Source organism: Mesorhizobium sp. M0019 (assembly GCF_040323975.1).
Taxonomy (GTDB): domain Bacteria; phylum Pseudomonadota; class Alphaproteobacteria; order Rhizobiales; family Rhizobiaceae; genus Mesorhizobium.
In genome coordinates this window covers 1-88,238 of the sequence record NZ_JAMYVK010000029.1, presented here as the reverse complement: position 1 = coordinate 88,238, position 88,238 = coordinate 1, and the positions used below count along the sequence as shown (strand labels likewise).

The following is an 88,238-nucleotide window of genomic DNA, read 5'->3' as shown; positions in this document are numbered from 1 at the left end:
TCACGTCTGCGACCCACCAAGACGGCGCAAAAACCAATCCGCCGCAGCAAGGATAGCTGCCATGCCCTAAGTTAGCGCTTATGGGACAGCGCCCCCCTCTGTCCTGCCGGACATCTCCCCCTCAAGGGGGGAGATCAGCTGCCTCGCCGATGGCGCTACTCTTTAAACGTACAAATCTTTGAACGTACAAATTGCCTTCGAAGCCGGAGACTGGCGAAGGACGTCGCGACGTCCGATCTCCCCCCTTGAGGGGGAGATGTCCGGCAGGACAGAGGGGGGCGCGAAGGAACTCGACCTGCGCGCCAAATAACCCTCTCCATCTCCGCCGAGCGTGGTTGCCGCCTGCAATTGGTATGGCAGCCTGAAAAAAGCTGGAGCCAGGCCGGATTTTTGCGCGCGCCTCCGGCCGAACTGCGCTAAAGGCTCTTTTGGCCGGACCAGCGCCCATCGTGGAAGTGCCCCGCCGGCCGACATCGCCGCCACGGGGCCTTATTCCATGACCACAGAATCCCAAGTACCATCCGACCAGCGCTATGCCGCCTTTCGCCACCGGCCGTTCCTGAGCTACTGGGCGGCGCGCTTCCTCTCGACATTCTCCACCCAGATCGTGTCGGTCGCCGTCGGCTGGCAGATCTACGATCTCACCCGCGACCCGTTCGACCTCGGCCTTGTCGGCATCGTCCAGTTCCTGCCTTCGCTGCTGCTGGTGCTGGTCACCGGCGACGTTGCCGATCGTTTCGGGCGCCGGCTGATCATGGCGCTGGCGGTGCTGGTCGAGGCGGGCTGCGCCTTGGCCCTGCTGCTGCTGACGCTACGCGGCCTCTCCGGGCCGATGCCGGTCTTCATCGTGCTCGCCATGTTCGGCATCGCGCGCGCCTTCTTCGGGCCGGCCTCCTCATCGCTGTTCGCCAATCTGGTGCCGCCCGAGGATTTCGCCAACGCCATCGCCTGGAACTCGTCCGCCTGGCAGACGGCAACCATCGTCGGGCCGGTCGCCGGCGGCCTGCTCTACGGGCTTTCAGCCGAAGCCGCGTACACCACCGCCGCCGTGCTGATGCTGGTTGCCGCCGTGCTGATCTTCACCATCCCTAAGCCTGCCCAGCGCAGCCGGACCGACAGGCCGACGGTACAGACCCTGTTCGCCGGCTTCGGCTATATCTGGAGCGAAAAGATCGTGCTCGGCGCGATTTCGCTCGATCTGTTTGCGGTGCTCCTGTCCGGCGCCTCGGCGCTGCTGCCGGTCTACGCGCGCGATATCCTCGAACTCGGCCCATGGGGGCTCGGCCTGTTGCGCTCGGCGCCCGGCGTCGGCGCCATCTGCGTCGCCATCTGGCTGGCCGGACACCCGATCCGCAACCATGCCGGCCTTGTCATGCTCGGCTTCGTCGCGCTGTTCGGCGCGTTCACGGTTCTGTTCGGCCTCTCGACCATCACCTGGCTGTCGATTGCGGCCCTTGCGCTGCTCGGCGCCACCGACATGTTCAGCGTCTATATCCGCGAGACGCTGATCCAGCTGTGGACGCCGGACGACGTTCGCGGCCGCGTCAACGCTGTCAACCAGGTGTTTGTCGGCGCTTCCAATGAGCTCGGCGAATTCCGCGCCGGTACCATGGCGGCGTTGATCGGCACGGTTCCGGCCGTGGTGGTCGGGGGTGTCGGGGCGATCGCTGTTGCCGGCCTGTGGGCGGTGCTGTTCCCGCAGCTGCGCAAGGTGCGTCATCTCAGGGGGCGAAACTGATTACCGCAGCGCCGGCTTGCCGAAAATCATCGGCAGGAACTCGCCGAGCCAGCGCTTGAGGTGCATGTCCCAGATCAGCCGGCCGCCGAGATGGTCGCGACCGGGCTGCGCGCCGGGCAGTTCGAAGCGGTGCGCGCCGCGCACCACCCAGCGCTGCATCATCGCCCGGGTCAATTCGCCATGGAACTGAATGCCCCAGGCATTGTCGCCATAGCGGAAGGCCTGGTTGGGATAGGTTTCGGCCGTCGCCAAAAGCGTCGCGTCCTTCGGCAGCGAAAAGCCTTCGCGATGGAACTGATAGACCATCTCCGGCCAATGCATCAGCCTGCTGCCCGCTTCGGTCGCCTTCAGCGGATACCAGCCGATTTCGACGAGGCCCTCGCCATGGCCCTCGACCCTGCCGCCGAGATGCTTGACCAGCATTTGCGCGCCGAGGCAGATGCCAAGCAGCGGCCGGTTCTCGTTGAGCGGAATTTTGAGCCAGTCGGTCTCGCGGCGGACGAACTCGTCGCCGTCATTGGCGCTCATCGGCCCGCCGAACACCACGGCGCCGGCATGGCCATCCAGCGTCTGCGGCAAGGCCTCGCCGAGCGGCGGTCGGCGGATGTCGAGATCGAAGCCTTCCTCGATAAGCATATGGCCGACCCGTCCGGGGCTCGAATGCTCCTGATGCAGCACGATCAGGATCTTTGGTCTCGGACTTGGCTTGGGCGGCATTGGAAGGCGGGATCCTGTCTATTCGTCGCTTGAGGTTCCGGCAGCACCAGGAGCCGCGGCGGCCGCCTTGAGGCGCGCCTCGACACGGTCGCGACGTTCGACGCCGATCAGCTCGGCGACCCGCCACACGGTATTGTCCTCGAGCTCGTGCAGCTCGCCATCGGCATAGACGATCTCCCACATCAGGCCGATGAAGGCCTTTCGCGCCTCGGCGTCGAGATGGCGCTTGAGCACGCTGGTGAAAGCGTAGAGGTCGATCGCCTCATTGTCGGCCCGCTCGCCGGCAGCCGCCAATGCGTCGAGTTCGTCGCCGCTGATCGAGTAGCTTTCCGCCAGCACCTTCTTGAACCGTTCCCATTCGGTATCCTGGCGCACCCCGTCGGCGTTCATCACGTGGAAAAGCAGGGCGGACGCGGCAATGCGCGGATCGTCGGCGCTGGGGCTGGCGCCACCACCGGACGGCAGATCCCTTAGAAACGACAAAACGCGTTCGAACATCAAATCATTCCCAATAAGCCCGGGTCCACTCGACCCTGATCAGAACAAACGAAACCGGCGCGTCGATTTATCCGCCGCGTCGTCTGGATCGACGCCGGGGTCGTCGGGCAGCCGCGTCAGCTCCTGCGCCGGCTCGACGGCCTCGGCATCTTCCGGCACTTGGGCAAACGCCGCCGCGGTGATTGGTGTCACATGATCCTCGCCGGCACGGTCGTCCGTCTTCTCCTCGGTCGCTGTGCCCGGTGTCTCCGCCGTGTGCTCGATCGTCCCGGCTCTTTCCTGTACCGGCCTGGCTGGAGCCGCGATGGCCGGCACCGGCGCCTCCGGCGTATCCTCATGACCGTCGATCAACTGTCCGAGCCGCTCCATCGGCGCCCGCCATTCGAATGCGTCGAGCCTGCCGGTGATCGGCGATATCGGAGCCCAGCGCTCGGAGACGACGCCGTCGGCGACCCAGGCCGGGTCGCGCGGCGCTCTCACCGCTTTCGACAGCAACTGCCGCACCTTGCCCTGGTCGGCGGTTTCGGCCTCCTCGATATCGGCCAGCAGCAGATAGGCGCCTTCGCGGCGATCGATGCGGATGGCGGCTTCAGCCTCCCGACGGGCGGTTGAAAACTCCTGGGCATCGAGCGCGGCGCGCGCCACGGCCAGCGAGGCCTCGGCATGGTTCTTCTTCAGTTCCTGCAGCTTCTTTGCCCGGTTCAGCCGGTCGAGCACGGCATCGCCCGGCCTGGCATGAATGTAGAGTTCGGCGATCTCCGGATGGGGCTCGGCCTTCCACGCCGCCTCGAGGATTTTCGAGCCCTTGCGCACGTCGTTCTGCCGAAACAGCAATTTCGCCGCGACGACCGCCGCCGGCGCGAAATCCGGCCGCAGCCGGTTGCCTTCCAGAGCCGCCGTCCGGGCGGCATTAGCATCGCTGTCGATCAGCGCCTGCGCCTTGGCGGTAAGCAGCACGGCGCGGCGCCGGTTGGCGGCGTCACGCTCGATCTGCCGGGTCGACTTCTGGGCGTCGACCAGTTTCAGCGCGCCATCCCAGTCGCCGCGTCCGGTCAGGTCTTCCAGCGTCGATTCGGCCGCCCAGGCCAGTTGCGGCGCCACCGCCGCGGCACGGCCGGCATAGTGGCGGGCTGCGTTGCGGTCGCCGAGCCGCTCGGCCTCGAGATAAAGCCCGCGCAGGCCGAGCAGCCGCATTTCGGGATCATCGAGCATGGTCTCGAACTTTTCGCGGGCGCCTTCATGGTCGCCTTCGAGCAGCGAGGCCTGCGCGTCGAGCAGCTGGATCAGTGGCTCCTGATCGGAGCGGATCAGCTTTGCCGCTTCCTTGGTCTTCTTGCGGGCGAGCGCGCCGTCACCGGCGCCGGCGGCGATCATCCCGGTCGACAGCGCCTGGTAGCCGCGGTCGCGGCGACGCACGCGGAAATAGCGCGAGATCGTATAGGGGCTGTTCCACAGCGCCTTGACCAGCCACCAGACGATCATCACCGCGGCAACCACGGCAACGACCGCCACCGCCGCGACCATCAGGCTGACCTGGTATTGATAGCCGTTGAAGGTGACGAGCATTTCGCCCGGCCGGTCGGCCAGCCAGGCGAAGCCGAGCCCGAGCGCAAAGACGGCGGCAAGGAAGGCGAGGATGCGGATCATTGGGTTCCTCACGCCTTCATCGCGCCGGCGATGAGCGAATCGATCTGCGTCTCGACCTCCATCCGCGCTTTCAGCTTGCCGGCAAAGTCGGCGCCGGCGGCCTTGGCCGCCTCAGGCAGGGTTTCGTATTCGCTGAGCGCCTTGGCGTAGTCGCCCTGGTTGACCGCGACCTCCATGCGCGCGACGGTTTCCGGAACGCCGGTGCCTTCGACGGCGCCGATCGGCCTGACCTTGACCAGCGATTCGGCGCTGGACAGCAGCTTCTGCAGGATGCCGGCATTCTGGTCGATGGGCGTCGCGGCAGCGACCATCGCGTTGGCGGCGCCGTCCGCTTCGGCGGCGATCTCGGAGCGCATCGGGACGCCCTTTTCGGCATAGGTGCGCAACGTCGCGATCTCGGGTGCATCGGGTGAGATCGCGGCAAAGGTTTCGAGCTCGGCGGCGAACGGTGCACCGCGGTCGAGCGCTGCCTTGAGCGCCGAAGCGGCAATGGCCAGTGCGATCTTCGGCTGCGAAGCCTGTGCATCGACCTTGCCCGAGATCTGTGAAACCGACTGTTCCAGGGCCGCAAGCCGGCTGTCCTGCGCCTTTGTCGTCTCGCCGGCCGATTTCACCAGCGCATCGAGCGCGGCCAGCCTTTCGTTGAGCGGGCCGAGATCGACCGGCGCCGTACCGCCGGCCTTGCCGAGGGCCGCAACCGCCGTCTCGATCTGCCTTACCTTGTCGCCAAGTGCTGCCAGGCCGGCATTGTCGCCGGAACCGCCTTGCTCGACCGCCGACTTCAACGTCGCAACGTCCGCCCAGACCTGATCCAGCGCCGACGACAGCCCGTCCACCTTGGCCGATGCGTCATTGTTGGCGCCCGCCTGTCTGAGGTCCGCGACCTCGCGTTTCAGCGAAACGATCTCACCATTGACCGCGTCGAGCGACACGCCGCCCGACCCCGGCGCACCGAGCAGGCCGGCAAATTGCAGCCCGCCGGCCGCGGCGAGGGCGATGACGCCGCCGATAATACCGGCGGCGATGCCGTTGATGCCGCTTCGCTTCGGCAGCGCTGCCATATGGTCGTCCCTCGTCTCAGCTGTCTTCTCGCCGGAACCTGGGATCCCCGGTTCGTTGGCCCCGGTTCCGCTGGATGCATCTTCGAAACTGTAGTCGGAAACCGTGGAGCGCCCGGCCGGCGCATCCGAACCGGCGGGATAAGGGGTTTCCGCTTCCCTGGCAGAATCGACGCCGGCATCCGCCGGCTCTTGCGTGCCGGCCGGCGCGGCTGCGTCGGCATGTTCCCATGGCTCGAGATCGGTCTGGTCCGCATGCACCGGCTCTTCAGGTGGCTCCGGCTGCGAGGCGTTCGCCGCTTCCTCGGCCCGCGCCTCGTCGGTCTGCGAGGTCACGGCATCCTGTTCGTCGGCGACTCGCGAGACGGCGCCAGGCTCAAGCTCGATGGTCACCGGCTCACGGCGGCTCTTGGAATGCCGCATCTTCGGCGTCTTGACCATGCTCGGGCTCCGCAAAATTCGCTTCGGGATGGTTTGAAGGGTCTAGCACATCACCAAGCGGTGAAAAGGGGCGGCGTGATGACGCCACGGCCTGGAGTTCAGTTTTGGCAAAACGCCGCAGGGCCGAATCCACGTTTCAAGCCAAGGCCCATGCTCGGCACACAAAAAACCCGCCTCGGCGGGCGGGTCGTTGGAGCCAATTAGCACCATAACTAGATTAGTAGCATAGCTGCCGGCACAAAGCAAGAACAAAATGTGCCCGAGCGCAGTCATCCACGTTGGCACTGCCCCTCATCACCCTGCCGGTCACTTCTCCCCGTATAGTGACGGGGAGAAGGGCTCTCACGAGTCCAGACGCTTCTTCTGCAACGCTGGAGGTTGGCGAAATCCTCGGCGAAGGCACCCTCTCCCCGTCACTATACGGGGAGACGATGCCGGCAGGCAGGTGAGGGGCGGCGCCAACCTTTGGAACAAGCTGGCACAGAGCAGCGGCGGATGCCGGTCAGCGCGACGCCTGCAAAAGTCCCAGCAGCGCGTCCTCGCTGGGCTCAGGCGCAATCCGGATCTCGGCGACATCGCCCAAGGCCGCGGCGATGCGCCCCGATAATCCGAAAAAGCGCGTTTTTTCAAAAACACCGCGCAGCACCGGCCGGCTAGCCAGGGCCTGCATAGCGGTGGCCGCCTTGGCCGAATAGAGCAGCACCGCCTCGACCGGCCGGGCGGACAGGCGCGCAAGAACGGCCTCGTCGGAGTAATCCAGGACAACGGTGTCGTAGCTCTCGACGGCGCGGACCTGAACGCCCGACGCCAACAGCCCTTCCTCGAAGTCGGGAAATCGCACCCGCCCGCAGAGATAGACGATCGTCTGCCCCGCGTAACCGCCAGCAAGCGCATCGGCCAGCGCCTCGGCATTGCCGGGGCCTTCGCTGACCGACAGAAACCCGGCAGCGCGGGCGGCTTCCGCCGTCTTCCTGCCGACGGCGTGGCACGGCAAGCCGGCGAGCGCCGCGATGACCTCTTTCGGCGCATGGCGAACGGCATTGGCGCTGGTGACCGCGACCGCCGCGGCGTCAGCGGGCGCGCCGGCATCGACCGGCAGCGCCACGGTTCCGGTCAATGGCAGCAGGATCGGCTGAAAGCCGGCATCCGCAAGCCGGCGCCCCGTGCGCGACGCGCCCGGTTCGGGCCTCGTCACAAGGACGCGGAGCATGTCAGGTCCAGCCATCGAAGAATGTTTCGCCGGCCTTGGCCCGAACGGTCGCCGCGGCTTCCGCGCCAATGCGCGCCGCCTCCTGCGCCGGCCCTTGCAGCCTGACTTCATGCGACTGCGTGCCATCGGGCGAGATGATCAGCCCGGCAAAGGAAACCGTTCCGCCCGATATCGTCGCATGTCCGGCGATCGGCGTGCGGCAGGACCCGTCGAGCGCCGCCAGGAAGGCGCGCTCGCAGGCCAGCGCCTCGCCGGTCGGCCCGTCGTGGATCGCTGCCAGCATCTGTTCCACGTCGAGGTCTCCGATGCGGCTTTCGATGCAGATCGCGCCTTGCCCCGGCGCCGGCGGAAAGACCTCGAGCGGCATCAGGTCGGTGACGACGTCTTCGAGCCCGAGCCGCTTCAGCCCGGCATAGGCGAGGATGGTGCCGTCGGCGATGCCGTCTTCGAGCTTGCGCAGCCGCGTCTGCACATTGCCGCGAAACATCACCACTTCGACGTCCGGCCGCATCCGCCGGATCAGCGCCTGGCGCCGCAGCGACGACGAACCGACCCTGGCGCCTTGCGGCAGGCCGGCAATCGTTCGCGCCGCCTTGCCGATGAAGGCATCGCGCGCGTCCTCGCGCGGCAGGAACGCGGACAGTTCCAGCCCCTCGGGCAACAGCGTCGGCATGTCCTTCGACGAATGCACGGCGATGTCGATGCGGCGCGCCAGCAGCGCCTCCTCGATCTCCTTGGTGAACAGGCCCTTGCCGCCGGCTTCCGACAGCGGCCGGTCCTGGATGCGGTCGCCGCTGGTCGAGATGACGACCACCTCGAAAGCTTCCGCCGGCATGCCATGCGCCGCCATCAGTCGCGCCTGCGTTTCATGCGCCTGCGCCAGCGCCAGCGGGCTGCCGCGTGTTCCGATTTTCAAGGTTGTTTGCATGACGCGCCGTCCGTGATAACCCCCGGCAGGTTTTCGGGTTTTCTCCTATCGGGGAAAGGCCGACAGTACAATCTGTACGATTTTTGGACAGCGACGAATTGATCCGCGTTCTGGGCATTGAGACGAGTTGCGACGAGACCGCCGCCAGCGTGGTGGCGCTGGACGGTCGCAGCACGCCGCAAATCCTGTCGAACATCGTGCTCAGCCAGATCGAGGAGCATGCCGCTTTCGGCGGCGTCGTGCCGGAGATCGCCGCGCGCGCCCATGTCGAGGCGCTCGACGGCATCATCGAGGCAGCGCTCGCCGATTCCGGCGTCGACCTCGCCGATATCGATGCGATTGCCGCCACCGCCGGTCCCGGTCTTGTCGGCGGGCTGATCGTCGGCCTGATGACGGCCAAAGCAATCGCCGCGGCAGCAAAAAAACCGCTGATCGCCATCAACCATCTCGAAGGCCACGCGCTGACGGCCAGATTGACCGACGGGCTCGACTTTCCCTACCTCTTGCTGTTGGTCTCCGGCGGCCATACCCAGATCGTCGCCGTACGCGGCGTCGGCGACTACCAGCGCTGGGCAACGACCATCGATGACGCGCTTGGCGAGGCCTTCGACAAGACGGCCAAGATGCTCGGCCTGCCCTATCCGGGCGGACCGAATGTCGAGAAGGCGGCGGCAACCGGTGACGCGACGCGTTTCGCCTTTCCGCGCCCGATGAAGGGCTCTGTGCAGCCCGATTTTTCCTTCTCCGGCCTCAAGACCGCGGTCCGCCAGGCAGCCACCGCGATCGCCCCGCTGAGCGACCAGGATGTTGCCGATATCTGCGCCTCGTTCCAGGCGGCGGTGGCGGATGCGCTGGGCGACCGTGTTGCGCGGGCGCTGACCCGGTTCCGTCAGCAATTCCCGGACAAGGCCGAGCCTGCATTGGTTGTCGCCGGCGGCGTGGCCGCCAATCGGACCATCAAGGCGACATTGCAGGGCCTGTGCGAGCAGGCCGGGTTCAGCTTCGTCGCGCCGCCGCTTAACCTCTGCACCGACAATGCGGCGATGATCGCCTGGGCCGGCATCGAGCGCTTGCGCGCCGGCATATCAGGTGAAAACGCCGCCGATTTCGTGCCGCGCTCGCGCTGGCCGCTGGACAGCGTCTCGGCCCCGATGGTCGGCTCGGGCCGGCGTGGGGCCAAGGCATGACCGGCAGCGAGCACAAGGCGCCAAGCGGCTGGCGCGTCGCCGTGCTCGGCGGCGGCGCCTGGGGCACGGCGCTGGCGCTGGCCACGCTGCGCGCCGGTCATTTCGTCCGCCTCTATGCGCGCGACCCGGAGACCGTCGCGGCGGTCGACCGTGGCGAAAATCCGCGCTATCTGCCGGGCATCGCGCTCGATCCCGGCATCGTGGCGACGAGCGACATCGAGGCGGCGCTCGACGGTGCCGACTGCGTTCTGGCGGTAGCGCCGGCGCAATCGTTGCGGATTATGCTGACGGCCGCGTCCAGCCATATGCCGAAAGGCGTCCCGCTGGTCCTCTGCGCCAAGGGCATCGAGCGCGACACCGGCGCGCTGCTATCGTCCATCACCGAGGAAATACTGCCGGCAAATCCGGTCGCCGCTTTGTCCGGCCCAAGCTTTGCCACCGACGTCGCCAGGGGCCTGCCGACGGCCGTCGTGGTCGCCGCCCGCGACGAGGCTCTGGCCACCGACCTTGCCGCCCGCTTTTCGGCGGAAAATCTGCGCTGTTATTCGAGCGACGATCTAATCGGCGTCGAGATCGGCGGCGCGCTGAAGAACGTCTTTGCCATTGCCGCGGGTGCCGTCACCGGCGCCGGGCTCGGTGCCAGCGCCCAGGCGGCGATGGTGACGCGCGGCTTCGTCGAATTGCGCCGCATCGGCGCCGCCTTTGGCGCCAGGCCGGAGACGCTGATGGGGCTTTCCGGCCTCGGCGACCTGCTGCTCACCTGCTCGTCCGCGCAGTCGCGCAATTTCGCCTATGGGCTGGCGCTGGGGCAAGGCAAGCCGCTTGCCGGCCTGCCTTTGGCCGAAGGCGTGCCGACGGCGGCAATCGCCGCCCGCATCGCCGGCGAGCGCCGGATCGACGCGCCGATCATCGCCGCCGTCGCCGCCATACTGGACGGCACCATAACCATAGACCAGGCTGTGTCGGCGTTGATGACAAGGCCACTCAAGACCGAAACCGACATGTAATCGCGAACGATTGCGGAGATGGAAAGATGCTGTTTGCGTTGATTTGCAAGGACAAGCCAGGAAGGCTGCAGGTGCGGCTCGATACGCGGCCCAAGCACCTTGCCTTCCTGGAAGGGCTGAACGGCGACAAGAAATTGGCCTTCGCCGGCCCGTTCCTCGACGCCGACGGCAAGCCGAACGGCACTCTCGCCGTTGTCGAGGCGCCCGATCTGGCTGCGGCAAAAGCCCTGTCGGCGGCCGATCCCTATACCAAGGCAGGGCTGTTCGAAAGCGTCGAAATCCGGCAGTGGAACTGGAGCTTCAACAAGCCGGCGGATATCTGATGCATGTCGCGCAAAAGTGTGCAGCGGTTTTGTGATAACGACATGCATACAACAAGAACCTAAAGCGCGTCGCATGAGGCCGGTCGAACGCGACGCGCTTTTAGTCGCGGCGGCACCTGAGGAGGAGCAACACAATGAACTACTGGCTGTTCAAATCCGAACCTTCGGTCTTCTCCTTCGAGGACCTCAAGGCCAAGGGCAAGGCCGGCACGCAATGGGACGGCGTGCGCAATTATGCGGCGCGCAACAACATGAAGGCGATGCAGATCGGCGATCTCGGCTTCTTCTACCATTCCAATGACGGGCTGGACATCGTCGGCATCGCCGAAGTCTGCGCTCTGGCCCATCAGGACAGCACCACCGACGATCCCCGCTGGGAGTGCGTCGATATCCGCGCCTTCAAGGCCATGCCGAAGCCGGTGACGCTGGAGCAAGCCAAGGCCAATCAAAAGCTGGCCGACATGGCGCTGGTGCGGCTCGGGCGGCTGTCTGTGCAGCCGGTGACGCCGGCCGAATGGCAAGAGGTTTGCCGCATGGGCGGCCTGACGCCGGCGCCATGACGGCGCTGACGCCGGACAGCGCCAGGAAATTCATCCTCGACAACACGGCGCTGATGGCGCCGCCGCATGTGCCGGAGATCCGCCTGCACCTGGCCGACGAGGCGCACGAACTGTGGCGGCGGACCGAGGACGAGCTGACCGAAATCGGCCTGCCGCCGCCCTTCTGGGCGTTTGCCTGGGCCGGCGGCCAAGGCCTTGCCCGCTACATCCTCGACAATCCGGCGGCGGTGCGCGGCAAGTGCGTGCTGGACTTCGCCTCCGGCTCCGGCCTTGTCGCCATTGCCGCGGTGAAGGCCGGAGCTGCCGAGGTGATCGCCGCCGATATCGACCCATTCTGCGCGACCGCGATCCGCCTCAATGCCGAGGCAAATGGGACCGAGATAAAATTCCTCATAGGCGACTGCATCGGCAGCGATGCCGGCTGGGACTTGGTGCTGGCCGGCGACGTCTTCTACGACAAAACTTTCGCCGACAGGCTGATGCCGTGGTTCGTCGCGCTGAAGGCGCGCGGCGGCGACATTCTCGTCGGCGATCCCGGCCGTTCCTATCTGCCGAAGACCGGGCTGGAGCCGCTTGCCGTCTATGAAGTGGCGGTGACCCGGGCGCTGGAGGACGCCGAGGTCAAGCGCACCACCGTCTGGCGCCTTGCTTGACGGCATCGGCGAACAGGCGTTCCATCGCGCAATCGACCGGAGGGAACCATGGATTTTTCAGCAATCAATTGGCTGGCGGTAATCGTTGCTGCCGTCGTGGCGTGGCTGTTCGGCGCGGCCTGGTACATGGGCTTGAGCAAGCCGTGGCTGAAGGCCGCCAAGCTTGATCCGGCGACGATGAGCAAATCGATGCTACCCTTCGTCGTCTCCTTCATCGCGGAGCTCGTCATGGCGCTGGTCATGTCGCTGATCATCGGCGCCGTGACCGGCGGCGAGCCGAGCCTGCTTGCCGGGGTGATCTTCGGCTTCGTTCTCTGGCTGGGGTTCGTCGCCACCACGCTTTCGGTCAACCATCGCTACGAAGGTTTCGGCTGGGATCTGACGCTCATCGATGTTGGTCACTGGCTTGGCGTGCTGCTTCTCATCGGCGCGGTGATCGGCTGGTTCGGCGCGGCGGCGGGCTGACCGTCAGGTCGGGGTCCTGGCGATTTCCTCGAGGAGCCAATCGCGAAAGGCGACGATGCGCGCATCGTTCGCCGCGGTCTCCGGATAGACCAGGAAATAGGCGAATTCGGGCGCGACCTTGATGCCGAGTTCGAACGGCCGGATCAGCCTACCTTCCGAAAGGTCGTTTGCCACCATGGCGAAATCGGCGAGCGCGACCGCGTTGCCGTCGAGCGCGGCCTGGACGGCATCGGTCGAATTGCCGAACACGATGGTCCGGCTGTCGTCGAAATCGTCGACGCCCGCCGCCGCCATCCACATGCTCCAGTTCGGCCAGGTGACGCCCTGGCGCGACCACTCGATATGGGCCAGCGTGTGATGAAACAGGTCGCGCGGCTCTTTCAGCCGCGGCCCCCCCCGCAGCAAGGCCGGGCTGCAGACGGGGATGATGACGTTTTCGAACAGCCGGTGCGAGCGAAGCCCCGGATATTTGCCGGTGCCGAAACGGATGCCGAGATCGACGTCGTCGCGATCGAAGTCGCGCACCTCGTAACTGATGTCGAAACGCAGCTCGATTGCCGGATGCTGCTTGCGAAAATCGTCGACGCGCCGCATCAGCCACTTCGTCGCGAATTGCGCATCGAGGGTGACCTTCAGCAGCGCCGATCCGCGCGCCGTCTTCTGCGCCCGTGAGACGGCCCGGCCAAGCAGGTCGAGCGCATCGGTCGAAGCTTCGAACAGCACCGCGCCCGCCTCGGTCAGCCGGATCGTGCGGCTGGTGCGTGTGAACAGCACGATGCCGAGCTGATCCTCGATTTTCCTTGATCTGATGGCTGACCGCTGCCGGCGTCAGGCCGAGCTCGTCGGCGGCGCGGGTGAAATTGAGGTGCCGCGCCGCTGCCTCCAGCGTCCGCAGCGCACGGGTTCCAGGCAGCAGGCGCGCCATCAATGCCAGACGAGGAGGGTTCGGTCGAGCATTCCAATCCTCAAACAAAACTTGAAGATGCAGAAAAAACTACTCGTTTCCCGTTTGAATTTCAATCCGCCATGCTCTGAGCATCGAAGAAACATCAAACCGGATTTGATGTCCGGAGAAGCGGATTGCACCATGTCTGACATCGCCTTGCGCTCTGGAATCCTCCGCCCGGCCTGGCTGCGCGCCATGCTTGACTGGCTTCGGCATGCAAAAATCGCGGTCAATCTTCCCTACGAGAATGTCGAGGATCTCTCCGATCGCCAGCTGCGCGACATCGGCGGCGAACGCAAGGACATCGCACGCGCCATGGACCGCGAACTCGGCCGGCTCGGCCTTCTCGACATCGGTTGGCAGAGGCCGAGGAAGCGGATAGGGCAGTAGTGAATGGTGAATGGTGAATGGTGAATGGTGAATGGTGAATGGGAAGCTAGGCGGTGCGCCTGCACATGTCCCTATCGATCGCTTCTCACCACTCACTATTCACTATTCACTACCTCACCACCCTTACCACCGTCCGCTCCGACAGCAGCGGCAGCAGCCGTGCCATGGTGCGGGCCGTTACCGCGACGCAGCCTTGCGTCGGCGTGAAGCCGGGGCGCGCCAGGTGGAAGAAGATGGCGCTGCCGCGCCCGCGCCGGCGCGGCACAATGTTCCAGTCCAGCACCAGGCAGGCGTCATAGAGATCGTCGGTGCGCAGCATCCGCTCATGGCTGGCGCCATAGGGGATTTTGACCGGGCGGTTGTAGTTGCGGTCCCCAGGCACTTCGCACCAGCCGAGGTCGCGGCCGATCGGCGTCATCGCCAGCGGCGTCCGGCGGCCGCCGGCAAAACGGTCGCCGCGAAAATATCCCGACAATATCCGCATCGAGGCAAGCGGCGTGGCGCCGTCGCCCTCGCGCTTGCCGGCCGAGATGCCGCCATGCCCCAGCGCACATGGAAACACCAGTTTGCCGGCCTGCAGAAAGCCCTGGCTGGGTTGGCCGGGGCGCGCGCGCACGGTGAGCACGGTGAGCCCTTTCGGCAAAATTGCGCCGACTGCATTGCGATCGTGTTTTTTCTTGTATGATCGTGCCACGGAACAAATCACTGTGAACGGCTGTTGTGCCGGTCAGCTTCCGCATAAACAGGCAGCGGTCAACTGAAATCTCTTTTCAAAACAACGGATTGATCCATGACTTCACGCACCATTCTGATCGTCGACGACGATGACGACCTGCGCGGCACCCTTGTCGAGCAATTGTCGCTTTATGAGGAATTCGATGTCCTGCAGGAAGCGACCGCCGCCAAAGGCGTCGCCACGGCGCGTGGCGGGCTCATCGACCTGCTCATCATGGATGTCGGCCTGCCCGACATGGATGGCCGCGAGGCGGTAAAGATATTGCGCAAGGGCGGCTACAAGGCGCCGATCATCATGCTGACCGGCCATGATACCGATTCCGACACCATCCTTGGCCTCGAGGCCGGCGCCAACGACTATGTGACGAAGCCGTTCCGTTTTGCCGTGCTGCTGGCCCGCATCCGCGCGCAGTTGCGCCAGCACGAACAGAGCGAGGACGCCACTTTCTCGGTCGGCCCCTACACGTTCAAGCCCAGCCAGAAGCTTCTGATCGACCCGCGCGGCGCCAAGGTGCGGCTGACCGAAAAGGAAGCCTCGATCATCAAATATCTCTACCGTGCCGACCAGAAGGTGGTGACCCGCGACGTGCTGCTGGAGGAAGTCTGGGGCTACAATTCCGGCGTCACCACGCATACGCTCGAAACTCACGTCTACCGGCTGCGCCAGAAGATCGAGCGCGATCCTTCCAACGCGGAAATTCTCGTGACAGAAAGCGGCGGCTACAAGCTGGTTCCTTAAACATTTCATTATTCAAATAAGCGATCCGGGCGGGGCGCTTTTCGGGTACGGTCCTGAGGCTGGAGGTGGTTTTGGATCGGCCTCGTAGGGGAGGAGTCGGACTGACGGTTCGGGGACATAGCTAGATGGCGCTGGATGACGACATCCGCATCCTGTCCACCGTGAGGCTCTTCGAGGGCTTTACGCAGGAACAGCTGCGTCTGCTCGCCTTCGGCGCCGAAACCACCATGTTGAAAGCCGACCACAAGCTTTACCGCGAGGACGACGAGGCTGATTCGGCCTACATCGTGGTCAGCGGCCGCATCGTGCTCTACCGCGAGCACGACGGCGAGCGCATCCCGATCGGCACCGCCGGCCCCGGCACCATACTCAGCGAACTGGCGCTGATCGCCGACACCAACCGGCTGACCAGCGCCTCCGCCGAAATCGATTCGGAAGTGCTGCGGCTCAGCCGCAAGATGTTCCGCCGCATCCTCGAGGAATACCCGGAACTGGCGGTTCACTTGCACCAGCGCATCTTGGAGGATTTCCAGGCGATGATCCGCCGCATCGAGGAACTTGGGCCGCGTTTTGCCGGCTAATATAGCGCCTCTGGCCTAACCAGATCGATTTCGGAACTGCGGGTGCGTTGCGGAAACAAGCTCGGCCTTGCGCCGTGCCGTCTCCAGTCCGAGCGCAATGAAGCGGCGCGCATGTTTGGCCAGCTCCATATTGTCGGTCCACAGATTGCGCCAGATCGCGGTTTTCCGCGACAGGTTCTCGTCGACGATTTCCGAGGAGAAGGATTCGAAGCTGAGGTCGTCGCTGTAGCCGATGGCGGTCAGCGCATCGAATATCGCGGCAAAATCGATATTGCCGGTGCCGAGGAAACCGCGATGGCTCTCGCCGATATGGACATAGCCGATCTTCCCGACCGCATTGCGAATGGCCAAGCCGACATCGGCCTCCTCGATGTTCATGTGGAAGCTGTCGAGATGCAGGAAGATATTGTCGGAGCCGCTGTCCGCGATGAAGGCCATGCCTTGCGCGGCGGTGTTGAGCAGATTGCTTTCGAAGCGGTTGACGATTTCGAGGTTGAGGGTGACGCCGGCTGATTTTGCCGTGTCCGCCACCTCGGCCAGCGTGCCGGCGCTGCGGTTCCACTGGTCACGCGTCGGCGCCTCGCTCTGCAAGCCGTGGCTGGTGCTGAGGATGCCGGCAACCTTCTGGCCGCCGAGATCGCGGGTCAGCGCGATCGTACGTTCCAGGATTTCGACGCCGTGCGCGGCAATCGTTTTGTCGGCGCTCGCAATATCGCCGTCGGCCGGCAGTCCAATGCTGATCGCAACGCCGAGGCCGAGATCGGCGATCCGCTTGGCCAAGCCGTCAATGTCGACATTGGCGGGGTCGAGATAGGAGAATTCGATCAGGTCGAAGCCGGCTTCCCTGGTGTTGGCCAGCGTCCGCTCGAGGTCGCCCTGCGCCGAGCTCGCCGACCAGACGAATGAGTGGATTCCGATGCGCGACATGATTGTCTCCGGTCATTCCAGGAGTAGCGGACCCAAGGCCAAAGCGGTTTTGGCAATCCGCTGCTCGGACAAAAAAGGTGCGGCCGGTCATCCCGACCGCACCAGGCTTGGGAGGCTTAGCGAGCCGCGGTCCAGCCCTTGTAATCCTGCAAATTGTCGGCCGTGATCAGCTTCGGGTCGAGCAGCACCGTCGGCTCGGCCGGCTTCTTGCCGGCAAGCAGGTCAGCCGCCATCGTCAGCGACTGGCCGGCCATCACATAGGGATCCTGCGAGGCCGAGGCCTTGATCATCGACGTGCCGGAGGCGAGTTCCTTCTCGATATCGGGTGCACCGTCGACCGCGGTGAAGATGAACTCCGAGCGGTTGAGCTGCTTGGCCGCAAGCTGGGCGCCGATCGCCGTCGGATCGTTGATGGCGAAGACCGCGTCGATCTTGTCGAAACGCGTCAGCAGCGACTGGAACACTTTCAGGCCGCCGTCACGCGAGCCTTCGGCGTTCTGGTCGTCGGAAAGGATCTTGATGTCGGGGTGCTTTGCCAGCACGTCCTTGCAGCCCTTGACCCGCTCCAGGATCGACGACGAGGCCGGGCCATTGAGGATGACATAGTCGCCCTTGCCGCCGGTATTATCGACCAGATACTGGCACGCCTCTTCGCCGGCCTTGACGTTGTTGGTCATCACGGTGACGTCGGCGCCCGGCGCCGAAACGTCGAAAGCGGCAACGACGATGCCGGCCGCCTGCGCCTTCTTCACCGCCGGCGCGATCGCCTTGGCATCGACTGCGTTGAGCATGATGACGTCGACACCGGCAGCGATGAAGGAATCGACCTGCGATACCTGCTTGTTGAGATCGTAGTCGGCCGATACCGATGTCACCTGCACATTCGGGTTGATCTTCTTGGCCGCGTCCTCGATGCCCTTGATGGTGGCGACGAAGAACGGGTTGCCGAGCAGTCCGACCGAGATGCCGACCTTGTTCAGATCCTTTGCCGATGCCGGCGCGATGACGGCGGCCGCAAGGGCGACGCCGCAGAGCAGTTTAGCGATGGTCTTCATTGTTTTATTTTCCTCCTGATGCCCCGCGCCTCTCACGGTGCGTTACACATGAAACCGGCTCGTTGGATGCCGGCGACTAAGGGCCATCACGTTCTTGCTCCTGCCTGGAGCCGGTAACGGTCGAGGGCGACCGCCACGATGATGACCAATCCCTTGATGATGTACTGCCAGATGTCCGAAACACCGGCGAGGATGAGCCCGTTGGACAGCACGGCGATGATCAGGCCGCCGATCAGCGTGCCCCAGATCGAGCCGACACCGCCGACGAAACTGGTGCCGCCGAGGATGACTGCGGCAATGGCGTCGAGTTCGTAGGACTGGCCGAGCTGAAGCCCGTTGGCGGCATAGAGCCGGGCCGCCGACATGGCGCCGCCAAGGCCGGCCAGAAGGCCGGAAACGCCGTAGACGAAGAGCAGCACCAGCGGCACCTTGATGCCGGTCAGCCTGGCGGCCTCGGCGTTGCCGCCGACGGCGTAGATCCAGGTGCCGAGCACGGTGCGCTTGAGCACCAGCCAGGACAGGACGACGACCGCCAGCGCGATGATTACCAGCCACGGAATGCCGAACAGCGAACCGTTGCCGATGAAGTCGAACGGCAGGTCCGCGTTGAACACCGTCGTGTCCTGGCCGAGCAGGCGGGCGACGCCGCGCACGGCGGTCAGCGATCCCAGCGTGACGATGAAGGGCGGCAGCTTGATATAGGCGATCAGCAGCCCGTTGATGACGCCGAAACCGAGCCCGACGAGAATGGCCGCGGGCACGCCCAGCAGTCCCCAATCGGGCACCAGCGACACCATCACCGCCACCATCGCCGAGGCGGCAAGGATCGAGCCGACGGACAGGTCGATGCCGCCGGTCAGGATGACGAAGGTCATGCCGGCGGCCAGCACGATGTTGATCGACGATTGCTGCATGACGATCAGCAGATTGGTCTGGGTGAAAAAGCGCGGATTGATGAACTGGAAGCCGACCGCCAGCAGGATCAGGATCGGCAGCATGCCGAGTGCGGCGATGGCGGTACGCCACCTCCTGCTCCTGCCGACCGCCCGGTCGTCCGCTTTCATCGTGTCGGCCACCTTGTCGGTCATCGCTGAGCCGCTCCCGTTGCAAGTTCCATGATCGCTTCCTGCCGCAGCGGCTCGCCCTCCGACGCCGTCACCTCGCCGGCAATGGTTCCGTCGCGCATCACCAGCACGCGGTCGGCGATGCCGATCACCTCCGGCAGTTCGCTGGAGATCATCAGGATGGCGATGCCTTTCTTGGCCAGGTTGTCGATCAGCCGATAGATTTCCGACTTCGCCCCGACATCGACGCCGCGGGTCGGCTCATCGAGGATGACGACCTGCGGCTCGGTTTCCAGCAGGCGGGCGAGCAGCACCTTCTGCTGGTTGCCGCCCGACAGCGAGCCGGCATTGGCCTGCACCGAGCTGGTGCGGATGGAGAGGTCTGACACCGCCTTGGCGGCGCGCTTTTCGGCAGCCGTGAAGTCGCGCAAACCGCCGGCCTTCGCGTCCTTTGCCAGCACGCCCATGCTGATATTGTCGGAGATCGACATGTCGAGAAACAGGCCAAGTTGCTTGCGGTCCTCGGTCAGGTAGGCGATGCCGGCATCGAGCGCCTCGCTCGGCGAACCGATGGATATTGGTTTGCCGCCGAGCTCCAGCGTGCCTGATGTGTGCCTGTCGGCGCCGAAGATCAGCCGTGCCAGTTCGGTGCGGCCCGAGCCGACCAGGCCGGCCAGTGCCAGCACCTCGCCCTTGTGGAGGTCGAAGGAACAATTCTTTATGAGATTGCCGTCCGACATGGCGCGCACCGACAGCGCGATGGCGCGCTTGCTGTCCGGCGGACGGTGATCCTTCTTGTAGAACGTCGACAGATCGCGCCCGACCATCATCGATACCAGGCGCGAGGCGTTCAGGTCGGCGCGGTCGAGCGTGCCGACATAGCCGCTGTCGCGTAGCACGCTGACGCGGTCGGCGAGCTGGTAGACCTCTTCCATGCGGTGGCTGATGTAGATGATGGCGATGCCTTGCGACTTCAGCGTCGCGATCACCTCGAACAGCCGGTCGGTCTCACGCGAGGTCAGCGACGTGGTCGGCTCGTCCATGACGATGATGCGCGCATTGGTCGACAGCGCGCGGGCGATTTCCACCAGCTGTCGCTCGCCGAGCGACAGGCTTGCGACCGGAGTGCGCGCCGAGAAGGTCACGCCGAGCCGCGCGATGATCTCGCTGGCGCGCCGATTGCACTGCTCGCGGTCGACAACGCCGAACCGTCGCGGCTCGTTGCCGAGAAAAATGTTCTGCGCTACCGACAGATTAGGCGCCAGCGACAGCTCCTGATAGATGACCGCAATGCCGGCGGCGCGCGCCTTGATCGGGTCGCCAGTCGCGGCCGGCACGCCGTCGATCAGGATTTCGCCGCCGGGGTCCGGCCGGTAGGCGCCGGACAGCACCTTCATCAGCGTCGACTTGCCGGCACCGTTTTCGCCCATCAGCGCGTGCAGCTCGCCGGCGTGAACGGTCAGCGACACATCGTGCAAGGCGCGGATCGCACCGAACGTCTTGGAGATGTGGCGCATCTCCAGCACCGGCTGGCGCACCGTCTCGATCCGGGCGGCGGCGCTCATCGCGCACCTCCTGCAGCTGCGCTGGCCACAGCCCGGTCGGCGGCAAGGCCGCGCCAGTCGTTGCGATAGCCGGCAAGGCCGCTGAAACTTGCCGCATGCACCGCCTCCGGCGCTTCGGTGGCAAACTCGCGTCCGACGCTTTCGAAGGCAAGTGCGGCAGCACCGGTGGCGCTGCCCTCCAGCGTTGCGCCCTGCAGGAAAGCCTGCCCGGGCCGCAACTGCGCCAGCAACGCGGCAAGCAGCCCGCCATTGCTCAGGCCGCCGTCGACGATCACTGTGTTGTCCGAATGGATCAGCTCGAGGCACAGATCGACCATCAGCGCGACATAGAGCAGCGCCATGGCCGCGCGTTCCTCGGCATTGGGCGCACGCCCGACCAGTTCGCCGCGGCGGTGCGGCATCGGGCCGCCGGGCGCGAAGCTCGGCAGCGCCATAATGCCGGCGTCGATCACCCGTTGTATCGATGACGGCGCGATTGCGCCCTGCCAGCCGGCGCTGATCGTGGCGAATTCGCGCCCGCCCATGAAGCGGACGGTTGGCACCGGGCCGCCATCGACATCGACATTGACCAGCATGTCGCGCTCGCCGTCGAGTGCGTCGAGCGGGCAGTCCGGATTGAGCACGACCACCCAGGTGCCGGTCGAGACCACGGTCACCGGCCCGAGCTGCTGCCGGCGGTAGGCATGGAGCGCGGCATTGCTGTCGTGGACGCCATTATGGATGGCGACTGGCTTCGCGGCCTGGCCGAAGCGCTGCTCGCCGATCACCGCGCCGGCACGCTCGAAGGCGGGCATCTGGCCGCGCCAGCCCTCGGCATCGACCAGCGAGCTGAAATCGCGTTTGCGCGGCGCCCATAAATGCGAGTGGCAGCCAAGATACGACACTTCCGATACCGGCCGGCCGCCAAACCGCCAGCTCCAATATTGGGGGTAGCCGAGGATCGATTTCGCTGTGGCGAAGGCACCGGGCTCCACCTCCTTCAGCCACAACATGTGGCGGCCGTAGTTGAAGCCAAGCGGCAGGCGCGGCGAAAAGGTCTCGGCAAAATCCGGAATGCGGCGGTCGATCTGCGCGGCGATTTCAGCTGGCGGTTCCTGCTCGTAATCGAGGATCGGATGCGTCAGCGCGGCTTCGTCGACCAACGCGAAGGTGCAGCCATGGCCGGATACCATCAGCCCTTCCACGCCATGCGTGTCGACTGCATCATCGATGGCGCGAGCCGCCCAGTCGTGCAGCGCTGGCTCGTCGAGCACGCTGAAGCCGCCTTTGCGGATCCAGCTCGGCTGGGTGCGGCGCTCGTCGAGGATCTGTCCGTCCTGGCCGAAGACGAACAGCTTCGAATTGGTCTTGCCGAAATCGAGGACGGCGATGTTCACTGGGCGCCTCCCGAGGAAGCCGCGATCCGCACCATGACGCCGGCATCTTCGAGCATGCGGGCATCTGTCTCGGACAGGCCGTCATCGGTGACCAGCGTGCCGATCCGCGACAGCGGCAGTGCCACATTGCGCGCGTGGATCGACAGTTTTCGGCTGTCGGCCAGCACGACGATCTGGTCGGCGCAGAGGCTGAGCTCGACGATCGAGCGGACCAGCAGCGGGTGCGATTCCAGAAGGCCTTCCTGGCCGACGCCTTGCGCGCCGAGAAAGAACTTCGAGGCGTAGAACGGCACCGTCTGCGTCAGCGAATGGATGATGCCCGGCTCGCGGTGCAGTTCGCCGCCGGCGACGGTGAGGCTGCAATGGCCGTGGTCGCTGAGATAGGCCGCGAGCGGCATCGAGTTGGTGTAGAGCCGGATGTTGCGGTCGGCGAGCTTGACGCCGAGATGGAAGCAGGTCGAACCGCCATGCACGATGACCGCGTCGCCGTCGCGCACCATGGTGGCGGCGAGAGCGGCGATCTGCCGCTTGGCCTCGACGGCGAGGTCGCGGTTCTCGTCATAGGGCCTGGCATAGGCGACGCCGGCTTGCGAAGCGCCATCGAGCGCCGAGATGCCGCCATAGACCTTGCGCGCTTCGCCGGCCTCATCGATCTTGTCGATGTCGCGCCGCACTGTCGCCGCCGACACGCCAAGCCGCTCCTGCAGCTCGCGCACCGATGCGAAAGGCCGGTCCCGCAAAAGCTCGACAATCTGGCGCTGGCGGCCGGAGTCGCTCAACCCTTACCTCCCAATGCGCTTGCCTCCCAAGCATTTTGCACGGCATTGCCATTTTGCACGGCAATTGGTGCAACTTACTCAACACGCCTCGGATTGCAAGCCTGATCTGACGCGATAACATCACTGTTGACGTAACTTACTCGCATCTGCGATACCAGCGTCGGTCTTCGTCCCGGCACCGGGACGTCCAAAGCCGTGGCCACACGGCCGGTTTGTGGAGGAATTTCGATGACGATCAGTGCGGATGCGCAGGAACTGGCAGCGCTGCGGTCGCTTTCGGCCGCCATCGGCAGCGACCCGCATCTGACCCAGGCCGCCGGCGGCAACACCTCGCTGAAAGCCGGCGACACGCTCTGGATCAAGGCCTCCGGCACCTGGCTGAAGGACGCGCTCATCGCGGACATCATGGTGCCGGTCGGCATCCCGCCATTGCTCGACGCCATCGAACGGCGCGACCCGGCCGCCGAACAGCCGCAGGCCTTCACTGTCGGCGCCCTCAACGCGCGCGGCTTGCGCCCGTCGATCGAGACCACCGTGCATGCGCTGATGCCGCAGCGCATCGTTCTGCATGTTCACTGCGTCGAGACCATTTCGCTGGCCGTGCAGGCCGACTGCGAGGCCGAGGCCGCCAGGCGGCTCGACGGCCATCAATGGGCGTATGTTCCCTATCGCCGGCCGGGACTGCCGCTCGCGCAGGGTATCGCCGAGCGCCTTCGGCCAGGCGTGGATATCCTGATCCTCGGCAATCACGGCCTGGTCGTTGCAGCCGAGACCGTCGCCGCGGCCGACATGCTGCTGCGGCGCGTGACACGACTGTTGGCGCGGCCGCCGCGCCAGGTGGCGGAACCGGACATCGCGGCATTGACGGCGCGCGCCGGCGACAGCGACTACAGATTGCCGGCGGACGTTGAGGCGCATGCGGTGGCGATCGACGCCGAAAGCTGCCGCATGGCTTCGGGTGGCAGCCTCTACCCCGACCACGTCATCTTTCTCGGCGAAGGCTCGGTCGTGGCGAGACCGGACGAGGGTGTGAAGCGCGTCATCGAGCGCTGCGGCGCCGCACCCGCGGCGATCCTGTTTCCTGGACTCGGCGTGTTGATGCGCGGCGACGCCGGCGCCGGTGCCGACGCCATGCAGCGCTGCCTTTCCGACGTGACAGCGCGGATCGATGTCGCGGCGAAGCTGAATTATCTGACAGCGGCGGAGAATGACGAGCTGATCAACTGGGACGCCGAAAAATATCGCCAGAAACTCAATGCCGGAGGCAGCTGACATGCCGCGTTCGTCTGGCCCGCTTGCCATCGGCATCGACATCGGCACATCCGGCGCGCGCGCCGTCGCCATGCGTCCGGATTTTTCCATTGCCGCGCATTCCGCTATTGCCCTCGAGCGATTTGGGCCGAACGGCCGCGACCCCGCCATATGGTGGGAGGCGGTCGGCGCGGCGTTGGCGGAACTGCTCAAATGTATCGATCGCGCGGCAGTGCGCTCGATCGCCGTCGACGGTACGTCGGGCACGCTGCTGCCGGTCGACGGCGCCGGGCGGCCGCTGGCCGAACCGCTGATGTACAACGACAAGGTCGCTGACGACACTATTCTGACAGCAATAGCCGGCGCGGCACCGGCAACGAGCGCTGCACTTGGGGCGACCTCCGGTCTCGCCAAGGCGCTGTCTTTCCAGCACCTGCCCGGCGTCGCCACTGTGCTGCACCAGGCAGACTGGATCGCCGGACAGTTTTCCGGCCGCTTCGATGTCAGCGACGAGAACAACGCCCTGAAGACCGGCTACGACGTCGAGGCCCGGCGCTGGCCGGACTGGATCGCGGCGACCGGCGTGCGCATGGAATTCCTGCCCCGCATCGTGCGGCCGGGCGATGTCACGGACACGCTCACCGCCAGCGCTGCGAAAATGTTCGGCCTGCCGCGCGACGTGGTTATCGTTGCCGGCACGACGGATGGCTGCGCCTCATTCCTGGCGACCGGCGCGAGTGCCGCGGGCGACGGCGTTACCGCGCTCGGCTCGTCGCTGACCATCAAGATCCTCTGCGACCGGCCGATCTCGGCGCCGCAATTCGGCATCTACAGCCATCGGCTGGGTGACACCTACCTGGCGGGCGGCGCCTCGAACTCCGGCGGCAAGGTGCTGGCCCAGCATTTCCCCGTCGCCCGCATTGTCGAACTCAGCAAAAAAATCGACCCGGCGACGAAGACCGGCCTCGATTATTACCCGCTGCCGGCGCCGGGCGAACGCTTCCCCATAGCCGATCCGGCGCTGCCGCCGCGCCTCGAGCCGCGGCCCGCCGACGACGCCGACTATCTGAAAGCGATGTTCGAGGGTATTGCGGCGATCGAAGCGCTCGGCTATCGCCGGCTTGCCGAACTCGGCGCCCCCCGGCTGACATCGGTCAGGAGCGTCGGCGGCGGTGCGGCCAATCCGGCCTGGACAGCGATCCGGCAGCGCAAGCTTGGCGTCGCTCTGGTGCCGGCTCTTTCGGAGGAGGCCGCTGCCGGCACGGCGCGGCTGGCGCTGATGGGCGCAAGCGCAGCGGGGCTTTTATGACGGCCAAGGCAATTCAACACCTCGACGGCATCGCCGCGCTGACCGACCGCTATCAGGTGTTCCTGCTCGACCAATTTGGTGTGCTGCACGACGGCACCAGCGCCTATCCAGGTGCTGTCGAAGCGTTGTCGGCACTCAAGCGCGCCGGCAAGACCGTCGTACTGATCTCGAATTCCGGCAAGCGGGCGCAACCCAATGAACGCCGCCTGCTGAAGCTCGGCTTCGAACCGGGAAGCTGGGATCACTTTGTCTCCTCCGGCGAGGTAGCGTGGCGCTCCTTCCACCAAATGGCAGCATCCGGAGCCCTGCGCCCGCAGACAAAATGCCTGCTGATCCGCCGCGACAATGACCGTTCGGCTGTCGACGGCCTGCCCTTCGTCCTGGCCAAGGACGGCGACGATGCCGAACTGGTGCTGATTTCCGCCAGCGAGGGCGATCGCTACGACCTCGACCATTATCGCCGGCTTCTTGGTCCGGCGGCGGCGCGGCGGGTGCCATGCTTCTGCACCAATCCCGACAAGATCATGCTGACTGCCGTCGGCCCTCGCTTCGGCGCCGGCCGGCTCGCCGATCTCTATGAGAGCCTCGGCGGCAGCGTGGTGCGCATTGGCAAGCCCAATCCGCAGATATTCGAGGCAGCGCTGGCACTGGCCGGCCACCCGGAGCGCGACAGCGTGGTCTGCGTCGGCGACAGCGTCGAGCACGACATCGCCGGCGGCAACGGCGTCGGCGTCGCGACGACACTGGTCCTGTCGGGCATATTGGCGGGGGCGCCTGACCTGGAGGACATTTTCGCCACGCTGAACGCCCGTCCCGACTACATCGCGGATAGCTTCAGGTTTCGCTGAGTTGTTAAGGCGAGACAAAGCTAATCCAGGTTGAAACGCCCGATCACCGGCACATGGTCCGAGGGCCGTTCCCAGCCGCGCGCCGGCCGCAGGATTTCATAGCCGGCAAAATGCGGCACCAGGTTTGGCGACGACCAGACATGGTCGAGGCGGCGGCCGCGATTTGAGGCCTGCCAATCCTGGGCGCGATAGCTCCACCAGGTGTAGAGTTTCTCCTCGTAGGGCACATTGAGCCGCATCAGGTCGATCCAGTCGCCGGCGACCCGCATTGCCTCGAAGTTTTCCGTCTCGACCGGCGTATGGCTGACGACATTGAGGAGCTGCTTGTGCGACCAGACATCGTGCTCGAGCGGCGCGATGTTGAGGTCGCCGACCAGGATCGAGCCGGAGTGCTCGTCATGCTCGGCGCGGACGGCGTTCATCTCGGCAACGAAATCGAGCTTGTGCTTGAACTTGCGGTTGACGGCCGGGTCGGGCTCGTCGCCGCCGGCCGGTACGTAGAAATTGTGCAGCAGGATCGTTTTGCCGCCGGCGTTGACGGTGACCGACAGATGCCGGCTGTCGTCGATCTCGCAGAAGCGGCGCTTTTCGACCACCTCGATCGGCCGGCGCGCTATGGTGGCAACGCCGTGATAGCCCTTCTGGCCATGGAAGGCGATGTGCTCGTAGCCGAGCTTGCGAAACGCTTTCTCCGGAAACAATTCGTCCGGAACCTTGGTTTCCTGCAGGCAGAGCACGTCCGGCGCCTGCTCGACCAGCAGGCGTTCGACGATCGGCATACGCAGCCGGACGGAGTTGATGTTCCAGGTAGCAACGGAAAACGGCATGTGGGTTCCGGATAACGCGAGATCCGCCGGATGGGTCCGACGGAAGTCAATCGCGGAAACTACTGCCAGCCGCGCACCGCAAAAACAAGCCGCCCGCACTAACGCGGAAAAGCCATCCCGCAGCAGTAGAAAGTTACCGCGTCTTGGTGTTCAGCTCGCGGTTCGCCGTATAGTCGATGGCGAAGGTGTCGGGGGCGAAGCTGACGCCCTCCTTGGTGTTGAAGATCATCACCGTCGTGTCCTTGCCTTGCGCATCGGTGATGGTCCACTGCCGCAATTCATAAGATTTCGGATCGAACATCATGGTGATCTTCGAATTGCCGAACACCGATTTGTCGGCAAGCTGGATGGTGGTGAGGTCGTCCTCTTCCTTGACGCTTCTGACGCGCCCGCCCGACAGATCGATCTTGTCGTCGAGCAGCAGCTTCAGCGGCGTCTTCGACAGCGGATAGAGGTCGGAGGTCCGCAGCTTCTTGTTGAGGATGACCACCGACTTGCCGTCGGAAATCACCCTGAAATTCGAGGCGCCGTCGTAATTGAAGCGGATCTTGCCCGGCCGTTCCAGAAAGAACTTGCCGCCGGTCTGCTCGCCCTTGGGTCCGAACTGCACGAACTCGCCGCTCATCGATTTGACCGAGGAGAAATGATCGGCGATCTTCTGCGCCGTCGCCGGAACCGCTGCTTGCGCCGACGCCAGCAACTGGAAGCCGGGCACGAGGTTGGCGGCCGCCGCACCGGCCAGGACCAGGCCGAGGCCGAGCACCTGCCGGCGGGTTGGGGCGAAATCCCTGCTTGGGGCGAGAGTTGCGTTTTTCATGCCGGTCACCATCATCTGATTGCTTGCTCGTTATATTGGTCTGGCCCCCCAGTTGGGCTTAAGTTTGGCGGGCCGCACGGCGCCCGTCCGCTGCAACGCGCCAAAAGGTTCAAAGTTGCCGGCGCGGACGCGCTCTAGAACTTGTCGTCCTCCGTCGGCACCAGGATTTCGCGTTTTCCGGCATGGTTGGCCGGGCCGACAATGCCTTCCTTCTCCATCTTCTCGATGATCGAGGCGGCGCGGTTGTAGCCGATGCCGAGCCGGCGCTGGATGTAGCTGGTCGAGGCCTTGCCGTCGCGCAGCACCACCGCGACCGCCTGGTCGTAGGGATCGTCGGAATCCTCGAAATTACCGCCGTCGCCGCCGCCACTGCCTTTGCCCGTCGGCTCATCGTCATCCTTGTCGTCGTCCTCGGTGATGGCGTCGAGATATTCCGGCACGCCCTGCAGCTTCAGATGCGCGACAATTTTCTCCACCTCGTCGTCGGAGACGAAGGGACCGTGCACGCGCTGGATGCGGCCGCCGCCGGCCATGTAGAGCATGTCGCCCATGCCGAGCAGCTGTTCGGCGCCCTGCTCGCCCAGGATGGTGCGGCTGTCGATCTTCGATGTCACCTGGAAGGAGATGCGGGTCGGGAAATTCGCCTTGATGGTGCCGGTGATGACGTCGACCGACGGCCGCTGCGTCGCCATGATGACATGGATGCCGGCGGCGCGCGCCATCTGCGCCAGGCGCTGCACCGCGCCTTCGATGTCCTTGCCGGCGACCATCATCAAATCGGCCATCTCGTCGATGATGACGACGATGTAGGGCATCGGCTCGAGGTCGAGGTTCTCCGTCTCGTAGATCGCCTCGCCGGTTTGGCGGTCGAAGCCGGTCTGCACGGTGCGCGAGATCCTTTCGCCCTTTTTCTCGGCCTGCTGCACGCGCGCGTTGAAGCCGTCGATGTTGCGGACGCCGACCTTGGACATCTTGCGGTAGCGGTCCTCCATCTCCCGCACGGTCCATTTCAGCGCCACCACCGCCTTCTTCGGATCGGTGACGACCGGCGTCAGAAGATGCGGAATGCCGTCATAGACCGAGAGCTCCAGCATCTTTGGATCGATCATGATCAGCCGGCAGTCCTGCGGCGTCAGCCGATAGAGCAGCGACAGGATCATGGTGTTGATGGCGACGGACTTGCCCGAGCCGGTGGTGCCGGCGACCAGCACGTGCGGCATTTTGGCGATGTCGACGATCACCGCCTCGCCATTGATGGTCTTGCCCAGCGCCAGCGCCAGCTTGGCCTTGGTGGTTTCGAAATCGCGGCTGGCCATGATCTCGCGCAAATAGACCGTCTCGCGCCTGGCGTTCGGCAATTCGATGCCGATCGCGTTGCGGCCGGGCACCACGGCGACACGGCAGGCGATGGCGCTCATCGAGCGGGCGATGTCGTCGGACAGGCCGATGACCCGCGACGATTTGATGCCGGGCGCCGGTTCCAGCTCGTAGAGCGTGACGACCGGACCCGGACGCACATGGATGATTTCGCCCTTGACGCCGAAATCCTCCAGCACGCCCTCGAGCAGGCGGGCGTTCTGCTCCAGCGCGTCCTTGGACAGGCTGGCGTCGCGCACCACGTTCTTTGGTTCCGACAGGAAGTGCAGCGACGGCATCTCGAATTTTTCCGAGCCGATCAGCGAAGTCTGCGCCTCGCGCTGGACGCGGGCGCCGGGGGCCGGCCGCGGCGCCGGCGCCTCGACGCGTGTCGCCGCGTCGGAACGGAAGTTCTGCACCTTCGCCGTCGGCGCCGCGCGGCGCTGGCCGGCCGGCTCGGGCGCGAAATCCATGTCGTCGTCATTGTCGTCGCTATCGAAGACGTCGGCATCGTCAGGGTCGATCGAGGCACTGCGGTCGTTGACCATGGCGGCGAAGAATTCCGGCTCGACGCGGGCGCGCCCGCCCGGGCTCATCCGCGCCTCGGCGAACTCGGCCGATTCGACCCGTTCGGCCGCCCGCCGCCAGGCGCTGGGGCGCGGTTCCATCTCCGGCTCGAAATCGTCGCGCTCGCGCCGGCGCGCGGCGCGGCGGCGCAGATAGGCCCGCAGCGACAGCCACCAGTGGGTGATGGCGCCAAGCGCCAATATACCTTCGTCGCCCTCGTCCTCTTCATTGTCGAAAAGCAGGTCGTCCTGCGGATCGGGCACTGCAGGCTGTTCGAGGACCGCAAAGCCGTTCTTGCGCGAAATCAGCGCCGAGCCATACAAGAATACCCACAGCGCCGGCGCTGCCAGGAGCACGGCGAGCACGCTGGCGACGAGGCCGGTCGGATAGCCGCCGATGACCAGGCCCGGGATATTGAGCACCATGTCGCCGAAGACGCCGCCGAGGCCGGTCGGCAGCGGCCAGGTCTTGGGCGGCACCACGCAGCCGGCAATTGCCGCGCCAAGCAGCGAAAACCCGAACCAGGCCAGCGCCCGTTTCGGCAGCCGGTCGACGCCGCGCGCGGTAAACAGCAGAAATCCCCAGATCACCGCCGGCACCAGCGCCGCAACGGCGGCAAGTCCGAAGAACTGCATGGCAATGTCGGAAAAGACGGCGCCGGCATAACCCATTGCATTGGTGACGATATTATCGGTGGCGTGCGAAAAGCTCGGATCGGCGACGTTCCAGGTGGCAAGGGCGGCGACGCCGAAGCCAACCAGAGCAAACAGCCCGGCACCGACCAGGCGCCCGACCTGGCGCCTCGCGAACGACCGGATGCCGTGCTCCGTATCGGCCAGCGCAAGCGGTGCTGAAGCCCCTGAACGCATGCTTTTCCTCGTCTGTCGTTGCCCCGGCCGGGCGCGGACGCGCAACACGGCAGATTCGGCTGTCAGACTAGCGGCGGGAAGGTTAAGGGCGCATTAACCATGGGCATTCCGCGTCACCGGAACGGGCGACCGCCACCACAGTTCGGAGCCGCTGCGGCCGCTGTTTCACGCCGCCGGCGGATCGAGCACCTTGATCAAGCGACCGTGATCGAGCCATCACGGCCATCCGCGCGCAAAAAAGAGGCCCGGAAATCTTCCGGGCCTCAAGGCGTGAGCCCTTTCGGGAGCATCACGACGGGATCTTCCCGGCACCGGCAAAACGCCGGTACCAGCCAATACCTTTACGGCACCACTTCGCCGTGCTGGCTGATGTCGAGGCCTTCGACCTCTTCCGGGGTGGAAGGACGCAGGCCGACCAGCGCCTTGACGATGTAGAGGATCACGAAGCTCGCGATCGCCGTCCACAGGATGGTGAAGACGATACCGTAGAGCTGCTTGCCGACAGAGGCGCCCGAGCCGAGGCTGTTGATCGCCGGATCGGCGAGCACGCCGGTCAGCAATGCACCGATGATGCCGCCGATGCCGTGCACGCCGAATGCATCGAGCGAGTCGTCATAGCCGAACGCGTGCTTGAGCTTGACGGCCGAGACGTAGCAGAGCACGCCGGCGACGATGCCGACGATGAAGGCGCCGGTCGGATTGACGAAGCCGGAAGCCGGCGTCACCGCGACCAGGCCAGCGACGGCGCCCGAGATGATGCCGAGAACGCTCGGCTTCTTGGCGACGATCCATTCGGCGAACATCCAGGCGAGCGCCGCAGCAGCAGCGGCAACCTGGGTGTTCAGCATCGCGGCACCGGCAAGGCCGTCGGCGGCCAGTTCCGAGCCGGCGTTGAAGCCGAACCAGCCGACCCACAGCAGCGAAGCGCCGATGACGGAGTAGACGAGGTTGTGCGGCGCCATGTTGGTGGTGCCGTAGCCTTCACGTTTGCCGAGAACCAGCGCGCAGACCAGGCCGGCAACACCGGCATTGATGTGAACGACCGTGCCGCCGGCGAAATCGAGAACGCCGGCTGTGCCGAGGAAGCCGCCGCCCCACACCCAGTGCGCGATCGGGGCGTAGACCACCAGCAGCCACGCGCCCATGAAGATGAGCAGCGCCGAGAACTTCATGCGTTCGGCGAAGGCGCCGGCAATCAGCGCCGGCGTGATGATGGCGAAGGTCATCTGGAACATCGAGAAGACGAACTCAGGAATGTTCGCCACGCCCGGCAGCCACAGCGAGGAGGTGGTGATGCCGTTGTGGAAGAACTTCGAGAAGCCGCCGAGATAGGCATTCATGCCGCCGCCATCCGAGAAGGCCAGCGAGTAGCCGAACATGAACCACAGCACCGTCACCAGGCAGGTGATGGCAAAGCTCTGCATGATGGTGGCGAGCACGTTCTTTTTGCGCACCATGCCGCCATAAAACAGCGCCAGGCCCGGTATGGTCATCATCAGCACCAGCGCCGTCGAGGTCAGCATCCAGGCTGTGTTGCCGGTGTCGAGCGCGGGCGCAGGGGCAGCCGGTGCCGCCGGTGCCGCTTCCTGCGCGAACGCAGCAACCGTGCCCAGCGCAGCGAGAGCGAGCGAACCTAAAACGGCCGCGCGTCCCGTTATCTTCAAGGTGGAAGGAATATTCATTGAACTCTCCATTGGAATACGTATCCGCAGCTCAAAGCGCGTCGGTGTCTGTTTCGCCGGTGCGAATGCGCACCGCCTGGTCGATGCCGAAAACGAAGATCTTGCCGTCGCCGATCTGGCCGGTCTTGGCCGCCGCGGTGATGGCTTCGACGGCCTTGTCGACCATGTCGACAGCGACCGCGACTTCGATCTTGATCTTCGGCAGGAAGCTGACCGCGTATTCCGCTCCGCGATAGATTTCCGTGTGCCCCTTCTGACGTCCGTAGCCTTTTACTTCGGTGACGGTCAGGCCCTGGATGCCGACTGCGGTGAGCGCCTCGCGCACCTCGTCGAGCTTGAACGGCTTTATGATTGCCATCACGATCTTCATAAGGTTTCACCCTTTGCTGTTGCGGGTCCCCGCGTTTGCACGACTTCGCCGATCCCCATGAGAGCCGGAGAGTGCCCGCTAGGATTCAAGCTCCGTGCCAATTGCCGAAGCAGGGTGTTAAGCTGTTGTTAAACAACGAAATCGAGAAGGTCTGGCAGCTGCCTGTTCACAGGCGCGGCAGTGCATATGCTTAAAAAATAGGCAAATTTCGAAAAATGCCTACTCCGCAGGCGGCCGCTTCAGCCGGATGAGTCCTTCTTGGGCAACCGAGGCGATCAAGGTGCCGTCGCGGGCAAACAGCGAGCCGCGGGTAAAACCACGCGATCCTTGCGTCGACGGGCTGTCTTGCGTGTACAGCATCCAGTCGTCGAGCGGATGGCTGCGGTGGAACCACATGGCGTGGTCGAGGCTGGCTGCCTGGATATCACGATCGAAAATGGCGCGGCCATGGGCAAAGGTCGAGGTGTCGAGCAGCGTCATATCCGAGAGGTAAGCGAGCACGGCCGCCTGCGTGGCGCGGTCGGCCGGCACCGGGCCGGTGGTGCGGATCCAGATGTTCTGCTTCGGCTCGAGCTTTTCCCGGCTGGTATAATGCTTCAGCATCACCGGCTTCATCTCGATCGGCCGGTCGCGCTCCCAATAGCGCTTGATGCCGTCGGGCACGGCTTCGCCGAACTTACCCAGCAATTCGCGCTGCGACAGCAACGTGTCGGGCGCCGGCACGTCCTGCGGCATCGGCACCTGATGTTCCAGGCCGACCTCATCCTGCTGGAACGAGGCTTCCAGCGAAAAGATCGCCTGGCCGTGCTGGATCGCCACGACGCGGCGCGTGGTGAAGGAGCCGCCGTCACGGATGCGGTCGACCTCGTAAATGATAGGCACCTTGGTGTCGCCCGGCCGCATGAAATAGCCATGCAGCGAATGCACGTGGCGCTCGGGCTCGATCGTTCGCTGCGCGGCGACCAGCGCCTGGGCGATGGTCTGGCCGCCGAAGATGCGCTGCCAATCGAGCTTGGGGCTGCGACCACGATATAGGTTGTGTTCCAGCTGCTCGAGGTCGAGAATGCCGAGAAGCTCGTCCATGGCTGCCGTCATCTTGACCTCGCCGCAAAATTACCATGGCGGTTTCCGACAGGAACAGCGGGCAGTCAAGGGCGGAATGCCCGGCGACAGTCAGGCTGCGAAAGGAATTGCCCATGGTCGACAGCAAGAATTCGCTCGACGTTCTGGTCGCCGGCGCCGGTTATATCGGCTTGGCCGCCGCCGTGTCGCTGAAGCAGGCGCGGCCGAGCCTCGCCGTCGCCGTCGTCGATGCCGCGCCGGCCGGCGTCTGGCAGAAGGACGGCCGCGCCTCGGCGATTGCCGCCGCCGCGTGCCGCATGCTCGACCAGCTCGGCGTCTGGAACGAGATCGCGCCGGAGGCGCAGGCAATCACCGAAATGATTGTCACCGATTCGCGCACATCCGATCCGGTCCGCCCGGTGTTCCTCACCTTCGACGGCGAGGTCGCGCCCGGCGAACCCTTTGCGCATATGGTCGCCAACAAGGATTTGAACGGCGCCTTGCGCCGGCGCGCCGAACAACTCGGCATCGGCATCATCGAAGGCGTCGCCGTCAGCGCCTTCGACATCAACGGCGCCGGCATAACGGTGCATCTTGCCGACGGCGCGACGCTGAAGGCGCGGCTGCTGGTTGCCGCCGACGGCGTCAATTCGAAGCTGCGCGACATGGCCGGCATCAAGACGGTGAAATGGGAGTATGGCCAGTCCGGCATCGTCTGCACGGTGGCGCACGAGCGGCCGCACAACGGCCGCGCCGAAGAGCATTTCCTTCCCGCGGGCCCGTTTGCCACGCTGCCGCTCAAGCCGGGCAAGGACGGCACCAACCGCTCATCGATCGTCTGGGTCGAACGGTCGCAGGATGCCGAGAAACTGGTCAGTGGCGACACGCTGGTCCTGGAATATGAGCTCGAGCAGCGCTTTGGCCTCAAACTCGGCGAAATCCATATCGCCGACAAGCCCCGCGCCTGGCCTCTCGGGCTGACCATTGCGCGCGCCTTCGTCGCGCCGCGCATCGCCTTGGCCGGCGACGCCGCCCACGGCATCCACCCGATCGCCGGCCAGGGTCTCAATCTCGGCTTCAAGGACGTGGCGGCGCTGGCCGAAGTGGTGGTCGAGGGCGACCGGCTCGGCCAGGACATCGGCGCGCTCGACGTGCTCGAGCGCTACCAGCAATGGCGGCGTTTCGACACGGTGCAGATGGGCATCACCACCGATGTGCTGAACCGGATGTTTTCCAACGATTTCGGCCCGCTGCGCACTTTGCGCGACATCGGCCTCGGCCTTGTCGAACGCATGCCGCGGCTGAAGGGGTTCTTCATCCGCCACGCGTCGGGTCTGTCCGGCGACACGCCGAAACTGTTGAAGGGCGAGGCGATTTAGGCTTGGCAAGTGCGCGTCACTGGCCGTTCGGTCAGTTGACCTCGAAGCCCAGCTTCTGGCGCAGCCTGAGCATTCGCTGGTCGGAAATCTGCAGGCTTTGCCCACCCGCCTCCGCCACACGGCCGACCATCTGCAGCAGATCGTTCCTTTCAGCCGCGTCGAGGCGTTCGCGCAGGAACGGCGCCAGCTTGTCGATGACGACCGTGGCGTCGTCGATTTGCGAAGCCGCCCATTTGGCGTAGATCACCGCCTCATCGGTCTGCTTTTTATCGGCAATCTCCGAAATGACCGATTGAATGGCGGCTTCGCGTTGCGGCAGGATAGGACCGTTCTCGGAAACGATGGCGGTGATCAGCGTCGCGGCCGCCACGACCGGATCGTCGATCGCCGTCAGCGGCGAGAGTGCCGCCTGCTTGCGCAGCTTCTTGCGGCGCACATTGCCCTGCACGCGGCCAACGACGTCGGCAACCTCACGCGCCGCGTCGTTCATGATCTTCAGCCGGTACCACCAGAAGCCCGCTGCTCCGAGCAGGCCGATTGCTGCAATCAATATATGCATGCCCCGAAATCCCCCGATCTCGGCGACGATAGGAGAAGTATTGCTTCGCTTCAACACGCAAAAGTTGCGTCCGACGAAGAAAACGAAAGCCCATGCCAGTCGTTGGTCCCCGCCGCTCCGCGGAGGAACTTATCGAGACATCTCTATGACCCGGGCACCTTATAGATCGCCCGCACCTCGATCGTGCCGATTTCGGCCAGCGGAATCTCGCCCGCGATCTCCAGCGCCTCGTCGAGGCTCTCGGCCTCGATCATGACGAAACCGAGCAACTGCTCCTTGGTTTCGGCGAAGGGGCCGTCGGTGACCAGCCGCTTGCCCTTGCGCCTGCGAACGGTTTTCGACGTTTTCACCGATTGCAGCGCCTGCGCGATGATCAGCATCCCGCGTTGGTCCAATGACCGGTCATGGGCCATCGAATCGGCGTCGAGCTTGGCCAGCCTCTCGGGCGTCATTGCGTAGAGATCTTTTTCTTCACCATAAACCAGGCAAACATACTTCATTTTTATCTCCATTCCTGGCTTGAAGCCGAAGACGAGGCTACGGAAATCTCCGCGGAGCCCTTGCCTGCCGCAGAATCGAGACCGGCCGCAGCATAGTCGAGAAGAGATACCGCAATCCCGATAATGGCAATCGCCGCAAGCAATCGGCCGAAGCCGGAAGGCTGCAGGCGCGACCAGTCGGCTTGTTGTTCACCGGCCCTGTAGCCGGTGCTTGTGCAGTGAGCAGAAAACAGGTTGTTCATGTGGTCCTCCATCCGGCCACCAAGTCCATGGCCGCCCGCAGGACGGCCGGGACAGATGGAAGTCGACATTTTTGCACGCGTATTTTTTTCGAATTTTTTTTCGCTCGACATGATGTGTCACGCTGCCGCCGATACGAAAGCGTGGGTGGCCTTCGCTCCGGCGCGCGCTATAGTCGACTGGATGCCGATCACGGGCTCAATCACGACAATCAAGGAGGAATTGATGGACCGCACCGCCAACGCCGTTTGGAAAGGCAGTTTCAAGGAAGGCAAAGGCACGCTCGATACACAGAGCGGGACGCTGAAGGGCACGCCCTATTCCGCCAAGATGCGTTTCGAGGACGAGAGCGGCAAATCCGGCACCAACCCGGAAGAGCTGATCGCCGCCGCCCATGCCGGCTGCTACGCCATGCAGCTTTCGCATTTTCTCGCCGAGAACGGCACTCCGGCCGCCGAACTCGACGCCAAGGCCGTGGTAACGCTGGTTCCCGGCACCGGCATCACCGGCAGCGCGATCACCCTGGTCGGCAAGGTACCGGGCATCGATGCCGCCAAGTTCAAGGAATTGGCCGAGAAGGCCAAGGCCGAATGCCCGGTCTCGAAAGCGCTCGGCGCCATCAAAGTATCGCTCGACGCTAGGCTCGGGTGAGGGAGCTTTTATGCCTGATAGATTCCAACTGGTGTTGGAGTCCATCAATTGTTGAAGTCGGCGCCGCCCCTCATTGCCCTGCCGGGCATTTCTCCCCGTAAGTGACGGGGAGAAAGAAGCTGGCCGCAGCTGCGGCACTCTTCTTGCAACGTTGATGATTGACGAAACCGTCGAAGAGCGTCCCTCTCCTCGTCCCTATACGGGAGAGGTCGCCGGCAGGCGGGGCAGCGCCAGCCAATCGAAAGTAGGCAACGAACACGTTACCTGAGGGGCCGTCCCCGACGTCTCGAAAATCCTTATCGCCCATCGCCGGACAGTGCGTCGAGACGGGCGCGCAATGCCGCGACCTGTTCCTCGAGGGCCTGCACGCGCGTCTCCAGATCCGACGCCGGCGAGGACGACTGCAGGGGCGCTGCGGCAGCCGACAGCTGCGGCGACCCGCTGAGCAGATGGACATAGCGATCCTCGCGCTGGCCTGGGCCGCGATCGATCTGCTGCACCAGCGGTGGCCGGCGGCCGATCAGCAGATCGAGATTGCCGCGAAGCTCGTCGATCGACGGCAGCCGCGCCATGCGCTCGCTTCGCGCCAGCAATTCATAGGCCGTCTGCGGGCCGCGCAGCAGCAACAGGCCGAGCAGCGCGATCTGCGCCGAGGTCAGGGAAAAGCGCTGCGCCACCACATGCTCGTAGCGCTCGACGCGCGACGCGAACACCTGCCTGACTAGGCCCTTCTGCTCGAGCTGGCCAAGCGCTCTTCTGACCTCGCCAAGTTCGACCGACATCACCGGCTCGCGCGCCGTCTTCTGGTTGGCCGCCGCATGTGCCGCATTGAGCGTCAGCGGATAGACGTCCGGCGTCAGCTCCTTCTTCTCGATAAGGCAGCCGAGCACGCGGGCTTCGATGGGAGAGAGGATGGGAAGGTCGATATCGGTCATAAGTTTGCTATCCTTTCGAACTCGGCGGGACAGCGCCCCCCTCTGTCCTGCCGGACATCTCCCCCTCTAGTGGGGAGATTGGCTGTCATCACCGCTTCGCCACTTTTCAAGGCTGCAGAAAGGGCGCTGTCCTCCAAGCTGCTAATCTCCCCCCTTGAGGGGGAGATGTCCGGCAGGACAGAGGGGGGCGCGAAGGATCGCTGCGGACGAGACGATCTCGGCTGCAACTCGCCCGCCGCCTACACCCGTCGCTCCACCATCATCTTCTTGATCTCGGCGATCGCCTTGGCCGGGTTGAGCCCTTTGGGGCAAGTCTGGGCGCAGTTCATGATGGTGTGGCAGCGATAGAGCCGGAACGGGTCTTCGAGATTGTCGAGCCGCTCGCCCGTCGCCTCGTCCCTGGAATCGATCAGCCAGCGATAGGCCTGCAGCAGCGTCGCCGGGCCGAGATAGCGCTCGCCGTTCCACCAGTAGCTCGGGCAGGAGGTCGAGCAGCAGGCGCACAATATGCACTCGTAGAGCCCGTCGAGCTTTTCGCGGTCCTCATGGCTCTGCAGCCATTCCTTGGCCGGCTCGGGCGACACCGTCTTCAGCCACGGCTCGATCGAGGCGTGCTGGGCGTAGAAATTGGTGAGGTCGGGCACCAGGTCCTTGACCACAGCCATGTGCGGCAGCGGATAGACCTTGATCGCGCCGGAAATGTCGTCGCAGCCCTTGGTGCAGGCCAGCGTGTTCGACCCGTCGATGTTCATGGCGCACGAGCCGCAAATGCCTTCGCGGCAGGAGCGGCGCAGCGTCAGCGTCGGGTCGATCTTGTTCTTGATCCAGAGCAGCGCGTCGAGCACCATCGGCCCGCAATCGTCCATGTCGACGAAATACGTATCCATGCGCGGGTTCTCGTCATCGTCCGGCGACCAGCGGTAGATGCGGTATTCGCGCAGATTGGTCGCGCCCTCCGGCTTCGGCCAGGTTTTTCCGGCCATGATCTTCGAGTTTTTCGGAAGCGTGAGTTCGACCATTACCTCAGGTCCTTTCGGATGACGAGCTTCAGCCCGGACCAGATCTCGTTCACGGCGGCGACCTTGACGTCGACGAGGTCGAGCTTCAGCGCCTCTGTGCGGATAACGTCGTCGGTGACGTCGGTCGGCACTTTCGATGCCTTCTTCGGCCATGACACCCAGACCATGCCGTCCCGCTTGATCGCCGCTTCGACGTCGCCGAGACGGTCCTCGATCTCGACACGCTGCCTGGTGAAGGCGTGAACGGCATCATATTTCCGGCGAATGCCAGAAATCGCCGACCAGTCGGCCAGCCGGTCGACACCGGCAAAACCGACGGCGTCGGCCAGATCGTCCAGTTCCGCCGGCAGCGCGATGAAGGCCGCGGTCATCCCGTCCTTCAGGCCGAGCTTGGCCGGAAGAGGCGTGCCGGAATATCCTGCTGCCGCCGACGCCATTCTACTTCTCCGTATGAACGTAGAGGGCGTTCACGAAGCCGGTACAGCGGGCATATACGCGCACTTCAAATGCTTTCCCGATTTGCTTTAGTGCGCCACTGGCCGGAGGCCTTGCCAGACATCTGATGTGCCCGACGTTCTTGGAATAAAAATTTCGACTTGACGATTGGGCCGTGGCGGCATCTTTCCAAACGGGAATATCATTCACCATTTTCGAGATTTTGTCAGCGTTGTCATAGATATAGACCGTCTCGGCAGACGCCGAGTGCACTCCGACGCCAACCAGAAATGCCAAGGCGATCAGATGTTTCATCATGACCTCAATACACCCTGGCCTTTGGCGCGATCTTGGCCGGGTTGATGCCGCCGTCTGCTTCCTTAAGCAGCGTTTCGGTGTGCACCGGCCGGTAGGTGAGCGCCACCTCGCCGGCCTCGTTGAGCCGAGCCAGCGTATGCTTGCGCCAGTTGGCGTCGTCGCGGGCCGAAAAGTCCTCCCGCGCGTGCGCGCCGCGGCTTTCCTTGCGCGCCTCGGCGCCGTAGACGGTGGTGATGGCGTTGGCCATCAGGTTTTCCAGCTCCAGCGTCTCGACCAGGTCGGAGTTCCAGATCATCGAGCGGTCAAACACCTTGACGTCGCCGAGTTCACCCCAGATCTGCGAAATGCGCCTGCAGCCGCTTTCCAGCGATTCCTGGGTGCGGAACACCGCCGCGTCCTCCTGCATCGCCTTCTGCATCTTTTCGCGCAAAACCGCTGTCGGCGTCGAGCCGTTGGCGTGACGCAGCCGGTCGAAGCGGTCCATGATCTTTTCGACGGCGGCCTCGTTGGGCGAAGGGATCGCCGATGTGCGGTCGATCACCTGGCCGGCCCGGATTGCCGCCGCACGGCCGAACACCACCAGGTCGATCAGCGAGTTGGAGCCCAGCCGGTTAGCACCGTGCACCGAGGCGCAGCCGGCTTCGCCGACCGCCATCAGCCCGGGCGACACCTGGTCCGGATTCGACGCCGTCGGATTCAGCACCTCGCCCCAGTAATTGGTCGGCACGCCGCCCATATTGTAGTGGACCGTCGGCAGCACCGGGATCGGCTCCTTGGTCAGGTCGACGCCGGCAAAGATCTTTGCCGATTCCGAAATACCTGGAAGCCTCTCGTGCAGAACGGCCGGGTCGAGATGGTCGAGATGCAGGAAAATGTGATCCTTCTTCGGGCCGACGCCGCGGCCCTCGCGAATTTCCAGCGTCATGCAGCGCGAGACCACGTCGCGCGAAGCCAGATCCTTGGCTGACGGCGCGTAGCGCTCCATGAAGCGCTCGCCCTCGGAATTGACGAGATAGCCGCCCTCGCCGCGCGCGCCCTCGGTGATCAGGCAGCCGGCGCCGTATATGCCGGTCGGGTGGAACTGCACGAACTCCATATCCTGCAGCGGCAGGCCTGCGCGTGCGGCCATGCCGCCGCCATCGCCGGTGCAGGTATGCGCCGAGGTGGCCGAGAAATAGGCGCGGCCATAGCCGCCGGTCGCCAGCACCACCATTTTGGCCGAAAAACGGTGGATGGTGCCATCGTCGAGGTTCCAGGCGACGACACCGGTGCAGGTGCCGTCCGGCTCCATGATCAAGTCGAGCGCGAAATACTCGATGAAGAACTGCGCATTGTGCTTCAGCGACTGGCCGTAGAGCGTGTGCAGCATGGCGTGGCCGGTGCGGTCGGCGGCCGCACAGGTGCGCTGCACCGGCGGCCCCTCGCCGAAATTCATCATCATGCCGCCGAACGGCCGCTGGTAGATTTTCCCGTCCTCGGTGCGGCTGAAGGGAACGCCGTAGTGCTCGAGCTCGTAGACCGCCGCCGGCGCTTCGCGCACCATGTATTCTTGAGCGTCGGTGTCGCCCAGCCAATCTGAGCCTTTGACGGTGTCGAAGAGATGCCACTGCCAGTTGTCGGGACCCATATTGGCGAGCGAGGCGGCGATGCCGCCCTGCGCCGCAACCGTATGCGAGCGCGTCGGGAACACTTTGGTGATGCAGGCGGTGCGCAGGCCCTGTTCGGCCATGCCGAGCGCGGCGCGCAGGCCGGCGCCGCCGGCGCCGACGACCACGACGTCGAATTTGTGATCGACATAGCTATAGGCGGAAGCCGTGTTGGCGTTCTTCGCGTCCTTGGCCAAAAAATCAGCCTCCAAATGCCAGTTTAAGCAGGGCGAAGACCGAAGCGACGCCGACGACTACGGGAAAGAATGTGTTGAGGGCGAGCAGCGCCAGCCTGGTGCCTTCGCCATGCACATAGTCTTCGATGATCGCCTGCATGCCGAGCCGCATGTGGTAGAGCACCGACAACAGCACCAGCGCCAGCACCAGTGCAACGAACGGATTGGCAAGTGCGGCGCGCACCTCGAGATAGCTGGCGCCGTTGAGTGCGATCAGGAAGCCGACGAAGAACAGGACCAGCGGGATGTTGGAGATCGCCGTCAGCCGCTGGCGCCAGAAATGGCCGGTGCCCTCGCGGGCGGAACCGAGGCCGCGGACCTTGGCCAGCGGCGTGCGCATGTCGGTGTTCTTGCCGTTCATGTCAGGCTCCCCGCGCCATGTAGCCGGCGATCCAGATCAGCAGCGTCAGCGTGACCGAGCCGGCAAGCGTCGCCCAGGCGATCCTCGATGCGGTATGCTTTTCCAGCCCTGCCCCAGTGTCCCAGATAAGATGGCGCACACCGCCCAGCATGTGGTGCATCAGCGCCCAGCTGTAGCCGAACAGCACCAGCCGTCCCAGCCACGAGCCGAAGGCCCAGTTGACGGCATTGAAGGTCGCCTCCGAGCTCGCCGCCGCCATCAGCCACAGCGCGACCAGCAGCGTGCCGAAATAGAGCGCCCCGCCGGTGATGCGGTGGACGATCGACATCGTCATGGTGATCGGCGGCCGATAGACGGTCAGATGCGGCGAAAGCGGCCGTTCACGTCTGGCAAATTCGCGGGTGGCTGGTGATTTGCTCATGGCTCCCCCAGTTCGGCGTCTCTGGAGCCTCAGGTGGGAATGCGGCATTACCGCTTCCGGTTGCGACTTCGGACAGCCGGTTTCTAATGCTCTTTTTGCACCGCGTCAAAGCCGGAAAACCGTTTCGAAAACGTAATTTAGTCTGATGAAAGCGAGGCTTTCAGCTTCAATCGATTAGGGCTGTCGCCTTGCGCCGGCACAATGTCGCCGCACTGCAAAATATGGCTGGCGCAAGGGGCGGATCAGCGCTTGCAGGCCAGCGGTGATGCACCGCCCTTCATCACCAGCGCCTCACGCCCATCGATCACGATTGCGTCATGCGCCTCGCCGTAACGGCTGGTCTGATTGGCCGGTGACGCCGGCAGCTCGGCGCTGGCGCCGTTCTGGCCGAGGACGCGCACCGACGTGCCGAGATTCTCGATGGTCATCACGCTACCGTCGGCGCAGTTGTAAGTAGCTGTGCGCGGCTGCGGTGCCGTCGGTTCGCTAGCGGCGGGAGCAAGCGACACGGAAGCGGCGGCCGTGTTGCTGAGCTTGGGCGCGCTGGTCTGCGGCGCGCAGGCGGCTGCAGCCAGCAGCGGCGGAATGGCCAGCGCCATCCGAAACGTGCGGCGTAATCTCATTTGCTGCTTTCCCCACCGCGTATCGAGCCCGCCGCGATGCTCCGGCAAGCCACCGGATTTCATGCTTTTTGAGTCGCGCCCGATGCTGGGGATGGTGGGAACAAGGCGTGGCCGAATGATGGCCGGTGGGCGATCGAGTATTAACCATATTTTCCGAGACCTCGCCCCTGCTGCGGTTGCCCTCTTAACAAAGGTTAATAAAAGGTTAATTTCTGATTCGAGGAGGCTTGCCTCTTAGCAATGGAGCAGCACGCCATGCATTCGAATTCAGCAGGATCGCGCCTTCCCTGGTTCCTATTGGCGGCGCTCGCCGTCGGCGTCGTCGCACCGGCATTCGCCGGGACGCGCCATCATGACCGCGTCTATGCCGATTCCTTCGGCAATCTCGTCATCGACAGCGCCGCCGGCTACAAGCGTATCCTCGTTGGCGAGGGCAAGCTGGCCAAGGAATTGTCCGACTACACCAGCGCCGGCCAGCCCGACGTGATCTACGAAAACGAATCGGACGATGTCCGCGGCGGCGACTGCTATAGGCCGCCGGTTTTCGTCAAGGGCCGCAGCTATATGTACGGCCTCTCCGACGGCGAAATGCCGGAGCTCAGCCCCTGCCGCTGACGGCCACGCCGCCCTTGGTTGACGGCGCCGGCAGGGCAACAGCCGGCCCCACCGAGACACGCACGCAATCGCGACCGCTGCCCTTCGCCTGATAGAGCGCTTTGTCGGCGCGCCGCAGCAGGTCGGAAAAGCTTTCGCCCGGACCAAGCTCGGCAACGCCGAAGCTGGCGCTGCAGCGGTGATCCGCGGGCAGGCAGTCGATCGGCGTGGCACCGAAGGCGCTACGCGTGCCCTCGGCAAAGAGCCGGGCGGCGGCTAGATTGGTCCCCGGCAGGAAAATAGCGAATTCCTCGCCGCCGATGCGGCCGGCGACATGATGGTCGGCCGCGGCATCGCGGAGAAAACCGGCAAAGGTCTCGATGACCCGATCGCCCGACGCGTGGCCGTAAGTATCGTTGATGCGCTTGAAATGGTCGAGATCGGCAATGACCAGTGCCGCCGGAACGGCGCGCCGCATGGCGTCACGCAGTGCGATCTCGGCATGGCGCTCGAAGCCGCCACGGTTGAGCAGCCGCGAAAGCGTGTCGGTTTCCGATTTCGACGTCGCCTCGGCGAGCACGTCGCGGACCAGGATAGCCAATGTCACCAGCGCAAGCGCCAGGCCGAACACGGTGCCGACCGACTGCGACACCAACGCATAGCTGGTCTGCGCATAAGATTGCGGGTTGGCGCCCCAGCCACCAAGCGCATGGGCGATGAAGGGTTTGCTGGCGAACTGCAAGGTGCTGGCCGCCAGGACAGCCATCAGCATATAGTCGAGCCGCTCGCGTCTTTGCCTGGACGACAAGACGATCGCCAGCCCGGTGAACTGCATGGCCGCATAGGGAAGCTGGTAGGCCGCCATTCGCACAAAGGATTGGCGTGGCAGGTCCTGCACGAAGTAGACCGCGAGGGTGGCGAAGACCAGGAAGAACAGCATCGGCGGCCAAGGCGGCGAAACGCGGTATTTATGGGCAAGCCCGCCATTGAAGGCGACGGTAGCGCCAAGGAAGGCGGCAAAGGCGGCGACAACCACGGGGCGCGCATTGTCGAAGGCAGGAATGCTGAACTCGATCCCGAAATAAGCCGTGCCGAGCACATAGCCGAACGCCAGCCAGCGTGCCGACACCCGGCCGGCGTCATAGACCGCGATCGTCATGAAGGCCGCCGCCAGCAGCCCGGCAACGAACAAGTTGATCATCAGGATGAAATTAGCGCTGCCCATGGCGTTTTGGCACCCCCCCGAACAGCAAATCACCAACGCGCGAAAAAGACGTTAATTCGAAGCCGCCGCTGACGCTCAGCCAGCACTGGTCCGATTGGGAAGGACGACCGTTTCAGGCCGCTGATAGGACAGGTATACGCTGTCGCGGCCACTCCTTTTGGCTTTGTAGAGCGCTTCGTCGGCGCGGCGCATCAGCGGGTCCAGCCCTTCGTCGCTGGTGCGGGCGGCCACGCCGAAGCTCGCGGTCACTCTTGTGTCGGGCGGAAGTCCGTCGATTCTGCCCGCCGAATAGACCGTGCGAATGGCTTCGGCAAACAGTCTTGCCGCGCCAAGGTCGCTGAGCGGCAACAGCACGGCGAACTCTTCGCCGCCGATACGGCCGGCAACGCCGCGCGTACCTGCAGCCGACAGAAGCTTGGCAGCGAAGTCGGCGATGACGCGATCGCCGGCCGCGTGGCCATGCTGATCGTTGAGCGCCTTGAAATGATCGAGATCGGCAAGCACCAGCGCAACCGGCAATTGCGCCGTGGCACAGTGCTGCAGGACAAGCATGGCGCGCTCCTCGAAGCCGCGGCGGTTGAGCAGGCCCGACAGCGGGTCTGTCAGGGTTTCGGTCTTCAGGGCCTTCATCACATCGAGCGCGGCGGCGCCGAACAGGCAAAGCGCAATAAGCAGCGACAGCAATGCATGCGACAGCAGAGCCGTCGTCCAGTAGGACGAGGAGTAAAGCCCTTCATAGCTGGTGAACGGCCCATGCGCGATGACGACGGCAAGCGTCCGCGCCAGGAAGTTCAGGCCGGAAAGCAGCGACAGCACGAACAGGATCATTTCTGTCGGGCCGTTGTTGCGCACCACGCGCAACTCGGCGGCGACAACCAGGCTGATGCCGCCGAAGCTGAAATTGATGGCAAGGATGCGCCAGGTGAGATCCGGCCGGGCAAAAAGAAACCACGAGAACGCGGCCAGGCCGCCGCAGGCCAGAATGCCGACCGCCGGGTAAGGCACGCGCCGCCCATAGCGCGCAATGACCGCGCCGGCGAGACAGCAGGTGGCGAAGGTGAAGCACAGGATCGAGATGAGCTTGGTCGGTGCCATGCCGACCGGCAGCGTGAAATACTGGAGCAGGAAGCCTGCGGCCGAGGCCGAGTAGCCCGCCGCCAGCACAGCCAGATAGGGACGGTGGCGCTGATAGAACCACAGCACGAGAAATGCCGCGCCGAGTGTGAGGGCGATGCCTGGATTGAGCAGCGCTATGAGCAGGCCGGTGTCCAAGCGCTGTAATTTCCCCTCGCTTCCCCTTGGAGGACTTTAGAGCGGAAGCCCAAACAAGCGGTTAAGCGAAAGCGAATATACGACAGGTACGTCGACAAAGCCGCTGGGCGGAACCGCGAACGGCGAGCGGCGTTTCACGACGGCAACCAGGAGACGCTCCGATGGCCGACACGATCATGCTGACCGATCACGATGCAATTCGCTCATGGGCCGCGGCACGCGCCGGCTTTCCGGCGATCGTCGACGTGTCGCCCGAAGCCGGAACGCAGCCCATGCTGAGGCTGGTCTTCGGCCAGCATGCCTACCAGGACCAGGATGAGGCCGAACGCCCGGTCAATGCCGGCGGCTACGAACTGGTCGAATGGGACGAATGGTTCAAACTCTTCGACGAGCGCCAATTGGCGCTGGTCGTCGCAAAGGACCAACCCGGCCGCCGTGAGGGATTCCACGAATTCGTCAGGCGGCCCGACTGAAGAATGCCCGAACCGCATTGCGGCTCGGGCTCCTCATATCCGACTGCGCGCGCCTGCCCTATTTCCACTCGCGGATGTCGACGAAATGGCCGGCGATCGCCGCCGCCGCGGCCATTGCCGGCGACACCAGATGCGTCCGGCCCTTGAAGCCTTGGCGCCCCTCGAAATTGCGATTCGAGGTCGAGGCGCAGCGCTCATGCGGCTTCAGCCGGTCGTCGTTCATGGCAAGGCACATCGAGCAGCCCGGCTCACGCCAGTCAAAGCCGGCGGCGACAAAGATCTTGTCGAGGCCTTCGGCCTCTGCCTGTTCCTTGACCAGGCCGGAGCCCGGCACGATCATCGCACTGACCCGCGGATTGACCTTCTTGCCCTCGATCACCTTGGCGGCGGCGCGCAGATCCTCGATGCGCCCATTGGTGCAGGAGCCGATGAAGACGCGATCGAGTTCGATATCGGTGATCTTGGTGCCCGGCTTCAGGCCCATATAGTCGAGTGCGCGCTGCTTGGAGGTGCGCTTGTTCTCATCAGTGATGTCGTCCGGGTTCGGCACGATGCCTTGCACCGAGACCACGTCCTCGGGCGAGGAGCCCCAGGAGACGATCGGCGGCAGCTTTGCCGCGTCGAGCACGACCACCTTGTCGAAATGCGCGCCTTCGTCGGACTGCAGCGTCTTCCAGTAGGCGAGCGCGGCGTCCCAGGCTTCGCCCTTGGGGGCGCGCGGCTTGTCCTTGACATAGGCGAAGGTGGTTTCGTCGGGCGCGATCAGGCCGGCGCGCGCGCCGGCTTCGATCGACATGTTGCAGATCGTCATGCGGCCTTCCATCGACAGCGCACGGATTGCCTCGCCGGCATATTCGATGACATAGCCGGTGCCGCCGGCCGTGCCGATCTCGCCGATAATGGCGAGGATGATGTCCTTGGCGGTGACGCCTTCCGGCAGTGCGCCGTCGACGCGCACCAGCATGTTCTTGGCCTTGCGCTGGATCAGCGTCTGCGTCGCCAGCACATGCTCGACTTCAGAGGTGCCGATGCCATGCGCCAGCGCCCCGAACGCGCCATGCGTCGAGGTGTGGCTGTCGCCGCAGACGATGGTCATGCCGGGCAGCGTAAAGCCTTGCTCCGGCCCGATGATGTGGACGATGCCCTGGCGGATATCCTTCTCGGAATAATATTCGACGCCGAAATCCTTGGCGTTTTTGGCCAGCGCTTCGACCTGGATGCGGCTTTCCTCGTTCTTGATGCCGAACTTTCGCTCCGGCGAAGTCGACACATTGTGGTCGACCACGGCCAGCGTCTTTTCCGGATGCCGAACCTTGCGGCCGGTTATGCGCAGGCCTTCGAAAGCCTGCGGGCTGGTGACTTCGTGGACCAGATGGCGGTCGATATAGAGCAGGCAGGTGCCGTCGTCCTGGCGGTCGACAACATGGTCGTCGAAAATCTTGTCGTAGAGGGTGCGCGGTGCGCTCATTTGCGTAAATCCGTCGATTTAAAAAGGGAAAACGACGCCGGTCGGACCGGCGAAACAGCCTGGCGAGTCTGCCCTAGCGAAGTCGGCTGGTCAGCGCCCCGCAGACGCGCGCGGAAAATCGCGACGGCAGGCGTTTCCTGTCCTGCAGCACGAAACCTTTATAGGCCGGATCGCCAAAAAGCTCTTCCATGGCGCTGCTCATATCAATGTTTTGGCTTTTCAGCAATCGCGTCTGCCTTCGCAGGCGCTTCATAGCACCTCGAACACGAAGGTCTTCACCAGCGCGTCGGGCTCGGCGATTGCGTAGCAGCGGAACCACGGGCTCTCCTCGACCGGCCGCCATTTTTTCGCCTGCTCCAGTTCGCCAAACACGGCTTGAAACCCGCCGCTTTCAAAAACCTGGTCGCGGACCGTGAAGATGGCGTGGCCGCCCGTCCTGGTGATGCGTACCAGTTCATGCAGGCCCGACGCCGGTGCGTGGCTGATGGTGAACACGCCGGTCGAGAAAAAGGCGCGGAAGTACCCGTCCGCCCAAGGCAATGGCCCGCCGAGCATCGCCTGTTTCAGCTCGCTGTAGGCCTGCCGGCTGCCGGCGATTTTCAGCATGTCCTGCGACAGGTCGAGCCCGGCAATATCGTGGTAGCCGAGTGCCTTCAGGGACGGCCCCGACAGGCCGGTGCCGCAACCGGCGTCGAGCAGCGGCCCTTCGCCCGCCGGCACATGCCGCGCCACCCAGGCGGTGATCAGGAACGGCAGGAGATAGCCGAGCGCCGCGGTTTCGCCGTCATAGGTCGCGGCCCATTGCGCATAGGCCTTGGCGAGCGCCTCAGGCGTGTCGGCCGTATAGACCGCTTCCAGCGCCGCATTGGCTTTGTCGATGATCATGGGTCCTCCCCGGTCGCGTCCGCTCGATGGTAGCGCCGTTTTCGCCTGCCTTCTATTCCCCATGCTGGTTGCGGAGCCGCTTCTCCAGCGCCCGCAAGGCCAACGACAGGCCGACGGTCAGGATGAGATAGATATAGGCGACGATCGAATAGGTTTCGAAGAAGCGGAACGAGCCGGCGGCGTAGATCTTGCCCATCTGGGTGATGTCGGCGACGCCGAGCACCGAGACCAGCGAGGAATCCTTGACCATGGCGACGAAATCATTGCCGAGCGGCGGCAGGATGGTGCGGATCGCCTGCGGAAAGATCACCAGCCGGAAGCGCTGGGTGCGCGTCAGCCCGAGCGCCTTGGCCGCCTCGATCTGCCCCTTCTCGACCGCCTGGATACCGGCGCGGAACACCTCCGAGATGAAGGCGGAATAGCCGATGGTCAGCGCCATGACGGCGCGCCAAAGCAACGACACGTCGCGTACCAGCAGCTCACCGAAGAGGCCGGCGCTTTGCAGCGGCGCCGTCAGCGCGTTCCATGCCGCGACGAAGGCCGGCGCCCCGGCAAAGGCGATCCAGAACAACAGCACCAGCATCGGCACGCCGCGGATGATCTCGACGTAGAAGCGGCCGATCTGGCTGAGCCAGCGTGAGCCCGACAGGCCCATCAGCGCGACGCCGAGGCCGATCGCGCAAGCCAGCGCGAAGGCGACCACCGTGACGAAGATGGTGACGCCGATGCCCTTGGCGACGGTTGCGAAGACCTGGGCATAGAGGTCGCTGGCAGCGATGAAGATGGCGGCGACCAAGGCGATCGCCACGGCCACGGCAAGCCACCACGGGAAGTCGGATTTGGCTGAGGCGGGAGGCGCCGACGGCATCAAGCGGTACCGATAACAGAGTCACGAAGGCAGCGTTCTGTCACACCCCCCTCTGGCCTGCCGGCGATCTCCCCCTCCAGGGGGAGATCGGCAGCTTTGACCTCGCGGCCCGTTCTGCAACACTGAAAATTGGCGAAAGCCGATGCGAAATCCGATCTCCCCCCTTGAGGGGGAGATGTCCGGCAGGACAGAGGGGGGTGTACGAGCGCAGAGTCAGCGCAAGTTCCCGCGCACAATCGTCATGAAATGCGCGCAACAAGCGGGCCTACTGCCCCATCTTGTAGTCGAGGAACCACTTCTTGTTGAGCGCGTCGAGCGTACCGTCGGCCTTGAGCGCGGCGATTGCCGCGTTGACCGGCTTCACCAGGTCGGAGCCCTTGGGGAAGATGAAACCGAAATCCTCGGTGCCGAGCGGGCCGCCGATCAGCTTAAGGCCGCCATTGGACGCATCGACATAGCCCTTGCCGGCAGTGCCGTCGGTGAGCACGACGTCGACGTCGCCGGCCTTCAGCGCCTGCACCGTCGCGCCGAATGTCTCGAACAGCTTGATGCGCGGGTTCTGCTCGTTGCGGTCGAGCACGCTGTAGACGGCGGTGTAGAAGGGCGTCGTGCCGGCCTGCGCGCCGATCAGCCCGTCCTTGAAGGCGGCGAACGTCTTGGCATCGGTGAAGCGCTTCTCGTCGCCGCGCACCAGCATGAACTGTTCCGAGCGCATATACGGATCGGAGAAATCGACCTTCTGCTTGCGGTCGTCCTTGATGGTGATGCCGGTCATGCCGATGTTGTACTGATTGTCGGAAACCGCCTGGATCATCGCGTCCCAAGAGGTATTCTGGTACTCGACCTTGAAATTCAGCCGTTTGGCGATCTCGTTCATCGCGTCATATTCCCAACCGATCTGCTTGCCGGTCTTGGCATCGATGAACTGCAGCGGCGGATAGGCGTTTTCGGTCACCACCACCACCTTCTTGCCGCCGAGGTCGGGCAGCGCCTGCGCCAGAGCCGCGACAGGCACGAGAAGGCAAGCCAGCAGGCCGGCCAGCAGCAGTTTCGAATTGATCATGACTATGCTCCCCAGGAACTGAACCGCCTCGATCGACCGAGGCATGCAGGAAATCCGGCGCCGACTTTAGCTTTCCGCAGGCGCCTTGCAAGCCGCTCCGATGCGCCACTCGGCACGAAAATGGATTCCAATGCTTTCAACGGCGGCATTACGCACGATCCGTATCGATTGCGGCCGACGCAGCCCGGCAAAATAGAATCCGCCTCGCGAAACAAAAAGGCGGCCGAAGCCGCCTTTCCGAAAATACGTTCTTGAAGAGCCTTATTCGGCGGCAGCTGCTTCCGCGGCCTTGGCGGCCTCGTCGGCGGCCTTCTTCTCGGCGGCGTCCTGCGCGGCCTTCTCGGCGGCCAGCGCCTGGGCGGCGGCCACTTTCTCGGCCTCGATGCGCGCCTTCTCGGCGTTCAGCGCATCGCGCTCTTCGTCGTTGAGCTTGCGGGCGCGCACACCGGTGTTTTCCGAAATGCGGGCCGACTTGCCGCGACGGTCACGCAAATAGTACAGCTTGGCGCGACGCACCTTGCCGCGGCGCACGATCTCGACGCCCTCGACCATTGGCGAATAGACCGGGAACACACGCTCGACGCCTTCGCCGTAGGAAATCTTGCGGACGGTGAAGCTCTCCTGGAAACCGGCACCGGCGCGGGCGATGACGACGCCCTCATAGGCCTGCACGCGGGTGCGGGTGCCTTCGGTCACGCGGACCTGGACGCGCACGGTGTCGCCGGGCTGGAATTCGGGGAGCTTGCGCTTGGCTTCGATCTTGGCGGCCTGCTCGGCCTCGAGCTGACGGAGGATGTCCATCTCAAAAATCCACTTCTTGTTCTTCCCACAGTCAGAGCGCCCGACACTCGCCTTGCAGTCGCATCGACCGCTCGGCTATGCCCTTCGTTCGAGAACGTCTGTTCGAGAACATCGGGCAGGGGCGACTACACCGTCATTGTTGACGGGCCAGAAGATCGCTCTTGGCAGATTTTTCTTCCGGTTCGGCGCGCACATACAGCTATTTCGGCGCTTTGTCACGTCTTCGCCGTTTCTTTTTTGGGCCGTTTCTTTTTTGCGCTGCTTCTTGGGCTGGCGCCCGCTGTGGCAATCCCGTGATCGCTTGTGGTCCAGGGGGTTGCGCCCGCGCGTCAAGCTTCCTAAGCCGGAAGACAGGCATTTTCCTCCAGCGACGACACCCCTCATGCCAATCTTGGACGCGGTCTTGCTCTTTCTCGCCGGCTTTCTATCAGGCGCGGTCAATGCCGTTGCCGGCGGCGGCACGTTCATAACCTTTGGCGCCATGACCCTGGCCGGCCTGCCGCCGATCGTCGCCAATGCGACATCGTCGGTGACGCAATTTCCTGGCTACATCACCTCGACGCTCGCCTATTGGCACGACATCAAGCATTTCTGGCGTGGCGCACTGCTGCTCAGCCTCATTTCGGCTCTCGGTGCGCTGTCTGGCGCGCTCATCCTTCTAGGGCTCGACAACCCGTCGTTCCGCGCCTTGGTGCCGTGGCTGCTGCTGGCGGCAACCGCATTGTTCGCTGCCGGGCCATGGCTGAAGCCGGCGCCCAAGCCGGAGCATGAGGCCGCGGTGGGTTCGCTGGTCGGGTCGCTGGCGCAGTTCGCCACCGCCGTCTATGGCGGCTTCTTCGGCGCCGGCATGGGCGTCATGATGCTGGCGACGCTCGGTCTCACCCAGTCCGGCGACTATCACCGGCTGAACGCACTGAAGAACATGCTGGCCGTGGTCATCGCTGCTGTTGCCATCCTCGTCTTCGTCTCGGGCGGCGTCATTGCCTGGCTGCAGGCGATCATCATGATCCCGGGTGGCGCGCTGGGCGGCTATGCCGGCGTCTGGATCGCCAGGCGCGTGCCGCAGAACGCGGTGCGCGGCTTCGTCATCGCCGTCGGCCTCTTCCTGGCTTTCTACTATTTCGATAAGGGCTGAGCGGCTGAAAGATCCGGCCGTCGCTCCTTCGTCAGCCTCTCCGCTTCGGCCCGCCGCCACGCCGCGATCTTCCTGTGATTGCCCGAAATCAGCACTTCGGGAATCGGCCGGCCCTCGAACTCCTGCGGCCGCGTATAATGCGGATGTTCGAGCAGGCCGTTTTCAAAGCTCTCTTCCTCGCCCGATACCGCATTGCCCATGACGCCGGGCAGCAGGCGCACCACGGCGTCGAGCAGCACGAGTGCCGCCGGCTCGCCGCCGGACAGGATGAAGTCGCCGATCGAAACTTCCTCGAGGCCGCGCGCCTCGATGACCCGCTGGTCGACGCCTTCGAAGCGGCCGCAGACGATCACCGCACCCGGCCCAGCGGCGAGCTCGCGCACGCGTGCCTGCGTCAGCGGCTTGCCGCGCGGGCTCATCAGCAGGCGCGGACGTGGATCGGCTGCCGGCGAGGCATGGTCAATGGCGCTGGCCAGCACGTCTGCCCGCATCACCATGCCGGCGCCGCCGCCGGCCGGCGTGTCATCGACGGTACGGTGACGATCGCTGGCAAAGTCGCGGATCTGGATCGTTTCGAGCGACCAAATGCCGGTCTCGAGCGCGCGACCGGCCAGCGACAGGCCAAGCGCGCCGGGAAACATCTCGGGATAGAGCGTCAGCACCGAAGCCGAAAAACTCACCGGTTGCCTCCGGCGTCCCTCGGCCCGCGCGGCCTGCCCTTGGGGTCGAAACCGTCGTCAGCGGCAGGCTCGCCGTCCTCGTCCTCGACCAACCCCGCGGCGGCTGGATCAACGCGGACAAAGCCGCCGGCGATCGACACTTCCGGAACGGCGGCCTGCGTGAACGGGATGAGCACGCCTTTGCGCCCCGCCAGCGTCACGTCGAGAATGTCGCCGCCGCCGAAATTGTGCACGGCGACGACCTTGCCGACGACCGCACCGGTGTCGTCCTTGACCTCCAGTCCGACGAGGTCGGCATGGTAGAATTCATCCTCTTCGCCCTCATCGGGCAACACCGAACGATCTACGAACAATTCGGTGCCGGCCAGCGCCTCGGCGGCATTGCGGTCGTTGACGCCTTTGAACCGCACCACCACCACGGTGTTGGCGGGCCTGATGTCGACGATCTGGAAGGCGCGGCCATCCCTGGCGTAGAGCGGACCGTAATCGGCCAGCGCCAGCGGGTCGCCGGTAAAGCTCTTGACGCGCAATTCGCCCTTGATGCCATGCGCGGCACCGATCACGGCCATCTGGACGGGGTTTTGCGGCTTGATCATCTGCGGAAAATCCTTTGCCTTGCTCTAACCCCAGCCCGTCGTCATTTCAATGACGCCGCTCTTCACCGCTTCCTAACCCGCGTGCCGGAAGATGGCGGGGAACGGGAAGAGTGCAATGCAGGAATTCCTCATACCGGCAAAACCCGACCTGCAGGCGGCGCGCGAGGCCTGGCTGAAGATGCTGGCGCGCGAACGCCGGCTATCGCCCGAAACCGTCGAGGCCTATGAGCGCGACACGCGCCAGTTCCTGCATTTCCTGACCGGCCATTGCGGCGGCTCGCCCGGCATTTCCGACATCGCCGATCTGCGCCCCGCCGATTTGCGCGGCTTTCTCGCTGCCCGCCGTGCCGAGGGCGCCGGCGCCCGCACGCTCGGGCGCGGGCTGGCCGGCATCCGCTCGCTGCTGCGTTTCCTGGAACGGCGCGGCCTCGCCAATGCGGCAGGTGCGACAGCCTTGCGCGCGCCGCGGCAGCCGAAATCGCTGCCCAAGCCGCTGACCGCAAGCGATGCAAAACACGTCGTCTCGGTGGAAGGCCAACTGGCGGAGGAGCCGTGGATTGCCGCGCGCAACGCCGCCGTGCTGACCCTGCTCTATGGGTCCGGCTTGCGGATCTCCGAGGCGCTCGGCCTGTCGGGCGCCGATCTTTCCTCACCTGGTGATACCGTGCTGCGCGTCACCGGCAAGGGTGGCAAGACCCGGCTGGTGCCGGTGCTGCCGGTGGCGCTGCGGGCGATTGCCGAATACCGCCGCTTGTGTCCCTGGCATCTCGATCCCAAGGGCTTGCTGTTTCGCGGTGCCCGCGGCGGCCCGCTCAACCCGGCGATCGTCCAGCGCGACATGGCCAAGCTGCGGTCGGCGCTCAACCTGCCCGACACGGCGACGCCGCATGCGTTGCGCCATTCCTTCGCCACGCATCTGCTAGGGCGCGGCGGCGACCTGCGCACAATCCAGGAGTTGCTCGGCCACGCCAGTCTGTCGACAACCCAGATATACACCGGCGTCGACACCGCCAGGCTGCTCGAGATTTACGAAGCAGCTCATCCTCGTGCGTGATCGATGCATGTGTCGGTGGCCATCTCGCAACAATTTTGATGCGCCGATTAACCGTTTTGCCGCTTTTTGCGCTTAGAACCGCGGCATGAAACGCCTCATCGCCATCGCCGACCGCGCGACCCATATGTCGCTGAAGCTGCTCGTCGCGCTCAACGCCCTGTTTTTCCTCTCTTTCCTCATCGTCGCGCTGCTCGCCGCGGGCAAGGCACGCGCCGAGACTTCGGCCTGCGCCGGTAGCGATATGCTGAGCGCGCTGCAAAAGGACGACCCGGCTGCCTACCGCAAGATCGAGGCAGACGCGGCAGCGACGCCGAACGGCAAGGGCCTGCTGTGGAAGCTCGAAAAATCGGGTGAAAAACCGTCCTTCCTGTTCGGCACCATGCACGTTACCGACCCGCGCGTCACCACGCTGCCACCCGCCGCGCAGAAGGCATTCGATGCGGCTGGCACCGTCATCATCGAGACCACCGAAGTGCTCGACAAGCAGAAGATGACGGCCGCACTGCTGAAAGACCCGGATCTGATGATGTTCACCGACAAGACGACGCTTTCGTCGCTGCTGTCGCCGGAGGATGCGGCGGTGGTCAACAAGGCGCTCGATGCGCGTGGCATCCCGCCAGCGACCGTCGCCAAGATGAAACCCTGGTTGCTGTCGGCGATGGTGGCGCTACCTGTATGCGAAGTCGCCCGCCAGGCTGGCGGTGCGCCGGTGCTCGACGTCAAGCTTGCCAAGGACGCCGAGGCTTCGGGCAAATCGGTCGAGGGGCTGGAGACAATCGCCGACCAGCTGCGCGCCATGGCTTCGCTGCCGATCGCCTTTCACCTGAAGGGGCTGGTCGATACGCTGAAGCTTGGCGACAAGGTGAACGACGTCAACGAAACCATGATCGTGCTTTACCGGCGTGGCGACACTGGCATGTATGTACCGCTGTTTCGGGCCGTCATCCCCGAACAGGTCGACGACCAATCGGGTTACGCCGAATTCGAGCAGACCATGATCACCAGCCGCAACAAGGTGATGGTCGATCGTGCAGCGCCGATCCTCGCCCACGGCAATGTCTTCATGGCGGTCGGCGCCATGCACCTTCCCGGAGCGCAAGGCTTGGTCGAGGGTTTCCGCAAGACCGGCTATACGGTGACCGCCGTCAACTGAACGACACGGCGGAGTTGCACACCGAATCATTGCCGAGGCGGGATCAGCCCTTACTCGTGGCGCGACGGCGGACCAGCCGCGCTTCGTGCCAAGAAACTGAAAAAGGTTCGGTTTGGCTCGATCGAAACCCATTTCGCGGTGGAAATGCATGCCTGCAAGCGATTCCGGATCAGAATTGCCCTGTTTTCGGCGTTTTCAACGCCTAATGTGAAACCGATTCAACGATTGTACGTTGATGGCTATTACTTGATGTTTTTCATCCACGGAGGACACTTTTATGGCGAACACACCCAATCCGAACGACCCATTCACCTCACCGGGTACCGCACGGCCACGCGGCGGCGGCAGCGGCTGGCTGATTGCACTGGTCGTCGTTATCCTGGCAATTGTCGCCTATTATGTTTTTGGAAGACGTAGCGAGGCACCTGCGCCTGCCGAACCGCCCGCAGCCAGCACACCGGCTCCGGCCCCAGCACCTGCCGAGCCGATGAAGCCAGCCGAACCGGCTCCTGCGCCAGCTCCGGCGACACCCGCTCCGGCTCCCGCTCCGGCAGAACCTGCACCCGCTCCGGCCCCTGCGCCAGCCCCGGCTCCGGCTCCCGCACCAGCACCGGCCCCGGCTCAGTGATCAGACTGCTGATTTAATATATGAACGGTCCGCTGAAAGGCGGGCCGTTTTTTTTGGGGAGCAGCCGTCGATGCTCTGAGCTGCGATTAGCCATGGGCTAACTTCATCTTCGTCATCCAGCGCGGAGCAGGAGCGAAGCGACATCGCGGAGACCCTGGAATCCATCTGTGGTTCAGAATGGCAGCCGTCTGTGGTGATCCTTCGCGCCCCTCTCTGTCCTGCCGGACATCTCCCCCACTTGGGGGGAGATTGGCTATCAGCCCCGCTTTCGCCAATCGCCACCGTCGCCTGCGATTCAACCGCTCAGATATGGATCGGCTTGAAGAACGTCGCCAGTGCCGCCTCCTTCACCGCTTCCGACATTGTCGGATGGGCGTGGCAGGTGCGGGCAAGGTCTTCCGACGAGCCGCCGAACTCCATCAGCACCGCCGCCTCGTGGATCATCTCGCCGGCGCCGAAGCCGACGATGTGGACGCCGAGCACACGGTCGCTGGCCTTGTCGGCCAGGATTTTCACAAAGCCGTCGGTGTGCAGCATGGCGCGCGCGCGGCCATTGGCGCTGAACGGGAATTTTCCGGCCTTGTAGTCGATGCCGGCCTTCTTCAATTCTTCTTCGGTCTTGCCGACCGAGGCGATTTCCGGCGTGGTGTAGACGACGCTCGGAATCACGTCATAGTTCACATGGCCGGCCTGGCCGGCGATGGTTTCGGCTACCGCCACGCCCTCGTCTTCGGCCTTGTGGGCAAGCATCGGCCCGGCGATGACATCGCCGATGGCGTAGATGCCGGGCACGTTGGTCCTGAGATGACCGTCGGTCTTGACCCGGCCGCGCTCATCGACGTCGACGCCGGCATCCTTCAGCCCGAGAGCGTCCGAATAGGCCCGTCGTCCCGTCGAAATCAGCACCGCGTCCGCCTCGATCGTCTCGGCCGCACCGCCTTTGACCGGTTCGAAGGTGACCGTCGCCCCCTTCCTGGCCTTGGCGACGCCGGTCACCTTGGCGCCCAGCCTGAACTCAAAGCCCTGCTTCGACAGCAGGCGCTGGAATTGCTTGGCGACCTCGCCGTCCATGCCGCCCAGGATGGTGTCGAGGAACTCGACAACGGTGACCTTGGCGCCGAGCCTCGCCCATACCGAGCCGAGCTCCAGACCGATGACACCGCCGCCGACCACCACCAGATGGCCCGGCACTTTGTCCAGCGACAGCGCGCCGGTCGACGAGATGATCACCTTCTCGTCGAAATCGACCTTGACGCCGGGAATGCCGGCGACGTCGGAGCCGGTGGCGATGACGATGTTCTTGGTCTCGATCTCCTCGACCTTGCCGTCATCGGAGGTCGCCGACACCTTGCCGGCCGCAACCACCTTGCCGGTGCCACGAAAACTGTCGATCTTGTTCTTCTTGAACAGGAAGGCGACGCCATTGACGTTGGCCGTCACCGTCGCATCCTTGTGTGCCATCATCTTCCCAAGATTGAGCTTGGGCGCGCCGATCTCGACGCCGAGCGCCTCGAAGGAATGGCCGGCCTCGGCAAACATCTCGGACGCATGCAGCAGCGCCTTTGACGGGATGCAGCCGATGTTGAGGCAGGTACCGCCGAAGGTCGGGTTCTTTTCGACTACCGCCGTCTTCAGACCGAGCTGCGCCGCCTTGATGGCGCAGACGTAGCCGCCTGGTCCCGATCCGATGATAACGACGTCATAGGCCATGATACTGTCCCTTTTGCTTTAGCGGCCGCCGCCGATTTCCAGATTGGCGCCTGTTGTGTAGGACGCCTCGTCCGACAGCAGCCAGAGAATTGCGGCTGCGACTTCCTCGACGGTGCCGACGCGCTGCATGGGCACCACCTTGCGCATTCTCTCGGCGCGATCCGGCTGCCCGCCGGAGGCATGAATTTCGGTGTCGATGATGCCCGGGCTGACCGCGTTGACACGAATGCCTTCGCCGGCCACTTCGCGGGCAAGCCCGATGGTGAAGGAATCGACCGCGCCCTTGGAGGCGGCGTAGTCGACATATTGACCCGGCCCGCCAAGCCTTGCCGCGATCGAAGAAACATTGACGATGGCGCCGCCCTTGCCGCCATGCCTGGTCGACATCCGCTTCACCGCCTCGCGGGCGCAAAGCATCGGCGCGATCACATTGATGCGCATCATGCGCTCCAGCCTTGCAGCGCTAAGCTCGTCGACGCGCGCGCTCTGGTCGACCACGCCGGCATTGTTGACGAGCGCGTCCAGCCGACCGAAACGGCCATCGACAGCCTCGAACATGGCCAATACGTCCGTCTCGCTGCCGACATCGGCCTTGACTGTGAAGGCTTCTCCGCCAGCAGCCTCGATGTCGGCGACCACCGTTTCGGCGGCTTTTGCATTCGACGCGTAATTGACCGCAATGCGATAGCCGGCCCTGGCGGCAAGCCTGCATGTAGCGGCGCCAATGCCGCGGCTGCCGCCGGTCACCAGCAGGATCTTTCCGCTCGCGCTCATTCCTGACATCCCTTCAGGCCAAAGACGTCCCAGGGCACCTGGGAAAAGCCGTTGGCGCCATAGGCCGCCGACATCTGCAGCGACGCTCCCAGATCAGGCAGGATCAGCTTCTTCGGCGCATCCTTTCCTTCGCCCGGCAGCAACGCGATATTGCCCTGGTCGTCGGCAGTGTAGATGACGCCCTCCCACACAGTGCAGGCGGCGAGCTCGTCGCCGGTGACGTCGCCGGCCGGGCATTTGTACATCAGCGAGCCATGCGGCCGCGCCGCGCCCTCCGTCCACATGACGATGCCGTCGAGCACGACGCCGTTGTCGAGCACCATCTTGAAGCTGTTGGTGACGGCAGCCGACTCCATGGTCGGCCTGAAATCGATCTCGGCGGCGTTTTCAGGATCGCCATAGACGGCGAGCTCGAGCGGGCAGGCGGCGAGGGCCGCGGAGACCGTCTGCACGCCGAGTGCGCAGATTGTGACAAACAAACCGGACCGGAAACGAGACGAACTCATCCGGCGGCGCAGATCCATGCTCCGGCTCACGTCGGCCGCCCCTAGAGGTCGAGCACTAGCCGTTCCGGATCCTCGAGGCTTTCCTTGACCCGCACCAGAAACGTCACCGCTTCCTTGCCGTCGACGATGCGGTGGTCGTAGGACAGCGCCAGGTACATCATCGGCCGGATGACGATCTGGCCGCCGACCACCATCGGCCTCTCCTGAATCTTGTGCATACCCAAAATGCCGGACTGCGGCGCGTTGAGAATCGGCGTCGACATCAGCGACCCGTAAACGCCACCGTTGGAAATCGTAAACGTGCCGCCTTGCATATCCGCAACCGACAGCTTGCCGTCGCGCGCCGCAAGCCCCAGCCTGCCGATTTCCTTCTCGATTTCGGCGATGGACATCTGGTCGGCATTGCGCACGACCGGCACGACGAGGCCTTTCTCTGTACCGACGGCAACGCCGATATGGGCGTAGTTCTTGAAGATGATGTCGGTGCCGTCGATCTCGGCATTGACCGACGGGATCTCCTTCAGCGCATGGGTGACGGCCTTGGTGAAGAAGCCCATGAAGCCGAGCTTCACGCCGTGCTTCTTCTCGAACACGTCCTTGTATTTGCTCCTCAGCGCCATCACCGCGCTCATGTCGACCTCGTTGAAGGTGGTCAGCATGGCGGCGGTCGATTGCGCTTCCTTGAGGCGGCGCGCGATGGTCTGGCGCAGCTTGGTCATGCGCACGCGCTCCTCGCGCGAGGCATCGTCGGCCGAGGATGGCGCGCGCGCGGCAACGGGTGCCGGTACAGGCGCGGCCTTCGGCATTTCTGCCGGCTGCGACGGCGCGCCCCTGGCGATCAGGTCGAGCACGTCGCCTTTCAGCACCTGGCCGCGCTTGCCCGAGCCCGACACCTGGTCGACTGCGAGATTGTGCTCGGCCAGCAGCTTTGCTGCCGACGGTGCCGGCGGCATGGTGCGCGTCTCGATCGCGCCGGCGTCGCCGGCGATCTTGGCCGTCTCGGCAGCGGCCTGCTTGACGCTCGAGGCCGCAGTCGGAGCCGAAGCCTGCGACACCGCCTCCTGCTTCGTTGCCGGAGCGGCGGCATTGGCTGCCGCGCCGGCGCCTGCCGAAATCGTGCCGAGCAGTGCGCCGACGCCGACCGTCTCGCCTTCCTTGACGGCGATCTCGCTGAGCGTGCCCGCGGTGGCGGCCGGCACTTCCACCGTCACCTTGTCGGTTTCGAGCTCGACCAGCGGCTCATCGGCGGCGATCGCGTCGCCGACCTTCTTGAACCATTTGCCGATGGTCGCCTCGGTGACGGATTCACCAAGTGTCGGGACGCGGATTTCGGTTGCCATTGTGCCTGTCCGTTTCTTTCGGTTCTGTTCTATTCACCAAGCGCGTCGTCGAGCAAGGCGGCAAGCTGGGCGAGATGCTTCGACATCAATCCGGTCGCCGGCGAGGCGGCGGCCGCCCGGCCGGTATAGCGCACCCGCTGATGCTTGGCGTCGATATGCGCCAGCACCCATTCGAGATACGGATCGATGAACGACCAGGCGCCCATGTTCTTGGGCTCCTCCTGGCACCACACCATCTCGGCATTGCGGAAGCGCGACAGTTCGGTGATCAGCGCCTTGGCCGGGAACGGATAGAGCTGCTCGACGCGCAGCAAATAGATGTCGTTGATGCCGCGCTTCTCGCGTTCCTCGTAGAGGTCGTAATAGACCTTGCCCGAACAGAGCACGACACGGCGGATCTTCGAATCCTTGGTGAGCTTGATGGCCTGGCCCGACAGCAGCTGGGCATCGTCCCACAACAGCCGGTGAAAGGCGCTTTCGCCCGACATCTCCGGCAGCGTCGATACCGCCCGCTTGTGGCGCAGCAGCGACTTCGGCGTCATCAGGATCAGCGGCTTACGGAAGTCCCGCTTCAATTGCCGGCGCAAGATGTGGAAGTAATTGGCCGGCGTCGTGACGTTGGCGACCTGCATATTGTCTTCGGCGCAAAGCTGCAGGAAGCGCTCGAGCCGGGCCGACGAATGCTCCGGCCCCTGGCCTTCATAGCCGTGCGGCAGCAGGCAGACGAGGCCCGACATTCTGAGCCATTTGCGCTCGCCCGACGAGATGAACTGATCGAACACCACCTGGGCGCCGTTGGCGAAGTCGCCGAACTGCGCTTCCCACAGCGTCAGCGCCTTCGGCTCGGCCAGCGAGTAGCCATATTCGAAGCCGAGCACGGCCTCTTCCGACAGCATCGAGTTGATGACCTCGAAACCGGCCTGCGCCGCCGACAGATTGTTGAGCGGGATGTAGCGTGTCTCGTCGCGCTGGTCGTAGAGTACGGAATGGCGCTGCGAGAACGTGCCGCGCTCCGAATCCTGGCCGGACAGCCGGATCGGATTGCCGTCGAGCAGGATGGCGCCGAAGGCCAGCGCCTCGGCCGTCGACCAGTCGATGCCTTCGCCCGACTCGATCGCCTGGCGGCGGTTGTCGAGGAAGCGGATGATCGTCTTGTGCGCCTCGAAATCCTTCGGCACCTCGGTTAGCTTCTTGCCGATCTCCTTCAGCGTCTTGACCGGCACCGCGGTCTTGCCGCGCCGCTGTTCGTCCTGGTTGTCGGCCGAGCGCAGGCCGGACCAGGCGCCGTCCAGCCAATCCGCCTTGTTCGGCTTATAGTGCTGGCCGACCTCGAATTCCTGCTCGAGATGCGCCCGCCAATCGGCCTTCACCTTTTCGAGCTCGGCCTGGGTGATGTGGCCTTCCGCGATCAGCCGGTCGGCATAGATCTGCATGGTCGTCTTCTGGTTGCGGATCTTGCGATACATGATCGGCTGGGTGAAGGCCGGCTCGTCGCCCTCATTATGGCCGAACCGGCGATAGCAGAACATGTCCACCACGACAGGCTTGTGGAACTTCATGCGGAATTCGATCGCCACCTTGGTGGCATGGACCACGGCTTCCGGATCGTCGCCATTGACGTGGAAGATCGGCGCTTCGATCATCTTGGCCACGTCGGACGGATAGGGCGACGAGCGCGAGAAGCGCGGGTTGGTGGTGAAGCCGATCTGGTTGTTGATGATGAAATGCAGCGTGCCGGCGACGCGGTGGCCGCGCAGGCCCGACAGGCCGAGGATTTCGGCAATCACGCCCTGGCCGGCAAAGGCCGCGTCGCCATGCAACAGCAGCGGCAGCACCTTGGCGCGCTCTTCCAGCGGCACGATCTCCTCGCGGCTGCGGCCGAACAGATAGTCCTGCTTGGCGCGCGCCTTGCCCATCACCACCGGGTCGACGATTTCCAGATGCGAAGGATTTGCGGTCAGCGACAGATGCACCTTGTTGCCGTCGAACTCGCGGTCCGACGAGGCGCCGAGATGGTACTTCACGTCGCCCGAGCCCTCGACCTCGTCGGGCGCGGCGGAGCCGCCCTTGAACTCATGGAAAATGGCGCGGTGCGGCTTGGCCATCACCTGCGACAGCACGTTCAGCCGGCCGCGATGCGCCATGCCGAGCACGATCTCCTTCATGCCGAGCTGGCCGCCGCGCTTGATGATCTGCTCCAGCGCCGGGATCAGCGACTCGCCGCCATCGAGGCCGAAGCGCTTGGTGCCCTTGTACTTGACGTCGATGAACTGCTCGAAGCCTTCCGCCTCGACCAGCTTCTGCAGGATCGCCTTCTTGCCGGCTGCGGTGAAGGAGATCTCCTTGTCGGTGCCCTCGATGCGCGCCTGGATCCAGGCCTTCTCCTCGGGATCGGAAATATGCATGAATTCGACGCCGAGCGTCGAGCAATAGGTCCGGGTCAGGATATCGAGCATCTGCCGGATGGTGCCGAATTCCAGCCCGAGCACATTGTCGAGGAAGATCGGCCGGTCGTAGTCGGCTTCGGTGAAGCCGTAATTCTCCGGCGACAGCTCGTTGTAATCCTCCAGCGGCTTGGCAATGCCCAGCGGATCGAGATTGGCGTGCAGGTGGCCGCGCATGCGGAAGGCGCGGATCATCATGATGGCGCGGACGGAATCGCGCGTCGCCTGATGCACGTCGGCGTCGGAAAGCGCTGCGCCGTTGCCGACCGCCCTGTCCTTGACCTTCTTTTCGATGTGCTTTTCGACCAGGCCCCAATTGCCGTCCAGCGCCGAGACCAGCTCGCCATTGGCCTGCATCGGCCAGGAGGGCTTGGCCCAAGAGGCGCCCTTGGCGTTCCTGCGCACGTCGCCGGCGTCATCCTTCAGCGCCGCGAAGAAGTCCTGCCATTCGGGATCGACTGAAGCGGGATCGTCCTCGTAAGCGGCATAGAGCGCGTCGATATAATCGGCATTGCCGCCATAGAGGAAAGAGGTAAGCGAAAACTGGTCGTTGGCCTGATCTTGTCTTGCCATGTCACTGTCGAAGCCTTTGCTTCGTCTCCTTTGTTGGAGGGGAGTAAGGGAATAGGGGAGTAAGGGAGTAGGGCAAATGCCCTCGTGTTGTTCCCTACTCCCCTATTCCCGTACTCCCATACTCCCCTAACCCTTGATCGCCTCGACCAGCGTCGTGCCGAGCCGGGCCGGCGATGGCGAAACCTTGATGCCGGCCGATTCCATCGCCGCGATCTTGTCTTCCGCGCCGCCCTTGCCGCCGGAGATGACCGCGCCCGCATGGCCCATAGTGCGGCCCGCCGGTGCGGTGCGCCCGGCGATGAAGCCGGCCATCGGCTTGCTGCGGCCGCGCTTTGCCTCGTCCTTGAGGAACTGCGCGGCGTCTTCCTCGGCCGATCCGCCGATCTCGCCGATCATGATGATCGACTTGGTCTCGTCGTCGGCGAGGAACATCTCCAGCACGTCGATGAACTCCGTGCCTTTGACCGGATCGCCGCCGATGCCGACGGCGGTGGTCTGGCCGAGGCCGACATTGGTGGTCTGGAACACCGCCTCATAGGTAAGCGTTCCCGAGCGCGAAACAACGCCGACCGAGCCCTTGCGGAAGATGTTGCCGGGCATGATGCCGATCTTGCATTCGTCCGGGGTCAGGACGCCTGGACAGTTGGGGCCGATCAACCGCGACGTCGAGCGGTCGAGCCTCGCCTTGACCTTGATCATGTCCATCACCGGTATGCCCTCGGTGATGCAGACGATCAGCGGGATCTCGGCCTCGATCGCTTCCAGGATCGCTTCCGCAGCACCCGCCGGCGGCACGTAGACGACCGAAGCGTTGGCGCCGGTCCTGGCCTTGCCTTCGGCTACGGTGGCGAAGATCGGAAGCGCTTCGCCCTTGGCGCCGGTCCAGGTTTCGCCGCCCTTCTTGGGGTGGATGCCGCCGACCATCTTTGTGCCGTGATAGGCCAGCGCCTGTTCGGTGTGGAACGTGCCGGTCTTGCCGGTCAGGCCCTGCACCAGCACCTTGGTGTTCTTGTCGACGAGAATGGACATGGTGGTCCTTTTCAAAAACCGTTGATCGGGGAAGGCCGCGCGCTCATGGTCACAACCGCTTCAGCTCGGCGACGGTAAGGTCGCTTTTGGCATTGCCGGTGTTGAGCGTCGTTGCCGGCTCGAACATCAGCACCACCGGCTCCTCGCTTAGCGAGCGCGGCCGGTGCTCGACGGCGCGCGGCACGACAATGAACTCGCCGCTGGAAAGCTCCACCGTGCCGTCGCGGAAATCGATGGCGATGCGCCCGCGCAGCACCAGGAACGCCTCGTCCTCATTGTCATGCGCGTGCCAGTCGAAGACGTCGCCGAACTTGGCGATCTTGACCTGGCTGTCGTTCACGTCGCCGGCGATATGCGGATCGAAGACCTTCTTGATCTTCTGATCCGCCGCCTCGACGAGGTTTATCTTGTGCGGAGGCATCGCCTATCGACCTTGACCCTGAAGTTCTGTTTTCAAGCTGGGCATTTTTGGTTTCCGTGAACGACAGCACCGATCCATCGGCCCCCGGCGCGCCGGATCGTCACGATCTGCACCGATAAATTGCCGCCAGACGTTCTCAATTCACCAAGGGACCTGGGGTCATCATCGGCTTGGAAACTGCTGCCATATTTGGTCAGAAGCCTTTTCAGGATCATGTTGGCGGCCAGCTTCGGATCGTTGGTGCCGAAGGAGACCAGGCAGTCGCAGCGACCGTTCGAACTCTTGATTGAGGCAACGATCTCCGTAGCCTTGTAGACTTGCAGCCCGTCGGATCCGGCCTTGAACCCGCTTTGCCGGGCAACCGCGTTGAACCGGCCGAAGCTGGGCGCCGTTGCCGGACATAAGTTCATGAAGAGATTGACCCTCTTGCCGATCCACGCGGGCGACTTCGAACTATCCGCGGCCGCAGCAGCGCTGGCCCAAAGGGCCATGCCGGTCAGCGCTAGGGCCAGCATCCGCTGCATCAGACGCCCTTCACCGCCGCGACGATCTTCTTGGCTGCATCGTCGAGATCGTCTGCCGACACCACGTTCAGCCCGCTGTCGTTGATGATCTTCTTGCCGAGCTCGGCATTGGTGCCTTCCAGCCGCACCACTAGCGGCACTTGCAGGCCGACCTCCTTGACCGCGGCGATCACGCCCTCGGCGATGATGTCGCATTTCATGATGCCGCCGAAGATGTTGATCAGAATGCCTTTGACCGCCGGATCCTTGGTGATGATCTTGAACGCCGCCGTCACCTTTTCTTTCGACGCGCCGCCGCCGACATCGAGGAAGTTGGCCGGCTCGGCGCCGTAAAGCTTGATGATGTCCATCGTTGCCATGGCAAGGCCGGCGCCGTTGACCATGCAGCCGATATTGCCGTCGAGCGCGACATAGGCGAGGTCGTATTTCGACGCCTCGATCTCCTTCTCGTCCTCTTCGGTGGTGTCGCGCAATTCGAGCACGTCGGGGTGGCGAAACAGCGCATTGTTGTCGAACGACACTTTGGCGTCGAGAACGCGCAGCCGGCCGCTCCTCATGACGATCAGCGGGTTGACCTCGAGCAGGCTCATGTCCTTCTCGACAAAGGCCTTGTAGAGGATGGGGAACAGCGTGGCGCCATCCTTGGCGGCGTCGCCGTCGAGTCTCAGCGCGGCGTTGAGCTTCTTCACATCGTCGGCCGTCACGCCCTTTTCCGGGTCGATGGCTACGGTGATGATCTTTTCCGGCGTGTCGTGGGCGACCGCCTCGATGTCCATGCCGCCCTCGGTCGAGACGACGAAGGCGACGCGCCCGACCGAGCGGTCGACCAGGATCGACAGATAGAGCTCGCGCTCGATGTCGGCGCCGTCCTCGATATAGAGCCGGTTGACCTGCTTGCCGGCCGGGCCGGTCTGCTTGGTGACCAGCGTGTGGCCGAGCATCTCCTTGGCATTGGCGACGACCTCGGCTACCGACTTTGCCAGCCTGACACCGCCCTTGGCATCGGCGCCGAGCTCCCTGAATTTGCCCTTGCCGCGGCCGCCGGCATGGATCTGGCTCTTGACCACATAGAGCGGGCCGGGCAGCGCCTTGGCGGCGGCCTCCGCCTCGCTCGCCTTGAACACCGGCACGCCCTCGGCCACCGGTGCGCCAAAGCCCTTCAGCAGCGCCTTGCCCTGATATTCATGGATGTTCATGCGCTATGTCTCCAGCTTGCTTGGCGGGCTTGGTTGCCGGCTTATTTGGCCGCGAGATGCGGAGCGATCTTGACGCAGGCATCGCACAGGCCCTGCACCGCTGCGACCGAACTGTCGAACATCTTCTGCTCACTCTTCGCGAGCTCGATCTCGATGATACGCTCGACGCCGCCGGCGCCGATCACCACGGGAACGCCGACATAGGTGTTCTTGACGCCATATTGGCCGGAGAGATAGGCAGCACAGGGCAGCACCCGCTTCTTGTCCTTGAGATAGGCTTCGGCCATGGCAATGGCCGAAGCTGCCGGCGCATAAAAGGCAGAGCCGGTCTTGAGCAGGCCGACGATCTCGGCGCCGCCGTCGCGGGTGCGCTGCACGATCTGGTCGAGCCGCTCCCTCGAGGTCCAGCCCATCTTGATGAGGTCGGGCAGCGGGATGCCGGCAACCGTCGAATAGCGGATCATCGGCACCATGGAATCGCCGTGGCCGCCGAGCACGAAGGCAGTGACGTCCTCGACCGAGACCTTGAATTCCTCGGCAAGGAAATAACGGAAGCGCGAACTGTCGAGCACGCCGGCCATGCCGACGACATGGCTCTTGGGCAGGCCGGAAAACTTCTGCAGCGCCCAGACCATGGCGTCGAGCGGATTGGTGATGCAGATGACGAAGGCTTTCGGCGCGTATTTCTTGAGGCCGGCGCCGACCTGCTCCATCACCTTCAGATTGATGCCTAGAAGATCATCGCGGCTCATGCCGGGCTTGCGCGGCACGCCGGCGGTGACGATGCAGACATCGGCGCCCTCGACGCCGGCATAGTCGTTGACGCCGGTCAGCCTCGAGTCGAACCCATCGACCGGCGACGACTGCGCGATGTCCAGTCCCTTGCCTTGCGGGATGCCTTCGGCGATATCGAACAGCACGACGTCGCCGAGATCCTTGAGGCCGACCATGTGGGCGAGGGTGCCGCCGATCATGCCCGAGCCGATGAGCGCTATCTTGTTGCGTGCCATGTCAGGATATTTTCCCTTTGACTATGACGGCGCCCAAATCCTTGACGATTTGATGACGGCGTCGGAGGAAGAGGCCGGAATGCTGCGGAACCGCGAAATTCGCCGCACGCAATAGCCCCGGCCGCACAAAAATTCAAACGATTATTTTGGAGTGAGTAATTTCAATCGGTTAGAAACAGTGGGAATTACGTAAACGTCAAAATTCTGAAGCCGACTAGAGGAATTCTACGCAATGGCCCTGGAAATCAGAAGGCTGTTTCCTGACGATAACGCCGTTGTGATGCGGGTTGCCGATGAAGTCTTCGACGAGCCGGTCAGGCCGGATCGGCTCTCCGCCTATCTCGCGGAGCCCTGTCATTTCATGGTCGTGGCCCTCGCCGACGGCATCGTCGTTGGCCAATGCGCAGCCGTCATCCACCGCCACCCGGACAAGGTGAGCGAACTCTACATAGACGAGGTCGGCGTGGCGCCGGCCTTTCAAAGCCAGGGCATTGCGACGAGGATGCTCGGCGCCATGTTCGCACTCGGTCGCGAGCATGGCTGTGAGGAGGCGTGGGTCGGCACCGAGCCGGACAATGTTGCTGCTCGTGCGCTTTATGAGTCGCGGAAAGAGCCGCATGGGCCGGCGGAGGATTTTGTGATGTATGTGTACCGACTTTAGATTTTTGGTGTCGGCGGGCCAGTACCCCCCTCTGTCCTACCGGACATCTCCCCCCTCAAGGGGGGAGATTGGCAGCTTCGGCGCTTCGCCCTTTTGTATCAACGGAGATTGGCGAAGACCGGCGTGACGTCGGATCTCCCCCCTTGAGGGTCCCTTGAGGGGGAGATGTCCGGTAGGACAGAGGGGGTGCGACGGTACACTGCCTTTCGGTTTTTGAAATAAGGCTCTAACCCTTCGCCTGACGCGCCTCCAGCGACGATCCCTTCCCCTTGTGCCTTTCCGCCCAATCCTCCAGCCAGTCGCGGCTCTGCATCTCGATCAGCCGCGAGGCGGTGCGCGGAGAGCTTGTTGCCGCGCTTGGCCGTGTGGAGATCAGGCCGCCAGCCCGCGAAGCCGCCACAAATCCTCGCCACGCCGCTGGATGTCGTCCAGCCAAGCAAGCTTTTCGAGCCAGTCGGGGGGAATTCTCGAGAGCCCGTAAAGCGCACCGGCCAACTGGCCGGTCACGGCACCGACGGTATCGGCGTCGTCGCCGAGATTGGCCGCGGCCAGCACCGCAGATTTGAAGTCCGTCGTCGTTGCAACGCTCCAGCAGGCGGCGTCGATCGTAGCGGGAGCATGGCCGGTGCTGACCACATCGCTACGAGCGCGATCGCCCTTTGCCTTTACGCTTTGGGGAAGAACGCCAGTTTCGACAATATCCCAGAGAAATCCCGCTAGAAGTTCGCAGCATTTTTGAGGAACCGGCGCAGCACGAGTGGTCCTGCCCTGTGCGAGAGCCAGAGCACATGCCTGATCGCGGCTTGTGGCGCACAGCACGACTGGTGAAAGCCGCATGATCGAGCCGTTGGCCTGGAGATGCTCTGCCTCATTGTTCTCGACCGTACCGTACAACTCGAACGCCCGCAGCGCAGCTCTCGTCGCGCCGCCAATGTCGAAACATTCGCCGGTCACGGAATTCACGCCGAACCGAAGTTCGCAAGCAGATGGCGAGGTACGACTTCGCCTTTGCTGGCGATAAGAGAATCGGCGAGGCAAAGCGCCATCGTCCATTCTCCGGGTTCGAGGCCGAAAGGCCCACCGCCCACCATGTCGGTAAGGGGCGGCCTGCTGTCGCGTTCGGCGAACTCCAATGTGGTGCCGACGGCATCTCCCACAGCCAGCCCGACTAGAGCACCTAAGGCGCGGTCTCTATTGGCCTCATGAGCTATCACGGAACCTGGCTGGTCGGGCGTTGCTCGGCCTCGATTTGCAAGCGCTTTTCCTTGTGCCTCTCCGCCCAGTCCTCCAGCCAGTCGTGGCTCTGCATCTCGATCAGCCGCGATGCGGTGCGCTCGAACTCGAAGACTTCGTTGCCGCGCTTGGCCGTATAGAGCTGCGCCGGCGGTGCCGCGGCGCTCATCACCAGCCGTACATGATGATCGTAGAGCGTATCGACCAGCAGGATGAAGCGCTTGGCTTCGTTGCGCTTGCCTTCGCCGAGCACCGGCACATGGTCGATGAAGATGGTCGAGAAACGGCTGGCAATGGCAAGATAGTCGCGGGCGCCGAGCGGCCTCTCGCAGAGATCGGCGAAGGAAAACCGCGCAGCCTCCCCTGCAGCCCGCGGCACCATGACGTGCCGGCCCTTCACCGTCAGCATCGTCTCGGCCGTCGGCCTGCCATGCGTCATCACCGCCCACGCGTCGTCGAGCGCATGGTCGGCGGCGGCATCGGCCGGGGTGACGTAGACCGGCATGCGGCTGAGCTTGTCGAGGCGGTAATCCTTGTCGGCGTCAAGCGCCAGCACCTGCGCGTGGCGCTCCAGGATAGCGACAAACGGCAAAAACAACTGACGGTTCAGGCCGTCGCGGTAGAGATCCTGCGGCGCGACATTGGAAGTGGCAACCAGCACCACGCCATTGGCAAACAACGCCGAAAACAACCTTGACAGGATCATCGCATCGGCGATGTCGGTGACGGAGAACTCGTCGAAGCATAGCACCCAGGCTTCCTCGGCCAGCGCGCGCGCCACCGGCGGGATCGGGTCGTCCTCCTTGGCCGTGCCGTTCTTGCGAGCCTGCCGGTGCTTCTGGATGCGGTCCTGCACGTCGGCCATGAAGTCGTTGAAATGCACCCGGCGCTTGCGCCGCACCGGCAGCAGCTCGAAAAACATGTCCATCAGCATGGTCTTGCCGCGGCCGACGCCGCCATGGATATAAAGGCCCTTGACCGCCTCGTGCACCTCGCGCTTGCGGGCGAACAACCACCCCAGCGCGCTTGATTTCTGCGCCAGCCGCTTTGCCGATATCTCTTCGATCAGCCGGTCGAGCGCAGCGGCGATCCGCTCCTGCGCCGGATCGCGCCCGATGGCGCCCGTCTCGACCAGATGGTCATAGCGCTGCTTGACGGTCGCATGGGTCTGGAGGCCGTCACGCAGATGCATTGGTCACGTCGTTCCGGAGCAATTCCAAGAAAAGTGTGTAGCGGTTTTCTGTCCGGAATTGCGTAAAAAACAAAAGAGGCAATTCCAGGAAAAGTGTGTAACGGTTTTCCGTCCGGAATTGCGTAACAATGGGGGGCCGTTCTCTTACCTTGTAAGCGAGATCGGCAGGCCGTTGGAAGTCTGGCCGTCGAATTTCTCGCCGCCCGAAGAATAGAGCCGTGCCAGCGTGCCGCCATTCTCGTCAAAGAGCGTCAGCTGTTTGCCGGCGACGTTCCACGATTTGATGCCATCGAGCGGCGCCGGGCAATGCAGCGGTCCGGCGCGGTAGCCCGAACCGAATTTGGTCTGCGGCGTCGCCACCTGACAGCTCTGGCCGGACACACTTGCCTTCCAAACACCGGCGACGCTGGAGGCGGTCAGATCGGCCGCACCGGCCGGCGCCGTCCCGTCGGGCGGCAGCGAGGCGACCTGCGTGTTCTGCGGCGCGGTCGGAAATTTCGACGGGTCGGCCGGGCCGGGTGTCGCCGGTGGCGGCAGCTGGTTTGCAGTCACCTTGCCGGCAGGCGCAGCTTCCAGCGGCGCCGGCTGCTGCTCGTCCATCGATGAGAACCGTGAGGTTGAACAGCCGCTCGCAACGAGCACGGCCAGTGATACGGCCAGCAGGCCGGTTTTCGAAAATTTCATTCTTCAACCTCCGTCGGATCGGGCTGGGGATGCCGTCCGCGCAATGTCCCCCTCACCAAGATGGAGAAGGTGGCGAAATTTCAACCCGATATGGTTAAAATACGGTTTGCGCCGCTAATGTTGCAAATTTGTCGCAAAATGCACATTGCCTGAATTGCGCTACGCCTTGGCCGTTTGGCCGGCACCTCCGGTTGATGCGATACGGCGCGCTGGCGCCAAATCCTTGGCGTTCACCTCAAATGCTTGTGCGGGCCGGCTCCGGCATTATCTCTTGGGATCAGCAAACTGCAGGGAGCCGATTTCTTGGCCGCGAGAAAGAGAGCCGCCAACCGCTATTACAGCGGGCCGCCCAGCGATCATTTCGACGGCACCTTGTTCTTCAATCCCAACGGACGGCCGCCGGGTCGCTTTGCCGATCTGTTGAAATGGCAATTGAGCCGCGAGCGCTCGAAATGGCCGGCGGCGGATCCGAGCCCGTTTCCACCGGCAAGACCGGTCGAGCGCATCGATGGTGCAGCGCTCCGCCTCACCATGGTCGGTCATTCCTCGCTGCTCGTCCAGACAGCCGGCCTGAACATCCTGACCGACCCGGTCTGGTCGCGGCGTGTCTCGCCGCTCTCCTTCGCCGGTCCGAAACGCGTCAATCCGCCGGGCATCGCCTTTTCGCATTTGCCGCCGATCGACCTCGTGCTGGTCAGCCACAACCATTACGACCATCTCGACCTCGCCACGCTGAAGCGCCTGAAGACAAGACACGACCCGCTGCTGCTGACGCCGCTCGGCAACGACACGATCATCGGCGCTGCCGTGCCCCGTATGCGGCTTTCCGCGCATGACTGGGGCGACCGGGTCGATATCGGCGATGGCGTCGCCGTCTATGTCGAGCCGGTGCACCACTGGTCGGCCCGCGGTACTCGCGACCGGCGCATGGCGCTGTGGGCGGGTTTCGTCGTCGAGACACCCGACGCAAAGATCTATTTCGCCGGCGATACCGGCTTCCACGGTGGCATCAATTACCGGCTGATGGCGCAAATGCACGGCGGGTTCCGCCTCGCCATCCTGCCGATCGGCGCCTACGAGCCGCGCTGGTTCATGGCGCCACATCACCAGGATCCGGAGGAGGCGGTGCAAGGCATGCTTTTGTGCAACGCCGCCTATGCCGCCGGCTGTCACTGGGGCACGTTCCGGCTCACCAACGAGCCGATCGACGAGCCGCCCAGAAAGCTCGGCGAAGCGCTCGATGCTGCCGGCCTGCCGCGGCAACGTTTTCGCGCCTTGCGGCCGGGCGAAGTCTGGGACGTGCCGGCGGTCTAGCCCGGCGGAACCTGAGGCATCACATAGACGTTTGTAGGTGTTCAAACCTGTCGGCTGCGAGGTGTCTCTCATGATCAGGTGGATCATCATTCTTTTGATTATCGCGGCCGCGGCGAGCCTGCTCGGCATGCCGGCACTGGCCGGAGCCGCCGCCACCGGCGCGCGCATCCTCATCGGCATCGTGCTGATCATCTTCCTGCTGATCGTGCTTGGCGTCTTCGCGGTGACTTGAAAATCACGCCGCGCTGGTAATTTCTGCCGCTATCCGCCATATAGGCGCCAAACCGGCAAGAGACCTTTCGATCGATGGCAAGCGCGGCCCCTTTCGCCAAGATGAACGGCATCGGCAACGAAATCATCGTTGCCGATATGCGTGGCCGTGCCGATCGCGTGACGCCTGCGGCAGCCGTCGCGCTTAATGCCGATGCGGCGACCAGGTTCGACCAGATCATGGCGATCCACGACCCCAGGACGCCGGGCACCGCCTTTTTCATCGACATCTTGAATTCCGACGGAACCAGGGCGCAAGCCTGCGGCAACGGCATGCGTTGTGTCGTCCAGGCGCTCGCCGCCGAGACCGGCCAGAAGACATTTGCCTTTGAAACAGTCGCCGGCATCCTCAATGCCGAGGAACATGCCGACGGAATGATCTCGGTCGACATGGGCAGGCCGCGCTTTGGCTGGCAGGACATCCCGCTGGCCGAGGAATTCCGCGACACCCGCATGATCGAGCTGCAGATCGGCCCGATCGATGCCCCGGTGCTGCATTCGCCGTCGGTCGTCTCGATGGGCAATCCGCACGCCATCTTCTGGGTCGACCGCGACGTCTGGTCGTACGAGCTCGAGCGCTTCGGCCCGCTGCTCGAAAACCATCCGATCTTCCCCGAGCGCGCCAACATCACCATCGCGCAGGTGACCTCGCCGGAGACCATGGCCATCCGCACCTGGGAGCGCGGCGCCGGCCTGACCAAGGCCTGCGGCACGGCTGCTTGCGCCGCTGTGGTCGCCGCGTCCCGCACCCGGCGTACCGGCCGCGGCGTCACGCTGATGACGCCCGGCGGCGGCTCGCTGCATGTTTTGTGGCGCGACGACGACCACGTCATCCTGACCGGTGCCGCCGAATGGGAATTTTCCGGCAGCTTCGATCCGTCGACGGGGGCGTGGGCGCGCGACACCGAAAGCGCCGCCTGATGGCTCCTCTTGGCAACAAGGGTATCGAGGTCGTCACCTTCGGCTGCCGGCTGAACACCTATGAATCCGAGGTGATGCGGCGTGAAGCCGAAAGTGCGGGCCTCGGCGGGCTCGAAGGCGGTGCCATCATCTTCAACACCTGCGCCGTCACCGGCGAGGCTGTACGCCAGGCCAAGCAGTCGATCAGAAAAGCCCGCCGTGAGAACCCGGCTGCCCGCATCATCGTTACCGGCTGCGCCGCGCAGACCGGCCCGCAGGATTTCGTCGCCATGGACGAGGTCGATCTCGTCCTCGGCAATGAGGAAAAGCTGAAGGCGCATTCCTATCGCGCGCTGCCGGATTTCGGCGTCAACGACACTGAGAAGGCGCGCGTCAACGATATCTTTTCGGTGCGCGAGACGGCCGCCCACATGGTCGACGCCATCGAGGGCCGGGCGCGCGCTTTTGTCCAGGTGCAGAACGGCTGCGACCACCGCTGCACCTTCTGCATCATTCCCTACGGTCGCGGCAATTCGCGCTCGGTGCCGATGGGCGCCGTGGTCGAGCAGATCAAGCGACTCGTCGGCAATGGTTATGCCGAGATCGTGCTGACCGGTGTCGATATGACCAGTTTTGGCGCCGATCTGCCGGGCGCACCGAAGCTCGGCAAATTGGTCAAAACCATCCTGAAGCAGGTGCCAGACGTGAAACGCCTGCGGCTTTCCTCCATCGACTCGATCGAAGCCGACGACGATCTGCTGGACGCCATCGCCACCGAGCCGAGGCTGATGCCGCATCTGCATCTGTCGCTGCAATCGGGTGACGACATGATCCTGAAGCGGATGAAGCGCCGGCACAGCCGCGACCAGTCGATCCGCTTTTGCGAGGATGTGCGCAAACTGCGCCCCGGCATTGTTTTCGGCGCCGACATCATCGCCGGCTTCCCGACCGAGACGGACGCCATGTTCGAAAACTCGCTGGAGATCGTCGAGGAATGCGGCCTGACGCATCTCCACGTCTTCCCGTTTTCGCCGCGCCAGGGCACGCCCGCCGCGCGCATGCCGCAGCTCCGCCGCGACGTCGTCAAGCAACGCGCGGCACGCCTGCGCGCCGCCGGCGAGGCCGCCTATCGCCGCCATCTTGCCTCGCTCGCTGGAACGCATCAGTCGATCCTGGTCGAGCGTGACGGCCTTGGCCGCACCGAAGGGTTTACGCTGGCCGCGGTCTCTGCCGGCGCTCCGGGCGACATCGTCGAGGCTGATATCGCGGGCCATGACGGTATCCGACTGATCGCAGCGCCGCTTGCCGCCCGCGCCGCCTGAGAGCGCAAGACATGGCTGGTTTTTTCAAGAAGATATTTTCGTTCGGCAAGAAGGAAGTCGTCGAGGAGCGGCCCGACGAGACCGCACCGCTGCCGCCGATCAAATGGGACGAACTGGAGGCGCTGAAACCGGCCGCCGAGCAGGCCGTCCCGGAGTTTTTGAAACGCGACGAGTCGCGACCCGAAGTCGAAGCCGTACCTCCACCGCCAGTCGAACCAGAGTTGCCTCCGGCACCCCAACCGGCGCCGGAATCGCAGAAGCCTGAGCCGCCGCCGACCATTCCACCCGAGCCGGAAACGCCTGCTGAGGAACCGGAGGAGATCCGGGCCGAGCCGCAGCAGCCAGAAATCGTCCCCTCCCAGCCAGAACCTGCACCCGTCGAAGTGCCGGTAGTGCCCACCGAGGCTCCCTCAGCAGCGCCAGCGCGCGAAGTCCCTCCCGCCGAAATACCGCCCCCGATCCGCCAGCCAGCGCCGGCCGAGACGAAACCGATCTTGACCGAGATCGCGCCCGAACCGGAGGTCGTGCCGGCGCCCCACCCTCCCATCGAGGGGGAGGTAAAGCCCGAGCCAGAAGCCGTTCCGCAACCATCGCCGGAGCCAAAGCCCGCCCCCGGCAAAGTCACCGTAACCAAGAAGGTCGAGCAGAAAGCCGAGCCGCAGAAGGCGCCCGAACCGGCGCCGAGGCGTTCCTGGTTCCAGCGCATGCGAGACGGGCTTGCCCGCTCTTCCCGGGAGTTGTCGGGCAACATCGCCGGCGTCTTCACCAAGCGGAAGCTTGACGAGGACACGCTGCAGGACCTGGAGGATGTGCTGATCCGCGCCGATCTCGGCATGGAGACGGCTTTGCGCGTTACCGACGCGCTCTCCGCCAGCCGCTACGGCAAGGACGTCTCCGACACCGAAGTCCGGGCCATCATGGCGGCCGAGGTTGAGAAGGTGCTGACCCACGTCGCCATGCCGTTGGAGCTCGACCTCAGCCACAAGCCGCATGTCATCCTGGTGGTCGGCGTCAACGGCACGGGGAAGACCACGACCATCGGCAAGCTGGCGGCGAAGCTCACCGATGGCGGTCTCTCGGTGATGCTCGCCGCCGGCGACACCTTTCGCGCAGCCGCGATCGAGCAGTTGAAGATCTGGGGCGAGCGTACCAACTCGCCGGTCATTGCCTCGAAGCTCGGCGCCGATGCCGCCGGCCTCGCCTACGATGCATTCGAGCGCGCGAAGGAGGCCGGCTCCGACGTGCTGATCATCGACACCGCCGGGCGGCTGCAGAACAAGACCGAACTAATGGCGGAACTGGAAAAGATCGTCCGGGTGCTGGGCAAGCTCGATCCGGAAGCGCCGCACACGGTGCTGCAGACGGTCGATGCCACCACCGGCCAGAACGCGCTCAACCAGGTCGAGATCTTCCGCAATGTCGCCGGCGTCAACGGCCTGGTGATGACCAAGCTGGACGGCACGGCGCGCGGCGGTATTCTGGTGGCGATCGCGGCAAAGCACAAATTGCCGGTCTATTTCATCGGCGTCGGCGAACAGGTCGACGACCTCGAACCCTTTTCCGCAAGCGAATTCGCCAGGGCGATCGCTGGCGTGGCTTGACGAGCATGATCCCGAAAAGTTGCAGACTTTTTGGATTGAATCATGCGTAAGAAGGATCTTATGAGCCCACCCATCCTCGAACGCGACCTGTCCGATCCACGCCGCAAGGCGTTGAACCCCGGCCTGAAATTCCTGCTCGAGCTCGGGCCTGGCCTGGTGTTCTTTTTCACCACCATCCGCGGCGCGTGGCTTGTCGGGAAATTTCCGATCCTCGGCCATATCGGCGAGCCTATCCTGATTGCCACAGCGTTCTTTATGGTGGCGACGGCGCTGTCGCTCAGCGTTTCGTGGATCTTGACGCGCAGCTGGCCGATCATGCCGCTGGTCTCGGCCATCGTGGTGTTTGTGTTTGGCGCACTGGCGCTGTGGCTGCAGGACAAGACCTTCGCTTTCATGAAGCCGACAATCATCAACAGCCTGTTCGGCATCACGTTGCTTGGCGGGTTGGCGTTTGGCAGATCGCTGTTGGGCTATGTCTTTGATTCCGCCTTCAATCTCGACGCTGAAGGCTGGCGCAAACTCACTTTCCGATGGGGGCTCTTCTTCCTTTTTCTGGCTGCGCTGAACGAGGTCGTGTGGCGCAACTTTTCTGAGGAAGCCTGGCTTTATTTCAAGGTCTGGGGCACGATTCCCATTACCCTTGTCTTCACGTTAAGCCAAATGCCGTTGATCCTGCGCCATTCGCTCGAGGACAAGACCGGCAAGGAAGAGAAGGCCGGCAAATAGAGCAATTCCAGGAAAGTGTGTAGCGGTTTTCCCGGGAAAGCGCGTAGCGCTTTCCCTAGGGAATTGCGTCAGAATAAGAGGAGAGGGGCATGGAATTCATCACCACACGCGACGAGTTGAGGACGATCTACAAGACGCCTCGGCCGACTGACGGCTCGATCCGCAAGGAACTGAAGGCATTGGACGGCCACTGCCGTTCCTTCATCGGCAAGAGCCCTTTCGTGCTGATCGGCTCGTCCGACGGCGCCGGCAATGCCGATGTGACGCCCAAGGGCGACAGGCCGGGCTTCGTAACAGTGCTCGACGAGAAGACCATCGTCATCCCCGACCGTCCCGGCAACAACCGGCTCGACACGCTGGAGAACATCCTTCTCAATCCCTCGATCGGGCTGCTCTTCCTCATTCCCGGCATGAACGAAACGCTGCGTGTCAATGGCGATGCCCGCATCACCGTCGATGCGGCATTGCGTGAGCGGCTGGCGGTCGACGGCAAGGCACCGCAAAGCGTCGTCGTGGTGACGGTCAAGGCCGCCTACATGCATTGCGCCAAGGCCTTCATGCGCTCCGAATTGTGGAAGCCGGAGAGCTGGTACGACCGCGCGACGCTGCCGACGCTCGGCCAGATCCTGCGCGACCAGTTGGCGCTCGCCGATTCGGCCGAGGCGACCGACCGCTGGCTGGACGAGGAATACAGGGAGACCATGTGGTAGCGTGATCGGCAACGAATCGCCCAAGCCGGTCTCCATTCCTTTGCTCAACATCCTCGCCATCTCCGGCAGCCTGCGCGCCGCCTCGACCAATTCGGCCCTGCTCGCGGCACTCGCGCAAAACGCGCCGCCGGACTGTCACGTCTCCGTCTACGATGGGCTTGGCCGGCTGCCGATTTTCAACCCCGACGAGGAAGGCGAGCGGACGCCGCTGCAAGCAGCAGTGCTGATCGATGCGGTCACCGCCGCTGACGGCGTCATCGTCTCCTGCCCGGAATATGCCCACGGTGTGCCAGGCGGCCTAAAGAACGCGCTTGACTGGCTGGTGTCGCGCGATGCCGCCGTCGGCAAGCCGGCCACGCTGGTCCACGCCTCGCCGCGCTCGCTGTTTGCCCGCGCCGCACTGGCCGAGGTCATGCGGACAATGTCTTTCGCGCTCCATGAGGAAGCAGCGCTCGAAATCGCGCTGCTCGGCAAGAGGCCGCCGGAGGTGGAGGATATCTTATCGCAGCCGGAAAACCGGCTGACGATGCGCCGCGCCGTTTCGGCCTTCGCGGGCTTCATCCGCTCGCGGTGAACGCCGGACCGTGCTTTCGTCATCCCAGGGTCTCCGCGACGGAGCTTCGCTCCTGCTCCGCCCTGGGATGACGACGCTAGGAGCTGCGGCCAATCTGTGCCGAGAACTATCCCTTGCCCCTCCGCGTCTCGACGTCGGTCTCGCCGACGAACCAGTCGCGTGCAGCGACCTCCTCGAAAACCACCCAGACATCATTGTTGGTCAGGCCGGTGACGCTGGTGATGGCCGCTGTCACCTGGGCGGCGATCGCGGCCTTTTTGCCGGCCGGGTCATCGGCAATCACCTCCTTGACCAGGCGGATATTTACGAATGGCATGGTTCCCTCCCTTGCATATGCTTGGCGGCCGCTCAGTAGGTTTTGGCGCCGTTGACCATGAGCCGGACCATGTAGAGCGAGGTCGTGCCGGCGATGTAGAGGCAGTTCAGCTTGTTGCCGCCGAACACGCAATTAGCAACGACTTCCGGTACCTTGACCTTGCCGATCAGCGTCCCGTCCGGGTCGTAGCAGTGGATGCCGTCGGCGGCACTGGTCCAGATGCGGCCGTCCGCATCCAGCCTGAAACCGTCGAACAGGCCGGCGGTGCAGTCGGCAAAGACCTTTTCGCCTGAGACCGTCTTGCCGCCCTGGCCGACATTGAACACCCGGATGTGCGCCGGGTTTTGCGCACCATGGGTGCGGCCAGTGTCGGCGACATAGAGCTTGCTCTCGTCAACCGAGAAGGCGAGCCCGTTGGGCCTGACCATGTCGGTGACCACGGCCTCAGTCTCGCCGGTGCCGGGATCGACCCGGTAGACATGGCAGGCGCCGATCTCGCTTTCGGCCTTGTCGCCCTCGTAATCGGTATCGATGCCGTAGCTCGGGTCGGTGAACCAGATCGAACCGTCGGACTTGACCACCGCGTCATTGGGCGAGTTCAGCCGCTTGCCGCGCCATTTGTCGGCGATGGTGACTACCGACCCGTCATGCTCGGTGCGGCTGACGCGGCGGCCGGAATGCTCGCAAGTAACCAGCCGGCCTTGCCGGTCGACCGTGTTGCCGTTGGAATTGCCGGACGGCTGACGGAACACGCTGACGCTGCCGTCGGTCTCGTCGTAACGCAGCATGCGATTGTTCGGGATGTCGGACCAGACCACATAGCGCCCGGCCGCGAACCAGGCCGGTCCTTCCGCCCATCGGCAGCCGGTAAACAGCCTGTCGACCTGTGCATTGCCGTTGAACAGCCGCGAAAAGCGCGGATCGAGAACTTCGTAGAATTCGCTGGCCATGGTTCCTCCCGGTAGCAGTCGCTTGGCAAGGCGCGATCAAGCCAGCCCACGATCGATATGGCAAGATCGATGATGCGTCAGAAGCATTATGGAAGCGAATGCTGGCCCGGACGGCAGGTCACATCCCGTTAACCGGCTATGCGCCCAGCGCAATGGTGCATTGCAACATCTTATTTTTGCAATGCACCATAACTATGTCATGCTCCGTATCGATCAAGGGAGGAACAACTGGCCGCGAAACGCGGCGCAAAAAGGAAACTCGCTATGATCATCGACAGCCTCATGAGCCGCGCTCGCGCCAGCATCGCCAAGCGCCGGCATTACAACCGCCTCGTCGCCGAAATCGACAGCTTCAGCAGCCGTGACCTCGCCGACATGCGCGCCGACCGCAGCGAAATGCTCTACCAGGTCCACAAGCAGATCTACGGCTGAGTCTTCGGTCGACCTATCACGTTCGTCATCCTTGGGCGTAGCGACGCAAAGCGGAGCAAAGACCCTAGCATGACGAAACGGCGGGCCATCAGCCCGGCATGGCCAGCGCCTTCTCGATTTCGGGTAACAGCAGCGTCCGCGCCGAGTCCGGCGTCAGCGGCCCTACATGCTTATAGGCGATCTTGCCATCCTTGCCGATGACGAAGGTCTCCGGCACGCCGTAGACACCCCAGTCGATCGCCGCGCGTCCGGCCTCGTCGACGCCGATCGCCTGGAATGGGTTGCCGAGATCGCCAAGGAACCGACGGGCGTTTTCCGGCTGGTCCTTGTAGTTCAGCGCCGCCATGACGAAGCGTCTGTCCTGCGACAGCGCCAGCAGCACCGGATGCTCTTCGCGGCACGGCGCGCACCAGGACGCGAAGACGTTGACCAGCGTCACCTTGCCGGCGAACTGTTTTGAATCGAGGCCCGGCAAATTGGTGCCTTCGAGCGCCGGCAGGTTGGTCTGCGGCGCCGGCAGGCCGATCAGCGCCGATGGCACTTCCGACACGTCGCGCCCGGACAAAAGCTGCGCCAGGAACAATCCCGCCAGCCCGAGAAAGACCAGCAGCGGCAGCAGCACGATCAGGCGGCGGCGCGCCGGTGTTTGGGTTTCCGTGCTCATGATTTTACTGCCTTATCGGAGCGCCGGCGCACGCCGGATGCCTCCAGCTCGGCAAGCTCTCGCTTGCGGCCGCGCTGGTCGAGCAGAATCCAGCCGATCAGCCCGCCCAGCACCACGGCCGTGATCGCATAGGCGGCGGTGACATAAAGCGCATGTACGCTCATGCTTTTCGCTCCGCGGCGCTTTCCAACCGGTCCGTCTCACGCCGTTCCAACATGTCTTCTCTTAACGCTGCGCCATCGGCTCCGCAATTGTTCGCCGCGCCGCAGGCATGAGCTGAAGCCAACACATCAATCCGTTCCGTGCCGCAGCGCCAGCGCCGCCGCCACAGGGCCGAGCACGGCAAGAAACAAGGTCAGCGCGGCAAGAATGAGGAAGGGCTGCAGGAATGGATCGGGGTCCGCCACCGCGCCATAGCTTGCCGATACGCCGAAGATCAGCACGGGAATGGTCAGCGGCAGCACGAGCACCGAGATCAGCAGCCCGCCACGCGGCAACGCCACTGCCACCGCTGCACCGGCAGCACCGATGAAGGTGATCGCCGGCGTGCCTACCAGAAGCGTCAGCGCCGTCGCACCGATGCCGATGGGCTCCATGTTCATGAACAGGCCGAGCAAGGGAGCGGCGATGACCAGCGGCAGCACGCTTCCCGCCCAATGCGCCAGGCATTTCGTCAGAACGGTCAAGGCCAGCATGTGCCGGTCGTTGCCAAGCACCAGAAGATCGAGCGAGCCGTCCTCGCGGTCGGCCTGGAACAGCCGGTCGAGGCCGAGCAGGCAGGCCAGCAAGGCGGCGATCCACAGGATCGCCGGGCCGATGCGGGCCAGCAGCTTCAGCTCGGGACCGACGCCGAAGGGGATGGTCGCGATAACGGCGAGAAAGAAAATCACGCCGGTAAGCGCCCCGCCGCCGGCGCGGATACTCAGGCGGATGTCGCGTAGGAAGAGGGACCACATTATGGTTTGGTCCCGATGCATGCATGAAGGCCAAGCAAAGGATGGAGTTCCATCGCATAGAGCACCAACATCAAGCGGCCTCGCCCATCACCAGCCCCTCCGCCCCCTCGATCCCAAGCGGCAAATGCGTCGCCGCAACCACGATCCCCCCACTCTCGAGGTGTTTCCCCATCAATTCGCCGAATCTCTCCTCCGAAGCCTTGTCCAGTCCTGCCGTCGGCTCATCGAGCAGCCACAATGGCCGGTGGCTTACCAGCAGTTTTGCAATCGCCGCGCGGCGGCGTTGCCCGGTCGAGAGATAGCCGAACGGCAGATGGCCGATGCCGCCCAGCCCGACGGTTTCCAGCGCCTCTTCAACACCCGCGGAACCGGCGCCCGAAAAATCGCGCCAGAAGCACAGGTTTTCCGTAACGCTCAGCGCCGTCTTCATCGCGTTGAGGTGGCCGAGATAGTGACAGGCCGAGGCGGCCGACGGAAAGTCCTCGCCACCACCTTCGAACCGCACACGGCCTGCCGCCACTGGCAACAGTCCGGCGACGATCCTGAGCAGCGTCGATTTGCCGGCGCCGTTCGGCCCGGTGACGACCAGCGCCTGGCCATCCCCCAGCGCGAATTCGATGCCGGAAAATACCGTCTCGCCGCCGCGTTCGCCGCCCAGATTTTCGGCGATCAGCCGCATCCGTCCCCCTTCGCCGAAAGTTCAGGTGCGGCTTCGGTGCGCCGCAGCAAAAATGGCGAATCCGTGTCTAGAACTATTCCAGAAAATTCTCTATATCCGCATCATCCGTGCCAGCGGTCGGCACGGGAACCGAATTTGCGCCGAACCAGCGCGCGTGCCGCCTTGAACGGCCCGGACGCTTGGGAACGGATAGCGGAAATGGCCGTACCCGCACCTTTGCGCGTGATTTGCATGCCCACTGGCGTCCGTTCCCTTCCGGCAACCGACAGTTAGGGATCGCACGTGTCCAAATCACTCGACAGCTTCAATTGCCGCCGCACGCTGACCGCCGGCGGCGCCGAGTACATCTACTATGACCTTGTCGAGGCCGAAAAGAACGGCCTCACCGGCATCGCCCAATTGCCCTATTCGATGAAGGTGCTGCTGGAGAATCTGCTGCGCAACGAGGACGGCCGTTCCGTCACCAAGGAGAGCATCCAGGCGGTCGCCGGCTGGCTGACTGACCGGGGCACCGCCGGCGTCGAGATCGCCTATCGCCCGGCTCGCGTGCTGATGCAGGATTTCACCGGCGTTCCAGCCGTGGTCGACCTTGCCGCCATGCGCGACGCCATGGCCTCGCTCGGCGGCGACCCGCAAAAGATCAATCCGCTGGTGCCGGTCGATCTAGTCATCGACCACTCGGTCATCGTCGACGAATTCGGCACGCCACTGGCTTTCGCCCGCAATGTCGAGCTTGAATATGAGCGCAACGAGGAACGCTACAAATTCCTGAAATGGGGCCAGCAGGCGTTCCGCAATTTCCGCGTCGTGCCGCCCGGCACCGGCATCTGCCATCAGGTCAATCTCGAATATCTCGGTCAGGTCGTGTGGACCAACAGCGAAGACGGCGAGACCACCGCCTATCCCGACACCTGCGTCGGCACCGATTCGCACACCACGATGATCAACGGTCTTGGCGTGCTCGGCTGGGGCGTCGGCGGTATCGAGGCGGAGGCCGCGATGCTCGGCCAGCCGGTCTCCATGCTGCTGCCTGAAGTCATCGGCTTCCGGCTCACCGGCAGGCTGAGGGAAGGCGTCACCGCCACCGACCTGGTGCTCACCGTCACGCAGATGCTGCGCAAGAAGGGCGTCGTCGGCAAGTTCGTCGAATTCTTCGGGCCGGGCCTGTCCAACATGACGCTGGCCGATCGCGCCACCATCGGCAACATGGCGCCAGAATATGGCGCCACCTGCGGCTTCTTCCCGGTCGACAGCGAAACCGTCCGCTATCTCACAATGTCCGGTCGCGACGAAAGCCGCATCGCCCTGGTCGAGGCTTATTCGAAGGCGCAAGGCTTGTGGCGCGATGCCGGCTCTGCCGATCCGGTCTTCACCGACCTGCTGGAGCTCGATCTCGGCAGTGTCGTCCCGTCGATGGCCGGCCCGAAGCGGCCTGAAGGCCGGGTCGCACTTGAAGACATTCCGGCCGGCTTCGCCAAGGCCATGGAGACCGAATACAGGAAGGCCGCCGAAATCGACAAGCGCTATGCCGTCGAGAGCACGGACTACGATCTTGGCCATGGCGATGTGGTCATCGCCGCCATCACCTCCTGCACCAACACCTCGAACCCGAGCGTGCTGATCGGCGCCGGGCTGTTGGCGCGCAACGCCAACCGGCTCGGCCTCAAGCAGAAGCCGTGGGTCAAGACCTCATTGGCGCCGGGCAGCCAGGTCGTCGCCGAATATCTCGAGAAATCCGGCCTGCAGAAGGAGCTCGACCAGATCGGCTTCAACCTGGTCGGCTTCGGCTGCACCACCTGCATCGGCAATTCCGGCCCGTTGCCGGCGCCGATCTCCAAGACCATCAACGATAAGGGCTTGATTGCTGCGGCAGTCTTGTCCGGCAACCGCAATTTCGAAGGCCGCGTCTCGCCCGACGTGCAGGCGAACTATCTCGCCTCGCCGCCGCTGGTCGTCGCCCACGCGCTGGCCGGGACCGTGACCAAAGATCTGACCACCGAGCCGCTCGGCGACGATCGCAACGGCAGTCCGGTCTATCTCAAAGACATCTGGCCAAGTTCGGTCGAGATCCAGGAATTCATCGAGAAGAACGTCACGCGCGAATTGTTCGCCCGCAAGTATGCCGACGTCTTCAAGGGCGACGAGTACTGGCAGAATGTCAAGGCGCCGGAAGGCCAGACCTATGCCTGGGACGACAATTCGACCTATGTGCAGAACCCACCCTATTTCGCCGGCATGAAGTCAGGCTTCGGCAAGATCGGCGATATCAAGGGCGCGCGTGTGCTCGGCCTGTTCGGCGACAAGATCACCACCGACCACATTTCGCCGGCCGGTTCGATCAAGGCGGCCTCGCCGGCCGGCAAGTATCTCACCGACCACGGCGTCGGCGTCGCCGATTTCAACCAGTACGGCACACGCCGCGGCAATCATGAGGTAATGATGCGCGGCACCTTCGCCAATATCCGCATCCGCAACCATATGCTGGGCGAGAACGGCCGCGAGGGCGGCTACACCATCCATTATCCCTCGAAAGAAGAGGAATCGATCTACGACGCCGCGATGCGCTACAAGAAGGAAGGCGTGCCGCTGGTTATCTTCGCCGGCGTCGAATATGGCAACGGCTCGTCGCGTGACTGGGCGGCCAAGGGCACCAATTTGTTGGGCGTCCGCGCGGTCATCGCCCAGTCCTTCGAGCGCATCCACCGCTCCAATTTGGTCGGCATGGGCGTGATCCCCTTCGTCTTCGAGGAAGGCACCTCATGGGCCTCGCTCAACCTCAAGGGCGACGAACTGGTCGAGATCGACGGACTGAGCAACATCAAGCCGCGGCAGAAGATGATCGCCAGGATCACCTACGGCGACGGCAGCGTCAAAGAGGTTCCGATCATCTGCCGCATCGATACGCTGGACGAGCTCGACTACTTCAAGAATGGCGGCATCCTGCAATACGTGCTGCGCGATCTGGCCGCTTAAGGGAGTAGGGCAATAAGGAAATAGGGCAGTAGGGTGAAGCAAGGAGAAGCGACTTATTCCCCTACTGCCCTACTGCCCTACTGCCCTGTCTTGGCTTGCCAAACCGCGCTGTCGCCGCCAGCAGCACGCCGAGCATCAGCCCGTTGAATATGTGCCACAAGAAATGCGTGCCGAGCGGAAAGCCGCCGCAGACCAGCGGATCGATCATCCTGCAGATGACCGACACGACGAAGATCGCCGAACCCGCCAGATTGTACCAGCCGGCGCGATTGCCGCTGGCCGCCACCCAGGCGCCGAAGAAGGCGAGCGCCAGAAACGGAGGCAGATAGCCGGTCGTCCCGTTCGACGCCTGGCGCAGCCAGTCGGGCACGGCAAAGGTCACCAGCCCGGCAACGGCGTAAAAGGCGACGAAAATGGCGATCGCCTTGACCCATTTCATGCCGAGAAAACGTCGCAGGTTGAACAGCGTGTAGGCCAGCGTGAACCCTGCAATGGGCAGCACGTCGGCCAGGATCATTGCCCTTGTGGCAAAGGTGTGGAACAGCGACGAGCCGACGCCGATCGCCGCCACCCACCAGGCCAGCACTTCGGCGAAGGTGCCGGTGCCGCGCTTTCGCACCTGCCAGACACCCCATAGCCCGGCGGCAAAAAAAGCCAGATTGCTCAGCGCATTGAGCGGTTCGGCCCAGAATTCCGGCCCCGTCCGTTCGCAATAAAGGTCGACCGGCGCCAGGAGAGATTGCCACATGCTGATTGCCGCCCGAATCGCTTCCATCGTGAAGTGCAAGTCCACCTATTGCGCCCTTGCCAGCGGTTGCAACGGCAAAATTTCACCGCAACGTGACTTCCCGTTGACTGCCGCTTCTGCCACATATTTCGACAACCAGAACAAAGCCGGCGTCACCGGCGGGATCGGAACGGCCATGCCATCTCCCAGACCATTGCGGCTTGCGGCCCTTGCGCTGGCCCTCTCGGCGTTTGCCGGCAGGGCCCTTGCCGAGCCAACCGACAAGCCATTAGGCGTCGTCGAGCTCTTCACCAGCCAAGGATGCAACTCCTGTCCGCCGGCCGACGAATTCTTCGCCGAGCTTGCCGCCAAGGAGGACATCGTCGCGCTCGCCTATCATGTCGATTATTGGGATTACCTCGGCTGGCAGGACACGCTGAGCCGCAAGGAAAATACCGAGCGGCAATACGAGTATATGCGCGCCTTCGGCAGTCGTTCCGTCTACACCCCGCAAGCCGTCATAAACGGCCGCAGCCATGTCAACGGCGCCAGCCGCAAGGAAGTCGACGGCGCGCTGGCCCGCATGGAGAGGGTCGGCGAAGGCATGCGCGTCGGCATCAAGGTCAGCCGGACCAGCGATCGCGTCATGATCGATGCCGGCGACGCCGTGACCGGCCCCACCGACGCGCATGTCGTCATCGTCTATTTCAACCCGCCACAGACGATAAAAATCGGCAAGGGTGAAAACAGCGGCCGCAGCATGACCTACTGGAACGCCGTCTCCAGCATCCAGACCGCCGGCATGTGGCACGGCAAGGCGCAGCGCTACGAACTGCCGATGAGCGAGATCGCCAAGAAGGGCGGCTGCGCCGTGCTGCTGCAGTCGGTCGGCAAGGACGGCATGCCCGGGCCGATCCTGGGCGCAGCCTTTATCCGCAAGCCTTAAGCGGGGACCTCTCCTTCTCCCCTTGTGAGGGCTTTGCACGGGGAAGCGAAATCCTGGTTGGTGAGTTAATGGGGCTTTTTTGAAAGCCGGGAAAGCAGTTTTCGACGGCTTGGCAT

General features: G+C 64.1%; 93 protein-coding genes and 1 pseudogene. 32 read left to right on the top strand and 62 right to left on the bottom strand.

Features of this window, described 5'->3' with window-relative positions:
* Positions 1–496: 496 nt before the first annotated feature.
* Positions 497–1,738 carry an MFS transporter gene (locus tag NKK47_RS21020; protein ID WP_023678198.1) on the top strand — a complete coding sequence of 414 codons (1,242 nt, stop codon included), beginning with the start codon at positions 497–499 and terminating at the stop codon, positions 1,736–1,738.
* Here the strand turns inward: NKK47_RS21020 and NKK47_RS21015 are convergent, their stop codons facing one another.
* The 6 genes from NKK47_RS21015 to hemC form a co-directional block, all read right to left on the bottom strand.
* Positions 1,739–2,455 (bottom strand): glutamine amidotransferase, encoded by a 717-nt coding sequence (locus NKK47_RS21015; RefSeq protein ID WP_292657163.1) that lies wholly within the window; start codon positions 2,453–2,455, stop codon positions 1,739–1,741. It lies immediately after the preceding gene.
* An 18-nt stretch (positions 2,456–2,473) separates the two neighbouring features.
* Positions 2,474–2,953, bottom strand: coding sequence for a tellurite resistance TerB family protein (locus tag NKK47_RS21010; protein ID WP_023678200.1), 480 nt, complete (start codon positions 2,951–2,953; stop codon positions 2,474–2,476).
* 39 nt (positions 2,954–2,992) lie between these two features.
* Complete coding sequence (locus NKK47_RS21005; protein ID WP_352578132.1) at positions 2,993–4,600, bottom strand: heme biosynthesis protein HemY; 1,608 nt, start codon at positions 4,598–4,600, stop codon at positions 2,993–2,995.
* An 8-nt stretch (positions 4,601–4,608) separates the two neighbouring features.
* Positions 4,609–6,099 carry a COG4223 family protein gene (locus NKK47_RS21000; protein ID WP_352578131.1) on the bottom strand — a complete coding sequence of 497 codons (1,491 nt, stop codon included), beginning with the start codon at positions 6,097–6,099 and terminating at the stop codon, positions 4,609–4,611.
* A 502-nt stretch (positions 6,100–6,601) separates the two neighbouring features.
* A complete protein-coding gene (locus tag NKK47_RS20995) occupies positions 6,602–7,309 on the bottom strand; it encodes a uroporphyrinogen-III synthase (RefSeq protein WP_352578130.1) in 708 nt (235 codons plus the stop codon).
* Between the two features lies 1 nt (position 7,310).
* On the bottom strand, positions 7,311–8,237 hold the full coding sequence (gene hemC, locus NKK47_RS20990) for a hydroxymethylbilane synthase (protein WP_352578129.1): 927 nt from the start codon (positions 8,235–8,237) through the stop codon (positions 7,311–7,313).
* A 101-nt stretch (positions 8,238–8,338) separates the two neighbouring features.
* On the opposite strand from hemC, the gene tsaD reads away from it, so the two are divergent.
* The 6 genes from tsaD (at position 8,339) to NKK47_RS20960 (ending at position 12,432) form a co-directional block, all read left to right on the top strand.
* A complete protein-coding gene (gene tsaD, locus NKK47_RS20985; protein ID WP_352451325.1) occupies positions 8,339–9,424 on the top strand; it encodes a tRNA (adenosine(37)-N6)-threonylcarbamoyltransferase complex transferase subunit TsaD in 1,086 nt (361 codons plus the stop codon).
* Complete coding sequence (locus tag NKK47_RS20980; RefSeq protein ID WP_352578128.1) at positions 9,421–10,431, top strand: NAD(P)H-dependent glycerol-3-phosphate dehydrogenase; 1,011 nt, start codon at positions 9,421–9,423, stop codon at positions 10,429–10,431. Before tsaD ends, NKK47_RS20980 begins: the two co-directional genes overlap by 4 nt.
* A gap of 26 nt (positions 10,432–10,457) precedes the next feature.
* The gene (locus NKK47_RS20975) at positions 10,458–10,754 is read left to right on the top strand and encodes a YciI-like protein (protein WP_352509118.1); all 297 of its coding nucleotides are present in this window, start codon (positions 10,458–10,460) and stop codon (positions 10,752–10,754) included.
* A gap of 134 nt (positions 10,755–10,888) precedes the next feature.
* Positions 10,889–11,314 carry an EVE domain-containing protein gene (locus tag NKK47_RS20970; RefSeq protein WP_352456302.1) on the top strand — a complete coding sequence of 142 codons (426 nt, stop codon included), beginning with the start codon at positions 10,889–10,891 and terminating at the stop codon, positions 11,312–11,314.
* Complete coding sequence (locus NKK47_RS20965) at positions 11,311–11,967, top strand: class I SAM-dependent methyltransferase (RefSeq protein WP_352578135.1); 657 nt, start codon at positions 11,311–11,313, stop codon at positions 11,965–11,967. The genes NKK47_RS20970 and NKK47_RS20965 overlap by 4 nt, the downstream gene beginning before the upstream one ends.
* Positions 11,968–12,015: 48 nt before the next feature.
* A complete protein-coding gene (locus NKK47_RS20960) occupies positions 12,016–12,432 on the top strand; it encodes a DUF1761 domain-containing protein (protein ID WP_023680475.1) in 417 nt (138 codons plus the stop codon).
* Between the two features lie 3 nt (positions 12,433–12,435).
* On the opposite strand, the pseudogene gcvA reads toward NKK47_RS20960, so the two are convergent.
* Positions 12,436–13,357 (bottom strand): annotated as a pseudogene (gcvA, locus tag NKK47_RS20955) (transcriptional regulator GcvA).
* Positions 13,358–13,519: 162 nt separating this feature from the next.
* Between gcvA and NKK47_RS20950 the strand changes: the two are divergent.
* Positions 13,520–13,768: a hypothetical protein gene (locus tag NKK47_RS20950; RefSeq protein WP_352578134.1), complete on the top strand. Its 249-nt coding sequence runs from the start codon at positions 13,520–13,522 to the stop codon at positions 13,766–13,768.
* A 109-nt stretch (positions 13,769–13,877) separates the two neighbouring features.
* Here NKK47_RS20950 and NKK47_RS20945 read toward each other — a convergent pair whose 3' ends face one another.
* Positions 13,878–14,414: a L,D-transpeptidase family protein gene (locus NKK47_RS20945; protein WP_352578133.1), complete on the bottom strand. Its 537-nt coding sequence runs from the start codon at positions 14,412–14,414 to the stop codon at positions 13,878–13,880.
* Between the two features lie 144 nt (positions 14,415–14,558).
* On the opposite strand from NKK47_RS20945, the gene NKK47_RS20940 reads away from it, so the two are divergent.
* Together NKK47_RS20940 and NKK47_RS20935 are read left to right on the top strand one after the other, a co-directional pair.
* Positions 14,559–15,242 carry a response regulator transcription factor gene (locus NKK47_RS20940; RefSeq protein WP_023680479.1) on the top strand — a complete coding sequence of 228 codons (684 nt, stop codon included), beginning with the start codon at positions 14,559–14,561 and terminating at the stop codon, positions 15,240–15,242.
* A 125-nt stretch (positions 15,243–15,367) separates the two neighbouring features.
* The gene (locus NKK47_RS20935) at positions 15,368–15,823 is read left to right on the top strand and encodes a Crp/Fnr family transcriptional regulator (RefSeq protein ID WP_023680480.1); all 456 of its coding nucleotides are present in this window, start codon (positions 15,368–15,370) and stop codon (positions 15,821–15,823) included.
* A gap of 15 nt (positions 15,824–15,838) precedes the next feature.
* Here NKK47_RS20935 and NKK47_RS20930 read toward each other — a convergent pair whose 3' ends face one another.
* From NKK47_RS20930 to NKK47_RS20905, 6 genes are all read right to left on the bottom strand, one after another.
* Positions 15,839–16,750 carry a sugar phosphate isomerase/epimerase family protein gene (locus tag NKK47_RS20930; RefSeq protein WP_352578127.1) on the bottom strand — a complete coding sequence of 304 codons (912 nt, stop codon included), beginning with the start codon at positions 16,748–16,750 and terminating at the stop codon, positions 15,839–15,841.
* Positions 16,751–16,866: 116 nt separating this feature from the next.
* Positions 16,867–17,805 carry an ABC transporter substrate-binding protein gene (locus tag NKK47_RS20925; protein ID WP_023680482.1) on the bottom strand — a complete coding sequence of 313 codons (939 nt, stop codon included), beginning with the start codon at positions 17,803–17,805 and terminating at the stop codon, positions 16,867–16,869.
* A gap of 86 nt (positions 17,806–17,891) precedes the next feature.
* Complete coding sequence (locus NKK47_RS20920) at positions 17,892–18,869, bottom strand: ABC transporter permease subunit (protein ID WP_502896897.1); 978 nt, start codon at positions 18,867–18,869, stop codon at positions 17,892–17,894.
* 20 nt (positions 18,870–18,889) lie between these two features.
* On the bottom strand, positions 18,890–20,434 hold the full coding sequence (locus tag NKK47_RS20915) for a sugar ABC transporter ATP-binding protein (protein ID WP_352578125.1): 1,545 nt from the start codon (positions 20,432–20,434) through the stop codon (positions 18,890–18,892).
* Positions 20,431–21,810 carry an FGGY-family carbohydrate kinase gene (locus NKK47_RS20910; RefSeq protein ID WP_352578124.1) on the bottom strand — a complete coding sequence of 460 codons (1,380 nt, stop codon included), beginning with the start codon at positions 21,808–21,810 and terminating at the stop codon, positions 20,431–20,433. The genes NKK47_RS20915 and NKK47_RS20910 overlap by 4 nt, the downstream gene beginning before the upstream one ends.
* Positions 21,807–22,589, bottom strand: a complete 783-nt coding sequence (locus NKK47_RS20905) for a DeoR/GlpR family DNA-binding transcription regulator (RefSeq protein WP_352578123.1) — start codon at positions 22,587–22,589, stop codon at positions 21,807–21,809. The genes NKK47_RS20910 and NKK47_RS20905 overlap by 4 nt, the downstream gene beginning before the upstream one ends.
* 228 nt (positions 22,590–22,817) lie before the next feature.
* On the opposite strand from NKK47_RS20905, the gene NKK47_RS20900 reads away from it, so the two are divergent.
* The 3 genes from NKK47_RS20900 to NKK47_RS20890 are packed head-to-tail and all read left to right on the top strand — an operon-like array spanning position 22,818 to position 25,997.
* Positions 22,818–23,861: a class II aldolase/adducin family protein gene (locus tag NKK47_RS20900; protein ID WP_352578122.1), complete on the top strand. Its 1,044-nt coding sequence runs from the start codon at positions 22,818–22,820 to the stop codon at positions 23,859–23,861.
* Between the two features lies 1 nt (position 23,862).
* The gene (locus NKK47_RS20895) at positions 23,863–25,149 is read left to right on the top strand and encodes an FGGY-family carbohydrate kinase (protein WP_352578121.1); all 1,287 of its coding nucleotides are present in this window, start codon (positions 23,863–23,865) and stop codon (positions 25,147–25,149) included.
* Complete coding sequence (locus NKK47_RS20890; protein WP_352578120.1) at positions 25,146–25,997, top strand: TIGR01459 family HAD-type hydrolase; 852 nt, start codon at positions 25,146–25,148, stop codon at positions 25,995–25,997. The genes NKK47_RS20895 and NKK47_RS20890 overlap by 4 nt, the downstream gene beginning before the upstream one ends.
* A 20-nt stretch (positions 25,998–26,017) precedes the next feature.
* On the opposite strand, the gene NKK47_RS20885 is transcribed toward NKK47_RS20890, so the two are convergent.
* The 6 genes from NKK47_RS20885 to tesB form a co-directional block, all read right to left on the bottom strand.
* Positions 26,018–26,824: an exodeoxyribonuclease III gene (locus NKK47_RS20885; RefSeq protein WP_352578119.1), complete on the bottom strand. Its 807-nt coding sequence runs from the start codon at positions 26,822–26,824 to the stop codon at positions 26,018–26,020.
* Between the two features lie 133 nt (positions 26,825–26,957).
* Positions 26,958–27,641: an outer membrane lipoprotein carrier protein LolA gene (locus NKK47_RS20880; protein ID WP_031213172.1), complete on the bottom strand. Its 684-nt coding sequence runs from the start codon at positions 27,639–27,641 to the stop codon at positions 26,958–26,960.
* Between the two features lie 134 nt (positions 27,642–27,775).
* Positions 27,776–30,433, bottom strand: a complete 2,658-nt coding sequence (locus NKK47_RS20875) for an FtsK/SpoIIIE family DNA translocase (RefSeq protein ID WP_352572240.1) — start codon at positions 30,431–30,433, stop codon at positions 27,776–27,778.
* A 341-nt stretch (positions 30,434–30,774) separates the two neighbouring features.
* Positions 30,775–32,097, bottom strand: coding sequence for an ammonium transporter (locus NKK47_RS20870; protein ID WP_031212694.1), 1,323 nt, complete (start codon positions 32,095–32,097; stop codon positions 30,775–30,777).
* 49 nt (positions 32,098–32,146) lie between these two features.
* Positions 32,147–32,485, bottom strand: a complete 339-nt coding sequence (locus tag NKK47_RS20865) for a P-II family nitrogen regulator (RefSeq protein WP_023679755.1) — start codon at positions 32,483–32,485, stop codon at positions 32,147–32,149.
* 219 nt (positions 32,486–32,704) lie between these two features.
* Positions 32,705–33,580 (bottom strand): acyl-CoA thioesterase II, encoded by an 876-nt coding sequence (gene tesB / locus NKK47_RS20860; protein WP_352578118.1) that lies wholly within the window; start codon positions 33,578–33,580, stop codon positions 32,705–32,707.
* Between the two features lie 101 nt (positions 33,581–33,681).
* Here tesB and NKK47_RS20855 point away from each other — a divergent pair, with 101 nt between their 5' ends.
* Entirely contained in the window at positions 33,682–34,926 is a 1,245-nt protein-coding gene (locus tag NKK47_RS20855) for a ubiquinone biosynthesis hydroxylase (RefSeq protein WP_352578117.1), read from the top strand.
* A 31-nt stretch (positions 34,927–34,957) separates the two neighbouring features.
* Here the strand turns inward: NKK47_RS20855 and NKK47_RS20850 are convergent, their stop codons facing one another.
* The 3 genes from NKK47_RS20850 to NKK47_RS20840 all read right to left on the bottom strand — a co-directional run bounded on the left by NKK47_RS20850 (position 34,958) and on the right by NKK47_RS20840 (position 36,227).
* Entirely contained in the window at positions 34,958–35,485 is a 528-nt protein-coding gene (locus NKK47_RS20850; RefSeq protein ID WP_352578116.1) for a hypothetical protein, read from the bottom strand.
* Between the two features lie 143 nt (positions 35,486–35,628).
* A complete protein-coding gene (locus tag NKK47_RS20845; protein ID WP_352450152.1) occupies positions 35,629–35,985 on the bottom strand; it encodes a YciI family protein in 357 nt (118 codons plus the stop codon).
* 2 nt (positions 35,986–35,987) lie between these two features.
* Positions 35,988–36,227: a hypothetical protein gene (locus NKK47_RS20840; protein ID WP_031212700.1), complete on the bottom strand. Its 240-nt coding sequence runs from the start codon at positions 36,225–36,227 to the stop codon at positions 35,988–35,990.
* A gap of 223 nt (positions 36,228–36,450) precedes the next feature.
* Here NKK47_RS20840 and NKK47_RS20835 point away from each other — a divergent pair, with 223 nt between their 5' ends.
* Positions 36,451–36,876, top strand: a complete 426-nt coding sequence (locus tag NKK47_RS20835; RefSeq protein WP_031212702.1) for an OsmC family protein — start codon at positions 36,451–36,453, stop codon at positions 36,874–36,876.
* 296 nt (positions 36,877–37,172) lie between these two features.
* On the opposite strand, the gene NKK47_RS20830 is transcribed toward NKK47_RS20835, so the two are convergent.
* The 8 genes from NKK47_RS20830 to NKK47_RS20795 all read right to left on the bottom strand — a co-directional run bounded on the left by NKK47_RS20830 (position 37,173) and on the right by NKK47_RS20795 (position 42,870).
* Positions 37,173–37,811, bottom strand: a complete 639-nt coding sequence (locus tag NKK47_RS20830) for a YceH family protein (RefSeq protein ID WP_352578115.1) — start codon at positions 37,809–37,811, stop codon at positions 37,173–37,175.
* 239 nt (positions 37,812–38,050) lie between these two features.
* Positions 38,051–38,830: a succinate dehydrogenase iron-sulfur subunit gene (locus NKK47_RS20825; RefSeq protein WP_292663232.1), complete on the bottom strand. Its 780-nt coding sequence runs from the start codon at positions 38,828–38,830 to the stop codon at positions 38,051–38,053.
* Positions 38,830–39,267, bottom strand: a complete 438-nt coding sequence (locus tag NKK47_RS20820; RefSeq protein ID WP_352578114.1) for a DUF3052 domain-containing protein — start codon at positions 39,265–39,267, stop codon at positions 38,830–38,832. The genes NKK47_RS20825 and NKK47_RS20820 overlap by 1 nt, the downstream gene beginning before the upstream one ends.
* A 1-nt stretch (position 39,268) precedes the next feature.
* Positions 39,269–39,583, bottom strand: coding sequence for a hypothetical protein (locus tag NKK47_RS20815; RefSeq protein ID WP_352578113.1), 315 nt, complete (start codon positions 39,581–39,583; stop codon positions 39,269–39,271).
* Positions 39,584–39,587: 4 nt separating this feature from the next.
* Positions 39,588–41,426, bottom strand: coding sequence for a succinate dehydrogenase flavoprotein subunit (gene sdhA / locus NKK47_RS20810; RefSeq protein ID WP_023679766.1), 1,839 nt, complete (start codon positions 41,424–41,426; stop codon positions 39,588–39,590).
* A 4-nt stretch (positions 41,427–41,430) separates the two neighbouring features.
* Positions 41,431–41,826, bottom strand: a complete 396-nt coding sequence (gene sdhD / locus NKK47_RS20805; protein WP_292663226.1) for a succinate dehydrogenase, hydrophobic membrane anchor protein — start codon at positions 41,824–41,826, stop codon at positions 41,431–41,433.
* A gap of 1 nt (position 41,827) precedes the next feature.
* Positions 41,828–42,247, bottom strand: coding sequence for a succinate dehydrogenase, cytochrome b556 subunit (gene sdhC, locus NKK47_RS20800; RefSeq protein WP_292663224.1), 420 nt, complete (start codon positions 42,245–42,247; stop codon positions 41,828–41,830).
* A gap of 242 nt (positions 42,248–42,489) precedes the next feature.
* Complete coding sequence (locus NKK47_RS20795; protein WP_352578112.1) at positions 42,490–42,870, bottom strand: hypothetical protein; 381 nt, start codon at positions 42,868–42,870, stop codon at positions 42,490–42,492.
* A 255-nt stretch (positions 42,871–43,125) separates the two neighbouring features.
* Here NKK47_RS20795 and NKK47_RS20790 point away from each other — a divergent pair, with 255 nt between their 5' ends.
* Complete coding sequence (locus NKK47_RS20790) at positions 43,126–43,485, top strand: hypothetical protein (RefSeq protein ID WP_352450158.1); 360 nt, start codon at positions 43,126–43,128, stop codon at positions 43,483–43,485.
* Here the strand turns inward: NKK47_RS20790 and NKK47_RS20785 are convergent.
* A complete protein-coding gene (locus NKK47_RS20785) occupies positions 43,469–44,689 on the bottom strand; it encodes a GGDEF domain-containing protein (protein ID WP_352578111.1) in 1,221 nt (406 codons plus the stop codon). The two genes, NKK47_RS20790 and NKK47_RS20785, sit on opposite strands and share 17 nt — an antisense overlap.
* 75 nt (positions 44,690–44,764) lie before the next feature.
* Complete coding sequence (locus NKK47_RS20780; RefSeq protein WP_352578110.1) at positions 44,765–45,961, bottom strand: GGDEF domain-containing protein; 1,197 nt, start codon at positions 45,959–45,961, stop codon at positions 44,765–44,767.
* A gap of 161 nt (positions 45,962–46,122) precedes the next feature.
* Here NKK47_RS20780 and NKK47_RS20775 point away from each other — a divergent pair, with 161 nt between their 5' ends.
* On the top strand, positions 46,123–46,434 hold the full coding sequence (locus NKK47_RS20775; protein ID WP_023679773.1) for a hypothetical protein: 312 nt from the start codon (positions 46,123–46,125) through the stop codon (positions 46,432–46,434).
* A gap of 58 nt (positions 46,435–46,492) precedes the next feature.
* On the opposite strand, the gene leuC is transcribed toward NKK47_RS20775, so the two are convergent.
* The 5 genes from leuC to rplS all read right to left on the bottom strand — a co-directional run bounded on the left by leuC (position 46,493) and on the right by rplS (position 51,519).
* Entirely contained in the window at positions 46,493–47,902 is a 1,410-nt protein-coding gene (gene leuC / locus NKK47_RS20770) for a 3-isopropylmalate dehydratase large subunit (RefSeq protein WP_023679774.1), read from the bottom strand.
* Between the two features lie 249 nt (positions 47,903–48,151).
* On the bottom strand, positions 48,152–48,787 hold the full coding sequence (locus NKK47_RS20765) for a class I SAM-dependent DNA methyltransferase (protein ID WP_352578109.1): 636 nt from the start codon (positions 48,785–48,787) through the stop codon (positions 48,152–48,154).
* Positions 48,788–48,839: 52 nt separating this feature from the next.
* Entirely contained in the window at positions 48,840–49,655 is an 816-nt protein-coding gene (locus tag NKK47_RS20760) for an amino acid ABC transporter permease (RefSeq protein WP_352578108.1), read from the bottom strand.
* 265 nt (positions 49,656–49,920) lie between these two features.
* Entirely contained in the window at positions 49,921–50,718 is a 798-nt protein-coding gene (locus NKK47_RS20755) for a transporter substrate-binding domain-containing protein (protein ID WP_352578107.1), read from the bottom strand.
* A gap of 261 nt (positions 50,719–50,979) precedes the next feature.
* Positions 50,980–51,519, bottom strand: coding sequence for a 50S ribosomal protein L19 (gene rplS / locus NKK47_RS20750; protein WP_352468080.1), 540 nt, complete (start codon positions 51,517–51,519; stop codon positions 50,980–50,982).
* Positions 51,520–51,901: 382 nt separating this feature from the next.
* Between rplS and NKK47_RS20745 the strand changes: the two genes are divergently transcribed.
* Entirely contained in the window at positions 51,902–52,654 is a 753-nt protein-coding gene (locus NKK47_RS20745; protein ID WP_023679781.1) for a sulfite exporter TauE/SafE family protein, read from the top strand.
* Here the strand turns inward: NKK47_RS20745 and trmD are convergent.
* Both trmD and rimM read right to left on the bottom strand, forming a co-directional pair.
* The gene (trmD, locus tag NKK47_RS20740) at positions 52,636–53,334 is read right to left on the bottom strand and encodes a tRNA (guanosine(37)-N1)-methyltransferase TrmD (protein WP_352578106.1); all 699 of its coding nucleotides are present in this window, start codon (positions 53,332–53,334) and stop codon (positions 52,636–52,638) included. The two genes, NKK47_RS20745 and trmD, sit on opposite strands and share 19 nt — an antisense overlap.
* Positions 53,331–53,930 (bottom strand): ribosome maturation factor RimM, encoded by a 600-nt coding sequence (rimM, locus tag NKK47_RS20735; RefSeq protein ID WP_352578105.1) that lies wholly within the window; start codon positions 53,928–53,930, stop codon positions 53,331–53,333. Before rimM ends, trmD begins: the two co-directional genes overlap by 4 nt.
* A gap of 115 nt (positions 53,931–54,045) precedes the next feature.
* Between rimM and NKK47_RS20730 the strand changes: the two genes are divergently transcribed.
* A complete protein-coding gene (locus NKK47_RS20730) occupies positions 54,046–54,984 on the top strand; it encodes a tyrosine recombinase XerC (protein WP_352456326.1) in 939 nt (312 codons plus the stop codon).
* A gap of 85 nt (positions 54,985–55,069) precedes the next feature.
* Complete coding sequence (locus tag NKK47_RS20725) at positions 55,070–56,137, top strand: TraB/GumN family protein (RefSeq protein WP_352578104.1); 1,068 nt, start codon at positions 55,070–55,072, stop codon at positions 56,135–56,137.
* Between the two features lie 931 nt (positions 56,138–57,068).
* On the opposite strand, the gene lpdA is transcribed toward NKK47_RS20725, so the two are convergent.
* The 10 genes from lpdA to mdh all read right to left on the bottom strand — a co-directional run bounded on the left by lpdA (position 57,069) and on the right by mdh (position 68,292).
* The gene (gene lpdA, locus NKK47_RS20720; protein WP_352578103.1) at positions 57,069–58,475 is read right to left on the bottom strand and encodes a dihydrolipoyl dehydrogenase; all 1,407 of its coding nucleotides are present in this window, start codon (positions 58,473–58,475) and stop codon (positions 57,069–57,071) included.
* Positions 58,476–58,493: 18 nt separating this feature from the next.
* Entirely contained in the window at positions 58,494–59,249 is a 756-nt protein-coding gene (locus tag NKK47_RS20715; RefSeq protein WP_352578102.1) for an SDR family oxidoreductase, read from the bottom strand.
* A complete protein-coding gene (locus tag NKK47_RS20710) occupies positions 59,246–59,773 on the bottom strand; it encodes a hypothetical protein (protein WP_352578101.1) in 528 nt (175 codons plus the stop codon). Before NKK47_RS20710 ends, NKK47_RS20715 begins: the two co-directional genes overlap by 4 nt.
* A gap of 23 nt (positions 59,774–59,796) precedes the next feature.
* Complete coding sequence (odhB, locus tag NKK47_RS20705; protein WP_352578100.1) at positions 59,797–61,095, bottom strand: 2-oxoglutarate dehydrogenase complex dihydrolipoyllysine-residue succinyltransferase; 1,299 nt, start codon at positions 61,093–61,095, stop codon at positions 59,797–59,799.
* A gap of 29 nt (positions 61,096–61,124) precedes the next feature.
* Entirely contained in the window at positions 61,125–64,112 is a 2,988-nt protein-coding gene (locus NKK47_RS20700) for a 2-oxoglutarate dehydrogenase E1 component (protein WP_352578099.1), read from the bottom strand.
* A gap of 126 nt (positions 64,113–64,238) precedes the next feature.
* Complete coding sequence (gene sucD, locus NKK47_RS20695; RefSeq protein WP_352450172.1) at positions 64,239–65,141, bottom strand: succinate--CoA ligase subunit alpha; 903 nt, start codon at positions 65,139–65,141, stop codon at positions 64,239–64,241.
* Between the two features lie 49 nt (positions 65,142–65,190).
* Entirely contained in the window at positions 65,191–65,562 is a 372-nt protein-coding gene (locus tag NKK47_RS20690) for a cupin domain-containing protein (RefSeq protein WP_023679793.1), read from the bottom strand.
* A 32-nt stretch (positions 65,563–65,594) separates the two neighbouring features.
* Positions 65,595–66,086: a hypothetical protein gene (locus NKK47_RS20685; protein WP_352578098.1), complete on the bottom strand. Its 492-nt coding sequence runs from the start codon at positions 66,084–66,086 to the stop codon at positions 65,595–65,597.
* Positions 66,086–67,282 (bottom strand): ADP-forming succinate--CoA ligase subunit beta, encoded by a 1,197-nt coding sequence (gene sucC, locus NKK47_RS20680; RefSeq protein ID WP_352578097.1) that lies wholly within the window; start codon positions 67,280–67,282, stop codon positions 66,086–66,088. The genes NKK47_RS20685 and sucC overlap by 1 nt, the downstream gene beginning before the upstream one ends.
* A 41-nt stretch (positions 67,283–67,323) precedes the next feature.
* Positions 67,324–68,292 carry a malate dehydrogenase gene (mdh, locus tag NKK47_RS20675; protein WP_352578096.1) on the bottom strand — a complete coding sequence of 323 codons (969 nt, stop codon included), beginning with the start codon at positions 68,290–68,292 and terminating at the stop codon, positions 67,324–67,326.
* A 232-nt stretch (positions 68,293–68,524) separates the two neighbouring features.
* On the opposite strand from mdh, the gene NKK47_RS20670 reads away from it, so the two are divergent.
* A complete protein-coding gene (locus tag NKK47_RS20670) occupies positions 68,525–68,953 on the top strand; it encodes a GNAT family N-acetyltransferase (RefSeq protein ID WP_352578095.1) in 429 nt (142 codons plus the stop codon).
* A 372-nt stretch (positions 68,954–69,325) separates the two neighbouring features.
* Here NKK47_RS20670 and NKK47_RS20665 read toward each other — a convergent pair whose 3' ends face one another.
* The 4 genes from NKK47_RS20665 to NKK47_RS20650 all read right to left on the bottom strand — a co-directional run bounded on the left by NKK47_RS20665 (position 69,326) and on the right by NKK47_RS20650 (position 72,062).
* On the bottom strand, positions 69,326–70,006 hold the full coding sequence (locus tag NKK47_RS20665) for an ADP-ribosylglycohydrolase family protein (protein WP_352578094.1): 681 nt from the start codon (positions 70,004–70,006) through the stop codon (positions 69,326–69,328).
* Positions 69,913–70,110 (bottom strand): ADP-ribosylglycohydrolase family protein, encoded by a 198-nt coding sequence (locus NKK47_RS20660; RefSeq protein ID WP_352578093.1) that lies wholly within the window; start codon positions 70,108–70,110, stop codon positions 69,913–69,915. Before NKK47_RS20660 ends, NKK47_RS20665 begins: the two co-directional genes overlap by 94 nt.
* Positions 70,111–70,163: 53 nt before the next feature.
* Positions 70,164–71,378, bottom strand: a complete 1,215-nt coding sequence (zapE, locus tag NKK47_RS20655) for a cell division protein ZapE (protein ID WP_352578092.1) — start codon at positions 71,376–71,378, stop codon at positions 70,164–70,166.
* A 144-nt stretch (positions 71,379–71,522) separates the two neighbouring features.
* On the bottom strand, positions 71,523–72,062 hold the full coding sequence (locus NKK47_RS20650; RefSeq protein ID WP_023679800.1) for a protease inhibitor Inh/omp19 family protein: 540 nt from the start codon (positions 72,060–72,062) through the stop codon (positions 71,523–71,525).
* Between the two features lie 303 nt (positions 72,063–72,365).
* On the opposite strand from NKK47_RS20650, the gene NKK47_RS20645 reads away from it, so the two are divergent.
* The 8 genes from NKK47_RS20645 to NKK47_RS20610 all read left to right on the top strand — a co-directional run bounded on the left by NKK47_RS20645 (position 72,366) and on the right by NKK47_RS20610 (position 79,479).
* Entirely contained in the window at positions 72,366–73,376 is a 1,011-nt protein-coding gene (locus NKK47_RS20645; RefSeq protein WP_352578091.1) for an MBL fold metallo-hydrolase, read from the top strand.
* 70 nt (positions 73,377–73,446) lie between these two features.
* Positions 73,447–73,608, top strand: coding sequence for a DUF1328 family protein (locus NKK47_RS20640; protein WP_031195454.1), 162 nt, complete (start codon positions 73,447–73,449; stop codon positions 73,606–73,608).
* Positions 73,609–73,682: 74 nt separating this feature from the next.
* Positions 73,683–74,567 (top strand): diaminopimelate epimerase, encoded by an 885-nt coding sequence (gene dapF / locus NKK47_RS20635; RefSeq protein ID WP_352470815.1) that lies wholly within the window; start codon positions 73,683–73,685, stop codon positions 74,565–74,567.
* On the top strand, positions 74,567–75,868 hold the full coding sequence (gene mtaB / locus NKK47_RS20630) for a tRNA (N(6)-L-threonylcarbamoyladenosine(37)-C(2))-methylthiotransferase MtaB (RefSeq protein ID WP_031212717.1): 1,302 nt from the start codon (positions 74,567–74,569) through the stop codon (positions 75,866–75,868). The genes dapF and mtaB overlap by 1 nt, the downstream gene beginning before the upstream one ends.
* A gap of 11 nt (positions 75,869–75,879) precedes the next feature.
* Complete coding sequence (ftsY, locus tag NKK47_RS20625) at positions 75,880–77,469, top strand: signal recognition particle-docking protein FtsY (protein ID WP_023679805.1); 1,590 nt, start codon at positions 75,880–75,882, stop codon at positions 77,467–77,469.
* 60 nt (positions 77,470–77,529) lie between these two features.
* Positions 77,530–78,195 (top strand): septation protein A, encoded by a 666-nt coding sequence (locus NKK47_RS20620; RefSeq protein WP_023679806.1) that lies wholly within the window; start codon positions 77,530–77,532, stop codon positions 78,193–78,195.
* 89 nt (positions 78,196–78,284) lie between these two features.
* Positions 78,285–78,905, top strand: a complete 621-nt coding sequence (locus tag NKK47_RS20615; protein ID WP_023679807.1) for a pyridoxamine 5'-phosphate oxidase family protein — start codon at positions 78,285–78,287, stop codon at positions 78,903–78,905.
* 40 nt (positions 78,906–78,945) lie between these two features.
* Complete coding sequence (locus NKK47_RS20610) at positions 78,946–79,479, top strand: NADPH-dependent FMN reductase (RefSeq protein ID WP_031212720.1); 534 nt, start codon at positions 78,946–78,948, stop codon at positions 79,477–79,479.
* Positions 79,480–79,585: 106 nt separating this feature from the next.
* On the opposite strand, the gene NKK47_RS20605 is transcribed toward NKK47_RS20610, so the two are convergent.
* Together NKK47_RS20605 and NKK47_RS20600 are read right to left on the bottom strand one after the other, a co-directional pair.
* Positions 79,586–79,795 (bottom strand): tautomerase family protein, encoded by a 210-nt coding sequence (locus NKK47_RS20605; RefSeq protein WP_023679809.1) that lies wholly within the window; start codon positions 79,793–79,795, stop codon positions 79,586–79,588.
* Positions 79,796–79,827: 32 nt separating this feature from the next.
* Complete coding sequence (locus tag NKK47_RS20600) at positions 79,828–80,745, bottom strand: SMP-30/gluconolactonase/LRE family protein (RefSeq protein WP_352578090.1); 918 nt, start codon at positions 80,743–80,745, stop codon at positions 79,828–79,830.
* A 264-nt stretch (positions 80,746–81,009) separates the two neighbouring features.
* On the opposite strand from NKK47_RS20600, the gene NKK47_RS20595 reads away from it, so the two are divergent.
* Entirely contained in the window at positions 81,010–81,177 is a 168-nt protein-coding gene (locus tag NKK47_RS20595) for a hypothetical protein (protein ID WP_023721879.1), read from the top strand.
* Positions 81,178–81,265: 88 nt separating this feature from the next.
* Here NKK47_RS20595 and NKK47_RS20590 read toward each other — a convergent pair whose 3' ends face one another.
* The 4 genes from NKK47_RS20590 to ccmA form a co-directional block, all read right to left on the bottom strand.
* Complete coding sequence (locus NKK47_RS20590; RefSeq protein WP_352578089.1) at positions 81,266–81,841, bottom strand: DsbE family thiol:disulfide interchange protein; 576 nt, start codon at positions 81,839–81,841, stop codon at positions 81,266–81,268.
* Positions 81,838–82,005, bottom strand: a complete 168-nt coding sequence (gene ccmD / locus NKK47_RS20585) for a heme exporter protein CcmD (RefSeq protein ID WP_352456348.1) — start codon at positions 82,003–82,005, stop codon at positions 81,838–81,840. Before ccmD ends, NKK47_RS20590 begins: the two co-directional genes overlap by 4 nt.
* A 126-nt stretch (positions 82,006–82,131) precedes the next feature.
* A complete protein-coding gene (gene ccmB, locus NKK47_RS20580) occupies positions 82,132–82,797 on the bottom strand; it encodes a heme exporter protein CcmB (protein WP_352578088.1) in 666 nt (221 codons plus the stop codon).
* A 70-nt stretch (positions 82,798–82,867) separates the two neighbouring features.
* The gene (gene ccmA, locus NKK47_RS20575) at positions 82,868–83,476 is read right to left on the bottom strand and encodes a heme ABC exporter ATP-binding protein CcmA (RefSeq protein WP_352578087.1); all 609 of its coding nucleotides are present in this window, start codon (positions 83,474–83,476) and stop codon (positions 82,868–82,870) included.
* 282 nt (positions 83,477–83,758) lie between these two features.
* Here ccmA and acnA point away from each other — a divergent pair, with 282 nt between their 5' ends.
* Complete coding sequence (gene acnA / locus NKK47_RS20570) at positions 83,759–86,449, top strand: aconitate hydratase AcnA (RefSeq protein WP_352578086.1); 2,691 nt, start codon at positions 83,759–83,761, stop codon at positions 86,447–86,449.
* A 61-nt stretch (positions 86,450–86,510) separates the two neighbouring features.
* Here acnA and NKK47_RS20565 read toward each other — a convergent pair whose 3' ends face one another.
* Both NKK47_RS20565 and NKK47_RS20560 read right to left on the bottom strand, forming a co-directional pair.
* Positions 86,511–87,197 (bottom strand): ceramidase domain-containing protein, encoded by a 687-nt coding sequence (locus NKK47_RS20565; protein ID WP_352578085.1) that lies wholly within the window; start codon positions 87,195–87,197, stop codon positions 86,511–86,513.
* Positions 87,198–87,242: 45 nt separating this feature from the next.
* Positions 87,243–87,374: a hypothetical protein gene (locus NKK47_RS20560; RefSeq protein WP_352456351.1), complete on the bottom strand. Its 132-nt coding sequence runs from the start codon at positions 87,372–87,374 to the stop codon at positions 87,243–87,245.
* Here NKK47_RS20560 and NKK47_RS20555 point away from each other — a divergent pair.
* The gene (locus tag NKK47_RS20555; RefSeq protein ID WP_352578084.1) at positions 87,373–88,122 is read left to right on the top strand and encodes a DUF1223 domain-containing protein; all 750 of its coding nucleotides are present in this window, start codon (positions 87,373–87,375) and stop codon (positions 88,120–88,122) included. The two genes, NKK47_RS20560 and NKK47_RS20555, sit on opposite strands and share 2 nt — an antisense overlap.
* Positions 88,123–88,238 lie beyond the last annotated feature (116 nt).

Coding starts and splice junctions, on each gene's coding strand:
- NKK47_RS20700 (WP_352578099.1), bottom strand. CDS start 64,112: ATGGCAAGACAAGATCAGGCCAACGACCAGTTTTCGCTTACCTCTTTC.
- ftsY (WP_023679805.1), top strand. CDS start 75,880: ATGGCTGGTTTTTTCAAGAAGATATTTTCGTTCGGCAAGAAGGAAGTC.
- leuC (WP_023679774.1), bottom strand. CDS start 47,902: ATGAGCGCACCGCGCACCCTCTACGACAAGATTTTCGACGACCATGTT.
- NKK47_RS20935 (WP_023680480.1), top strand. CDS start 15,368: ATGGCGCTGGATGACGACATCCGCATCCTGTCCACCGTGAGGCTCTTC.
- NKK47_RS20840 (WP_031212700.1), bottom strand. CDS start 36,227: ATGAACAACCTGTTTTCTGCTCACTGCACAAGCACCGGCTACAGGGCC.
- NKK47_RS21015 (WP_292657163.1), bottom strand. CDS start 2,455: ATGCCGCCCAAGCCAAGTCCGAGACCAAAGATCCTGATCGTGCTGCAT.
- sucD (WP_352450172.1), bottom strand. CDS start 65,141: ATGTCCATTCTCGTCGACAAGAACACCAAGGTGCTGGTGCAGGGCCTG.
- ccmB (WP_352578088.1), bottom strand. CDS start 82,797: ATGTGGTCCCTCTTCCTACGCGACATCCGCCTGAGTATCCGCGCCGGC.
- NKK47_RS20920 (WP_502896897.1), bottom strand. CDS start 18,869: ATGAAAGCGGACGACCGGGCGGTCGGCAGGAGCAGGAGGTGGCGTACC.
- NKK47_RS20690 (WP_023679793.1), bottom strand. CDS start 65,562: ATGCCTCCGCACAAGATAAACCTCGTCGAGGCGGCGGATCAGAAGATC.
- NKK47_RS20980 (WP_352578128.1), top strand. CDS start 9,421: ATGACCGGCAGCGAGCACAAGGCGCCAAGCGGCTGGCGCGTCGCCGTG.
- sdhD (WP_292663226.1), bottom strand. CDS start 41,826: ATGAACGGCAAGAACACCGACATGCGCACGCCGCTGGCCAAGGTCCGC.
- NKK47_RS20555 (WP_352578084.1), top strand. CDS start 87,373: ATGCCATCTCCCAGACCATTGCGGCTTGCGGCCCTTGCGCTGGCCCTC.
- NKK47_RS20930 (WP_352578127.1), bottom strand. CDS start 16,750: ATGTCGCGCATCGGAATCCACTCATTCGTCTGGTCGGCGAGCTCGGCG.
- NKK47_RS20915 (WP_352578125.1), bottom strand. CDS start 20,434: ATGAGCGCCGCCGCCCGGATCGAGACGGTGCGCCAGCCGGTGCTGGAG.
- NKK47_RS21000 (WP_352578131.1), bottom strand. CDS start 6,099: ATGGTCAAGACGCCGAAGATGCGGCATTCCAAGAGCCGCCGTGAGCCG.
- NKK47_RS20560 (WP_352456351.1), bottom strand. CDS start 87,374: ATGGCCGTTCCGATCCCGCCGGTGACGCCGGCTTTGTTCTGGTTGTCG.
- NKK47_RS20900 (WP_352578122.1), top strand. CDS start 22,818: ATGACGATCAGTGCGGATGCGCAGGAACTGGCAGCGCTGCGGTCGCTT.
- NKK47_RS20605 (WP_023679809.1), bottom strand. CDS start 79,795: ATGCCATTCGTAAATATCCGCCTGGTCAAGGAGGTGATTGCCGATGAC.
- NKK47_RS20760 (WP_352578108.1), bottom strand. CDS start 49,655: ATGCCGTCGGCGCCTCCCGCCTCAGCCAAATCCGACTTCCCGTGGTGG.
- NKK47_RS20825 (WP_292663232.1), bottom strand. CDS start 38,830: ATGGTCGAACTCACGCTTCCGAAAAACTCGAAGATCATGGCCGGAAAA.
- sdhC (WP_292663224.1), bottom strand. CDS start 42,247: ATGAGCAAATCACCAGCCACCCGCGAATTTGCCAGACGTGAACGGCCG.
- ccmA (WP_352578087.1), bottom strand. CDS start 83,476: ATGCGGCTGATCGCCGAAAATCTGGGCGGCGAACGCGGCGGCGAGACG.
- mtaB (WP_031212717.1), top strand. CDS start 74,567: ATGGCTCCTCTTGGCAACAAGGGTATCGAGGTCGTCACCTTCGGCTGC.
- tesB (WP_352578118.1), bottom strand. CDS start 33,580: ATGACGGCAGCCATGGACGAGCTTCTCGGCATTCTCGACCTCGAGCAG.
- NKK47_RS20875 (WP_352572240.1), bottom strand. CDS start 30,433: ATGCGTTCAGGGGCTTCAGCACCGCTTGCGCTGGCCGATACGGAGCAC.
- NKK47_RS20565 (WP_352578085.1), bottom strand. CDS start 87,197: ATGTGGCAATCTCTCCTGGCGCCGGTCGACCTTTATTGCGAACGGACG.
- NKK47_RS20830 (WP_352578115.1), bottom strand. CDS start 37,811: ATGACCGATATCGACCTTCCCATCCTCTCTCCCATCGAAGCCCGCGTG.
- NKK47_RS20815 (WP_352578113.1), bottom strand. CDS start 39,583: ATGATGAAACATCTGATCGCCTTGGCATTTCTGGTTGGCGTCGGAGTG.
- NKK47_RS20590 (WP_352578089.1), bottom strand. CDS start 81,841: ATGAGCACGGAAACCCAAACACCGGCGCGCCGCCGCCTGATCGTGCTG.
- NKK47_RS20725 (WP_352578104.1), top strand. CDS start 55,070: ATGAAACGCCTCATCGCCATCGCCGACCGCGCGACCCATATGTCGCTG.
- NKK47_RS20895 (WP_352578121.1), top strand. CDS start 23,863: ATGCCGCGTTCGTCTGGCCCGCTTGCCATCGGCATCGACATCGGCACA.
- NKK47_RS20940 (WP_023680479.1), top strand. CDS start 14,559: ATGACTTCACGCACCATTCTGATCGTCGACGACGATGACGACCTGCGC.
- NKK47_RS20790 (WP_352450158.1), top strand. CDS start 43,126: ATGCATTCGAATTCAGCAGGATCGCGCCTTCCCTGGTTCCTATTGGCG.
- NKK47_RS20765 (WP_352578109.1), bottom strand. CDS start 48,787: ATGATCATCGACAAAGCCAATGCGGCGCTGGAAGCGGTCTATACGGCC.
- NKK47_RS20835 (WP_031212702.1), top strand. CDS start 36,451: ATGGACCGCACCGCCAACGCCGTTTGGAAAGGCAGTTTCAAGGAAGGC.
- NKK47_RS20795 (WP_352578112.1), bottom strand. CDS start 42,870: ATGAGATTACGCCGCACGTTTCGGATGGCGCTGGCCATTCCGCCGCTG.
- rplS (WP_352468080.1), bottom strand. CDS start 51,519: ATGGACATCCTCCGTCAGCTCGAGGCCGAGCAGGCCGCCAAGATCGAA.
- NKK47_RS20775 (WP_023679773.1), top strand. CDS start 46,123: ATGGCCGACACGATCATGCTGACCGATCACGATGCAATTCGCTCATGG.
- hemC (WP_352578129.1), bottom strand. CDS start 8,237: ATGCAAACAACCTTGAAAATCGGAACACGCGGCAGCCCGCTGGCGCTG.
- NKK47_RS21010 (WP_023678200.1), bottom strand. CDS start 2,953: ATGTTCGAACGCGTTTTGTCGTTTCTAAGGGATCTGCCGTCCGGTGGT.
- lpdA (WP_352578103.1), bottom strand. CDS start 58,475: ATGGCCTATGACGTCGTTATCATCGGATCGGGACCAGGCGGCTACGTC.
- odhB (WP_352578100.1), bottom strand. CDS start 61,095: ATGGCAACCGAAATCCGCGTCCCGACACTTGGTGAATCCGTCACCGAG.
- NKK47_RS20950 (WP_352578134.1), top strand. CDS start 13,520: ATGTCTGACATCGCCTTGCGCTCTGGAATCCTCCGCCCGGCCTGGCTG.
- NKK47_RS20595 (WP_023721879.1), top strand. CDS start 81,010: ATGATCATCGACAGCCTCATGAGCCGCGCTCGCGCCAGCATCGCCAAG.
- NKK47_RS20665 (WP_352578094.1), bottom strand. CDS start 70,006: ATGGACGATGGCGCTTTGCCTCGCCGATTCTCTTATCGCCAGCAAAGG.
- mdh (WP_352578096.1), bottom strand. CDS start 68,292: ATGGCACGCAACAAGATAGCGCTCATCGGCTCGGGCATGATCGGCGGC.
- NKK47_RS20755 (WP_352578107.1), bottom strand. CDS start 50,718: ATGATCAATTCGAAACTGCTGCTGGCCGGCCTGCTGGCTTGCCTTCTC.
- rimM (WP_352578105.1), bottom strand. CDS start 53,930: ATGATCAAGCCGCAAAACCCCGTCCAGATGGCCGTGATCGGTGCCGCG.
- NKK47_RS20975 (WP_352509118.1), top strand. CDS start 10,458: ATGCTGTTTGCGTTGATTTGCAAGGACAAGCCAGGAAGGCTGCAGGTG.
- NKK47_RS20960 (WP_023680475.1), top strand. CDS start 12,016: ATGGATTTTTCAGCAATCAATTGGCTGGCGGTAATCGTTGCTGCCGTC.
- NKK47_RS20925 (WP_023680482.1), bottom strand. CDS start 17,805: ATGAAGACCATCGCTAAACTGCTCTGCGGCGTCGCCCTTGCGGCCGCC.
- NKK47_RS20615 (WP_023679807.1), top strand. CDS start 78,285: ATGGAATTCATCACCACACGCGACGAGTTGAGGACGATCTACAAGACG.
- NKK47_RS20865 (WP_023679755.1), bottom strand. CDS start 32,485: ATGAAGATCGTGATGGCAATCATAAAGCCGTTCAAGCTCGACGAGGTG.
- NKK47_RS20970 (WP_352456302.1), top strand. CDS start 10,889: ATGAACTACTGGCTGTTCAAATCCGAACCTTCGGTCTTCTCCTTCGAG.
- NKK47_RS20845 (WP_352450152.1), bottom strand. CDS start 35,985: ATGAAGTATGTTTGCCTGGTTTATGGTGAAGAAAAAGATCTCTACGCA.
- NKK47_RS20600 (WP_352578090.1), bottom strand. CDS start 80,745: ATGGCCAGCGAATTCTACGAAGTTCTCGATCCGCGCTTTTCGCGGCTG.
- NKK47_RS20850 (WP_352578116.1), bottom strand. CDS start 35,485: ATGCATATATTGATTGCAGCAATCGGCCTGCTCGGAGCAGCGGGCTTC.
- NKK47_RS21020 (WP_023678198.1), top strand. CDS start 497: ATGACCACAGAATCCCAAGTACCATCCGACCAGCGCTATGCCGCCTTT.
- NKK47_RS20650 (WP_023679800.1), bottom strand. CDS start 72,062: ATGAAATTTTCGAAAACCGGCCTGCTGGCCGTATCACTGGCCGTGCTC.
- NKK47_RS20880 (WP_031213172.1), bottom strand. CDS start 27,641: ATGAAAAACGCAACTCTCGCCCCAAGCAGGGATTTCGCCCCAACCCGC.
- NKK47_RS20885 (WP_352578119.1), bottom strand. CDS start 26,824: ATGCCGTTTTCCGTTGCTACCTGGAACATCAACTCCGTCCGGCTGCGT.
- NKK47_RS20785 (WP_352578111.1), bottom strand. CDS start 44,689: ATGGGCAGCGCTAATTTCATCCTGATGATCAACTTGTTCGTTGCCGGG.
- NKK47_RS20965 (WP_352578135.1), top strand. CDS start 11,311: ATGACGGCGCTGACGCCGGACAGCGCCAGGAAATTCATCCTCGACAAC.
- dapF (WP_352470815.1), top strand. CDS start 73,683: ATGGCAAGCGCGGCCCCTTTCGCCAAGATGAACGGCATCGGCAACGAA.
- NKK47_RS21005 (WP_352578132.1), bottom strand. CDS start 4,600: ATGATCCGCATCCTCGCCTTCCTTGCCGCCGTCTTTGCGCTCGGGCTC.
- NKK47_RS20730 (WP_352456326.1), top strand. CDS start 54,046: ATGCAGGAATTCCTCATACCGGCAAAACCCGACCTGCAGGCGGCGCGC.
- NKK47_RS20685 (WP_352578098.1), bottom strand. CDS start 66,086: ATGCAGCGGATGCTGGCCCTAGCGCTGACCGGCATGGCCCTTTGGGCC.
- zapE (WP_352578092.1), bottom strand. CDS start 71,378: ATGCATCTGCGTGACGGCCTCCAGACCCATGCGACCGTCAAGCAGCGC.
- ccmD (WP_352456348.1), bottom strand. CDS start 82,005: ATGAGCGTACATGCGCTTTATGTCACCGCCGCCTATGCGATCACGGCC.
- sucC (WP_352578097.1), bottom strand. CDS start 67,282: ATGAACATCCATGAATATCAGGGCAAGGCGCTGCTGAAGGGCTTTGGC.
- NKK47_RS20715 (WP_352578102.1), bottom strand. CDS start 59,249: ATGAGCGCGAGCGGAAAGATCCTGCTGGTGACCGGCGGCAGCCGCGGC.
- NKK47_RS20890 (WP_352578120.1), top strand. CDS start 25,146: ATGACGGCCAAGGCAATTCAACACCTCGACGGCATCGCCGCGCTGACC.
- NKK47_RS20995 (WP_352578130.1), bottom strand. CDS start 7,309: ATGCTCCGCGTCCTTGTGACGAGGCCCGAACCGGGCGCGTCGCGCACG.
- NKK47_RS20820 (WP_352578114.1), bottom strand. CDS start 39,267: ATGGCGTCGGCGGCAGCAGGATATTCCGGCACGCCTCTTCCGGCCAAG.
- NKK47_RS20640 (WP_031195454.1), top strand. CDS start 73,447: ATGATCAGGTGGATCATCATTCTTTTGATTATCGCGGCCGCGGCGAGC.
- NKK47_RS20620 (WP_023679806.1), top strand. CDS start 77,530: ATGAGCCCACCCATCCTCGAACGCGACCTGTCCGATCCACGCCGCAAG.
- NKK47_RS20710 (WP_352578101.1), bottom strand. CDS start 59,773: ATGGATCTGCGCCGCCGGATGAGTTCGTCTCGTTTCCGGTCCGGTTTG.
- NKK47_RS20670 (WP_352578095.1), top strand. CDS start 68,525: ATGGCCCTGGAAATCAGAAGGCTGTTTCCTGACGATAACGCCGTTGTG.
- NKK47_RS20855 (WP_352578117.1), top strand. CDS start 33,682: ATGGTCGACAGCAAGAATTCGCTCGACGTTCTGGTCGCCGGCGCCGGT.
- NKK47_RS20745 (WP_023679781.1), top strand. CDS start 51,902: ATGCCAATCTTGGACGCGGTCTTGCTCTTTCTCGCCGGCTTTCTATCA.